Below are 115,343 nucleotides of genomic sequence, written 5' to 3'. Positions count from 1 at the left end.
GCCACCTACCGCGTCGAATCTGCGTCGCAAGTCATGTTTGTCAAACATTACACGGCCCGCTCGTGGCGCGAGCGGCTGCGCTGCTGGCTGCGCGGCAGCGCCTCGCGGCGCGAGTTCGAGCATGCGTCCGTGCTCGCCGCCCGAGGTATTCCGGCCATTCGGCCTCTAGCCTGGGCCGAGCGCCGAGCGCGGGGCAGCGTGGCCGAGCATTTCTTCCTGAGCGCGGCCCTCGAGCAGGCCACTTCGCTCGACGACTACCTCGCGCAGCGGCCGCATCTCGATCTCGCGGTGCGCGCGCAATTCGACGACCGGCTCGTCGACGGCCTCGCCACGCAGTGTGCCGCCTGGCATCGGGCCGGGGTCGTCCACGACGACCTGCACGGTGGAAACCTGTTGGTGCGCACCCTGGCCGACGGCACACCCAGGTTCTTCCTCGTCGACTTGCCGGGCATCCAGTTCGCCGCCTCGCTCGCCTGGCGGCCAAGCCGGCACTTGCTGGCCATGCTCCTCTCGGCCATGCATCTCCACGCCACGCCGGCCATGCTGGCTCGTTTTTGGGAGCGTTATCGGGCCGAACGGCCGGAGCTCGACGGAAGCGACGCGCCTCTCGAGGCCCAGCGCATCGTCAAGCTCGCGCACGGCATGGCCCTGCGGCTGCTCGACCGGCGCGACCGGCGCGTCTGGCGCGAAAACCGCGAGTACTATCGCGTGGCGAACCGTCAGGGAGTGGCCTACGCTGCGGCCAGCGTGCCCCGCGAGCGCGTCGCCAGCTTGCTGGCCAATCCCCAGGCGCCATTCCGCGCTCATCGCGACGCGCCGATCAAGATCAGCCATTCAAGCTTGATCGTGCGCGGTACCGAGAACTGGGGCGACTCGCCATGGACGCTCGCCTACAAGCGGTACCGGCCGCGCACCACGCTCAAGTGGCTGCTCGCCCTGGCCGGCGCGCGGGCCGCGCGGCGCGATTGGTACTGGGGGCACGCCCTGGCAGCCCGCAAGATCGCCACCGCGCGCCCGCTGGTGCTCGTGCTACCACGCCACGAGCGCAGCGCGAGCTACCTGGTCAGCGAGTGGATCACCGGGGCCAAGAATCTGCACCTTTGGGCCTGGTCCCTGGCCCGGCATCCGCGCCGGCAACGGCACGCCGCGGCGCAGCGCTGCGCCGTGCAACTCGGCGAGTTGATCGGCCGTTTGCACGCCTGGAATCTCGCGCATCGCGATCTCAAGGGCGCCAACCTGGTCGTCAGCGAAACGCACGGCGACCTGAGATGTCACCTCGTCGACCTCAAGGGACTGCGGCGCGTGCGGCAAATTTCCCTACGTCTGCGAGCCCGAAACCTTGCCCGCTTGCTGGCCAGCGCGTCGGCCCATGCCTGGATCTCGCGCACGATCCGCTTGCGATTCCTGCAGGCCTATGTGCGCCAGCAACCGCAGCGAGACGTGTGTTGGAAGGCCCTGTGGCGCGCCGTCGATCGGGAAAGCGCGGCGGTCCTGGGCCGGTGGCGCGAAGGCGAAAGTTCGGCGCGCCCATCCATCGCCACGGTCGATGTCGCGAGGCGCTCCACGCAGGCGCCTCGGCGCATCGCGGCCTGAGGCTGCTCCGCTCGGGCAGCGTCTAGCTGGCGAGGCTCGCCGGCTCGGAGTCTTCGGTCTCCGCGCTGACCGGGCTCACCTGGTCGGCGTCGTGCATGGCCGTCTGATTGCGGCCGCACTGCTTCGCATGGTAGAGCGCCGCATCGGCGCGGCTCAGCAGGGTGTGATCGTCGTCGTTGTCCTGGGCCTCGGCGACTCCGCAGCTGATCGTGACGCTTGTCGTGCCGTTGATCCGCAGGGCCTCGATGGCCCGCCGCACGCGCTCGGCCAACACGATCGCCTCGTCGATCCGCGTTTGCGGCAGGATCGCGATAAACTCCTCCCCGCCGAAGCGACCCACGATGTCCGATTCACGGGCCTGATCGTCGATCACCTGGGCCACTTCGCGCAACACCTGGTCACCGTGCAGGTGGCCGTGTTGATCGTTGATTTGCTTGAACAGATCGACGTCGAACAGAACAATCGAGAACGGCTGCTGATAGCGGAGCCGCATCCCGAACATCATCTCGAGCGATTCTTCGATGGCCCGGCGGTTGCGGACATTGGTCAGGGCGTCAGTCCGCACTTCGGACAGCGCCATCAGCATATTGGTTTGCTGCCGCAACTCGTCGTAGGCGTGCGAAATCCGCGTGGCCAACTGCATGGTGGGATGCAGGACCTGCTCGGCCTCGAGCCACAACTGCTTCCAATCGCTGTCATTCAATTCGGAATCGATCGTGCCGATGCGATCCTTGAAGCGCTGCACGCTCGACTGGTGGCGCGAGAGTTCGCGACGAATCGTGGCGGCGATCTGGTCTAACTGCGCCGCAACGGCCTGAGCGCGCGCCAGCTCGCGCCGGCTCCGCTCCGTGTTGCTGTTCGTCTCGACGGAATGCCTCCGCCCGACCAGATAGCCGACCAGCGCGATCAGCGCCAGACCAACGACGTGCGGGATGGCAAGCAACGAAAGTCCCATGAAATCCATCCGACTACTGGGCAAGCACGACCGGTAGGGCCGCGTTTGGACGCTGCAAATCTAGGTTGCCTGGGCGCCGCCGGCGCACCGGGACAGGTGAAAAACACAGCTCGCTACTGGCACCCCTAGCCCTCTTCGTTACCGCCGCGAAACGCCGCGCAATGCGAAAAACCCGATGGCGACCGCCACAATCATCAAGATCAGCCACTCTTGAGTGCCAAAATGGCTCACTTCGCGCATCGCCTGCTTGTACCAATGCCACATGCTCGAACTCCTCGCGCGCCCGCTCGCAAAGCCCGGCTGCAGTTCAAAGGTAGTTCAAAGGTGCAGGCGCCGTCGGCGCTGCGCCGCGGAGCGCGAACATCGGATACCGGAGGTGTCTCTGGTAAGGGTCGTATGGCTCGCACCCCTTGGCCCCAGGCAGTGGTTTTCCCCCCGCCGGAGACCGCCTTGCGAGCCGAAAGAGCGGCAGTATAATTCGGGGTCTGTCCCCTGCCCGGGAGACCTCCCGGGGGCGTAGCTCAATTGGTTAGAGTACCGGACTGTCGATCCGGTGGTTGCGGGTTCGAGTCCCGTCGCCCTCGCTTGCGGTTGACGCGGCTTCGCTGCGTCGTTACAGCACACGAACGTCTGAGGAGCGGCCGTCGGCGACGACGGTCGGGGTCTATCGAGGTCTCTACCTCGTTGGAGCACCCGGTACCCCTCAGGCGTTCTCTTTTTGCGCCCTGGCGGGCTGCTCGAGACGTTGATGTTTGGTTCGAATCGGTTGGCTCGAGCACGCCAGCGGCGATCGTGGGGCTGCCATTTTTTGGCGCTCGGCCATGGACCGGCTCTGGTACCAACTCAGCGGCCGCAGTGACCTTCCCCCTTCAATCCGACCCACGTTGAATGCGAGAATCGCGGCCGGGCGTGAGCCCGGAAAGGATTCTTGCGATGCAGAAGACGAGGCACACGACGGAGCAGATCATCGAGAAGCTGCGTCATGCGGCCGCAGGTTTGTTGTGCGCGGGCAAGGTACCAATCGTGCGAACAAGAAGGTCGTTGCCCGTCGTTCTTCTAGCGTGTGTCGTCGCGGGTTGCGGCGTCAAGGTCCCCGACGCGCTGCAGCTTCGTTCGTTCCATCAAAAGATGAGGTGGCGCGCCGAGGAGTATTTCCGCGACCCTCAGGTGGTCGCCTTGTGCCGGGCCATCGAGCGACGCGACCTAGAAGAGATGTCGCGGTTGGTCGCCGCGGGCGCCGAGGTGAACGCCCGAGGCCAAGGTGGGATGACGCCCTTGCTGTGGGCGTATCCCGACAACCAACTGCCGCGGTTTGAGCGGCTGCTGGAGCTGGGTGCCGATCCGAACCTGATTTGGACGTCCGATTTTGACACACGCGGCGTCATTCCACCTGGCGCCGCGGTCACACATCTTGTATGCGAGACGAGCTTTCCCGGGTACTTCGATGCCGTATTCCGTCACGGTGGAAACCCGAATCTCGCCAAGGAGTCGCCCGGCGTTGGTCGGGGCGATACCCCGCTTTATTGTGCAATTCGTTCCGTCAGGAGCGACAATGTCAAGAAGCTTATTGCGCTTGGTGCCGACGTCAATCACGCCGGGTTTGATGGACTGAATCCTGCATATTGCGCCTTCTTGCGATCCGGTAGCGCGAGTGTTACGTTGCCGCTGCTGGAAGCGGGTGCGGCCTTTGACATTACAAACGGCAAGCCGCCCGTTCGCATCGTGCACATGGTCGTCATGAGTGAAATGCGTCAAACGGTCAGGCAAGGACCAGAAGCGGCCGATTTCGAGTTGCTGAAACAATGGCTCGAAGCACACGGCGAGTCGCTCGAAGAGGCTCGCATAGAAGTCGAGGCATGGCGTCTAAGGAAAGACTCTGGCCACAGGTGACCTTCCCCACGACAGAGGACCATCCAGTCCTCCCGGCTGCGCGCAGAAGAAGGGCTCGTGCACTTTCTTACCTAGTACAATGACTTTGAGCTTCGGCTGTTGCGACCTTGGTGTGGATGGCGGTGAGTCGAATGATCTGTGCGAATGCCTGTCGCGTGGTGCCGCTTGCCGTGCTGGCGATATGCCTGGGGTGTCACGCAAAGCCAGCCGCCTTGAAAAAGGCGTCGCGTGGGAACAAATCTCCACAAGCCGACAGGGTCTTCTCTGACGAGGCGACGGTCTCGCTCTGTCGTGCAATAGAATCGCACGACAGAGCCACGTTCGGGCGCCTGATCGTCAACGTCAACGTCAACGCCAGGGGGCAAGGCGGTGCGACTCCGCTCCTCTGGGCATTGATATACGACCGTTTCGAGTTTTTTGAAGCGCTGTTGATCCAAGGCGCCGACCCCAACGCCATCATCACGGGTGCCGATGCCCTTGGTCGCGGTGTTCGCGCTGGCAACGCCGTGACACACCTGGTGTGCATGAAGCCTGACACCGCGTACTTCAATGCTGTGTTCGCACATGGTGGAGATCCCAACCTGCGCATCCAAGGGAAAGTGCTTGGCGCCGGAGATACACCGCTATTCTGCGTCATTCAGGAGGACGTAAATGACAAGCAGCAGCGCATCGCGACGCTGATCGGTCGGGGTGCAGATATCAACTACGTGTGCCCGAGTTTTCTGACGCCCGTCAGCACGGCAGTTGCGAGTCATGGTCAATACGATGTTGCGCTCATGCTGTTGGAGGCTGGCGCCGATTACAAGTCATTCATTCGGCCCAACAGCAATCAGCGGTTGATTCATCTCGTGCTCGATGATGGATACCGCCGGAGCAGGGCGTGGCGGGAACGGCAGGCGCGCGATTACCAGCGGCTCTTAGATTGGCTAGTAGCTCACGGCGACTCGCTGGAGGTGGCGCGAGCGGAGATGGCAGAGTGGTAATCTGATCGCAAAGAGCCGCAAACGGGGGGCAAGCGTGCCGTTCTTGCCCTGCTTGAGATCGACGTCGCATCCGCGTCCCCCCCTTGGGTACGATCTGGTCTCCCGTGTGCGCGCTTTGCCTCCCTTCGCGGTCAACGCTGGCCCCTTTTCTCAATGACCTGCGCCGCCGTGTGCCTCGTCCACGCCGTCGCAAAATTCCCGATTGGACTCACTCCCGGGTGCGACTCGCACATTCAACAGACGACCGGGTAGGTCAATGCGTCGGCCCCCACCTCGCCAATCGACGGCCCGGCCCGGCGCGGCGGTCCGGGCAGCTCTCGAGCGCCGTACGTTCGACCGCGTTTACTTCATACTTCGTGTTCTTGGCGGTCGGGAGGCTCCGTGCTTCGCTTACTCCCCTGCTTCCTCGGCCTCCTCGTCTTCGTCGTCGTCTTCCTCGTGCGGCAGCACGAAGGCAGCACGAACCGGGGCCGGCATCGGCTGGTCGGCGCCTTTGACGTTCCGCCAAATGACCTCGTTGAATAGCAGGTCGTCGACCGCATCTTCCTTCGAGAAATCGAAGGTCGCCGAAAGTTCCGCGCCCCAGGCATCGGGCCCGTTCTTAGCTTCCATGTCGACGTTCGGCACCACGTGCGTATAACCGCCCAGATCGCGTGCGGCCTGGAACGAGTTGAACATCGGCCGAGCCGCGGCGTCGAACTGGCTCATCGGCTCCAACCCCAGGATCAGCTCCATCGACCTGAGCATGCTGGTCGTCGAGTACATGGCCGAGTCGACAAAGCCGCGTTTCGTGTAGGGACTGATGACCAGCGCCACCGAGCGATGGGCATCGACGTGGTCGGGTCCATTCTGGGCATCGTCCTCGACGACAAAAATGGCCGTTTCAGGCCAGAATTTCGATTTTGTAATCGCCTCGATCACGCGGCCCAACGCCAGGTCGTTGTCGGCCATGTAGACGGTCGGGGTCGGCTTGCCGACGTCGGAGCCCGAGTTGTGATCGCTCGGCAACCGCATCACGATGAACTGCGGGAGCTGGCCCTCGCGCTCGAACCGGCCCAATTCGGCGATAAAGCGATCCGCCCGCCGGATGTCCATGTAGTCCAAATCGAAGCTGCGAAACAACGGATCGAAGTGGCCTTCGAGGTTCTTGGACAAGGCGCGGCCCGGACCGTTGGGATCTTTGTGGTTTTCGATCCACTCGCCGAAACTGAAATAGCTGACCCCGGCCTCGGCGCAACGGTCCCAGATGTAGCCCTTGGCCGGTCGGGCGATGAGTTCGTTTTCGCCTTCGCTCGTGTAGCCGATTTTGCGCTTTTCGCTGTCGCGATAGTTGAGGGGCCAGACTTTTTCGACGTAGTCAGTGGCGTAGGCCCCCATCGACCATTCATGCCCGTCGGCCGAAACTTCGCCGTCGACGTAGAAGTTGTCCAGCAGCACGAACTGCCGCGCGAGCCGATGGTGGTTCGGCGTTACCTGCTCGGGAAACAAGCACAAGTTCGGGTCGCCGTTGCCCTCGGGCATGTCGCCGAACACCTGGTCGTAGGTGCGATTCTCCTTGATGATGTAAATGCAATACTTGATCGGGCTGGGGTCGCCCACTCGCCGGGGGATCGGGTTACCGGCCTCGGGCACTTCGGTGACGGCCAGGTCTTCGCGCAGCGGGCTGCAGCGGTAGGCGCGCTGCGAATATTTGGCCAACTGCTCGGGCGAAGGCAGCGGCATCGTGGTCAAACAGCCCTTGTAGAGCGCACCGATGTATTGATCGAGATTCAAATCGACCACGCGATTCGGATTCGGGCCGGCGGTGTTCGACTTGCTGATCAGTCCCTTGCCGTTGGCGACGAGCAACTGTTGGCGCTCGGGGAGATAGCGGACCGACGTCGGATACCAGCCGACAGGCACAAAGCCCAAGGGTTTTGCCTGGCCGCGTTCGGCCACGTTGATCACGGCCAGATTGTTGGCGTCGGCATTGGCCACCAGCAACAGCTTGCCCTCGGCCGCCAGGCACAGGCTGTTCGGCGTATTGCCCACCGGAGCGCGCGGGTACAACGCGCAATTGATCGTCTCGAGTTCCCGGCCCGAGGCGGCGTCGAGCACGCTCACCAAGGTCGAATTCGCGCAGGCCACGTACAACGTCGCCCCGTCGGCCGAAAGACACATCTCCGTGGGATGTTCCTTGGTGCGCCATTCGCCCGCCACGCGGCCCTGGTCGACATCGATCACCGCCAGCCGGCTCTGTGCCCACAGGCTGACCAGCACGCGTTTTCCGTCGGGTAGCGGCAGACAGGCGTAAGGGTACGATTCTTTCCCGGTGGCGACCGTGCGTTCGACCTTCGATTGAGCGAGGTCGCATACTGCCATGCCGTGTCCCCAGGTACCGGCGACGAACAGGCGTCGGCCGTCTGCCGAACAGGCCAGGCCCGCGGGAATCCACTTGTCATCAGCAATCTTGAGTTGCCGGTGGTCGCTGAGCTGGCCTTCGCGGCAAGCGAACGAATGGACAACCTCGTATTCTCCACCGCTGGCGAACAGCCGATTGCCGTCGGGCGAGATGCACAGCCCGTAGAACGCCTGATCGATCACGACCCGCGCGAGCACCTTCAGCGTGGTCGCGTCGAGCGTGACGATTTCATGATCGCCGAAGCCCGCATGCAGTACCGCGAACCATTTTTGTGACGGATGAATCGCGATGTTCACCGGGAAATCACCCAGGGGCACTTGCCTGCCCGCGGGCCGCAACGACCATTGATTGGGCAATAACACGGTGCCGTCGCGCTGCACGCCGGGCAGTTGCGGTAGCGGCTTGTCGGCGCCGTGCAAGGCAACCGGCACCAGCGCCCCGTACAGCAGCCCCAGCGCCAGACCGCGATACAATTTGAAGTGCCACGAACGCTTCATCGGTCGAGTCCCCGGAACTGATGCGCGGCAAATAGGGCCCACGGCGCCCGTCGCGAAAAATACCCGTCGCAGGGCGTCAAATGTCCCGCGATTATCCCTGGCTGCCGTTCATTCGTCGAGCAAATCCTCGCCGTAGCCGGGCGGAAATATTCGCTCTTCGTTAGCCACATCGGTCGGTTTCTCGTCCTCGCCGGGTGCGCGATGGGGGCGGGCATCGGCCGCGGGTGACGCGCCGCTCGATTCGCGCCCGTAGAACTCGCTCATCCAGTAGGCCACCTCGGCAGGCGTCAATCGCTGCGGAGGCGCCGCTGCGGCCGCACCCAGCGCTTGATGGCCGCGCGCCGCGCGGGCCCGCAGCGCGGCGACGAACCACACATCGCTGTCGACGGCCGTGGCGCCGCGGCGACGCGCGGCGCGCTGCAGGCGGTGATCGCTCGAAACGACCGTCAGCCGCCGCGGCGCAGAATCGCGGCGGATCAGTTCCTCGATGAGCCGGTCGGCGTCGCCGTCGGGCGCCGCGAATTTGACCGTGATGCCCGCGTGTTTCACTTCCCGGGCCAGACCGCGCGGGGCTTCGCGGGCATCGAACACCACGGTGGTTCGGGGCAGTTCTTGCGCGGGCAACGAATTGGCCAGGAAGTTCAACAGGGCCTGTCGCGACCGTTCGAGCGTCGCCGGCCCGAGCCCCTGCGGCAGAATTCCCGAGGCGTGCAGCAGGTTGTAGCCGTCGATCAGCAAGGCCACGGCGGCGGTTCTCCTCTGCGGTCCGAGCGCGCGCCGTGCCGCGGCCGGCCGTGTGAGCCTACAGCCGTTCGGCTTGATATTTGATACGGCCGGCGACGATGGTCGTTTCGGCCCGACCGCGCAGTTCCCAGCCGGCATAGGGCGTGTTCTTGCTGCGCGAGCGGAACTTGCGCGGATCGACGATCCATTCCGCCTGGGGATCGATGATCGTCACGTCCGCATCGGCACCGATTTGCAGGCTGCCCTTGGCGACGCCGAGCACCCTGGCGGGGTTGATCGTCAGCTTGGCGATGGCCGCGGGCCAGTCGAGATGGCCGGGCTCGACCAGGTAGGTCGCCACGAGCCCCAGGGCCGTTTCCAGGCCCACGATGCCGAACGGGGCCCGATCGAGCTCCTGCATCTTCTTTTCTTGCGCGTGCGGCGCGTGATCCGTCACGAGGCAATCGATCGTGCCGTCCTTGAGCCCCTCGATGCAGGCATCGACGTCGGCGCGAGTCCGCAACGGAGGGCTCATCTTGAAGTTCGAGTCGAACGAGCGCAGGGCCTGGTCGGTGAGCGTGAAGTGATGGGGACAGATTTCGGTCGTCACGCGGATGCCGCGGCGTTTGGCGCGGCGGACGATGTCGACCGCCCCGGCCGTCGAGATGTGCATGACGTGAATGCGCCCGCCCGTGGCTTCGGCCAGGGCGATGTCGCGGCTGACCATGACGTCTTCGGCCGCCGCCGGCATGCCGGCCAGCCCCAACATCAACGAAACCAGGCCCTCGTGCATCACGCCGCCGTGCGTCAACTCGCGCACTTCGGCGTGGTTCAAGATGGGCTTGTCGAACATTTGCGCGTATTCGAACGCCCGGCGCATCAATTCGGCGTCGTAGACCGGCGCGCCGTCGTCGCTGAAAGCGATGGCGCCCGCGCGGACGAGCTGCCCGATCTCGGCCAGCTCCTTGCCCTCGCGGTTCTTGCTCACGCACGCGACGATATAGACGTGACAGTTGTCGGCCCGCGCTGCCTGATGCTGCACGAACTCGACCGTGGCCTGGGTATCGATCGGCGGTTCGGTGTTGGGAATGCAGGCCACGGCCGTGAAGCCCCCCGCCACGGCGGCCGCGGTCCCGGTGGCGATCGTCTCGTCCTCTTCGCGGCCCGGCTCGCGCAAATGGACGTGCATGTCGATCAGCCCCGGCGCGACGATCTTGTCGGTCGCGTCGAGGATCACGTCCTGGCCGTTGGGCGAGACGTCGTAGCCGACGATTTTGCCTTCGGCCAAGAGCACATTCGTCACGCGATCGAGCCCTTGCGACGGATCGATGACGCGACCACCGCGGATCAGGATTTTGGGAGCAGGCTGCATGGCGGTCGTCGTACTAGGCTCCCTGGACCCCGGTGACAAGCCACAACACGGCCATCCGCACGGCCAGGCCATTGCGCACCTGGTCGAGAATCACCGAGTGCGGGCCATCGGCCACCTCGGGCGTGACTTCGACTCCCCGGTTGATCGGCCCCGGCGCGAGAATCACGATGTCCGGCTTGGCCCGGGCCAGGCGTTCCTTGGTCATCGCGTAGAGCAGCGCATATTCGCGCACGCTGGGGAACGGCCGCGTCACCTGGCGTTCGAACTGGATGCGCAGCAAGTTGACCACGTCACAGCGTTCGAGCACCTGGTCAAAATCGTGGCAGACCTCGACGCCGAGTTCTTCCCATTGTTTGGAGACCAGCGTGGCGGGGCCGCATAGAATCACGCGCGCCCCCAGTTTTTGCAGGCCCCAGATGTTCGAGCGGGCCGTGCGGCTGTGGGCAATGTCGCCGACCAGGGCCACGGTCAGGCCCTCGACGCGTCCCCGGGCCTCGCGAATGGTCAGGATGTCGAGCAGCCCCTGCGTGGGATGCTCGTGTGCACCGTCGCCGGCGTTGACCACGGCAGCGTGCAGCGAATGGGCCAGCAATTGCGGCGTGCCGGGGGTCGAATGACGCACGACGACGACGTCGGCGCCCATCGCCTCGATGTTCTTGGCCGTGTCGATGAAGCTCTCGCCCTTCGATAGGCTGCTGCCGCTGGTGGTGAAGTCGATCGTATAGGCACCCAGCCGCCGGGCCGCCAGCGAAAAGCTCGTGCGCGTCCGCGTCGAGTTTTCGAAAAACAGATTTGCGCAGGTCTTGCCCGCCAGTACCGGAGCCTGGGCCTGCTGATCGAGCACGGCCTCTTTCATCATCACGGCCGTGTCGAGAATCAAGCTGATCTCGGCAGCGGTGAGATGTTCCAAATCGAGCAGGTGACGCCGGGTCCAGGTTTCTGGAAATGTCCCCAGGTCGATCGAAGCCATGCTCATGATGTGCCCGATTCTGCGAACGACTGTTCGCCCCGGAACCGGCACCCTGGCCCTTCGTGGACCCGACCCAACAAGCCGCTGCCGGTGCCGCTTCGCGAGCGATTCTAACACCTCGACGAAGTGCTGCAAGTTGACGCGGTGACGGTCTGGTCCACGGGTCGCCGGCCGGCCTGCGACGCCGCGAGGAAGCGTCGATTTCGACATATAATCGGCCACATGGACGCGCGCGACATGCCCACGGTGCTGCTGCTTTCGGCCGACGCGGAGCTGGTCGCGCGATGGGAGGCGGCCGCCAGCGGCTGGCAGCTCGCGGTGCAACCGCAATTCGACATCGCGGGAACCGGTCAATCGGTCGACGTGGCGTTGATCGACGGCCGATCGATGCCCCCGTCGAGGCCCAAGGCAGAGACGTCCTGCTGGATCGGCTCCGGGCCTGCTCCCGAGGGCTTCGACTGTGCCCTACCGCCGGCGGCCGGCGTCGACGAGCTGACCAGAACCGTGCGGTTGTTGACAAGCCTCGCAATGCTCAGGCGCCAACTACGGCACGAACGCCGGCAGGCGGCTCAATGGCTGGCCGCCGCGCAGCGCGACCCGCTGACGGGCCTCGCGCACCGGGGGACCTGGAACGAACAACTCCCCCGGTGCTTGTGCGAGCATATCGGCAGCGGTTGCTGCGTCGCGCTCTTCGACCTCGACCTGTTCAAACAGGTGAACGACTCGCTCGGCCATCCCCGGGGCGACACCGTGTTGCAGGCGGCCGCCGGGGCGCTGGCCCAGGTACGGCCCAACGATCTGGTGGCGCGGCTCGGAGGCGACGAATTTGCCTTGGCGGCCCCCGGGGTCACGCAGCCGCAGGCCGGCGCCCTGGTTGAGCGACTGCGCAAAGCCATCGCTCAAGCGACCTCTGCGACGCTTGGCCGGGCGCTCACCTGCAGCGCCGGATACGTGTGGCTGCCGCCGGGCGAACCGGCCGAACCGGCCACGGCGATCGAACGGGCCGATCGCGCCTTGCGCCGCGCCAAACAAACGGGCCGCGATCGAACCTCAGCAGCCGAGGCCAGCGAACCGCCGACCGGTCAGTAGATCACCCGCCACCGCTGGTGAAAGAACCAGCTCATCGTCGCCAGCAGTCCCGCGTCGAGCGCCAACGAGAAGCCGATAAAGCCGGCATACAGCGGCCAATTCCCCGCGCGCTGTTGCGCCTGGGTTTTCATGCCTTGCTCCAACCAGACTTCGCTGGCCTCGAGCGGCACGGCAAACGCGGCGGCAAACGGGCTCATCACGCCCGACCATTCAACGGCATCCACCCACCCGGGCCGATCGACGAAAGCCGTCACCAGGCTGCGCAGCGCCATCGGCGCCGCGAACAATGCCAACAGCACTAGATAACACGTCATCAGGCTGACCGACGTCTTGCGGAACAGCACCGAACAAAACAAAGCGAGCGTGGCCGTCGTCAGGCAAGTCACGATGATGATGGCCAGGTAGCCGAGCAAGGCCCGCCAGTTGGCCCACAGTTCAGGCACCATGGCCGCGGCCAGCACCAAGGGCCAGACGACGAACGCCGTGAGCACGGTCGAGACGCGCAGGCCGGCCAGCAGCTTGCCGGCCAGGATCTTGGCGGGCGAGAGGATCGTCGTGAGCAGCAGTTCGAGGGTCTGGCGTTCGCGCTCACTGGTGATGGCGCCGGCCGCGAACACCGGCCCGACGAGCATATTGAACACGACGATGTAACTGGCATACCACGGCGCCAGGTACGGCGAGATGAACAAACACCAGCCCATCAGCGGGATCGCCAGGAACATGCCGATCTGGATGACCAGCCGCAACATCAACGTCCCCTGGGCGAACAACTCGCTGCGCATCTCCTTGTCGAGCATCGGATTGGCGTGATCGGCCAACAAGTCGGTGCGTTTGGGGGGCGCAAAGAGGTAATCGGGAAACCGGTCGCGATGGATCACCAGCCCCACGCTCTGTTCGCGCTCGGCCTCTTCGTCGATCACGTCGTGGCCTTCGCTGCCCACGTCGGGCGGATGCAGCAACCGCCGCGCCGTGAGCAGGAACAACACCGTACAGACGACACCGGCGAAGAAAGTCATCCACAGCCCCATGCCGAGGAGCTGACCGGCGGAGAGGCTCAGCTCTCTCAGGAACGCGAACCCCAACACCAGCGCGCCCAAGAGCGAGATCGGCAAGATCAGCAGATAGCTGACCACGAGTGAGGCCGCCGTGCGGCGAAAATAGCTGCTGGCCGCGAGGCTGATCATGCCAAACGTCGTAATCGAGAGAAACAAGACCAGGTAGGCCAGGGCCAACTCGTAGAGCGAGGTCCCGCCCAGCGGCAGGCAGAGCATCACGATCGGCAGCGAAGCAAAGATCAGAATCGCCACGTGCGCCAACGACGCGATGAGCTTGCCCAGCACGATAGCCGTCGGCCGCAGCGGGCTCGACAGCAGCATTTCATAGGTCTGTCGCTCTTTCTCGCCGGTCAGCGACCCGGCGGCAAAGTTCGGCGCGATCAGCGAAGCCAGCAAGTACTGCCCGGCGAAAAACGTGGCGATCAGGGCCTTGGCCGGCGCCGGATCGGTCACGTCGATCCGCCCGGTCGGCCAGGCCAGGTAGATGATCGCGCCCAACAATACGAGGTAGCCCAGCAACAGCAAGAACGCGCGGTTCGTGCGCAGATTGACCAACAGTTCGCGCTGCAACACGGGGTTTTCGCGAAAATACATCGAGACCACCTGCCCACAAGAGAAACGGGCGGCCGTGAGCCATCGGCTCAGGCGACAAGGCCCTTGGTGACCATCATGAACACGTCTTCGAGTGAAGGCTCCTTTTCGGCAAATGAGCGCAGCCGTACGCCCTCGGCCAGGAGCCGTTCGAGCAGTTCGGCCAGTTGCTGGTCGTCGGCCGCCAGCTCGACGGTGATTCGCTGATCGAGTTGCTCGACGTCGAGCGTCTCGGGCCGGCTGCGGATGACGGCCAGCGCCGTGTCGAGCCGCTCGAGCACGCGGATTTCGACGACCCGGTTCCGGCGGATCCGGCGATAGACGTCGTCCATCGGGCCGTGCAACAGCAGTTTGCCGCGCTCGACGATACCGATCGACGTGCAACAGTCGGCCAACTCGGTGAGGATGTGGCTCGATATCAAGATCGTCTTGCCCATCTGCCGCAGCTCTTTGAGCAAGGCCTTCACCTCGAGTCGGGCCCTTGGATCGAGCCCGCTGGTCGGCTCGTCGAGGATCAGCACTGGCGGGTCGTGCACGAGCGTCTTGGCCAGGCACAACCGCTGCTTCATTCCGCGCGACAGACCATTGACGAAATCGTCGCGTTTATAAGTCAGATCGAGCAACTCGAGGACGTCGGCGATCACTTTCTTGCGCCGGTCGCGGGGAATCTGGTAGGCGACGGCGAAGAAATCCAGGAACTCCCAAACTTTCATGCCGTCATAGACGCCGAAGTTGTCCGGCATGTACCCGACGCTGCGACGCACGTCGAGCGGTTGATGGGTGACGCTGAACCCGTTCACACGGGCATCGCCCTCGTCGGCCTTGAGCAAGGTGGCCAGAAAGCGAATGGTCGTGCTCTTGCCGGCGCCATTCGGGCCGATGAATCCGAACATCTGGCCGGCGCCGATTGTCAGGTGCAGTGAATCGACCGCCACCAGCGGGCCATAGGTCTTGCGAAACCCGGTGATCTCGATCATGGCTCTTTCTCTTCCTCGACGTCGGCTGCTTCCAAATGCGGGACATAAAGATCCCGGTCGAGGTCGTGTGCGTCGATCACTTGCGTCAAGGTTTGGACGTCGCGTTTCATCGGCGCGAACGGCGCATAGCGCAGATGAGCCACGACCACCGACAATCGCTCCTCTTGCTCGGCCCGAGGCTCGATGGTCATCCCCTCGGGCACGGCGCGCGCCAGCCCAATCAACCGCGCGGTAGTGCCCAGCGGGCTTACCGCCAGTTGCCGCAGCAGGTCGCTCAGCGCCCGGCCCGATGCCATCACCGGGCTGTGCGTGGCCAGCCAGCCGTCGAACTGCTCGATCGCTTGCGTCGCCGAGCCCGCTCGAGACTGCGGCACGGCCAATTTGCTGCCCGCGGGCAACTCGCCGATCCAGCAAACTTGCGTACCCACGACCAAGGCCGCCGCATCGAGGTCGAGTTGCGTCGCGTTGTTCACTTGCCAGCCGTCGGCGCTCTCCTCCAGGTGCAGCGCGCCGCCGGCGTCCCAGAACTGTTCGCTATGCAGCAAGCCCAGTGAGTTCGACGCCACGTAGAACCCTTCGAGTTCGGCTTCGGGCGAGCGCCGAATCCAGGCGGACGAATGCGCTCCGCGCGAAGGCGAGGCGGCGGACCGCGCCGAAAATGGCAACACCACCGCCGACCGATCGGCGAACTGTGCCGAATAGCGAGTGGCCAGCGAGGTGTAGAGCGCCGCAAACCGGGTCACATGGGCCCGCGGATGGTCGGGCTGCAGTTCGACGATGTCCAGCTCGGCCAGCGAACGCGCAAAACCGATGTTCAACTGTGCCAGACGCACGACTGCCGCGGCGGCAGCCAGCGTAATGATGGGTACCGCCAACCAGGCCCATTCGACGCGCCGCAATGCGCGGAACACGGCCCAATTCAGCGGGACCAGCACGATTGTATAGGCCGCGAGCGTGGCCAACACGAATCGAGCGCTGGGCAGATCCAAGCCCGAGGCCCGGAGCAGGACGTCGCGAGCCGCGACGGCAGCGGCACTATCGTCGCTCCACCCGCCGGGACTCTGCATCGCCGCGTGTTGCGGCAAGCCGGCCCCGACTTCGCTGAAGAATTGCAGATTCATCGAACCGATCGGGCCAAAGGCGTCGCGCGTGAGCAGGCGCACATTCGATGCCACGAGCGCGCTGCGCGGCCCGAGTCTCTGGGAGTGGATGCCCCATTCTTCGCGCCAAGCATCGTCGGGATACCAATTCGTAACCACCGCTTCTGATTCTTCGACATACTCGAACGAACGCGGCGGGCGACCCAAGACCGCGGCGCTCAGGAACTGGTCGAAGTCGGGCCACGCGGTAAGCGCCCGCTGGCCCAAGCTGAACGCGACGGCCACGACGCGTCCTCGCCCCGCTCGGCGGTCGACCACCAGCGGCGTGCCATCCACGGCGGCAAGCACTCGCGCACCCGGCCGTGGGGCGAACTGCTGAACCGGCCACGGGCCGTCTGCCTGCAGCGGCCGCGCCGGTGCGACCGTCCAAGTTTCGTTCAGTTGGGCGATCTGCTCGGGGCGCAGGTCCAGGGTTCCGGTCGAATCGACGGGCAGATACGCGTCGAGAAACGTGCCGCGAAGATTGTCGATCGTGCCCGGCCCGCAGGCGACGAGTTGGCCTCCCCAGTGCAGCCAGTCGATCAGCGCTTGCTGCTGTTCGAGCGACAAGGCCGCCGGGTCGCCGTCGTCCCAAAGCACCGCGGCCGTGTTCGTCCAGGCCAGCGCCGTCGAGGCCAGCGGCAAGGGACTTTTCATCGGCGGGGCGACGAACCGCAATTGATACGTCGCGGCACCGCTCACCTCGAGTTCCTCTTGCAGCGGCCGCAAGGTCGAGAGCCCGCGCAGATAGCGCAGCCGATCGGGATTGCGCGCCAGCACGACCAGGTAATACTGCCAATCGGGCATCCGCGCCAGCGGCTGGCTGGTGGACAAGGCCGCAAGACCGCTGGCCGCCGCATTGAGCCGCACCTGTAAATTCGAATGCATGCTAGGCGGTACGAACAGCAACAGCTCCAACTGCTTGAGCACGCCCTTGGGCATGAGTGCCGGCCGCGTCAGGCCGATGTCGACCGACACGCCGGGGAGCGGTACCGGCTCGACGACAAGTTCGCCCTGATAGTCGAAGTGGTTGGCGATCACCTCCTGCGTGGCGCTCGTCCAATGTCCCGCCTTGAGCGCCGGTTCGAACGTCTCGACCGAATTGGGCCGGGTCTGCAGGCGGCTGACCTCGAAATCTGGCTTGGCTGCTTCTTGCTTGGCCTTGTCGTCGACCGGCTTGTCGGCCACGGAACCACGATTCGGTACCCCGGGGCGAAAAGCGATCCAAGCCACCAGGCACGCGACCAACAGCAACAGCATGAGCATCGCCAACATCAAATTGATGCGGCGCGTGCGCCACGCGACAGATCGACCAGCGTCGCCGCCGTCGTCCGGGTCGAGTTCGGTCTCGACGTTGTTCAAGGCCTGCTGTTCCGATGAGAAACGATCGTCGCGCTGCCCCTTGAGTCTAGCGCCGCAGCGCGCGGCTGCCAATCGGCAGGCCGCGGCGCGAGAATTTACTCCTGCAGCAGCGTTTCCTGTGCACGGCGATAGTCGTCAGGCGTGTCGAGATCCCGCGGGGGGACCGTATCGACCAGCAGCACATCCGTGGTGTCGGCCGACTTGACCACCGTATCGAGCCCGGCTTCGGGAGGCAGCCTTCGTACGGCCTCGGCCAGCGACCAAGGCAGCAAGACCGGATGGCCGCGCCGCGCCCCGTACCGCGGCACAACGCACCGTGGCCGCCGTGGATCGTAGGCGGCTACCACCTGCCGAATCACGCGCGGATCGAGCGCCGGCAAATCGGCCGGCGACACCAGCCACGCGTCGCTCGGTCCCGGCTGCAGCAGTTCACATGCCCGGCCCAAACCTACCAGGAGCGAGGCCTTCATATCCTCGGGCCCCTCGGCCCAGACGACGTAGGCCCCGGCGCGCGTTGCCGCGGCGGCCAATTCGTCCGGTCCACCGTGTCGCAGCACGACCAGCACGTGGTCGATCGCCGCGTCGCGAAAATTGGCAATCGACTGTTCGAGCACCGTCCGCCCGGCCCAGGGCAATAACAACTTGGGCCGGCCCATGCGCTGGCTCAAACCGGCCGCGGGCATCACGGCACAGCATTGCGCCGGACGATTCACGACGCTTCGACCACCGGCACCGCCGGCATCCGGCCGGGCACGACGCCGCGATTGCGATGGGCGATCAGTTCGGCCACGATGCTCACGGCGATTTCCGGTACGGTCTGCGACCCGATGTCGATCCCCACCGGCGCGAAGACCCGCGCCAAGGCCTCGGCCGAGACGCCCTCGTTCAACAAGTCGTCGAAGATCAGCTTGATCTTGCGCCGGCTGCCGATCATCCCCACGTAGCGCGCCCCGCGCTCGGCCAGGTGATAGAGCGCTTCTTTGTCGTGGTTGTGGCCCCGCGTCACGATCAGGCAATACGTATCGGGCGTGATCTCGATTTCTTCCAACACGCGTTCGATCGGCCCGACCACGAGTCGCTCGGCCCGTGGAAACCGCTCCGCCGAAGCGAACTCGCCGCGATCGTCGACGGCCCAGACGTCGAAATCCACGTCGGCCGCCATGTTCGCCACGGCCTGGCCGACGTGCCCCGCGCCGACGATCACCAGCCGGCAACGCGAGAGGTTGGCCAGGTAGGCAATGCCCGCGGCGGCTTGCGGACGCGGCCGGTCGGCCAGGTCGGGCAGGTTTTCGCGGAGCACCTCGGGCACGGAATCGGGCGCGGCCTGTCCGCAGCAGGCCACGAGCTGCTGGGCCGCGTCGAACAGGTAGGCCGCGGGAATAGCCAGACCGCTTTTTTCCGCGTCGAACACCAGGGCCTCGACGCACCCCTGCCCGGCCGCGATCATCGCGTGCAGCCGCGTGTAATAGCTTCGCGCCGCTTCGTCGGCCAGGGGCTCGACCAACACCTTCATCCGCCCGCCGCAGATCAGCCCGTCGTCCCAGCCATAATCGCTGTCGAGCATGAAGGTGATCACCTCGGCCCGACCGCCGGCGAGGATGCCCAGGGCACGGCGTTTGACCTCGGCCTCGACGCAGCCTCCGCCAAGCGTGCCGGCCTGCGCGCCGTCGGGAAAGACGAGCATCATCGCGCCGGCCTTTTGCGGGGTCGAGCCGCGCGTTTCGACCAGGCGGCAACAGGCCAGCGGCCGCCCGGTCGCCAGGCGATCGACGAGGATTTCCAGCAGCTCTCGCATGGCCTTCAGACTACTCGGCCGATTCGAGCACTTGCAACCGGGTCGCCTTGACCAGCGATTTCACCTGGCCCCGATAATCGTTCATGTGGGGGGCCACCAGGTGCGCCTCGAGCGCCGCGATCGTGGCCCACTTTTCGACCACCATCACCACGTCGTCGCGCGGGGGCGGCGTGCCGGGAATGCTCGTGGCGATTTCGATGGCGGGACCGTACTCGATGCAGCCTTCTTCGGCCAGCACCGACGGCACCAGCCGGCGAAACTCGTCGAGAAACTGGGCACGGACGCCGGGATTCAGCTCGATCGTGGCTAAGACGTGGATCACAGGCAGCAGCCTCCCAATTGGTCGAATCCGCGGCGGCGTGCGCCGACGTAACGGCACCAGTCAACCGCGGCAAGTAATCTCGGCCCGCTACTCTAGCCGCGCGGCGCGCGTTCGTCAGCGGCCACGCGCGATTCGCGGGCAGGTTTCGTCCGGCAGCGCCCGGCGCCGATCACGCCTGCAGATGGGCCTCGCCTCGCACATATTGCGCCAGGCGACCCAGGTCTGGCGCGGTGCCGATGCCCGGTGCCGCAAGCGGCTCGATGGCCGGAGTGCCGTCGGCCAGCCGAGTCAATTCGACCGCCGGCCGGCCCAGATCGTCGGCGTAATAGGTCGACGACGCGAAAATGTCGGCCGGGTAGGTGCAGCCGTCGAGCATCGCCAGCGCCGCGCAGATCCGCACGCCGACGGCCGTCTCCAGCATCCCGCCGATCCAGCACGGCACTTCGCGCTCGCGGCACAGATCGTGAATCTGCCGCGCTACGGTCACCCCGCCCACGCGACCCGGTTTGATGTTCACATACCGGCAACTCCCCAAGTCGAGCGCCGTCTCGGCCCGAGCGAGCGACGTGATGCTCTCGTCGAGGCAGATCGGCGTGCGGAGAATCGACTGCAAGCGGGCATGGTCGACCAGATCGTCGGCCGCCAGCGGCTGCTCGATCATGGCCAGATGAAAATCGTCGAGCCGGCAGAACAGGTCCGAATGTTCGATCGTGTAGGCCGCGTTGCAATCGATGTGGATCGTCTGCGTGGGAAACTCCTGGCGCACGGCCCGCAACATCGTCAGGTCCCAGCCGGGGCGGAACTTGAGCTTGATCCGCGGAAAGCCCGCCGCGACCGCCCGGCCGACCGCGGCGAGCAGCTCGTCGATCGAGTCGAGCACTCCAAAATCGGCGCCCACGGCGGCCCGTTCGCGCGTCGCCCCGAGGTATTGATAGAGCGGCCGCCCGGCGCGCTCGGCGGCCAGGACCCACCAGGCCGTGTCGAGGGCCGCCTTGGCGAACGGGTTGCCTTTGAAATGCGCGAGCCGCTGCTGCAGCTCGTCGCCCGACTCAATCCACTGGCCGACGACGGCCGGCGCGAGCCAATCGCGCGCGCAGGCAAATACCCCGCCAGCCCACTCGGGGCTGTAGCAGGGCGCGGCCAAAGGGCACGACTCGCCCCAGCCCACGGCGCCGCCGCTGGTCATGCGCACCAGCACACTTTCGACCACCGCGTCTTCGCCGTAGGCCGTGCGCCACGGGCGCACAAGCGGCACGGCGACGTGATACAGATCGAGAGCGTCGATGCGCATGGAAACCACAAGCGGTCAAGAAGCACGGGCAGATGCCGCACCGCCGCGGCGCGATACGCCACGCGGCGTGCGGGCCCATTGTAGCCGCTCGGCCGACGATGGCAGCGTTGCCGTCGCTGACGCCGATGCCCCCATGAGCGGCGGCACACCGTGCACACCGCTCACGAGGGCCTTTTCGCTCGACATCACCGCCGGCAGTCGGCCGGCGTCGAAGCGTGCCGTTCTTGCGTCACGGCATCATGCCGGGCGTCGGACAGGCCGCGCAGGGCGGTTGCACCGCGGGCGCGGCACAACTCGATCCACAGCAGAACACGTCGCGGCAGCTATCCCACGCGCAACATCCGGTCAAACACACGCACAGCATCACCATCATCAGTAAGTGAATCGCGCGTGTCATGGCACACCTCCTGGTTCCTCCTGAACCGTCAGGCGCTTGCCTTTCAGGGCGGCAGCCGCAGGGGCCACCCAACCCTGTCTCCCCAGTACAGCGCATCGACGGGCACGCCCGGTGCCAAGCAGCGAATCGGCCCGAGACAAAACGTCGCGGGCGGCGGCATCGCGATCGATGCCTGCAAAGCCGCAATCACCCACTCCCACCCCCGCGTTTGAGGGCGTTACATTAAGAATTCGATGTATCAGCTTCCTGTCTTGAAAACCTTTGATAGCGCGCGACTTATGGGCAACGGTACCGATACCCGGGTGGTCATCCCGGAACAGTTGGAAAGTCTCCTCCGTGGCAGCGATTTCTCTTCCCCGATCCACGAATACGCGCGGCAGATCGGTGACATCCTCAGCGACAACAAGCTGCAGTTCTTTCCCGACTATACGGATCATGGCCTCAACCACATCAACCGCGTCTTGCAGACGCAGGTCAAACTGATCGAACAGCGGGTGTGGGACGACGACGTGCTCACCGCGGCGGATGCGGCCGTGATCGTCGGGGCGACCCTGCTGCACGATCTGGGCATGCACCTGACCAAGAAGGGCTTCCTGGAGCTGGTCTCCCAAGATTCCCCGTTCAAGCCGCTGCGCTGGTTCGACAGCGAGCAGGAAGGCCACGCCAAGGATCGGCCCTGGCCCGAGCTATGGGAAGATTATCAGCGCGAAGCCCGGCGATTCAGCGAGGTGAAGCTGGCGAACATCATCGGGACAGCCCAGGTCGAATCGGGCTGGCGGTTTGAAACTCTTGCTCCAGCCGGCAACTGGGACGACAACCACAAACTCATCGTCGGCGAGTTCATCCGCCGGCATCATGCACGGATGGCGCACGAGTTTGCCCTCTACGGATTCCCGGGCGCAGAAGCCGAGGTGCCGGGGCTGGCAGGGAGAATCGCCCTGGGCGAATTGGCCGATCTCATCGGCCTGACGGCACGTTCGCACGGCATGTCGCTGCGCGTGTGCAAGGCGTATCTCGACAAGCACTATCGTGGCACTCCGCGCCCGCGCAGCACGGCTGTCCTGTTTCCAATGGCCTTGCTTCGAGTGGCCGACTACCTGCAGCTCGAACGCGACCGCGCACCCAACGTCTTGCTGCTGCTACGCGACCCTCAAAGCCCGATCAGTGTCCGGGAGTGGGCCAAACACGCCGCGGTATCATCGGTGCAGACAGGAGATGACCCCCGCGCCCTGATGGTCGAGGTTAATGCGGACATTCCGCTGGAAATCTACTTGCAACTCCGCGAGCTGTTCGACGACTTGCAGCGCGAGATCGATCATTCGACGGCCGTACTGAGCGAGGCTTATGGCGCGCGCTCCGATCTCAAACTCGACCGCTTAGCTCTGAAGATCCGCCGGGTCACGTCGAACTTGAACGACCCGGTGTACCGTAGCCACTTGCCGTATGTGCCCGAGCCGACGGGTTTCACGGCCGATCCGAACCTGCTGGCGCTGCTCGTCAAGCCGCTCTACGGCGACGAGCCCAGCGTCGGCATTCGGGAATTGATACAAAACGGCGTCGACGCCGTACTGGAGCTGCACGCCTGGTGCGAGAAGCACGGCGTCGCCTTCGAATCGCTCGCGCTCGCCGAGCAGGATTGCGATGTCCTGGTCGAATACATCGAGGAGACGGACGCGGAATTGACCGTCCGCGTCACCGACCGCGGCATCGGCATGACGGCCGACACGATTGCCAACTACTTCCTGAGGGCCGGGGCGTCGTTCCGCAACAGCGATGCGTGGGCCCGGGAATTCACCGACGAGCAAGGCCGCAGCAAGGTCACGCGTTCCGGCCGGTTCGGCATCGGCGCGTTTGCCACCTTCCTGCTAGGCGACACGTTCACGCTCCAGACCCGGCACGTGAACGACCCGGGCGGCGGGTTCCGCCTGACCGCAACCAAGTCGAGCCGGCTGATCGAGATCGAGCGATTGCCCATGAACGAGCAATGCCCCATCGGTACGGTGATCGCGGTCAAATCACCTGCCAGCGCCGTTGAGGATGCGATAAGCCGTGGAGTTAGTTCTCGCCGCAAAGCCGACTGGTATTGCTGGCAATGGCCGAGCGTGGTTCAGCGTGTGCACCACCTAGGAGGGGCGACAGAGACTCTTGATCAAGCAACACAAATGCCTGGCGAACAAATACCTGGCAAGAGCGACGAGTTACCGGCGGCATGGAACGAAGTCAAGCACCCCGATTACGACCGCATTGCTTGGACGTTTAGCCTAGACGCAATGTTGATCTGCAATGGGATGCACATTCGTCGCCCTGACGAAAACAGCAATCTACCTTGGTCCCGTGCGATCATAAGCGAGACACTTCACCTCAATCCCACGGACATCGCCGTCATCGATCGCCAGGCGAAACTGCCGCTCACCATCCCACGCTATGGCTTACAAGGACGCTTGCCCTTTGAGGCCGAACTTGCACGCGACTTGTGTTTTTCGCTGATCGCGTTCGCCTTGAAACACGGCCCGCGCAAACCGCCGCACTGCGCTGTCGGCGGCCCAAGGGTTCGAAAGCATCCACAATTCATCTCAACGGGTGGGTCCGGTACCAGCCCAGCGCCCTGGTGCTCGAGCAAGTCGGCATTCATCCCATGCGATCGATGGCTCATTCGCAATTGCGGCAATCATCGGGTGATTACGTATGGTTCACTGAGGACCGATTTTTACCGATCGGAAAGGACTCGATGGAAGCTTCTCCAAGGCAACCTGCTTGATTCTCCGGACCAGGAGAACAACTGGTTTGCTGCGCTCGACCTGGGCATGGTGGGCAGAGACATCACCAAAGACGCTGTCGGCTGGATGGAAAGTCCTGGTAGCTTCCTTGCAGGCAGCGCAACAGGAGTCCAAGGCATCGCGGTCGTCGCGAGCAACAACGCTTCCGTCAACCATTGGGACGTGCAGTCGCTAGACCTCGAGCTCGGGCCAGACGCGAAGTTACTCCGCGCCGTGACATGGAACATCGGGCATTTGTCAGAACCAATCGACTTGCGACCACTCATGACAGAAATGTATTCGCATTTTCGTGAACAGCTGACGGACTTCGGCAGATTTTTTAGAAGGGAAAAAGACTTTGGGCTCTATATCACGCAATGCGAGATCGATCACACGGTGGAGGAGCCGCGATCGCTGCTTGGCGAGGTATGGGAGGAGTCGCTCGGCCTAAGGCCGATTCCGTTCGACCCCGAAGCCAGGGCGGCGCTGGTTGAAATAGGCCGCCAGCACCCGGAGCTGCGCCGCCACATCGAGACGTGGGAGAAACTCGCCGCGGAGGGCTCCGAGTGGGTGCCGCGTGACGACGAAGACAACAAAGATGAAGCAGAGGAGCAACAGGAGTGAACGCAAGCTCGCGGTTGCGTCGAGCTACCCTGCCCGGGCTTCGGTGATCTCGATCGACCGGAGCAGCGCCTTGGCCTTGTTGAGCGTTTCCTGGTATTCGGCGGCCGGGTCGCTGTCGGCCACGATGCCGGCCGAGACCTGGACGTAGGCCGTGTGGTCCTGGATCACGAGCGTCCGCAGCGCGATGCACGTGTCCATGTTGCCGCAGAAGTCGAAATAGCCCACGGCCCCCGCATAGGGCCCGCGGCGATGCGGCTCGAGCTCGTCGATGATCTCCATGGCCCGCACCTTGGGAGCGCCCGACACGGTGCCGGCCGGCAGGCACGCGGCCAGGGCGTCGAAGGCCGACAGCTCGGGCCGCAGCCGGCCGTCGACGTTCGACGAGATGTGCATCACGTGGCTGTAGCGCTCGATGGTCATCACGTCGGACAGCCGCACGCTGCCGAACTGCGCCACGCGGCCGACGTCGTTGCGGCCCAGGTCGACGAGCATCACGTGCTCGGCCCGTTCCTTGGCATCGGCCAGCAGCTCGTCGGCCAGCCGCCGGTCTTCCTCCGGATCGGCGCCGCGCGGCCGCGTACCGGCCAGCGGGCGGACCGTGACCACGCCGTCCCACACGCGGACCATTACCTCCGGCGAGCTGCCCACCAGCGTCACCCCGGGCGTGCGCAGATAGAACATGAACGGGCTGGGGTTCACCACCCGCAGCGTGCGGTAGATCTCGAACGGCGGCGAATGGATTTCGAGCTTCAGCCGCTGGCCCAGCACGACCTGAAAGATGTCGCCGGCGCGGATGTACTCGACGCACTTGCGCACAGCCGCTTCGAAGCCCGCGCGGGTAAAGTTCGACTCGTAGGCGATCTGCGGCGCGCCGCTCACGGCGATGTCGGCCTCGACCAGCGGTGCGCCGGGCGAGTGCAGCCGGGCCACGAGCTCGTCGACCCGCCGGGCCGCGTCGTCGTAGGCTGCCCGCAGATCGCCGGCCGCGTCGAGCCGGGCCATGGCCACGACGATCAACGTCTTGTTGACGTTGTCGAAGATCACCATGTGGTCGTAAAAGGCAAAGGCCATGTCGGGCACGTGCCGATCGTCGGCCGGGGCGTGGGGCAGCCGCTCGACGTAACGCACGGTGTCGTAGCCGGCATAGCCGACGGCCCCGCTGACAAACGGGGGTAGCTCGGGCAGGTGGGCGGCCGGATAGGCCTCGACCTTGCGGCGCAGCTCGTCGAGCGGATTGTCGGCCGTGAACTCTTCGACGCGCCCGCCCTCGCGGACGACGACGCGGCGGTCGTAGGCCTCGATCTCGAGAAACGGCGCCGCGGTCAAAAAGCTGTACCGGCCCACGCGTTCGCCGCCGACGACGCTTTCGAACAGGCAGCCGCTCGAGGTTCCGTCGTCGAGCTTGGCAAACGCCGACACCGGCGTGAGCGTGTCGCTCAGTAGCCGGCGAAAGACAGGCACCAGCCGCGCGCCGCGGGCCAACTCGGTAAATCGGGCGAAATCAGGCTCGTGGACAGACATCAGGCACTCGTCGAGGACGCACGGACAACGGCAACGCGACCCAAGGTTGGCAGCTTAATCGGCCACCCCGCGCGGGGGCAAACCGCGATCCAGCGGCGGTGTTGGGGACACGCGTGGCCGGACGCAGGGTTCACGCGCCGGACCCCCGATTGCTCGCTGGCAGTCCCGCCCTGGCTGCGGCGAAGCTGCGTTGTCAGGACGAAGCGTACCGGTATGATTGGGGTAGGATTTGCGCGTTGTGTGGGTGCAAGATAGCTCCCCTTGCGCGTTCTCCCCACGGCATCGAGCGCGGCCTCGCTCCGGCCCTCGTGCCGACCACCCAACCCCCCTGCTGTGTTGCTATGCGCTGCCAGAAGTGCGAAAAACCGGCGACGTTCCACATCACCGAGCTGGCCGGAGGGAAGCCCCAAGAGCTGCACCTCTGCGAGGAGCACGCCAAGGAATACCTGCGCCAGCCCGATGCGGCCGAGGAGGCCTCGCCGAGCCTGGCCGGGATGCTGGCACAGCAGTTGGCGGTCGGCCAAACGGCCGCCGAACTGGCCCGGCTCGACCAGCAGGCGTGCCCGGTTTGCGGCATCACGTTTTTCGAATTCCGCAACCAGGGACGGCTCGGTTGCCCGCACGACTACGTCGGCTTCAAAAAAGAGCTGGGCCCGTTGATCCTCAACATTCACGGGGAGAGCGAGCATCGCGGCAAGCGTCCGCCGGGCGGCGGCGGCGGCACGGACGAGCTGACCAAGCTGATCCGCCTGCGCCGGGAGATGCGCGAAGCGATTACGGAAGAGAACTACGAGCGTGCCTCGGAACTGCGTGACGAAATCCGACAGATGGAGAAAACGACCCGCCGCGCCCCGTGATCGCCCGTTGCGCGCGATCGCCGGGCCCGCGAGTCCCTAGCGAGATCGACCAGCCGTGGACTTTGCAGAGATGGTAACCAGCAGCGGAGAGTGGCTCCGCGGCTCGGGCCCTGAATCCGACATCGTCATCAGCAGCCGCATCCGGCTGGCCCGCAATCTTGCGCACTTTCCGTTCATCAGCCGGGCCGACGCGAGCGATCGGGCCGAGATCGAAAAACAGCTCCGCGATGCCATCGGCGCCGCCGTCGAAAACCCGCTGGATTACGTCGACGTCAACAAGCTCGCGCCGATCGACCGCCAGTTCCTGGCCGAGCGGCAGTTGATCAGCCGCGAGCACGCAGAGTCGGAGGGGGCCCGCAGCGTCGTCATCGACCCCAGCGAGCAGATCAGCCTGATGATCAACGAAGAGGACCATCTGCGCATCCAGGTGATGCACAGCGGCCTCGACCTGCTGACGGCCTGGGAGCAGATCAACGCGCTCGACGACCGTCTGCAGCAATACGTCACCTTCGCCTTCCACGACAAGCTCGGTTTCCTGACCGCCTGCCCGACCAACGTCGGCACCGGGCTGCGCGTGAGCGTGATGCTGCATCTGCCGGCGCTGGTGCTCACCGAGCAGATCGAGCGGGTCTTTCGCTCGCTGCAAAAGATCAACCTCGCCGTGCGAGGCCTCTACGGCGAAGGCTCGCAGTTCATGGGCGACTTCTACCAGATCAGCAATCAGCTCACCCTGGGCCGCTCGGAACTGGATCTGGTCAAGCAGGTCGGCGACGTCGTGCCGCAAATCATCGACTACGAACGCAAGGCCCGCGAGGCGCTGGTGCGCCAGAGTAACGAGAGCCTGCACGACCGCGTCAGCCGGGCCTATGGCATCCTGCGGACCGCGCAAACCATCAGCTCGGAAGAGACGATGCACCTGTTATCGAGCGTACGGATGGGCGTCAATCTGGGGCTGATCCACGACCTGGAAATCCCCACCATCAACAAGCTCTTCATCCACACCCAGCCGGCGCATTTGCAGAAGCTGCGCGGCACCGAGCTCGACACGGCCGACCGCAACAAAGAGCGGGCGCGGTATCTCCGCGAGCATCTCGACGGCCAGGGGCGTCCCGAGCAGAACTGAGCACAACAGGCCGCAGAACTGGGCGCAGCAAGGCTCGATCTCGCCCGGAAGCTTCGCCCAGGGTCTTAATCCCGGGTCGCCGCACCGTCGCCGGGCAGCTTGCGTCGCAATTCTTCGATCACTTCGGTCGGCACGAAGGCCGCCAGCTCGCGATCGCTGGCCAACGACACGATCTGTTTGACGAGCGTGCTGGAGACGTGCGAGAACTCTTCGTCCGACATCAGGAACACCGTCTCGATGCCCGGGTCGAGATGCCGGTTGGCCATCATCATCGTGAACTCGGCCGCGATGTCGGTGAGCGGCCGCACACCGCGAATCATCACCCGTGCGTTGCACTCACGGACGAAATTCACAGCCAGCCCGCTGAACTGTTTGACCTCGACGTTAGGAATCCGCCGCGTCACCCGGCTCACGAGGCTCACGCGCTCTTCGAGCGTGAACAGCGGGTTCTTGCCCACGTGCACGCCAATGCCGACGATCAGCCGGTCGACGAGCTGCGCGCTGCGCTCGATGACGTTGACGTGCCCGAGCGTGATCGGGTCAAACGAGCCGGTATAGACGGCGATGCGATCGTGATGAGGCTTGGGCATGGGCGAACCGCAATAGCAGCGGAGCGGAAGGAGTTCGCGACCGGCTCCATCATCCCCGGCACTTCCGGGCAATGCAATTTTTCGCCCGGCCCACGACCGGGTCGAGAGCGACGCCCATCGGGCACCCGGCCGGTAAAAAACTCGCAATCGTCAAGGTCGGCCGATGGGCCGGGCCAGGGATCAGGACTCGTGGCGCGCCGACTCGACGACTTCGACGAGCCGGTCGAGATCGCTCTCGTCGACATAGGCGTGGGGGCTCGCGCGTAACCGTCCGTTGCGCACACTCAGGACGACGCCGGCCGCCAGGCCGCGCTGCCGCACGACTTGCGGCGGAACTTCGGGCACGCTGAACGCCACGATGCCCGAGCGGCGCGCGTCGCTGCGGTCGCTGTGGATCGTCGCCCCGATTTGGACGAGCGCCGCGCACAAGGCATCGGTCACGGCAATTACCCGCTCGGCGATCTGCTCGGTGCCGTGGGACAAGAGCAGCTCGAGGCTCGCCGCCAAGGCCAGATTGCCGCCCATGTTGGGCGAACCGCCTTCGTAACGCGCCGCCGTCGGCTTGAGTTGAAATTCGGTGCGGCCATAGTCGCCGGCCGAAACGACGCTGTTCCAGCCCACGCCCAAGGGCGCCAGCCGATCGAGATGCTCGCGGCGCAAATAGAACAACCCCGCACCCTCGGGTCCGAGGAGCCACTTGTGCCCGTCGGCCGCGAGAAAATCGACCGGCGTCTGCCGCACGTCGAGCGGGAACACGCCGAGGCCTTGAATCGCGTCGAGGAAGAACAGCGATCCGTTGTGATGCGCCAGCTCCACCAATGCAGCGACGTCGTTGCGCCAGCCCGAGGCGAAACCGACCCAACTGACCGCGACGATGCGCGTGCGGGCATCGCAGGCCTGGCGCAGGCGGTCGAGATCGACGCGGCCGTCGTCGGTCGGCACGAGGCGGGCTTCCACGCCGCGCCGCGCCAGATTCATCCAGGGAAACAGGTTCGAGGGAAACTCATCTGCCAAGGTGACGACATTGTCGCCCGCGCGCCAGGGAAAGCCCTCGGCGACGAGGCCGATCCCCTCGGTGGTGTTGTGCACGAGCGCGACTTCGTCTTCAAGGGCGCCGATCAACTGCGCGCCCAGGCGTCGCGCGTTCTGGGCCTGCTGGTTCCAGCGCAACCAGTTCAGATCGCCGTTTTCGGCCGCGTCGGTGGCCCAATCTTCGATGACGGCCAGCGCCGGCCCCGAGAGCGGCGCAACGGCCGCATGGTCGAAATAGGCCAGCCGCCGCGCGACCGGCATTTGCGATCGCAACCGCGACCAGGGATTCGCATCGGTGCTCGGCGTGCGTGACATGGCTACGTGGCCAGGCTCAGCCGGCCGTCCCTGGGCTCGGTTCGACGCCTTGGGACTTGTACTTCTCGAGTTCGGCCGCGCGCTCGGCGCGAATCCGATTCCGGGCGGCCGCACGATCCTGCCGATCGACGTCGTCCTGGGCCGCCTCGGCCGGAAACTTCGCCTTGTGGTCGGCGCGCAGCCAAATCTGCACCTCGGTGCCCGACCAGATCAAACCCTGCGGCCAGCGCCAGTATCCCTCTTTGTCGAGCCCTTCCTCGGTCAGCAGCGCCAACATCAAGTAGTCGGTGCCAAACCGCCCGTCGGGGAGTTGAAAGATAATCGCGTCGTCCAGAAACTCCTTCAACTTGCGCTGGGCGACTTCGTCGCTCAGCGCCGCCGGGTGCATGACAAATTTGGGCATCAGGCCGCGCATGCGCGTGGTCATGATGACCATGTCGGGCCGCAAAGTCTCCAGAGTCTCACGGACACTCTTGGTCTGAATGATCGAGTGATAGGTCCGAAACTTGACGCCGTACGTGGCGGCGTGAAACTCCTGCGGACTCATCACGGTCGTCTGCGCGCGTGGACCCAGGTGGTCGACGAGCCTGGCAATGGCCGCCTCGGCCGCCCGATTGCCCGCGGCCACGGCGCGCCAGTCGCGAAGCAGCAGAAAGTCACCCACGAGGTAGGCCGTGACGCTCACCGCCAACGCCAACACGATGGCCGGCTCGCGCACCAGCAGCGGCAACCTCCCCAGCCCGACGCCCGCCAACAGGAACATGGCCGGAGCGATGTACAAAAAATGATCGTCGCGCACGTTGGGGATCAACAGCCATTGGGCGACCATGACGAGCATCAGGTAGAGCCCCCAGAGCGAGGTCTCGCGCCGCAGATCGCGAAGCATGCCCCACACGGCCAGCGCGAAGACGCCGACCGTCACCCAGGCGGTGTAATGATCGAACGTGAGCTGCCCGTGCAGCCATTGGTAGAGCTCGTCGTTGATCTTGGTCGTGCTGCGCGAGATGTCGCCCGTCAACAGTGGAATCCGATTGCTGGACACGAACGTCACGGGCATCGGACCGTATTCACTGACGCTGGACCACGCCGGGTACAGATTGAGCGCCGCGAATAGGACGCCGAAGGCCGCCCCGCCGGCCACGAACGCCAGCGCCGGCCGAAAGAACAACTTCTTGCCTTCGCGCAGCAGCAGGAGCAATCCAAAGATCAACCAGAACACGACCGCGTTATAGTGCACCCACAGCAGGCTGGCGGCGAGAAACCCCAGCCCGGCCGCGTAGCGCGGCGACATCGTGCCTTCGCACCGGATCAGCAGCCACAGCCAGACCATCACGCCCAGCGTGAACAGCATCTCGGGCCGCACGACGTGCGTCTGGTTCAGAAACAGCGGACTGACCGACATCAGCACGACCATGGCCAGTGCCAGCCAATCATTCATCAGCCGCCGGGCCAGGACATGGGTCAGCACCAGCACGGCCAGGGCATACAGCACCAGCAACGATCGCGCCGCGACAACGTTGAAACCGAACACAGCGAAAACGAGCGAGAACGGCGTCAAGAAGCCGCGGAGGTTGTAGGGGCTGATCCGCTCCTTGGGCGGAAACCCTTCGAAGAAATCGCTCTGCAGGGTCCACGGCCGTTCGGCATAGCTGTAGTACGTGCCTTCGTCGCCCCCCGGCCAGGAATAGGCGGGAAAGAACGTGCACAGCCAAATGCCGACACCCGCATACACTGCGAGGTACAGCACAAAGATACGACCCGGTACGGATTGATGCTGCATGCGACCAACGCAGGAACGGAGGACCCCCCAAAGCACGAGCTGCCGCGCACAGTCGGTCAACGGGGCATCACCCCTTCGACCGCCGGGCGGTAACCCGCCGCGCACAGTTCCTCAAGCTATCCCCGCGGGCCGCAAGCCACAAGTCTGCCGCACACGCTGCTAGCGCCGCGCCGTCGCGGCATCAACCTGCGTCGCCGCCGGTTCGCCCAGCAATCGCACGTTCGCAAGCTCGACTTCGAACACGTGGCGCTGGCCGTCTTTCGACAGCACTCCGACCAGCCTTTGTGGCAAGTCGAACCCCGCGACACGCTGCCAGGTGTGATAGATCGTTTCCACGCTGCGCAGCCGGCCGGCTTCCGTGTCCCAATAGCTGACCGTAAACGCCTCCGGCAAGTACAGCTTCTCGGCGTTGCGGGTCACGCTGAGCACGCTGATCGTGAATCGCGTCTTGCCCATGGTGCGATTGACTTCGGCGACCACGTCGTCCAAGACCCGATACGCGCTATCGAGGTCGCCGCCCTTGAGCTTGATCAATCGTCCCAGCGGATGGCGGCCCTCTTCGGCCACGTACTCGGCCTCTTCCGGCAGCACCCCGTCGGGCATTCGGTGCTGCACCAGAATGCGGAGCTGCGTCTTCGTCCAGCCCACGCCCAGCGAATCGCTCCCTTCGAGGTCGAAACGGCCGTCGCCGTGCATCGTCAAACGCGCGGTCTCGCTGTGGTCGTTGGCCCGAATGGTCAAGTCGGCCGAAAAGCCGGGGAAGTCTTTCCAGACGGCCCGCGCGGCCCGGGCCCGCGCGAGCAATTCCGTGGCGGTCAGCTCGCCGGCAGCGGTGTCCGTCGCGGCGACGGCGACCGTCACGGCAGCAACCTGGAACGTGAGCGTCGCATAGCGGCGCTGCGCGCTGTACGGCTTGTCCTGGTAGGTTCCCGCCATCGGCGTGCTGGTCTGGGCGCGCACCGCATAGGCACCCGCGGTCGCAGGCAGGCGGATTTCGCCCGCGGCGTCGGTCGTCAGCGGTTGCACGGCGCCGTCGGGCCCGGTCACGATGACTTCGGCGGCGGCGAGCGGCTGGCCATCGCTCACGGTTCGCAACACCAGGTCGCCCGCGTCGATGCCGCCGACGATGTCGAGCGGGGCCTCGACGCTCGGCAGTTGCGTGCGCGATGCGGCGTCGAGCACACCGGCGTGCTTGGCGTAGTAGTCGAGTAACAACGCCTGGCCGCCGCGCTCAAAGACGCCGTATAAGCAGTGCGCCTGGTAGCAAACGTCCGGGCCGTAGGGCACGTCGGCGGTCCAACTCCCCTGCTCTCCGGCGAGTTGCTTTTGCAGCGCAATGGGTCGCCGGCCTTCGGGGCGGCATTCCCAGGCTTCGGTTTGCGCCACCTTGTCGAGCAGCGCCGCCGAACCCGGCTCGGGCGCCTCGGAGAAATACACCTGAATCTGGCCGCGACCGTCGGCCTGCACACCTTGCAGCCAGATAAAGTGTGCTCGAGCCGGCGCGACGGCCGACAACACGAGCAGCAACCAAGCCAAGGACAGGGATCGACGCCACATGACAAACCTCCTGGAGATTTACGGGGACACGTCGTCGTCTGACGACGTTTGGAGATCGAAATTCAATTCGTTCGACTGCTCGGCGACCGCGTCGACAAACAGCACCGAATGTTCGTTGTATTGCTCGGGGACGATTTCCGGCAGCGGCGCTTCTTCGCCATGCGCTTGATAGGCGCGGACGTCGGCGATCGGGTACGCAGTCGAGGACTGTTCAGCGCGAATCTGAACTTGCAGCCTCCCGACAACTGGCCCCTCGGCGGCGGCGAGTGCATAACGCCCGCCGACGATCTGCCCGCCGGCCTTGGGCCCTGCCGCCTCGCCGGCCGGAACGAACACGATCGAGCCGCGCGCCAGGGGCTGTCCGTCGAGCGTGACCCGGCCATGCACTTCGGCCCGGGCCACTGCCGCCTGTTCGCATCCGCCCGCTGCGCCGAGAATCAGCGTCAGCAACAGCAGCGCCATCCTGCAATCGCGATTGGAATACGACGCCAGCATGCTCATGGCATTGCTACGACCTCGGCGCCGGCGCGCGTCGCCTGGGCATCGAGCAGTCGGGCGTCGACCGTCGTGGCGATGAACCGCACCGACCCATCGACCATGGCAAAATTGCACCCGCCCGGATGATCGCTGCGAAAGGTCTCCCATTCGTACAGTCCGCTAGGCCCGGTCAGCACCCGGTCGCTGTTGTAGATGCCGACCGTCGAGGCCAGGCTGACGCCGGTGTAGGCGAGCGACCAGTGCGTGGTGCCCCATTTGATCCGGTCGGGTTTGCACCAATCGAGCCAGTTCCTCAGGCCGAAGTTGAGTTCGCCGATCATCAGCGTGTTCGAACTGCCGTCACCCGACCCGCCCGAAATCCAGGGGATCGTCGTCGGGCCGTAATACCAATCGACGATGGCGCCATCGTGCGGGCCGTAACGCACCTGCTTGGTGCCCGTGCTCACCGCATAGCTGCTTGGCGCGCCGATTTCTCCGCATTGCTCGTCGGGAAACGTTCGCGGCAGCGCCATGGCCGGACAGGTGAACACGGGAATCTGCTCGCGGATGATGTCCAGGTTGGGCGCTTCCATCGGATCCTTGTTGAAGTTCCACCGGGCGAAGCGGTTGCCTTGCTCCAGGTAGGGCAAGACCATCACGAACGCGCTGCCCAACGGCTTGGTGTCCGGATAGCGCGCCTGTCGAGCAGGCGGCAGCATCAGGAACGCGTCGTGATAGAGATGAAACGCCAGCGCGATCTGCTTGAGGTTATTGGCGCATTCGCCTCGTTGCGCGGCGCCGCGAGCCGCTTGTACGGCCGGCAGCAGAATCGAGATCAACAGGCCCACGATGGCAATGACGACGAGCAACTCAACCAGGGTGAAGGCCGCTCTGCGCCGCATGGTCCGACTCCTCGAACATCACGGGACGATGCCCCCCGAAGAACCAGGCTGCCGCCTCGCGGACGGCAACCTGGCTCCGGGTCGCCTCTGCTCCGTTCCGACCTACGCTTTGCGACCGCGCCGAGCGGTCACTTGCCGCCCCAGCGCCAGCGCCGCGCCAACCAGCGCGAGCACCATCGCCGAAGGCTCCGGCACAATCGTGTAATCGATCACCAAACGCGGCGCGACGCCGCCGGGCGCGTCGATCGTGTCCCAAACCGGGTAGCTCACCGGGCCCCCGAACGACGCTGCGTGCAACGATGTGACAGCCAAGCCCAGCACTCCACGGTCGAGCGACGCCCGCAGATACTCGAGGTAGAGCGCGTCGCTCAGGTTGAGCGCGAAAGTCATCTTCGTGCCGTCCGGCACCGCAGCGCCGGGCGACAACGCCGCAGTTCCCACGCCCAGCGGCACCGGGTCGAAGCCCGCGCCCACGCCGTTGGTGCCCAGGTTGTTCGAGACGTCGACCAGCGCTGCCCCGCCGGTGGAACCGAGCGGCAACGCGCTGCGCCGCAGCGGCGCCGGAGCGCCGGGTACGCCGGTGAACAGCGAGTTCACCGTCCAATGCGGCACGGTGTTGGCCGGGCCGCTCAGGCCCAGGTCGTCGTATCCATTGCGAAAGCCCAGGGCGTACACCTCGACCGGACGTCCGGCATCCCCGTCGACGCCGGCGCCGAAGGTGGTGTAGCTGTCGTAAGTCGGATCGTAGACAAACGTCGATCCGCCCTGGCCGTTGGGGTCCTGCACCGTCAACTCGAGCGTGATCGAGTTGATCAGATAGTTGGCCGCCCCAGCGCCGCTGGGCACGCCGCCCGCGGCCGTATCGAAGCCAAGCAGGAATTCGGCATCGCGCTCGTCAAAGCTGGGATCGCCGATCGCGCTGAACGTCGCCGCCGACGGCCGATTGCCGACCGGGGGGCCAAACGGGTACATCCAGCGATTCACCTTCGGAGCCGGCAGGCTGACGGTGGCCGCCGCGAGTTGCTGGACCGATCCATTCATAACCGAATACGCCGCCAGGGTGACGGCAAACAACAAGTTGCGCAATTTCATCGTTTGAGACCTTCTCAACAAAGCACCAGAGAACGGGATTCACGCGTCACGCCGCTGGAAAAGCGGCGCTGGCCTACGTCCCGCGGTGAAGCCTGCGACGAGCCGGACTCGGATCCTCAAAGGCCCTTCAAGGCCAAAACCAGGCAAGCCTTGGGCTTGCCTGCGGTAAGAAGTCAGGCTCGCGCAGCAGACCGCGGATGGATCGCGAACAAGAAACGCCAACGGCTCGCAGGACCTGGGAGGTGCCCCGGCCGACGGAAGGCCGGCCGGGAAACAAGCCGCGGAATGCGCCGTCGGCGGCGATCCAACGTCAATGCACGAGCTGCTCCTGCACCAGGACCACGAAGCATCCACTCGTCGCGCGGCATTTCGCATGAAATGCCCGACAACGAACCGCGGAGAGCGTGGCTGGCGAGGAATCCTGTGCAGGGCCTTGCTGGCGGCTCAGAAATTAATGAGATCGCGTCTCATTAACGCCTCGCACTTTATCATCGTCGATGGTGGTGTCAATCGTCTTTTTGCTTTTTTTCAGCAATCGTTGCCGAAACTCGACGAAGTCCGAACCCACGGCAAATAACACTTGACACTGAGTCTCAATTTCAATAGATTCAGACCGCCAGCCACATCCTGCCGATGCAGCCCGCCATGTCGCGAATCGTCGATTCCCTGCCCGGTTGTGTCGCCATGCCCGATCCCCATTCCGATCAGCCGCGGGCTGAAGCGGCAGAGACCGAAGCCGTGCCTGTACGGTCCGGGCTCCGCATTGTCACCTCGCAAGAGCTGCTCGAGGGCAAAAACGAACTGGTCATCAAGCACGGCGAGGAGATGTACCGACTGCGGCTGACTCGGAGCGGCAAGCTCATCTTGCACAAGTAAGCCGCTACAATCCGCAGGTTCGTCGATTCGCGAGGCCGAGGGCCACTTCAGGTGCCTGAGCCGGGCGAACTATACTGGTTCGAAGCGTCTCGCCCGGAACTTTGCGATTCAGGCCACTTCCTCCCTTCCGATGCAGCGAATTCTCACGATTGCTGGCCTGGTCGTTGCGGTCCTCTTGGCGCTGATCTTCGGCCTCGACCTGGCCCTGGGCATCCCCTTCAGCAAGGTGAGCATGCTCATGGACATCCTGTTCCTGGTCTGCGCCCTGATGCTGGGCTACATGAGCTGGATGACGCTCAGGCAAGTGCCCTAGGCCGGCAAGCGCCCTGGACCGATCTGGCTGCACAGGGCCCACAGGGCCTGCGCCGGCCCGACCCTGCGGCATCAACCGCGCTGCGAGGCCGCGGCCATCGCCGCACACAGGGCATCCATCGTCGCTTCCGCGGCCTCGGCCTCGACCGGGTAGCCCAACTCGCCGAGCGTCGCAGTGGTCAAAGGGCTGATGCTGGCCAATCGTGCTCGGCAGAGGCCCTCACCAAACATCTGCGCGAGCGAACGGGCAATGGCCGAGCTGGTCACGGTAACCCAATCGATGGCCCCGGCGGCAAGTTGGGCCGCGATTTCCGCGTCTGGAGCGACCACGTCGCGGCTCGTATAGGCGACGACCTGATCGACCTGGGCGCCGGCGGCCGCTAGCTGCTCGGCCAGCACTTCGCGTCCCCGGCTGGCGCGAATCAACAAGAACCGCCGACCCTGCGCCTGTTTGACGAACGTCTCGGCCAGCGCCTCGGCATGGAACTCTGCCGGCTGCACGTCGGCCAGCAGGCGATGACGCTCGAGTTCGGCCGCGGTGCCGGGCCCAATCACGGCAATCCGCGCGCGGCCCAGCGCGCGGCCGTCGCGCCCTGTTTGCCACAGTCGGTCCATCACGGCCGACACGCCATTGGCACTGGAAAACACGATCCAGTCGTAGCTATCCAGCGCGTGCAAGACGGCCTCGAACGGCGCGGGATCATCCGGAGGACCGATCTCAATCGCCGGCTGTAGCAGCACCTCGGCGCCCAGTTCGCTCAATTTGTCGGCCAGCGCCCCGGCTTGATGCGCGGGCCGTGTTACCAGGATGCGAGCCCCGAAAAGCGGCCGCGACTCGAACCAGGTGGGGTTTTCGCGCAAGGCAACAACCTCGCCGACGATCGCCACGACCGGCGGGCGGATTCGCGTTGCCCTCAGCAGCGCCGGCAATTCGGCAAGCGTCGTTTCCCAAACCTGCTGGCGCGGCCACGAACAGTAGCGCACGATCGCCACGGGCGTCTGGGGACTACGTCCTCCGGCAACCAATTCGCTGGCCCAGCGCGGGGCGCTCGTCACGCCCATGTAAAACACCAGCGTCCCCGGGAACTGCGCCAAGCGCGCGTAATCGAGCGAGGCACCTTCGGTGTCGGCCCCCTGCTGTCCGGTGACCAGCGCCACCGCCGATGCACAGTCGCGATGGGTCAGGGGTATACCCGCGTAGCTGCCGGCGGCCAGGGCCACCGTCACGCCGGGAACGATCGCATAGGAGATGCCCGCGGCGCGCAGGGCGTCGGCCTCTTCGGCAATGCGGGCAAAGACGCCCGGGTCGCCCCCCTTGAGACGCACGACGCGGCGCCCCAGCCGCGCGGCGGCGATCATGCGCTCGTGCACCTCGGCCTGCGACACGAGCCGCTCGCGGCCATGACGGCCCAGCGAGAAGAGCTCGGCGTCGCGACGGCTATGGCGCAGCAGCTCGGGGTTGACCAGCGCGTCGTAAATCACCAGGTCCGCGCGCGCCAGGCATTGCATCCCCGCCACGGTAATCAGTCCGGGATCGCCCGGCCCTGCCCCGACCAGGTCGACGTGTCCCCGTTCGCCGCGAGCAGGTGAATTCATGCGTGGTACGGCCGGCAAGGTTGTTCCCCGCGTCGGCAAGCTTGGTTTTGCCCGCGGCGATGGCGGTGGCCGGTGCTGTTTCGGTCTGGTAAATTAGAAGGCATTGGAAGCTGCCGGGACACGACCCGCGGGCCGATTCGCTCCGCAGCCGGGAAGAGCCACTTGCCGGGAAATTCTCCGGGCAGGAGTTCTGGCCGGGGCGGAAATTTGCCGCGCACCAGGCTGAACCGGAACAGGCCGATCTTTCCCTTGTGGCAGCTTCCCTGCGTCGGGCCCCGGACTGGTTGGTGGGACGGGTCTGCCGGCCTGCGCACGCGCCCCACGCATCCTGGTCTCAGCACGCAAAGTCTCAGCACGCAAAGCGCCGCTATGTCCGAAGCCGGAGATATGACGCCTGCAAAACGCCGTCGGCTGCAGCAGTGCTACGAGCACGGCAGCAAGAACGCCGCGTCGGGCCAATTCGACTACGCACACGACCTGTTTACCCAGGCCCTGATCGGCGATCCGGGCAACAAGCTGTACGCGGCCGCGCTGATCGGCAATCTGCAAAAAAAGTATAGCAACAACAAAAAAGGCAGCAAACTCGCGTCGATTCAAGGGGTCGGCTCGCGCGGCATGCTCAAAAAGGCCTCGATGTCGAAAGACTGGGCCGGCGTCTTCAAGACGGGCATCGACCTGCTGAAGCTCAATCCCTGGGACACCTCGACGCTGGTCGCCATGGCCGCGGCCTGCGAGCAGCTCGGTTACGAAGAAAACGAAGAACTGTACCTGCGCTGCGCGCTCGATCTGAACATCAAAGACCCCGAGATCAACCGCCTCGCCGGGCGGACGTTGGCCAGGCACAAGCAGTTCGACAGCGCGGTCGTCTGCTGGAGTCGCGTGCTCCAGTCACACCCCGACGACGAAGAAGCCAAGCGGGCCATCGCCGACTTGACGGTCGAGAAAACCATCCACGTCGGCGGGTATCAAGACGCCGAGAGCACGACCGACGTGATGGCCGACAAGATGGAGCAGGCCGAGCGCCAAGGAGGCGGTCCGCGCAAGCTCACCCCGGAAGAGCAGCTCGAGAAAGACATCGCCAAGAATCCGCAAGACGCGTCGCTCTACGTGAGCCTGGCCGACATGCACGCGTCGAAGGAGCGGTTTGCCGACGCGGTCAACGTGCTCGAGCGTGCCATCAAGGCCCTCGGCGAGCAGCTCGACATCCGCGAGCGCCTCGAAGATTTCCAACTGCGTGGACGGCGCGAGCAGGTCGCCGCCGCCGAACGCAAGTATCGTGAGCAGCCGAACGAAGACCTCAAGACCGATCTGGCCCGAGCCAAGACCGAACTCAACAGCCAGGAGCTCGAGGTCTATCGCAAACGGTGCGAGCGATATCCGACCAACCACGGACTCAAGTACGAGCTGGGTCTGCGGCAGATGCGGGCCGGGCAGCATGCCGAGGCCATCAAGGCCCTCCAGGATGCCCGCCAGGACCTCAAGCGCAAGGGGGCCGTCCTGCTGGCCCTGGGCGAGTGTTTCCAGACGATCAAGCAGTACAAGCTGGCTTTGAGCAGCTATCAGCAGGCCGTCCAGGAGACCAACGAACGCGATTTGGACCAGAAAAAGCTGGCCATGTACCGGGCCGGGCGGCTGGCCCTGGGGATGAGCGACCTCGATGTGGCCGAGAAACAGCTCACCGAGCTGGCCGGCTACGATTTTGCCTACCGCGACGTCCCGGCCCTCCTGGACAAGATCAGGGAATTACGCGATAAAGGCTGATTCCCACCACCGGGCCCCCTGACGATCCGTCCTGGGCCGCCCGGAATGAAGTGGGATTGTCCGCCGGTCCGTCACGCCGTCTTCCGTCTTGCCGAGCCCTACGATGCCGAATACTGAAAGTGCCAAGAAGCGTCTCCGCCAAAGCCTCGAACGTCGGGCCCGCAATCGCGCGGCGTCGTCTTCCATGAAGACCGCGATCAAACGCGTGCTGGTAGCGCTCAAGGCGCAGGATGTCCAGGCGGCCGAGACCCACTTCCGCGCGGCACAAAAGGTGATCGATCAGACGGCCGCCAAGGGCGTGATCCACCGCAACGCGGGCGCACGCTACAAGGCCAGGCTTTCGGCCCGAATCAAGGCGGCCAAGGGCGTGAAGGCCACGGCCTAACCGCACGGCGACAGTCCTGATCTTCCGAGCCGCTGATCTTGAGCGGCTCGTTGTTCGTCCGATTCACTGCCCGCTGGCCCGCTGCTCGCGCCGGGGGCCATTACCATGCGATCACCGCGGCGTCGAACACGGGCCCCTCGACGCACGTGCGACGGTAGTCCCAACCGCCGGCAGCGTCGCGCACCCGGGTCACACAGCTAAAGCAGATGCCCAGGCCGCAGGCCATGGGCGATTCGAGCGACACCAGACACGGCACGCCCCGCTGAACGCATAAGTGGGCCACGGCCTCCATCATCGGCTCTGGCCCGCAGCAAACCACGCGACAATCGTGGCCGTGCTCTTGCAGCACTTCGGCCAGCAGCTCGGGAACGAGGGCCTTGCGCCCGGCCGAGCCGTCGTCGGTGCCGATGCGCACGTCGATGCCGAGGGCCTCGAAATCTGCGACGCCGGCCAAGAGCGATTTGCGCCGCACGCCATAGCAGAACGTCACCCGGCGGCAGGCAGGTACCAGTCGCGGCGGCTGGCCGAACTGCTGCCGCCCCAGGTGCTCGCGGGCCAGAACCAGAAAAGGCGTCTGCCCGATCCCGCCGGCGGCGATGACCAGGTGTTCGGTCGCCTGCGGCGGAAATCCGTTGCCCAGGGGCCCCCAGACGTCGATCTGCTGGCCGGGCAAATACTGGGCGAGCCGCTGCGTGAATTTTCCACCGACCAGGTACACGACATCGATCCAGCCGGGCCTTCCCGCGACATCGGCCTGCAGGTCGTACAAGGCAAACGGCCGGCCCAGCAATGGGTCGTTGCACCCGGCGAGCCGGACCATCAAGAACTGGCCCGGCAGGATCTTTCCGGCGATCTCGGGGCACGCGAACCGAATCCGATACGTCGCTTCGGCGATGCGTACGTTGTCGATCACCTCGACGGTCGCCTGCACGGCCCCGTCGGGGTACCAGCACGCGCGGTGTTCGCCTTCGTCATGCGTCGTCGTTGCGGCGGTCATGGTCGTCCTTTGTTCGGCCGCGCCGACGGTTTGCGCGGACGGCGCGGCGGTCCGCTGGGGCCGGACTCCTGCCGCGGGCGCTGGCCGGCGTTGGGCTCTCGACGCGGGGGTCGCGCGGCAGAGCTGCGCTGGCCGGGACGCGCTGGCCGCTTCGCGCGCTGCGGAGGGCCGGGCGCAGGGGCCGCTTCTTGGCGGCGCTGCCGCTGCTTGCCTGCGGCGGCCCGCTTCAGCTCGCGCACCTCGTCGGGCGTGAGCCGGCGGAATTGTCCCGGCTTGAGGTTCCCCAGGCGCAGTCCGGCGATGGCGATACGCTTGATCTTGAGCGCCTTGTGACCCACGCGGGCCAGCACGCGGCGGATTTCTCGATTACGGCCTTCACGCAGGACCATGCGCACCAACGTGCTTTGCGGGCGCCGCGACTTGACCTCCAGGTGAGCAACCTTGGCGATGCCCTCGGCCAGGTGCACGCCGCGCAGCAGCCGGTCGATGGAGCCGGCATCGACCCGGCCCGCGATCAGCACCTCGTACGTCTTCTCGACGCCAAACCGCGGATGGGTGAGCTTCTGCGCCAGCTCGCCATCGTTCGTCAGCAGCATCAGCCCTTCGCTGGCCCGATCGAGCCGGCCAACGCTGAACACGCGTTCGACATGGTCGGGCAACAGGTCGATCACACGCGCGCGGCCGTCGGGGTCGTAGTTGGTCGATACCACGCCCTCGGGCTTGAATACGGCGTAATAGACCAGCTTGGGCGGCTTGAGCGTTGTGTCGTCGACGACGATTTTCTGGCCCGGCCAAACCACGCGGGTCCCCAGTTCGGTGACAACTTGTCCGTCGACGCTGACCCGGCCCGCGGTGATGATTTCTTCGCAATGCCGGCGGCTACCCACACCGGCCGAGGCGAGCACCTTTTGCAGCCGCTCGGGCTGCGGCGGCGCCGCTTCGGTTTCGATGGCCGGTGACTCGGGAGTGGATTGCGATGCGTGCGGACGATGGCGGCGATTCATGCGTGCCATCATAGCCCCCCGGCGGGGCACTCGGCAGGGGCATCGCGGCCTGCAACGAGCGGGAACATCGCCACGTCGGCGCCGGTGGAACGCGAGCGTCGTGTCCGTGCCGATCCAACCTTGCTCCGGTCGACTCCGCGGCGCGCTACCCGGTGGCCGTCTCGAGCACTTCGGGCGGCGTGAACCGGAAATTGCGGCTCTGGCTGAAGAACGCCAGCGGATTCTCGTACACCACCCGTCGAATCAAAGCCTCGCTGTGGCCCCGGTGACGCATGGCCATGATGAAATCGGGCACCGCGGTCGGCTTCGAGGGCCCCCAGTCGCCGGCCGAATTCACCAGCAGCCGCTCGGGTCCGTACAACTCGATAATGTCGCAGGCCCGCTCGGGCGTGCACTTGCTCACGGGGTACAACGTCATGCCGGCCCAATAGCCCTCGTCCAACACGGCGCGCACCGTGTGCTCTTCGACGTGATCGACCAGTACGCGTTGCGGATCGATGCGCCGGTCGCCGCCGAGCATATCGAGGATCATCCGGGTGCCCTTGTACTTGTCTTCCAAGTGGGGCGTATGAATCAGAATCTGCTCGTTCGTCTTGGCAGCCAGGTCCAGGTGTTCGAGAAACACCGTGGCTTCATTCTTGGTGTTCTTGTTGAGTCCGATCTCGCCAATTCCCAGCACGCCGGGCCGGTCGAGATATTCGGGGATCATCGCGATCACTTCGCGCGAGAGGCGAACGTTTTCCGCCTCCTTGGCGTTGATGCACAGCCAGGTGTAGTGCTGAATCCGTGACCAGCCTGCGCGCTTCGGCTCGAACTCGGTCAACTGCCGGAAATAGTCGCGAAACCCGTCGACGGTCCCCCGATCGAAGCCTGCCCAGAACGCCGGCTCGCTCACCGCGACGCAACCCATCCGGGCCAAGGTCTCGTAGTCGTCGGTGACGCGCGAGACCATATGAATATGAGGATCGATGTAGTACATGGTGCGTGATACTCGTGGTGACCGCGGTTATTGGCCGTTGACGGCCAGGCCAAACGTACGGCGCCAATGTTCGTCGTAGCCCAGGGAAAACAGCCGTTGGATCTGCTCGGCCCGATCCGGCTTGTCCGCGGCCAGAATCTCCAGGCCCGCGCGAATGCGTTGCCGGCGAGGATCGGCCTCAACCGTGCCCTCGGCCCGATCGAGGCGATCGAGCGTGGCACCGATTTCGAGCAACTTGGCCCGCACGGCCAGATACTCGCGGTCCAGAATCGTCACGGCATCGAGCCGACCCGACATGGTTGATAGCTCCCGTTACAACCGGATCGACCGTCGAGCCATGAGCGAGGCGGCACGTGCCGTGTCAAGGCGACGGTCGTAGCGAATGCGCAGCGTATGCACTCCAGTGTCGGCACGGTCGGAGCTTAAATCAAGCGCGGCCCTGCGGGATCCTGGGCGCGGCTCCCCGGGAAAAGCTATCGATAAACAGGATGCTGGCCCTTGTGCTCCTGCGCCGCCGTCGAGCGCTGCGCGCAGGCCACGCCGAAAACCACCCCGCCCGAGAAAGCGGCTCCCTTGAGCAACGGACTCGCCACGACCCTTGAGACGCTGACGAAGACGACCAACGCGGCCGCCGATGCCGTGTTGTTGCCGGCACTCAACGCGCGCGATCCGTTCATTCAAGAGGGAGCGCTGATCGGCCTGCTGGAACGCAAGAGCGTCGAAGGCGGCCGAGAAATTCTCCGCCGCTTGCCGCTGTTCACCAGCCGTTGGAAGCAATTGCTGTTCGAGCGCCGGTCACGGCTGTCGAAGACCCTGCGCGAGGCCATCCTCGGCACCGATCCCACGCTCATCCAAAACAGTTTTCCGGCCGTCGTCTGGTTCCGCGAATACGACCTGATTGCCGCGCTGCTGAACCTGATCGAGGACACCCACCATGTCCAGCGCGATCGCGCGGCGCGCACGATGCTCGAACTCGTCGACTTGCTCTACAACGAGCTGGCGGGCCCGCGCGATTATGCCGAGCGTCGCGACCCGCAATTGATGCGCAAGCACGTCGTCGCCACGCTCGAACATTCGGTCGCCCGGTTCTCGCAGCACAAATCGTCCGAGGTGCTCGAAGCGTTTGCCACGCTGGCCGAATCGGACAATGCCCTGCTCAAGCAGATCCTCACCGATCCGCTGCACAACACGTATGTCGCCCTGGTCGAGGTGCTGCATCACAGCTCGCGCCCCGGTGTGGCCCGGCTGTTGCTGAGCTATCTCGACGAGAACCGTCCACCGAGCGCGGCGCTGTCGCTGATCGGTCGCCGCGGCGACGTCAAGTTCGTGCGCCACCTGGCCCAACGCGTCGGCGACGAAGTCTCGCCGACCCATGTGCTGAATCTCAAGCGCATCGAAGCCTGGGCCTGGGCCGCACCCGAGGCCGGAGTTCTGGCCCAACTGGACGACGCGCCGCAAAGTGCCGCGGCGGCGATCGTCATGTGCTCGGGCTATGACCGCCGCAAGGCGTTGAAGACGATTCAATATCTGCTCCAACACGGCACGACGGGAGGGCGCCGTACCGCCGCCCGGCTGCTGGCCGAGTTCAATGGCGTCGAGGCCAATGCCCTGGCGCAGGTCGCCGTCGACGATCCAGACCCGATCGTCCAGGCCCATATCTTGCGACAGATTCGCGGCCGTGGAGTCCCGGGTGCCCTGCCCCGGCTGTTGGCCGCGGTCGATAGCGCCCACGAGGAAGTTCGCGCCGCGGCCCGCGAGTGCCTGGCCGAATTCAGCTTTAGCCGGTTCCTCGCGTCCTACTCGGGCCTCGACGATAACGTGCAGCGCAGCACCGGACGCCTCGTGCGCAAGATCGATCTGCAAGCGCTGCCCCAGTTGCGCACAGAACTCGAATCGTTGTCGCGCAATCGACGGCTGCGTGCCTTGGGCCTGGTGCCTTTGCTCGACGCGGCCGCCGACGTCGAAAGCCAGTTACTCGACCTGCTCGAAGACGAAGACCACGTGGTCCGCGAACAGGCCGTCCGTGCCCTGGCCAACTCGCCGACAGCCAGGGCCCAAGACGCCGTTCGCGGCGCCCTGAACGACCGCAGCCACCGCGTCCGCGAAGCCGTCAACGAGCTGCTCGGCATCGAAGCGTCGGGCTCAGCCTCGGCCGCCCAGCCAACCACGCCCGAACAACCCCCGCAGGAACACGACCATGATTGAGTTGCTGCGCGGGTCGGCGATCTTGGCCGCGGGCGGGAACTTCGACAAGTTCCAACAGATGGGAGCCGAGCTGCGGCGTCGGACGACCGAAGGCACCGGCGATGATCTGTTCTTGCTCGGGGTCGTGGCCCTGATCGTGCCACTGTTTGTTGTGGCGCTGTTCGCGCTGGTGCGCATGCAGGAACGTCGGGAAAGTCTGAACAGCCCCAAGGCGCTGTTTCGCGAGCTGTGCAAGGCGCATCAACTGACCGGTAGCCAGCGCAATCTGCTCAAGCATTTGGCGGCGGGCCACAATCTGACCGACCCAGCCCGGATCTTTCTCGAGCCAGAGCGGTTCGACCCCGGCCGGCTGTCCAGCGAGCTGCAGTCGCGGGCCGCCGACCTGGAATCGCTGCGCAAATTGCTCTTTGCGCGCGACCCGGCCGTCTCGCGCGACGCGTTGCCCGAGCCCAAGGCCATCGCCCCGCGAGCCATGTCGGCAGCAGTCCCTGCACGGGACAGGGCGCCGGCAATCGGCTTGCCCGTGGATGCCCCGGCCAGTCCGCTCGACGCTTCCGCCGCCGGCACTTTCTAACGCCCAAGTCGCGCTGCCTGCACCGGTAGCGGCACGGCCCCCCACGCGTTGGCGATCATCGCGTGAAAGGTTCCCCCGCCTGCGCCGCGGCGCGGGAAACCCTAGTAGGCGCGCGGGAGGATACGCCCTTGCACTCGGACCGGCAGGCCTTGAATGCGGAGGAATCCCTCGGCGTCGGTCTGGTCGTACGAGCCGCCACCCTCCATGCTCGCGATCCCCTCGTCGTAGAGGCTGTTGGGGCTGCGCCGCGAGACGACGTCGATATTGCCCTTGTAGAGCTTGAGCGTCACGGAGCCGTTGACCGGCTGCTGGGCCTGCCGCAAGAACGCCAGCAGTGCGTCGAATTTGGCCGTGTACCAGAAGCCGTAGTAGACCATTTCGGCAACTTCCGGCGCGAGCCGGTCGCGAAGATGCATCAGGTCGCGATCCATCGTCAATTGTTCGACGTAGCGATGCGCCGCGTACAAGATCGTGATGCCCGGCGCCTCGTAGACACCGCGGCTTTTCATCCCCACGAAGCGGTTTTCGACGACGTCGATCCGCCCGATGCCGTTGCGCCCGCCGATCGCGTTCAGCTCTTGAATGGCTGCAAAGGGCGACATCGACCGGCCATTGACTTTGACCGGCACGCCCGCGGCGAATTCGATCGTGACCTGTTCCGGTTGATCGGGCGCCTGCTGCGGCGAGACGGTCATGCCGAACTCGACCAACTCGACGCCGCAGACCTCCAGGTCCTCGAGCTTGCCGGCTTCGTAGCTGATGTGCAGGCAGTTTTCGTCCGAGCTGTAGGGCTTATCGACCGAAGCCTTGACCGGGATCTTCTTCTCCTGGCAGTAGGCGATCATTTCGCGCCGGCCGGGAAACTGCTGGCGAAACGCGGCCATGCGCCACGGGGCGATCAGACGCACGGACGGATCGAGCGCCTCGGCCGCCAATTGAAACCGGCACTGATCGTTCCCCTTGCCCGTTGCTCCGTGCGCGAAAGCATCGGCTTTCACCTCCCGGGCCACCTGCAGGCACGCTTTCGAAATGATCGGCCGGGCAATCGACGTGCCCAACAGGTACAGGCCCTCGTACTTTGCCTGCCACTGCATGACGGGCACGGCAAAATCGCGGCACAACTCTTCCTGCACGTCGACGATCCGTGCACTCGCCGCGCCGCAGGTCCGCGCCTTAGCCAGAATCGCGTCGCGATCCTCGCAGGGCTGGCCCAGGTCGACGTACACCGCATGCACCTCGTGCCCCTGGTCCTGCAGCCAACCAAGAATGACCGATGTGTCGAGCCCCCCGGAATATGCAAGCACGCAACGAGACATGGCAACGGCTACCTCAGGCGAAATGCATGGCGAAAGGGCGATTCTGACCCCTTGTCCGATGCGCGACAAGGGCGCCGGGTTCACGGCGATCCGGCCGCTTGAGCCGCGGGGCCATTCAACTGCTCCTGCGGGCTCTCGCGCAGCGGTTGGCCGGCCTCGAACCGCTGCAGATGCGCCAGTAGGCGCTCGAGCAGGGCCGCATTCTGAGCGGCGTGGGCCCGCTGCACGGCGCGCTGCGCCATGGCCACGGCCTTGTCCAGTTGACCCGCCTCGGCATAGGCCGCCGCCAGGGTGTCGAGAATCGCGGCCACTTGCCACCGCGACAAATTGGCTGCATCGCGGGCCAAGCGGACCGCTTCTCGGCCGTTTCGCAATTCGTCCTGCTCATCCGTCGCCAGGATCCGGGCCAGGCGATTGACGACGGCAATCCGATTGGCTTGCCACAGCGAGGTCGAACCGTCGGCCGCCTTGTCGAGTGCGCGGCGATAATGGGCGGCCGCCTCTTCCGTCCGGCCCAGGTAGTGCAATGCCAGGCCCGCCCCAGCGTGCGCCCATTGCAAGCGGTCGTTGGTGCGCAGCGCGGCCTCGAACAGCGCAAGGGCCTCGGCATGCTCCTGCCGGCCGTGCAAGATCTCGGCCAGGTCGGCGTTCGCGGCCGGATTGAGCGGATCGACGCGCAAAGCGGCGCGGAGCCAACGCTCGGATTCGGCCATCTTGCCGGCCTGGAAATAGACCGCGCCCAGGTTGGTCAGCGCCACGGCACTTCGCGGATTCACCGCGACGGCGTGTAGGTACAGCGCCTCGCTGTTGCGCCAATGTGCCGCCGCGTGCCAGCTCGCATAGCCCGAGAGCAGGACCAACGGAGCGATCACCATCCAAGCCGCTTGGCGAAACCGCGCGGCAAACGCCGCCACGACCAGGGCCAAGCCCAGCAGCGGAAAATAAGCGTAGCGATCCGCGACGGTCGAGACCCGTTGAAACTGAAACGGCACCAGCCCCAGCACCGGCAACAAGCTGCCGAGAAAGATCAACAATCCAGCCCGCGCAACGCCGCTTCGCACCAGCACGGCAAAGGCCGCGACCAGGGCGACCGCCCCGGCACCCACGAAGGCGACCCCAGCCTGCGCCAGTACGGTCGCGGGAGTACGGCCATAATCAATCGCCACGGGCAGCGGCCAGGCGAGCTTGCGCAGGTAAAACGCCAGCGCGTCACCGGCCACCACCAGGCGATCGGGCACCGCCACGTCGGGTACGTAATCCTCGCCGGTGGGCTGCACACCCCGCGTGAGCATCACCCAGGCCAAGGACAAGAGAAACCAGGGCAAAGTCGCATAAAACGTGTCGCGCCAAGGGCGGCGCAAGGCCAAGGCGTCGACCGCCACCACGGCAAGGGGCAAGGTCACCGCCGATGGTTTCGACAACAAGGCCAGGACAAAGCACAAGTAGGCCGCGCCGTAGGGCCCGATGAAACTGCGCCGCCAAGTCGCCTGCCCATCGGCCGGCGACCTTGAGCCCTCACCGGGCTGCGCCGAGATCTCGCCTGCGTGCGAGCGCGCGTCGCCTGCCCGAGACCGGGGCAATGCGACTGGCGGGGCTTGCGTAATCAGGCATAGCGCCGCGAGCGAGAAGCCCGTTGCCAGCACCCCTTTCAGCTCAGTTACCCAGCACACCGACTCCACCTGCAACGGATGCAAGACAAACAGCAGCGCCGCGAGCAGCGCCGCAGAAGGCGAACCCGTCAGCCGCCGAGCCAATATGAACAGCAGCGATCCACACGCGATGTGGCCAAGCAGATTGGCCCCGTGAAACAGCAGCGGATCAAACGGTGGTCGGCTCGGTGGCATGGTGAGCTGCCCGAGCCAGACGAGCAGCCCCCAGGTGCCATACGTCACCGGGATATACAACCCGGCATAGTCCTTGACCAGCAAGCTCGCCAAGCTGCGCGCCGTCAACGGCAGGAAATTCGGATTGTTCGTCACGTTGACGGGATCGTCCCACGAGACGAACTCGAACGAGAGCACCTGGCCAAACACAACCGCGGCGGCGAGTCCGACGATTGCCAACCAAGCGATCAACGGGACGGGGCGAGGCATATTGCGCAGCACATTACCCTGGATAGCCTATTGAGACATGGACCAGAATACGAAAAAAGGGCCGGCGCCCCGGAAGAGGCGCCGACCCTTTAGGTTTTGCGTCTGACTTACGTCAGTCGATCAACTACTTCTTGATCCGACGATACATCGGGACCAGAGCAGCCAAGGCGACGCCCAAGAGGACGACCGTCGAGGGTTCCGGTACGCAGATGTAAGTGCCGGTCGCTTGGACGAGACCCTGGAGGGTCGCGTTGATGCCGAGATCCGTGTCAATCGCGGTGAACACCGACAACGGAGCCGACAACAGCACGCCGTAGGTGGTCGAACCACCGCTGGCGCCCAGGAACGTCTGCTGCAACGAACCAATCTGGCCCAGCGAGGGCAGGTCGGCGACGACCGGATCGGTGTTGAAGTCAAGCGTACCCGAGCCAAGCAGCAGGGCGATCGCACCCGAGCCGGCGTAGGTCAAAATACCTTGGTTGATCGCGGCGCTGGTGACGTTGCCACCGTTGGGGTCGCCCGGATCAAACGAGTAGTTCCACGTGCCGCCCAGATAGTTGAGCGGAATGCTGCCCGTGCTGCTCAAGCCGCCGATCTTCACACCGATGAAACCGGTGCGGATCACGCCGAGAGCGCCGAGGTTCAGCAGCAACGTCTGGTCGGAGAGGTTGAACAGACCGCCATCGAAGGTCATCGACGTGGCGATCGGGTCGCAGTCGTCGAGCGTGATGTTCTGCGAGCCGGTCGGATTGAAACCGACCGTCGCGGTGATCGCGCCGAGGGCGTCGATCGTCAACAGAATGTTCGAGCCCGTCAGGGTCAGGTTGACCGGGGTGGGAGCAGCAAACGACTTCGTCGTCGCAAAACCCAACACCGCTAGAGCGACAGACAGAATGGCGAACTTCTTCATTGGCAGCACTCCAAAACTAGGAAACAGACGCTGTGTTTTATCCGACGCCACCGGTGCGGCGTCACTATCGCTACTGGCCTTAGAGTCGCGAGCACGAATGCGATCAGCGACTCCCCCACAAGCCGCGCTTAGCCCGAAGACGCGATCCGCCCCGTCGGGCAGATAGGGCACAAGATATACGGGCCCAAATCGCTTGTCAAAAGAAAAAATCCGGATTTCCAAATTTTGTCGGATTTCTCGCCTTGAGCAGGCTGTCAACTAGAAAAGGCGACAGGATTAATTTCACAAACCATTGCCGAAAAACAACTTAAGACAATTCGACCAAAACTACTTCTAGTGAGGGGCGTTCAAAGTCGCGCGCGCTAGCCGATTAGAAGGCCTGCTCCCAGAATGCGCGCCGACGGGCGGCCATCTGGCTCTTGCGGGCAATCCGCGGCGACTTCTTTCGCAACCAAGCCAAAAACCGCGGGAGCACGGCGGCAACCCTTTTCTTGATATTTTTGCCAATAAAGTCGGAGCCGTCACCGCGCATGCGCATTCAGGAGCCAGCCCCCACGGCACCGGCAATCTGCAGATCGCACAGGTCGTCAACTGCGCCATCGCCAGAGAAAAGGGCGGAAGACCGACGACCCGGAATTGCAAGCGGCGCCGTCCGGGCAAGCAGCCATCACACGGTTCTGTCGCCGGCCCAGGTCCCAGCGAAGAATTCTTGCGGGAAATCAAAAAAAGCCGAGGCCGCACGCTTTCGTGTCGGCCTCGGCTTTGAGGACCAATCAGTCGAACCCCAACTCCTCGGGGCTCAGGGCCGCGTTACTTCTTCCGCAGACGACGAACCAGCGGAAGCATGCCGATGCTCGCGATGCCCAGGAGCACGATGCTCGACGGCTCGGGAATCGGTACGCAGACCGTGTAGAGATACGAGCCACTCGCGACGATCTGCCCTTGCAGGATCGCGAGGACGTCGATCGGGTCGGTCAAAATGTTCTGGCTGACCGAGAGCGGAGCCGAAAGGAGCACATCCACGTTGTAGGTCGAGCAGATCATCGACCCCATCGTGCTCGCGCCCAAGAACGTCTCTGACTGATTCAGCGTGGCGACGTCGCCGAGCTCCGGCAGATCGAAGCCAACAGGATCGGTCGCGAAATCGAGCGTGCCCGAGCCCAGCAGCAGGGCGACGGCGCCGCTACCGCTGTAGGTCAGCACACCGTTGTTGATCGACGTCGAGGTGACGTTGCCACCGAACGGATCGCCCGGGTCGAAATTGTACGTGGCAAAGCCGCCGATATAGTTCAGCGGCAGGTTGCCCGTGCTGGTCAAACCGGTGAGCTTCGCATTCTGGAAACCGGCGAGCACGGTACCGAGCGGACCCAAATTCAGGTTCAGGCTCGCATCGGAGATGTTGATCAGGCCGCCGTCCAGCGAAATGGTGTCCGCCAGGTCAGGCACGGTGATGTTGCCGACGGCAACGCGCATATCGCCGTTGTCAATCGTCACATTCTGGTTCCCCGACAGAACGGTCGTGGTCGAGGCAGTGATGCCACCGAGGGCATTCACCGTCAAGCTCAAGATCGAGCTAGGCTGAAGAGTCAGCGACACGGATACGGGTGCCGCATGGGCACTGGATGCGCAAAGTCCCGCCAAGGCGGCTAAGGCAACACACGAGATGGTCTTCTTCATTAGCGTCTCTCCGATTGGTCCTGAGAATCCGTCGTCTTCAGTTTTTGTGCGGCCGAACCAGCTCGAGCTCCGCCGCCCGTCGTCGTTGTGAGCCCACGCATTCAATGGCCCGTTGCCTACTAGAGGCCTGAGCCAATGCAACACGCGCATTGCGCCCGCTTTCGGGCGTATGGTCCATAGATTACGAGGCGCGGTGATGCGTGTCAAACAAAAAGTTGGCGATTTTCGGTTTTTGATGAGTTTTTCGGATCAACGGCTTGTGACAGTACTTGAAAAGACGTAAGTGCTTGTCAAAACATGAGTTACGAAGAACCGACCACCGGCCAACTCCGCCGTGTCCTCCAGGGGGTTGATCAAACGGGCCCCCTACCGATTTGTGATTGCGTTTCGAATCGGGCTACGATGCACACCGTTGCCCCAAGAGTGCTCTACACCCGTCTCGGACCGCTCGGTCCTCGCCGATCCCGCACCCTATGACGACCGATCCTGCCGTTAGTGCGCCGCCCCCCCGCGCCGGGATACGCGCCGCCGTCTGCATCGCTCTCGCGGCGGCCTGCCTGTTGCTCTATTCGCGGACGCTTCGCTACGACTTCGTCAACTTTGACGATTTCGAATACGTAGCCAACAACCCGCACATCAATACGGGTTTACGGCCCGAGAACCTGGTCTGGGTGTGGACCGCGTCGGTGGGCGCCAACTGGCACCCGTTGACGGTGATTACCCACATGATCGATTCGCAAATCTACGGTCAACGTTGGGTGGGTGGCCATCATCTGACCAACATCGCTTTGCACGCCGCCAACGCGGTGCTGCTGTTATTGGCGCTGGCGGCCATGACGGGGAGATTCTGGCCCTCGGCCCTGGTTGCTGCCCTGTTTGCCCTGCATCCCTTGCGCGTCGAGAGCGTGGCCTGGCTCTCCGAGCGCAAAGACGTGCTCTGCGGCTGCTTCTGGCTGGCGTCGCTCTGGGCCTATGCCGTGTATGTCCGCGCTCCCTCGCGCGGCGGCTACCTGACGATCACCGTGCTGCTCGCGCTCGGATTGATGAGCAAGCCGATGATCGTCACGGCGCCGGCATTGATGCTGGTGCTGGACTATTGGCCGCTGGCCCGATTCGGCGCGGCCGACAAGTCCCTTCGGGAAAACCTGCGGCAGTTCGGCGCACTCGTGGTCGAAAAGCTTCCCTGGTTCGCGCTGATCGCGGTCAGCAGCGGGATTACGTTCGTCGTGCAGTCGCAGGGGGCCGTGCAATCGCTCAAGGCGGTCCCGCCGATGACGCGGGTGTTCAACGCGATCGTGGCCTACGGCGAATATGTCGTGCAATTCGTCTGGCCGACGAACATGGCCGTGTTTTATCCCCATCTGTCGTACCGGATGACCTGGTTCATGATCGGCCGCGCCATCCTGGCGTTGGTGGTCGTCACTCTCGTCGCCTGGACGTTGCGCAAGAACCTCCCGTGGCTCCTTTCCGGCTGGCTCTGGTACCTGGGCACCTTGGTGCCGGCCGTGGGCATCGTCCAGGTCGGCGGTCAGTCTCGCGCCGACCGATACACCTATATTCCGATGATCGGCATCACGATCATGACCGTCTGGACCGTACTCTGGTGGGCCCAATCGAACCGAGCCCGACAGCGCCTGTTAGTCGCGGCATCGATCATCTGGCTGGCTGCGCTGGCGGCCGTCACGTGGGTCCAGGTCGGTTACTGGCGCAACACCAAGACACTGTTCCAGCACGCCGCGGAGGTGGTCCCGCGCAACTTTCTCGCGCACCGCGGCGTGGGCAACGCCTTGGCCCGCGAGGGCAATCATGAGGAGGCCATCGAGCATTTCGAGCTGGCGCTGAGCTACGAGCCGGGCGACTGGCCCTCGGCGTGCAACCGGGGGTGGGCGTTGTACTGCCTGGGCCGCTACGACGAGGCCGAGACTTCGATGCGCAAGGGCATCAAGCAGTCGATCCACCCGGAAGACTATTTCAAGCTCGGCCTGATCGAACTGAAACGCAGCCGCCCCCAGGCGGCCGTCAAGGCCTTCCGCACGGCGATCGACAAGCGTCGGCAGCGCGGCGAAGATTGGCCCGACGCATTCCCTTACCTGGTGCAGGCCATGTGCTGGGCGGGCGACACCGCCGCGGCCAAGGACGTGCTCGTCGAGCGCGTGCGCAAATACCCCAAGGACGCCCTCATGCTCACCGAGCTGGCCTGGCTGCTCGGCACCACGCAGGACATCCAGATCTATGACCCGCGCCAGGCGGTCGAAATCGCTCGCCAGGCTTGCAGCCTGACGTTTCAGCACGAAGTACGTTCGCTCGATGCCCTGGCCGCGGCGCTGTCGGGCATCCACAAGTACTCCGAGGCGGTTGAAAAGGTCGAAAAGGCAATCGAGTACAACGGCATCGCCCTGGGCGAACTCGACAAGAAGTCGCATACCTATTACGACCGCGAATGGCTCGATCCGGCGTTCGACATCCGCCCCGACGTTCGCCTGCTGACCGAGCGGATGCGCGAGCGCCGTGAGCTGTATCTCGACCTGAAGTCGTATCGCCACGATCCGGCCCGCGGACGTTTTTGAGGAAGCCCTCACGACGCATGTCCCGCCGCGCGCTCGAGCTTCTGCTGGCCTGCCTGCTGGTCGCCGTGACGTTGGCCGTCTTTGCGCCGATCCTCGCGCACCCCTTCATCTATTACGACGACGACGTCTATGTCTTCGCCAACCCGGTCGTGCTCCAGGGGCTCAACTGGGACACGTTCCGGTGGGCTTGGACTTCGGAGGTTCAGGGCAACTGGCATCCGCTCACCATGCTGAGCCTGCTTGCCGACGTGAGCCTGTGGAGCCGAGGTTCCGGAGCGCGTTCTGCGCCCTGGCCCGGCGGCTTTCACCTGACCAGCCTGCTGCTACACGCGGCGAGCGTGGCCGTGCTGTTTTTCACGCTGACGCGCTGGACGGGCCGGCTGTATTGCAGTGCCCTGGTGGCCGCGCTGTTTGCCATCCACCCTACTCGGGTCGAAAGCGTCGCCTGGATCGCCGAACGCAAAGACGTACTCTCCGGCTTCTTCTTCATGCTCACGCTGGCCGCGTATGGAGCCTACGTCCGGCGGCCCTCGCTGGGGCGGCATCTGGTCGTGGCCGTCTGCCTGGCCTGCGGGCTGATGAGCAAGGCCATGCTGGTCACGGTGCCGCTGTTGTTGCTGTTGCTCGACGTGTGGCCGCTGCGCCGATCGGCGCTGCGCACGGCGGGCCGCTTCGATCCCCTGGGGGCGGGCCTGCTCGTCGCCGAAAAACTGCCCTGGCTGATGCTCGTGGCCGTGTCGAGCTGGATCACGTTTCACGTGCAGCAAAAGCAGGGCTTTGTCGTCTCGCTCGAATTCCAATCGCCCGGCGAGCGGCTGATCACCGCCACGAACGCCTATGGGGCCTACCTGCATAGCGCGATCTGGCCGACGCGCTTGTGCTTGATGTACCCCCTGCCGCTCGACATTCAGGTGACTTCGGCCACGCTGGCCAGCGCCGCCGTGCTCGCCGGCGGTACGCTCGCGGCCTTGCTCACGGCCCGGCGCTGGGCCTTCGTTCCAGTGGGCTGGTTCTGGTTCGTCGGCATGCTGGTGCCGGTGATTGGGCTGGTGCAAATCGGCGGTACGGCCCGCTGCGATCGCTACACCTACTTACCGTTCATCGGGCTGTTCTTGTTGGGCGTCTGGTCGATTGCCGGACTGCTCGAACGGCGGCTCGCGCCGCGGGCCCGGAGATACGTGGGCGGCGCGTTGGCCGCCGCCGTGCTGCTACCCCTCTCGGTGCTCTGCCTGCGGCAGGTCGGCTACTGGCGCGACGCCGAGACCTTGTTTACCCACGCCACGGAGGTCACGGAAAACAACCACCTGGCCCATTACAACCTGGCGAATGCCCTGGCCAGCCAGCGTCGCTTCGACGAGGCGCTGGTCCATTACGACCGGACGCTGGAGCTGTATGCGAACTATCCCGCGGCGTTGTTCAACAAGTCGAGCACGTTGATGCGGCTGTCGCGCTATGGCGAGGCGTTTCAGGCCCTGCTGGCGTGCAACGTACTGTCCCCCGACGACCCGAACACGCTGTACAACCTGGGCCAATGCGCCGAGAAGCTGGGGCGCCTGAACGAGGCCGCCTTCTACTACCAGCAGTCGCTCGAGCACGATCCGCGACATGCAACGTATCTGGCGCTGGCCACGATGCTGAACCGCCTGAACCGCACGGCCGAAGCGGTGCGGACCTTCGAGCAACTGATCAAGGCCGCCCCGAACAATCGTCAGGCCCAACTAATGTTGGCCTGGGTCCTGGCCACGCACCACGAATCGAGCCACCGCGATCCGGCGCGCGCCCTGGAGATCTGCAGCCGGATCGTACCGCGCGTGCCGACGGTCTCATCGCTGTTCGTATCGGCCCACGACACCTGGGGCGCGGCCTACGCGGCCAACGGCGATTTCCAGCGCGCCACGGAAGAGGCGCAACAGGCCTACGAACGTGCGCTCCGCGAACGCCGCGCGCGCGAGCTGGCCAACTCGCCGGGCGGAGTCGCCGAGTGGGACCGCCAGGTGAAGGCCATCCGCCGCCGGCTCGACTACTACCAGCGCAAACAGCCGTACTTCGTCAATCCGGCGGAGTTTCCGGACTGAACCGGCGGGGCGTCGATGGCGTCAGACCTGCGACGCACGACGAACGAACCGCCACGCTCGCCGAGCTCAATAATCCCGGCCTCCACTCGGCAGATCACCGCTGGCACACTTCGCGCGGCTGGCCGCAAAGGCGCCCGCTCAGCTGCGTACGCCTTCGTCCAATGCGATCGAAGCCGGTTGTCCACTCGTCCGCTAGCGCGCCGGGTCCGTTCGACATGTGCGCGCTGGCCGGCGCTATCGAACCATCTGTCGCCTCGGTCGATTTCACCGAAGCAAATTGGATAGGATAAACAACCGGCGTCGAGGCGTCGGCCCGGTGCATATGCAAAATCTTGATTGATACAACGTCGATCGCCATATTGGCAGTGCCCGGAGAACACTGGTCGTCTGAAAGGGGTGCGATCGCTCAGATGTCTGCCGCTGTCTTAGTTGGCAACAGTATCAATCGTCTGTCGACAACGAATGTTGGTTGGGCCGACGTATTGCGGAAGATGTCCGAAGCACTGCAGCTTGGTCCGGATTTCGTCATGGACGACGGGCGACCATTCACGATGCTCTTCGACGACGCCACGCTGAGGGCCCACGACACTCACGATCGCACGTGCGTAAAGTCGGTAATCGCAGCCCAGCTCAGAGATTTGCGGCCGAATCTGTTTCATCGTCGGCTGTTGGACCTAGACGTGCGCCACATCCTGACAACCAACTACGATTATGCTTTGGAACAGGCATCAGACGATCGGCCGCGCGACATATCGCATCACGCAAAAAAGTACAGCCTGTTCCGCAGACGAGTCGTCGCCAAGATGTCGATCTGGCACATTCACGGCGAAATCAATACCCCCCGCTCTTTGGTGCTCGGTTATGACCAGTACATGGGGCAGGTGCAGCGAATGCGCCTGTTCCTGAAGGGGTTCTACCACGGAAAAAAATCTCCGTTTACTTCTGGCATACGAGAATTTGAGTCGGGCAAAAGCCTTTACTCATGGTGCGATGTCTTCCTCCGCGACGACGTCCACATCCTCGGGCTAGGGCTTAGCTATTCAGAGCTGGACCTGTGGTGGATGCTCTACTACAAAGCTCGCCTGAAGCGGCGGGGTGTTAATGTCGGACGGACCGTATTCTACAACATTCGGACAGAACCCGCCGTTACGCCGGAATTGAAATCGATCCGAACGCTCGACGTCGAGGTTGTGGAAGTCGACGCGCAATCTGGATACGACGCTGCTTGGGAATCCTTGCTACAACAGCTGAGGACGGCGATATAGATCTCACCGCAAGCAAAAGGCGAATGAGGCACGTCCGACTGAATTAATTCGGTCACATCGACAGATTAGGCCGAGCATCAATTGTTTGCCTGCATCGGTGTTCATGACCGACGCCGCCAATGATTCATCTGCCGGCATGCGCAGACAGGCATGCCTTGAGCGCAAGCCGGCTGCAGGCGAATCTGTAGAGCCAACCAAGGGACGCGATAAGCGCGCCTATTGAAGGCCGAAAAAGCTCCAGCAACGAATGATCCGTGGTGCTATGGCACCCCACGATCGGACACACCCTTGTCGTCCACCGTATCGGAGAAATCCGGCATCGCCGATAGCCTGATCGGGAGGCCATGTTCGGCCACTAGTTCCATGACCTTCAATGCGTTTGCATGCGGCTCGTCGGCCGGGTTTTCTCGGTGATACCAGACCTCGCCGCGAGTTGCCTTGAGATCGGCAAACTTGATCGCCAATTGCTCGACGGTGACGCGTTGACCATCGGCAGCGATGTCTCCATCGGCCGCGACCTTGACCTTGATCTGCTTCCTGCTCTGCATGGTCTCTGAGCGATCGCATACCGCATCGCGCTGGCAGCCAACAAGCAGGCCAGCCTGGCAACGGGCAGCTATACCGGTTTCTTCGCCGATGTTTCCACCAGTCGGTGGACCCGATCTTCGACGGCCTTGACGTCCGAAATGGCCAGAAAACCGTGATCCATCGAGCGACGATCGCCGTCGCTGTCGTACGATAGCCTGCGTTCGAAAATCAAGTCGCCCGAACCATCGGCCCGTTGCTTGCGCCGCAGGTCGGTGAGACGCTCGGGACCAAACGAACGAATGGTCGTCGAAAGGCCACCGTCAAAAATAATCGCGCGGGTAGTCGTCAAGACATACACCGTGTTCTTCGCCTTGCGCATGAGCCAATACGGCGAGCTAAGCATCCCGAATCCAGTCAACACGAACGGGATACCCCACAGGGGGAACAGATCCCACCCTTGATCGAAGTCGGGGATCTCGAATCCCGACGCGGCCACCACCCAGAAGATGGAGCCGATGGTCCACGGAATGGCAAAAATGACGATCGGCATGGAGTACAGGGCAAACAGCCAAGGGCGCGGAACACCGACCCAAGTAATCTGTTCGCCGTCGCCTAATTCTGCCTCGACCAACGTTCGTAGTCTTGCGGGCAGTTGCCAGAGGTCTGTGTCTGCTGTGTGCATGGCCACTTTGACGGATAGCGAAACGATGCTTCCGCCCATTTCCCATCGGCGGTAATCGCAAGATCCTACGCGCGGGCGACCGTTTGTCACTAGTAGAATCTTCGTCGCTCAGCCTCGCCGACCGCGTACTGCTTGCCAACTGCCTGTGAAATGGGCGCCACCTTTACACAAGGCGAGCATGTTCCGTCGAAACTCCCGTCCAGCTCCAGTTTCGTCGGTCAGCAAGCGCTCGAGCGGATCAATTCCCCGCCGCCGGCGCGGAACGTACCAGCCCCAGCACGGCCCAGGCGCTGCCGGCGTGAGTGATCGGCTCAAACTTGGTGGCCACCTTGCCATTGCCCATGATTGCCCGCGAAGTCATCGCCCAGGCTCCGTCCGGGCCCTGGCTCTTCGCAAGAAAGGCTTGCGCGCTGCGAATGGCCGCGTCGTCCTGGCTCGCGCCCGACTCGGCCAGGGCATAGAGCGCTTGCCCGGTGGCGAAGGCATCGCTGCCAGCCAATTCGATCTGGCTCCAACCGCCGTCTGCCTTCTGGGCCTTGCGCAAGATATCGACCAGCGGGCTCCACTCGGCCGCGGGTCGGCCGAGCCGTCGCCACAGGATCAGGCGCAACACCGTGGGTTGTAACTCTTCGTCCGGCTGGGCGGATTCGAGCCAGTGGAGCGCTCGTTGCCGCGCGGCCTGGCCTTCTTCGCCCAGATCGGGAGCATTCGGAGCCGATAGCGCCAAGAGCGACAGCATCGTCAGCGTGTCGGGCGACGAGAGAATCGGCCGTGACTCGTTCGCGCGTTTCCAGGAACCGTCTTCGCCCTGATCGTGCACGACGGAGATCAGCAGTTGCTTCAGCGCGTCTTGCGTGTCGTTGGCGCTGCCCGCCTCGATGCCCAGCGCCAGCAGCAGCGGCGCTTCGTTGAATACGACCTCCTGCTGGTCGGGCCGCTCGGCGAGGAGCGGCGCGAGGTAGTCCTGCCCCGTCACCCAAGAGGTCAAATCGGCGAGCACCTGCTCATCGACCGCATAGCCTTGACGCTTGGCCTCGTTCAAGGCCCAGATTGTGAACGGCGCATGATGACACTCGAAGCACTTCTTCGATTCCCGCCACACCACGTTGTCTTTGGCCAGAAAGCCGAGGCCGCGGTTGATCGCGGCCTGCACCTCAACGTCAAGGCTTTGGGCACGAGCATCAACCGCAAACAGCACCAGACCCAGGACCGCTAAGAAATAGCGCATGGCAGAGCTCCTGTTCAGGTCACAGACCGCTGCCACTATAGCATCGGCGCGGGCGACCCACCTCAAAACTCAAGGCACTAGAGCCCTGAGGCGGTGTGCGTCGAACCGACATTCCGTCGCCAGGTCGCCAAACGCAGGAATTGGAATTATGCGGAGTGATGTTTGTGTATTGCCGGACACCAGCACGACGAGGGCGGTCGACCAAGGCGCCTGATCGATTTGCAGCAGCCGACACGAAGAAGCAGGTGCTTGCCGGCTAACAAACGAGCCCTGCGGCGATCTGTTACCGCAGGGCTTAGCTGGGCGTGCAGATTTGTACGCCCAGGCAACCGCTTAAGAAATCTCGTGGACCATCAACAGGTTGTGGCCGGCCTGGGTCAATCTGGTGCCGGTGATGACCAGCACGCAGTCGCCCTTTTTGAGGGTGCCGTTGCGAACGGCCCAATCCTCGACGTATTCCAGCAGCATTCGCGGATCGTGCGTGGGCACGCCGGGCAGCGGCGTCACCCCCCAGTACAAACACTGACGCCGCAACGTGGACGGCGAGTCGGAGATGCCGATCGTCGGCACCTGGTTGCGCAGTTTCGACATGGCCAGCGCGGTGCCGCCGTTGTGGCTCGCCACGAGCACCAGCTTGGCCCCCAACATGTCGGTCATTTTCGAGGCGCCGAAGATCACGGCCGGCGTCACGCGGTGCAGCCCCTCGACCACGCCCGTCGGCATCGGCACGGGCCCCCGTTCGCGCAACAACGGCTCCGTCTCGCGGGCGATGCGCTGCATCATTTCGACGGCGGCCTTGGGATAATCGCCGATGGCCGTCTCGCCCGAGAGCATGCAGGCGTCGGTGCCGTCGAGAATGGCGTTGGCCACGTCGGTCGTTTCGGCTCGCGTGGGGTAGCGCGAATGCTGCATGCTGTCGAGCATCTGCGTCGCGGTGATCACCGGTTTTTGCAGCCGGTTGCACATGGCGATGATGCGCTTCTGCGCGACCGGTACCCGCGCGATGTCGATTTCGACGCCCAAGTCGCCCCGGGCAATCATGATCGCGTCCGAGGCCAGCACGATCTCTTCGAGATGCTCGAGCGCCTCGGGCTTTTCGATCTTGGCGATCACCCGGGCGTTGCCTTCGTTGGCTCGCACCAGGGCCTTGAGCGCCGAGACGTCGTCGGCCGTGCGGACGAAGCTCAGGCTGATGTAATCGACTTCGTGCTCGACGGCCCACTGCGCGTTCTGGTAGTCGGCCTTGGTCATCGCGGGCACGCTGAGCTTGACGCCGGGCAGGTTGACGCCTTGGCGGCTGCGCACCCGGCCGGCCTGGACGACTCGGCAGACCGCGTAATCGCGATCGCGGCTGACGACGGTCAAGCTCACGGTGCCGTCGGCCAGCATGATGCGATCGTCGACGGCCAATTCGTCGATCAACCGATCGTAGGTCGTGGTCAGCTCGTGAGGATCGTTGGCAACCTGGCCGCGCACGAAGCGAAACTCGGCCCCCTCGACGCAATCGACCTCGCCGCCGGGCAACTCGCCCAGGCGCATCTTGGGACCAGCCAGATCGACGAGGATCGCGACGGGCCGGCCGATCTGATCGCTGACGCGGCGGATCGCCTCGATCTCGGCGGCGTGCGAGGCCTGGCTGCCGTGCGCCATGTTCAGACGAAAAACATCGACCCCGGCCTCGACCAGTTCGGCCAACTGGTCCTCGCGGGCACACGCCGGTCCGATCGTGGCGACGATCTTGGTTCGACTGCGAGCGTAAACACTGCGGCTGGCCAGGCGGCTGCGAACGTCATCCAGGGAATTCAAAGCGGCACCTAACAATGGAGACATGCACGTCCTTGCCTTGGCTCGAGGTTCCGCCTTGTCCGATCCCGTGGGACCACCTGCCTCGCGAGACGTTCCTGTCCCGCGAGACTTGCCAGACCGTCTGCGAGTCGCTCGCTGTTGCGAGGCCCTGGACGGCGATGGCAACGTCGCGCTACGCTGTACTTTAGGAATCGTCCGCCGCGGTTGTACAGTCCAGTCCCAGGCGTTTCGCTGGCCATGCTTCGTCCTTCGCCACCCCCGGAAGAGCCGTTGCCGCCCGACGATCCGGCAAATTCTGGCCGAGGGTTGTGGCTCGTCATCGCCGTGGTCGCGCTGGTGTTTGGGGCGATGGGGGCGCTTTATGTTGCCGCGCGTCAGCCGCGTTATCCGGTGGGGATGGCATCGATCTCGGCCGCCAAGCTCGCCGCGGCTGAACAGAAATGGCGCGCCGCAGCGCCGGCCAGCTACGTGCTCGAACTCGAACTGACCGGAGAGACGGGCGGTCAGCTCGAACTGGCCGTCGATCGCGGCACGCCGCGCCCTGCGGCAGCCTCCGGCGCAGCAGCCGCCAACACGTCGATCGCGTCCTTGGCGCGCGTCGAGGACTTGTTCGCCCTGCTGCGCGAAGACCTGGCCATCGTCACCGATCCCAACGTCCCCGCGGCGCCCGGCATGGCCGGTTTGGCGCGAGACCACATGCCTCTGAAGGCGCAGTTCGACGACGCGACTGGCCTGCCCCGGGGCTACGCGCGTCCTAACCTGGGCGACAACCGCCCCGCCTTCGGCTGGCGCGTGCTGCGATTTGCGCCGGGCGGCTGAGCTGGATCCGCACCGGGCGCGACAAAGTTGGCAACGCGCGTCGGGGGGGAGTAGACTTTGAACCATCTCGGGCCGCCTGAGGCCGTCGACCGGCGAGCGGCCCGCCCCGCCCTACCCACGCATTCCTGGCTTCGCTGAGAGGATTTCCCCGATGCATCCCGTCTCGCTCGACCGTCGGCGCTTCTTGCAGCAATCGGCCACCGCCGCTGCCGGCACGCTGGCCCTGCCCACGATCCTCACGCGCTCGGCTCGGGCCGAGGACCAGGGCTCGAAGAACGATCGTCCCATCGTCGGCTCGATCGGCATGGGCGGCCAGGGTACGCACATCGCCGAGGCCGCGAGCCACTTCGGCGACATCGTGGCCGTGTGCGACGTCGATCGGCAGCGCGCCGAGAAGGGCCGGGAAAAATTCGGCGGCAAGCCGGAGATTTACGGCGACTATCGTCAACTGCTCGATCGCAAAGACATCGAGATCGTGACGATCGGAACACCCGACCATTGGCACACGGCGATCGCGCTGGCGGCCCTGCGTGCCGGCAAAGACGTCTACTGCGAAAAACCGCTGACGCTGACCATCGCCGAAGGCCAACTGCTCTCCAAGACGGTCAAAGAAACGGGCCGCGTGTTCCAGGTCGGCACCCAGCAGCGCAGCGATTGGCGGTTCCACCTCGCGGCTGAGATGGTGCGCAACGGCCGCCTCGGCAAGATCCAGAAAGTCACCGTGATCCTGCCCGAATCGACCGAAGCCGGCGGCCCCTTCCCCGCGAAGCCCGTGCCCGAATATCTGAACTGGGAGATGTGGCTCGGCCAGGCGCCGCTGGTCGATTACGTGCCCGAGCGCTGCCATTACACGTTCCGCTGGTGGTACGAGTACTCCGGCGGCGTGATGACCGACTGGGGCGCACATCACATGGACATCTGCCATTGGGGCCTGGGCATGGACGATTCGGGGCCGCTGTCGATCGACGGCCACGCGACGCTGCCCAACATCCCCGGCGGCTACAACACGCCGAAATTCTTCACGATCGACATGCTGTATCCGAACGACGTTCTGGTGCACGTCGAGATCGGCGACAACGGCGTGTTGTTCGAAGGCGACAAGGGCCGACTGTTCGTCAACCGCGGCAAGATCTCTGGCAAGCCAGTCGAAGACCTGGCCGCCGAACTGGGTAAGAAGGACGTCGAGGAACTGCACGACGCGGAGTTGCCCGGCGCGACCATCAAGCTGCCGCGCAGCAACAATCACATGGGCAATTTCTTCGACTGCGTGAAGAGCCGCAATAAGCCGATCTCGGACGTCTGGAGTCATCACCGCACGATCAGCGCCTGCCACCTGGCGAACATCTCGATGCGCTTGGGCCGCAAGTTGCAATGGGACGCCAAGGCCGAGAAATTCGTCGGCGACAGCGAGGCCGACGGCATGCTCAGCCGCGCCCAGCGCGAGCCTTATACGGTCTCCTGAACCATGCCCGACTGGCGCGACAAGGTCGTCGTCGTTACCGGGGGTTCGGCAGGGCTGGGACAAGCGATCGCCAAGGCGTTCGCCGAGCGCGGCGCCCGAGTGGTGATCACCGCTCGCGGCGCCGCAGCGCTCGAGACGGCCGTGGCCGAGCTCTGCGCGGCCGGACACACCGTCTGGGGACAGCCGGCCGACGTCACGCGCGAAGCCGACATGCAGGCGCTCGTGGCCGAGACGCTGGCGCGTTGGGGACGTCTCGACGTGCTGGTCAACAACGCCGGCCGCTCGGCGCGTGGCAAGGTGCTCGACACGACGCCGGCCGATTTCGACAATCTCTGGCGCGTCAACCTGCTCGGCGTCGTGCATGGCGTTCGCGCCGCGGCACCGCATCTGGCGCAAACCTCGGGTCACATCGTCAACATCGGCTCGCTCGCTGCGAAGGCCGCGGCCCGGTACCTCGGTGCCTATCCGGCCACGAAGTTCGCCTTGGCCGCTTACACGCAGCAGCTACGGCTGGAGCTGGGCGAACAGGGCATCCACGCGATGCTCGTGTGTCCCGGACCGATCGCGCGCCACGACGCGCGGCAAACCGGTGCCGACAAGCTGGCCGACCTGCCGGCCAGCGCCGCGCGGCCCGGCGGTGGAGTAAAAACCAAGGCCATCGATCCGGACTGGCTGGCCGCGCGCATCGTGCGCGGTTGCGAACGGCATGAGCCCGAGATCGTCGTCCCGGCCAAGGCCCGGCTGCTGTTCACGCTCGCCGCGGTGAGCGCCCGGTGGGGCGATTGGCTGGTGCGCCGGATGACCTGATCGAGGTCACAAGAAAAAAACCGGAGGGACCGCACGGCAGCCGCCTATCCGCGGCACGGCCCCCCCTGTCTGCACACCCAAGGGTGTATATCGGCTCGGCGCGTGGCACGCGGGGTCTCGAATCGGGAGTTCGCGGCAAACCTTGCCCAGAGCGCCGCGGTGCCGCTGCACATAGGACTTGCTAGCTGGCGGCCTGGTTCGAATCCTGCGAGGGCCGTTCGGTCGCATGTTGTTCGCGGGCATCGACCTCGATAAAGAACGCGCCATAAACCAAACAGAAAATTGCCACAAAGGCGATGGCTGTCACGCCGCCGAAGCGCGGATAGGGTGCCATGAGAAAGAGCAGCCCGATGCACACGGCCAAACCGCCCAAGGCCCCAACCCAGCGGCGCCGCGTCAACGAGCGCCACCGCAGGGCCAGCACGGCCATCGGCAGAATGATGAGCGCCTGGTGCATGGGATATTGCCAGGCCTCCCAGGACCGATCCGTACAAATCAGTATCCATGCAGCCCAGCCGACGAGCAGTTGCTGACACAGATATTCGAACCGTGGCCGGACGAACAGTGCCGCGATCAAGGTGAACACCACAAACAAGATCGCGCCGTTCTGTTCGGCGAACAGCACCTGGGCCGCGTACAAGGCCGCGGCGACCATCACGGCTGTGACCAGCCACCCGACAGGGCGCGGCATGGGCAGGAACTGCGTCGGTCGCGTGTCGGTGGTCCGTTTCATGATCGGTTCACCAAGGAAGACGGATGTCTTGGCGGCGCCGCGCGGCGCCGCACTAGCCAGATCCAGCCGCCGACGAGCGCCATGCCACCGACGGCAAGCGGCCACAGTGTAGCCAACGAATCGCCGACCGGCGGCGGCGGAGTGGCATACTTCGCGCGGATCGGCCCCGCGTCGCGCGGCCGGCCGATCAGCATGTAGCCGATAAACATCTCGTCGGTCGTCTGATCGCCCCAGCGGACCGTGGCCGCCGGGTCAGGATTCAGCGGATTGTCGGTCGAGTTGTCGAACACCGCTTCGCAGCGCGCGATCGATCCGGCCGGCAGGTGTTTTGCCGCTACCAGCTCGTACAGGTTCTGCCAGTTGAAATCGAACCGCGGAATCTCGAGCAGCACCTCGCGCGTACTGTCTGGATAATACATCTCGTGCCGGAATGACCGCCCCCGCAGGTGCATGTGGGGATTCAGCGCCAGCAGTTCGACGTCCTCGGCAAACTCCCATTGCGCCGACGCCTGGTAATCGGGCGCTCCCGGCGGAATCTCGATCTGGTCGTCGAACACCAACAGCCAATCGACGCGCTGCCGCACGTGCTCGGGCGCCGCGAACACGAGCCCCAGCGAGCTGCGGTCGGCGAGCGGCGTGCCCGCGGCCGTGTAGTGCATTTGGAATAGCAGCCACGTTCCGGCCGGGGCGAGAAAGGCCGAGCCCTCGGGCAGAGGCGTCGCGCGAAAGCCCGGCGCGTAGCCTTGCAGCAGGTTGTTCGTCAGGTTGTCGCGCGTCCACGTCCGGTGCATCTCCGGCGGAATGGTGAACACGTTGATGTGATGCACGACGGCCGGTTCGCCGGGTTTGCATTGCGCCGCGCGGATCCACTTGTCGGTCTGCCAGCCGGGATCGACCACGTAGTACTGGTACTCGATCGTGCCCTGCGCCGGCACGGCAAAGGGCTGCTCGGCCATGTAGACCACCTGGTCCGGCGGTGGGATTTCCCATTCGCTTGCCAAAGCCGGTGCTTTCGGCGCGGGCGCCTGCGGGTCGCCCTGCGGAGTACCCTCGGCCACCCAGCGTTCGATCAGGTCTCGTTCGGCAGGGCTGAGCCGGTTTTCGTTGGCGAATTGCCCATGCGCAGGGCTCGCCGCCCAAGGCGGCATGCGCCCCTGGCCGACCACCTCGGCGATCATCGGTCCCCAGCCGACAACATCGTCGTAGTGCACAAACGAAAACGGGCCGATCGCGCCCGGCTGATGGCACGACATGCAGCGCCGCGCAAACAAGGGCGCGATGTCCTGCGACCAGGTCACCGAAGGATCCTCGGCCACCGGCAAAGGCCGGCCGATCAGGCAGCCGGTGGCCTCGGTCACGGGCATTTCGATGGCTTGCCCGGCCAAAAGCTGCTCGATCGCCAGCTTCAGGTCCTCGCGCCGCGCTTGCGCGCGATCGACGTTCAGGCCGCTTTGCCGCTGGTGCTGATCGTCGATCCGGCCGCGGTAGCGCACGCGACGTTCCGCGTCGAGCACAAAGGCCTCGGGCACGCGGCGGGCCGCCAACACGTCGACCATCGTCGCCTGCGGATCCTTGAGCCAGGGCATCGTCCATTCAAACCGCCGGGCAAAGGCCAGCATGTCCTCGAGCGAGTCCTGGCTGTTCGGATCGATCGCCACGAAGGCCACACCATGATCGGCGAACTGCCGGGCCAAGGTGACGAGCTGGCGCGCGTAAAGCTGCGCCAGGGGACAGTCGGTCCCCAGCAGAACGACCACGGTTGCTCGTTCGCCCGCCAAGGCCGTCAACCGCCGCGGCTCGCCGTAGACGTCGCGCAGCTCGAAGTCGGAGATCGACTGTCCGAGCGGCGCAGGCAGACCTTCTGCCGCGCGCACGACCGCTCCGTCCGTCGATGCGCAATACCCCACCAGGAAGGCGCAAGCGAGTTGGCAGATCGGGTGTCGCATGGGCTGCAGCGCGGGGCGAGACGAGCTATCTATTCTATCTCGCTCCCGGTTGCCCTGTGTTTCAGGCCCGTTCGATCGGAAAGGCGAGCACTTCGTCGAGCGACGAAGCCCCCACGGCCACGGCCACCAGCCGATCGAAGCCCAAGGCACATCCGGCACATGCCGGCAGGCCGGTGCGCATGGCGCCCAGCAGCCGACTCTCGACGGGCAACGTCGGCTTGCCATCCGCTTGCCGCGCGGCATTGGCCCGGGCGATCCGCTCGGACAGCACGTCGGCATCGAGCAGCTCGTGGTAGCCGTTGGCCAATTCCAGGCCCGCGGCGAACAGCTCGAACCGCTCGGCCACGCGCGGATCGTCCGTCGCCACGCGCGCCAACGCCGCCTGGCTGGCTGGGTAGTGGGTCACGATCGCCGGGCGCGTCAGCCCAAGCCGCGGAGCGACCAAGGCATCGAGCACCAGGTCGAGCCAGGCATCGCGGTGCGGCTCGTCGACCGGCAAGCCGTCGGGCCAGGATTGGCCCGCGCAGCGCAGTGCGTCCGCCAATTCAGCGACGGGCGCGGCGAGCGGGTCGACATTCGCATGGCGACGGAAGGCGTCGGCATAGGTCAGCATTTCGGCCGGGCCGCGGCCCAGCAATCGTTCGCCCAGTTCGCTCAACAAGCTCACCCCGGCGGCCAGATCGTCGCCCGGGCGATACCATTCGACAAGCGTGAACTCGGGGTTGTGCCAGCGCCCTCGCTCGGCGGCGCGAAAGGCCTTCGCCACCTGATAGATGGGCCCTGCCCCGGCCGCCACGAGACGCTTCATCGCGAACTCCGGCGAGGTTTGCAGCCACAGCCGCTGGCCAACATCGGGCCGGCGCGGATCGTCGGGCAGAGTCAGGCCGAGCGGGTCGAGGTGGCGGTCGACGACCGTGTCGGCCGAGGCCAGCGGCGTTTCCACCTCGAGAAACCCGCGTTCGGCAAAAAATCCGCGCAGCTCGGCCAGCAGTTCGGCTCGCCGACGCAACGTGGCCCAAGAGGCCGTCGGCCGCCAATCGGTCGATGCGCGCGAGGAATGCGAGGCCATAAAGTTCGACCGGGCCGCGCCGGCGAGGCACGCGGCGACGCGCGGCGTCTATTCGCGCACGCGCTCGATGTACTCGCCGGTCCGCGTGTCGACGCGAATCGAGTCGCCCATCTCCAGGAACGCCGGGCAGATAAACTCGGCCCCCGTTTCGGTCTTGACCGGCTTGGTCAGGTTCGTGGCCGTGTTACCGCGAACCGCGGGCTCGCAGTACTCGATCTTCAGCACCACATGGTTGGGCGGCGTGACGCTGATCGGATTGTTGTTGAACAGCATCATGCTGCAAACCATGCCCTCCTTGAGGTACTTCCAGGCCTCGTCGACCTGCGACTCGTTCAGTTCGTACTGCTCGAAGGACGTGTTGTCCATGAACACGAACTTGTCGGTCTGGCGATAGAGGAACTGGGCCTCGATTTCCGTAATGTCGGCCGCCTCGATCGTGTCGCCGCTCTTGTAGGTCTTGTCGAGCACCGTGCCGCGCAGCAGGTTCTTGAGCTTGCACTTGTACAACGCCTGGCCCTTGCCTGGCTTGACGAAGTTGCACTCGATCATGTGATACGGGTCGCCGTCCATCTGGACCTTGAGACCCTTGCGAAATTCACTCGTGTTGTAGCTGGGCACTTGCTGTTCCTACGTCGTATCGCACTTACCAGGGTTCTGTTAGGCTGGGCAGACACCGTCCAGGACCCGCCCGCGCCACCCCACTTATAGGGCATTCGAGCGGCTGACCGAGGTGCTGCGCCCGCCCCGAAGAGCCGGGGCCAAAGGCAGGTGAAGTGAGCATTCTAGCGAACCAAGCTCAATCTGTCCGCCCCCACGTTCCGGCAAGCCAGCCGCCGCCCTGGCCCGAGGCCCTGCGCAACGCCGTGCGCGATGCCGATGAACTTTGCCGCTTGTTGCAGTTGCCGTCGGCGCAGGCGGCCGAAATCCGCAAGGCGGCCGACGGCTTTCCGCTCTTCGTGACCCGGGAATACCTGGCTCGCGTGCGCCGCGGCGACGGGCACGACCCGTTGTTGCGACAGGTCTTGCCCGTGTCGGACGAGCTCATCGCAGTTCCCGGCGACCTGCAAGACCCGGTCGGCGACGGCGCCGCACTGCTTTCACCCGGCGTGCTGCGCAAATATCACGGCCGAGCACTGCTGGTCACCACGGGGGCCTGCGCCGTGCATTGCCGGTACTGCTTTCGCCGACATTTCCCCTACGAGACAGCTCCCCGCGGTCTGGCGGCCTGGGATCGGGCGCTGGCCGCCATCGAGGCAGACCCCGCTTGTCGCGAGGTGATTCTCAGCGGCGGCGACCCGTTGACGCTGGTCGACTCGACTCTGGCCGCACTGGCCGAGCGGATCGCGTTGATCCCCCAGGTGCAACGGCTGCGCGTGCACACCCGGCTGCCAATCGTCCTGCCGCAGCGAGTCACCGGCGAATTGATTGCCTGGTTGCGGTCGACGCGGCTGACGCCTTGGGTCGTGGTCCACGCCAACCATCCGCGCGAACTCGACGACGCCGTGGCAGCCGCTCTCGCGCGCCTGGTCGACGCGGGAATTCCGGTGCTCAACCAGGCCGTCCTGCTGCGGGGAGTAAACGACGAACTCAGAGCACTGGTCGAACTGTGCGAACGGCTCACGGCCTTGCGCGTCGTGCCGTATTACCTGCACCATTTGGATCGTGTGGCCGGCGCCGCACACTTCGCCGTGCCCATCGAAGAGGGGCGCCTACTGGTGGCCGGTCTGCGCGAGCGCCTGCCGGGCTATGCGGTCCCTCAATACGTCGAAGAACGCGCAGGGGCCGAGTACAAATTGGCCCTGGCCTGAGCCTCCCTTTGCAGAGTGCGAAGACGCACGGCAAGGCTCGGAGCTGCGCTCTCTAAGCACGGTTACCAGCGGGTTTTTCGCATCGGAGATCGCCCTAACTCTTGCTGCCAAGACGCCATGTGCTGCGCGCGACGCACTTGGCATTCTGCTTGCTCAACCGTATCTTGCCAGGCGCAGCGCTGGCCGACGGTGTCCTTCCGCCGGGTATCTGGCAAAGCGCGGCAAGCATGAGGAAGCCCTGCCATGAAAGTCCTCTTCGGTGTCGACGGATCGACCAGCAGTTTTGCCGCGGTCAAACGCGTTGCCGGCTGGCTTTCGCCTGCCAACGATCAACTCGCGATTTACTACGCCGTGCCCGAGGTGCATTTCAACGCCCCGGCTGATCGGGCCAACGAAATGCACTCCCGGGCTCGGAAGGCCTTGGCCGAGGTCGTGTTCGCCGAGGCCAAAAGCTACCTGCCCGAGGGGCTGCAATCGACGGCCCAGACGATCGTCGGCGAACGCAGCCCCGGTCCGGGGCTTTTGGCCGCTGCCGACGAAATTCGAGCCGATTTGATCGTGATCGGAGCCCACGGAACCGGCACCGGACGCAAAGGTCTGATGGGCGCCGTCGCGCGCGCCGTGGTACATGCCGCGCATCTTCCGGTGCTCGTCCATCGCGAGGCCGAGCACGTACCCGAAAGCGTACCCTTGCGCATCTTGCTGGCGTGCGACGGTCAAGGCACCAGCAGCGAAGCGGCCACCATGTTGCATCGCTTCACCTGGCCGGCCCAGACGGTCGGCAAGGTGATTGGCGTCATCGAATCGATGTTTGCCGGCGAGCTGCCGACCTGGCTCGAACAGCGCGCCCGGAGTGCCGATGCCGAAGCCATGGCGCAAGTCTGGGTTCGCGAGCACGAGGCCGAAAAACAGCATCGCCAGGAGGAACTGGTCAAGCTGTGCACGAGTTTGCCGGCGCCCTTCGCCAATCAAACACCGATCGTCGCCGAAGGGCACGCCGCCGAGCAGATTCTGGCCGCGGCGGCCGCCGAATCGGCCGGGTTGCTGGTGCTCGGCGCGCGGGGTGTCGGCATGTTGGGCCGCATTCTGCTGGGCAGCACCTCCGAACGCGTCTTGAACCATTCGCCCTGCTCGGTGTTGATCGTGCGGCACCATCACCCCTAGGGGCGCCGCCCGCTGCGGGCCAACGGCGAGAGTCGACGTATGCAAACCCCGATGCCCACTGACCTGTCGGCCGAACATACGCCCGACGCGATCGGGGCGCGCCTCGCGGCGGCCACCAGCCACAGCTACCTGCGCGATTTCGTGTTCGGGGCCATCGACGGCGGCGTCACGACGTTTGCCGTCGTGTGCGGCGTGGCCGGTGCCCAACTCTCCAGCGGCGTCGCCGTCATCCTGGGGCTGGCCAACCTGTTGGGCGACGGCTTCAGCATGGCCATGGGCAACTATCTGAGCACCAAGACCGACCACGAGGTTGTTCAACATGCCCGCGACGTCGAGCGCCGGCACATCGAGTTGATTCCCGAGGGAGAGCGCGAGGAAGTACGGCAGATTTTCGCCGCCAAGGGCTTCTCGGGCGACGTGCTCGAACGGATCGTCGACGTGATCACGAAAAACGAGCGGCAATGGATCGACACGATGCTCACGGACGAACTAGGGCTACGGCTCGACTCGCCTTCGCCGATCCGCGCGGCAGTGGCGACCTTTGCGGCATTCTGCCTGGCCGGCGCCGTGCCGCTGGTGCCGTTTGCCGTGTTTTCGGCGCACGACCGCGCGTGGCTGTTCACCTTGAGCGCAATTGCCACGGCGCTGGTATTCGCGATCACCGGCATGCTCAAAGGCTACGTGCTCCAGCAGAACCGTTGGCGGGCCGCGGGCGAAACCCTGCTCGTCGGCGGCGGGGCAGCCCTGGTCGCTTACCTGGTCGGTGTCGCGCTGCGCTGGGTGGGAGTCGAAGCCTGAGCCGCGCCAACCATTGCGACCGCGGTTCGACCGCGGCGCCCCGCACGACCGGGCCTGCGTCATCGTACCGCTCCCCTGCGCACTTGGGAGAGGACGGCCGGCCCGGGTATATTTCCTCGCTGCCGGGTTCGGCCGCACCAACTCGCGCAAGGACGCCGCTATGAGCTCTCCGTACGATTGCGACCTGCTGGTTGTCGGCACCGGTCCTGCCGGTCAGCGCGCCGCCATCGCGGCGGCCAAGCTTGGCCGTCGCGTGGCGATCGTCGATCGCCGCCAATCGGTCGGCGGCGTTTGCGTCAACACCGGCACGATCCCCTCGAAAACGCTGCGCGAAGCGATCCTCTATCTCTCGGGCTACCGGCTCAAGAGCGTCTATGGCCAGGACTACCGCGTGAAAGAGTCGATCGGCATGGCCGATCTGACGGTCCGGATCAACTACGTGGTCCGCAACGAGATCCAAATCATCCACGCACAAATGACGCGCAACGGCGTGCGCGTGCTGACCGGCGAAGCCCGCTTCGAAGAACCGCACACGATCCTCGTCCAGGACTACGAGCGCGGCACCATCCGCGTGACGTCGGAAAAGTTCGTGCTCGCCCCCGGCACCGAACCGGCCCGACCTGAGAACGTACATCTGACGGGCGAGGCGATCCTCGACAGCGACGGCGTCCTGGCCATGCAGAACATCCCGCGGACGATGACCGTGCTCGGCGGCGGGATCATCGGGCTCGAGTACGCCAGCATGTTCGCCACGCTGGGGACGAAGGTCACGCTGGTCGACGGCCGCCAGCGAATTCTCGAGTTCGTCGACACCGAGATCGTCGACGCCCTGACGTACCATCTCCGCTCGCACGGCGTCACCTTCCGCCTTGGCGAGGAAGTCGTCTACGTCGAGATGATCGAGGGCAAGCCGGTGGCGTTTCTGGCCAGCGGCAAGCGCATCGCCAACGACACGCTGCTGTTCTCCACCGGCCGGCAAGGCCGCACCGAGCAGCTCAATCTGCCGGCCGCCGGACTCACGGCCGACGATCGCGGCCGGCTCAAGGTGAACGAGCACTACCAGACCTCCGTACCACACATCTATGCCGCCGGCGATGTGATCGGGTTTCCGGCGCTGGCCAGCACGGCCATGGAACAGGGCCGCCTCGCCGCGCTGCATGCCTGCGGGCAACCCGGAAAGTCGATGCCGGGCTTGTACCCGTACGCGATCTACTCGGTGCCCGAGATCTCGATGGTCGGCCGCACCGAGCACGAGTTGACCGCCGCTTGCGTTCCGTTCGAGTCGGGCGTGGCCCATTATCGCGAGATCAGTCGTGGCCAGATTCTGGGCGACCAGACCGGACTCTTGAAACTGCTGTTCCATACCGAGACGCACGAGCTGCTCGGTGTCCATGGGATCGGCGAAGGCGCCAGCGAGTTGATCCACGTCGGGCAGGCCGTCATGGCACATCACGGAAAGGTCGAATACTTCCGCGATACGGTGTTCAACTATCCGACGTTGGCCGAATGCTACAAGGTTGCGGCCCTCAACGGGCTGAATAAGCTGATTTGAAGACTGCTGCAAGCCTCTCCCTTTCGCGCCGGGCGAAGGCAACACGATGGTTCGCGTCGCCTGGCTGACCGATCTACACCTGAACTTTCTCTCGGCGGAAGACGTCGCGGCATTTCTGCACGACCTGGCTGGCCGGAAATTCTCTGCCCTGCTGGTCGGCGGCGACATTTCCGAAGGTCACGAGGTCGCCGCGCACCTCCGTGAACTCGCCGCCGCTGTGCGCGTGCCGGTCTACTTCGTGCTCGGCAATCACGACTTCTATTTCAGCTCGATCGCGGCGGTCCGCGAGACGGTGCTGCGGTTGGTGCAGGCCGCGCCCGGGCTGGTCTGGTTGTCACATTCCGGCGCGATCGAACTGGCGCCGAGCGTGGGTCTGGTCGGCCACGACGGTTGGGGCGACGCGCGGTTGGGCGACTACGAGCGCTCGCTCGTCGAGATGAACGACCACCGGCTGATCGGCGAATTTGCCGGGCTCGACAAGCAGTCGCGCTGGCCGGTGCTCAAGGCGCTGGGCGACCAGGCGGCCGCCCACGTTCGACGGGTCTTGCCCGAGGCGGCCGCGCGGTTCCCCGAAGTGTTGTTGCTGACCCACGTACCGCCCTTCGAGGGCGCGTGCTGGTACCAGGGGCAGATCTCGGACCGGCATTGGCTCCCGCATTTCACCTGTCAGGCACTGGGCCAGGCGATCCTCGAGGTGATGCGGCAACACCGCCGCACCCAGCTCACCGTGTTGTGCGGACACACGCACAGTGCCGGCCGCTACCAGGCGGCCGAAAACGTATTGGTTCTGACCGGCGGCGCCGAGTATGGTCGCCCGCAGATCGAACGCACATTCGAGTTCGCCAGCTAGTGGTGCGTGGCGCCCGGGCTGCCGGAAACGGCCGCGTTCAAGCCAGTTGATTGCTCAACGTCGAGCACGATCAATGCGCTGTGCTGCAATAGTCGCCCGTAGAGAACTTCGAGCTTTGACAACACCTGCTCCGCGGCCTGAGAAACGGCTGCGGCATCGTCGCCGGGTGGTTGCTTGAACACCGCCTGTGCAATCGATGTCCCAGAGGGCAAGTCCGCGAATGGATAAGCGACCTCGCACCAAGAGCGATAATTCTCGGCAAGCGTGCTCAGCAGGCCGGCGACGGCCGTCTCCTGCTGCTCGCGAAAACGCCGTTTGCGCTTGAACTTTTCGTGATTGATCACCAGCACGAGGAGCGAGGCCCGCGCCTGGTGCAGCGCGAACAGCCTCTCGCGCGCTCGAGCAAACGCCTCGAGAGTCGGCAACAAGAGGGTAAGCTCCCCGCGGCGGCGGGCCTCTTCGACGTGGGTGCCCGAGCCTCCGTCACAGGCCAATTTCAAGCCACTTCGGAGCCGATCTCCGGCCGCCTGTTCATAAGGCTCCATCCGGGAGATCGCTTCGTTCAACTGTTGCTCGTACGTCTCCCGCCGTTGGCGCAGCGTGGCGTCGTTCACACGGCGCAAGCCAACGGATGCGGCATTGACCGGGACGCGCGCTCGCAACAACTCGCCGGCCTGCTGCAGATTGAATAGCCCCTTGAAGGCCGCGTGGTAATCCTCCATCGCTTGTCGATAGGCGTCGAAGTGCGTGGCCATTTGTCCGGCACCGTCGCGCAATTGTTTACGCCACCCATCCGGCTCGTCGCTCGCGGCGGCCGGCATGGGAACGGGCCTGAGCGTGCTGATGCCCACGGGAAACAGCCGGCTTGCAGCCGTGCGCTGAGCCTCGGCACGCTCCAGAATCGCGAGCAACTCTGGCGTCGAAGTCAGCATCTCAGCGCGCCAAGGTACGGCTAGATTGACCTGATAATGTTCGCGGGTCACTTGTTCGGCCGTGGAGTCCAGGTGCGCAAAGAGTGCCGTGGCCGGCCCGGGCAAATTGCAGATCCCTGGTGCGGCCGTACGCTCGGCGGCGGCAATTCGCTGCTCGTCGGCCGGATGAGTCTCCAACCACTTTGTTCGTGGTTTCGCGTCATGGTGCGCCGTTTTGCTCAGAATCTCGGCAGCCGGATGATTGCTCGCGGCACACATGAGCTGCGGCAGGTTGGCGGCCAGCCGCCCTTCGGCATAGGTCACTTGCAGCCAATCGTAGGCCAGCCGCTGACCCGTGCTCAGCCGAGGCAGCTGCTCCATGGTGGCGCGAAACGACTCGACCCCGCAGACCTGAGCCTCGTAGCGATCGGCGTCATACTCCATCTGCCGCATCAAGAAGGCGCTGATCGCGTGCCCTGCGACCATGAACACCCAGAGCACGCACCGCGACAGAAAAACCGCGAATCGACACATCGCCACCAGCAGCAAGATATACGGTACGCCCAACTGGCTGGCGCTGGCGAGCCGCTGATCCCAGGCATCGCGTTCAAACACCAGCCGTGCAAACCAATCGTTCAGCGCGCGGATCACATACGACAGGCGCAGGCCCCCGCCCTGTGCGAAGTGCCCCAGTTCATGGGCCAAGACGCCGGTGAACTCGCGCAGACTGAGGCCGTAGACCAGGGGTAACCCGATCGTCAACACCAGGTCCTTGCTGAATGTGCTGCGCAATCCCCGCCGAAAGCCGGCCGACGCATTGACGTTGCAATCGAGGTCGACCCGCTGCGGAAACGGCGCGCCGAGCCGCTGGCACAGCGCTTCGAGTACCGCCCGCAGCAACGGCTGGTCATCCAAGGCGATCGAATGAGGGGCAAACCGCTGCTGCCGCCGTGCCAAGATGGGTTTGATCATAAACACCAGCACCGTGACGCCGGCGAACAGCGGTGCCACGGCGAAAACGGCGCGATAAGCACCGGGGCGATGTCCCATCGCCTGAGCTACGCCTACGCTCGCGTACCAGTACATCGCGTAGGCAATCGTGGCGAGCAACAGCAAATACAGTCCCGGCAGCAAGACCATCATGATGGCCACCACGGCCAGTCCCAGCCGATACAAGCGCGACTTGGGGATCGGCGCAATCGGCTCCGCCAGCGCCGCCGCGATGTCGGCCGGAGTCAGCGCCGGAGGTTCTTCGCTCGGGGTGTCCTGGGAGACAACCGATCCGGTCCTTTGCCCTGCGTCCATGCTTGCCTGCCCTGCGATGAACGACGCGCCGCGAACTCAAGCTCAATGACCCAATATTCCGTATCCGTGTCGAGCCAATCAAGCAAATTGTCGTCAGTGGGCGAGTTCTCCGTCCGCGTTGTCCCCCGACGGCGGCCACTGTGACAGGCGCTGCCGTGCCGACTCGTAGGCCGCCGGGTTGTTGACATTCACGACACAGGCCAGCTCAGGATCGACGCGGCGCAAGTCGTCTTCTGCGACGATTGCGACAGTCGCGGCCTCGGCCAAAGCGAGCAATCGACGCTCACCTTGGGCCAGCAACGATTCGATTCGCGGCAGCAAGGCCCTCGCATACACGGCCACGAGCGGTTGCAGCCGCCCGCCGACGCTCGGCAGCGCGACGTCGTGCTCGGCCAGCCGCGCGGCGAGCAAGGCGATCACCCGAGGGTCGATGAACGGGTAGTCGACGCCCGTCACGAACGCGGCACGAAGCTGCGGATCGACGGCGCGCAGGCCCGACCGCAATCCTTCCAACGGCCCACTTTGTGCGACCAGGTCGCGGACGATCTTGGTCTGCGGGGGCAGTTCCGGCAGATCTTGCCCCGTGGCCGCCACGACGATCACCTCACGGGCCGCCTCGCCGGCGAGGCGCACGACCCGCCCGAGGAGCGTCTCGTCGCCCAACGGAAGCCAGGCCTTGGGCCGGCCCATCCGGCGGCTTTCGCCGCCGCACAACACGATGGCCGCGAGCTGATCCATGTCGTACAGGCTCGCATCTCACGCGCCGCGCTCGCGGCGGAGCGCTTGTTCAGCGTACTGCGGCGAGGGCCTCGATTTGCCGATGCACTTCGCCGACGATCGTCTCCTCGACGCTGGGTGCCCAACGCGTCGGCTGGCCGTAGTAGACCATCGCGCCGCCGCCTTCGTAGCCGCCTTCGACCAGCACGCGCCGCGACGGGATGTAGGCCATCACGTCGTTCGTGTAGCCGGCCACCCAGGTGCGCGTCGGGCCGAACTCCTGCTTCAAACGCAACGCGTAGTCGACCACTACCTCGCCGCCGAGCAGGATCCAATCGAGCTGCCGGCCCAATCGCCAGACTTGCACCGGATATGGATAACTCGGCGCGAGGCTCCCCTCGGCCTCGATCCGCGCGAGCAGGGACTTGGCGCGGGCGGCTACATACCGATCGCTGCCCTGACTGTCGGCGACCAACTGGTCGCGCGTGGGCAACGTGTCGAAGGCCACGTCCACGCGCGCGAGGCTCGCCTCGACGTGCGGCGTCAGGGGCGTCAGCACGCCCGCCAACGCCTCGTCGACCGCCGCTGCCAGGCGCCGGCCGTACTCTTCGGCCAACGCCACTTCGCGGCGCGGGATCGGATTCTGATCGGCCCCGCAGCCGGCCCAGAACAAAGCCACGCAGTCGGGGTGCGCCGCCTCGAGCGCGATCTGAGCATGGCCCGGATAGTCGCCGGACCATTGGTTGCCGCTGAGCACGGTGGCGTGGCACGCATAGCCAAAGGCCACCGCGCGCAACTTGCCGTCCGGGTCGCGCACCGCCAGCACCGGTACGTCGTAGTCGACCGGGCCGACCAGCCGGCCCTGCGAGCGCAGCGCGGGCACCGCGGCCTCGGCGTTGTTGCGCCGATTCACGGCAACCGTCGACCGCCCGATGCCATACGCCACTTGCGCCGGCTGCAAGGCCGCCAGCGCGTCGCCCACGGCTCGCTCGATCGCGTCCTGCAAGCGCTCCACGTAGTTCTGCACGAGCTGCGATTGCCGCACGTCAAGAAAATACATCGCGGCCAGGTTGTGGCCGACTACCGGGCCGCTATGCGTGTGCGAAACGCAGATGGCCACCTGCTCGCGGGCCAGTTGGAATCTGTCCTCGAGCCGGCCGCAAATGGTCTCGGCCAGGACGCGGTCGATTCCCACCAGGTCGAGCGTGATCAGGCACATCCGCCGCTGTTGCGCATCGACCAGCACCAGCGCCTTGGCCCACAGGTCGGTCAGCTTGCCGTCGGCCGGCTTGTCGCGCGAGGCGTAGCCCGACATCCACATGAACTCGGCCGGCGTGATGTTCACCTTGGCTGCGCCAGCCTGCCAGAGTTCGTCCGCTGCTAGAGCGCCAGTTGGAAGACCGAGCAGGCAGCCGGCCAGCACACCCATCCAGATCGAACATCGTGTCATGTTTCACCGCAGGCTAAGCAGGTACGCGATCAGGTCGGCCATCGCCTGACGGTCGATCTGTTGTTCCAAACCCTCGGGCATCAGCGACAGCCCCGTGCTGCGCAGTTCTTCGATCTCGGTCCTGAGAATCGTGTCGCTGGCCGCCTCGGCCCGGGTGAGCGTGACACTCGTGGCCGACTCGGTGGTGAGCATGCCCGTCATGGCGCGGCCGTCGCTGGTGACCAGCGTGTAGTTGACGAACTGTGGATTGACCTCGCGATTGGGGTCGAGCACGTTCAGCAAGATCGCTTCGGCCCCGCGATTCTGGACCGTGGCCAGGCTGGGCCCCAGCTCGTGGCCGGCGCCCTCGGCCTTGTGGCACGCGGCGCAGATCTTCTTGAAGACTTCGCGTCCCCGGGCGGCGTCGCCCTTCAGCTCCAGGCACTCGCGATAGGCATCGACCACCTCTTGCCGCCGCGCCAATTGCACGTCGGCCAGCACGGCCTCGGCCCGGCTGCGAATCTCGGAGTCGGAATGCTCTTTGAGCTGCCGCAGCCGCGCCGGCTCGAAGTCGCCGGGGCGCACGCTTTGTGCCTCGATCGCAGCGAGCAGGGCCAACGACCAGGGCTTGCGTCCGAACAGCAGTTCGGCCGCCTCGACGCGCAGCCGTGGGCCCAATCCGGGCCAGGCCTCGAGTAGCACCTCGGCCACGGCCGCGTCGTCATAGCGCGCCAGCGCCTTGACGGCGGCCACTTGCACGACTTGCGGTTGTTGCGAGGCGAGCAACCGGGCGAAAACTTCGCGCGTTTCGACGAACGGCCGCAAGGCCAGCGCCGGTACCGCTTCGGCCCGCGTCGCGGGTGATTGGCGCTGGTCGTCGACGAGCGACCGCGCTTCGTCGACCAGTCGTTCGACGAGCGCTTGGGCCGAGGCCAGCAAACGGGGTTCGGGAATCGCGTCGGCCAGGGCTTGCCCGCGACGCGCCAACGCGTTGCGATATGCCAGGACGCAGGCAAAACGCGTGGCGGCCAGCTCGGGCGGCAAATGCTCCAGCGCCGGCAGCACGACCGCCATGTCGGCCTTCGCGCCCCGGCCAGCCGCCTGTTCGGCCAAAGCCACGAGCAGCGGGCGCCGCGCCACATCGCCGCAAAACGGCCCATCAGCCAGCAATTGTGCCAGAACCTGCTCGCCGCTCTCGGCGAGCGAGCTCTGGATCGCGACGCGCATCCAGCGATCGGCCGCATCGCGCCGCGCCAACTCGACCAAGGGCGCGATCCGCTCCGCCGTGGGCAGATCGCCCAAGGCGAACGCCACCTCGTAGCGCACGTGCAAGTCGTCGTCGCCGGCCATCGCGACCAGCCGGGCGCGCACGTCGCCCCATGCACCTGCGCGATGTCGGGCAATTCGCACCGCGTGCCTTCGAACTCCGGGGTCGGCATCGGCCATGGCCCGCAAGAGCGTGGCTGGCTCGAGCGCCGCCAGGCTGTTCAAGGCATAGAGTGCCCGCATGCGCCCGATGGCGCTGGGCGAGCGTTGCACACGGTCGGCGAGCAATCGCTGCGCCTCGGGATCACGCCGCTCGTAGATCAGCCGCGCCGCCGTGTCGACGTGCCAGCCGTTGGCGTGTTCCAACAGGCCCACCAGCTCGGCCGTCGTGGCTTGCGACAATTTCGGCGCAGGACGATGGCGATACCCCTCGGGCACCAGCCGGTAGATGCGCCCGCGGTCGCGGCCATTCGTCAAGTCGAGATGCTTCTTGATCACCGGCGGCAGGCTCGCCGGGTGTTCGATCACTTCCCGGTAGACGTCGAGGATATGCAACGTACCGTCGGGCGCGTTGATGAACTGGCACGGCCGGAACCAGACGTCGGTCGACGCCAACAGCTCGACGCCCTGATCGATGCGCTCGGCCACGTGCTGGATGCCGCGGCGATCGATCCGCTTGCGATGCACGATGTTGCTGCCGACGTCGCCGATGATCGCCACGCCGCGCAGCTTTTCGTCCCAGGCATCGCCGCGATAGATCGTCGTGCCGGTGGCGCTGGTGAAATAGCCTGCTGCGCGTCCGCCCCCCTCGACGATGCCGGGCACCACGCCGGAGACCCGCAGCCGCGTACGGACCAGGCGCCAGGGCTCGACCGGACTGATGCGAAATACCTCGGCCTGCGGACCATCGGCCGCGATCGATTGGCGCGCCCCGGGCGCAACCAAGAACGGGTTGCGCGCCAGGTCGGCTTCTTCGTACATGATCTGCTGGAGGTGATCGCTGTTCGAGCAAACATATCGCACGCCCCAATCGTCGAATGACAGACCGTGCTGGGCACCGCCGCTCGTGGTCTCGAACGCGAGCGTGCGCGGGTCGAAGGCAAAATCCCGGCCGCGCAACGACACCGGGCCGGCCGGCGACGCATCGCCGGACGCCGCATCGCCACCCCAAAGCTCCTGCGGAGTAGCGACCGTGGTAATCTCGCCGCCCGTGCTGCTGGCCGAGCCGTAAATGCGATTATCGAGGCCCCATTGGAGCGAATTCACCAGTCCCTGGACGTTGCTGGTGCTGAAGCCCTCGTACACCGTGCGGCGCAGATCGGCGCGGCCGTCGCCGTCGGTGTCCTTGCAGTAGTCGAGCCTGGGGGCATCGGCCACGAACACGCCGCCGGCGTAACAGGCCACGGCCGTCGGCCACAGCAACCCGTCGAGAAACACCGTGCCGCGGTCGAATCGCCCGTCGCCGTCGGTATCTTCCAACCGGTGCACCCGGCTCAAGCCCTCGTCGCGATTCTCCGAGTAGCCGCGCATTTCGACGACGTACAGCCGGCCGTCTTCGTCGAACGCCGCGGCGACGGGATCGGACACGAGCGGTTCGGCGGCCACCAACTCGACGCGAAAGCCCGGCACTGTGCGCATGCTGGCCAGCGCCTGCTCCGGCTCGAGCGGCTCGATGCGCGGCAGCTCGGCCGAATAGTCTTTATCGACCGAGTCGGCCACCGGGTCGGCCGCCTGCAGCATCAGGCAGGCCCCACAGACGGCCGCCAGGAATAGTCCACACAGTCCGGGGACCTTGGCTCGCAGATTCATGCTTGTTCGTATCCAGGTCGATCGTATCCAGGTCGGCCATCGCAGCCGATCGTAGCCCGATGGCCGGCGCCCCTCAACTTGTGGCGGCAGTTTCTGGGCCGCAAAGCGCATCGCCGTGCCGGTCATTTCCAGCGCGCCGGCGATGCGATACCATGGGGCGACTGCTCGAAAACGTGTGTCATTTCCTTCAAGGAGGAAGTCTCTTGGCGCGACGTCGCTTGCCGCCTGCCGACCAGCTCATCCACGGCGATTGCGTGGCCGGTCTGGGCCGCCTTGCCGAAGGCAGCGTCGACCTGGCTTTTGCCGATCCGCCGTTCAACATCGGTTACGACTACGACGTTTACGATGACCGGCTGCAATGCGACCAGTACCTCGACTGGTGCCGTACATGGACGCAGTCCGTGATCCGTGCGCTCAAGCCCAACGGCACGTTCTGGCTGGCGATCGGCGACGAGTATGCCGCCGAGCTGAAGGTGATGCTGACGCGCGAATTGGGCCTCACCTGCCGCAGTTGGGTCGTCTGGTATTACACCTTCGGGGTCAACTGCAAGCAGAAGTTCAGCCGGTCGCACGCCCACCTGTTTCATTTCGTCAAAGACGCCCGCGATTTCTATTTCGACACCGAGACGATTCGCGTGCCTTCGGCGCGGCAGATGGTCTACGGCGATCGCCGCGCGCATGCCAAGGGCCGGCTCCCCGACGACACCTGGATCTTGCGGCCACAAGACGTGCCCGAGTGTTTTTCGCCGGAGGAGGACACGTGGTATTTCCCGCGCGTCTGCGGCACGTTCAAGGAACGCGCCGGCTGGCACGGTTGCCAGATGCCCGAGCAGCTCCTGGGGCGCATCGTGCGCGCATGCAGCCGCGAGGGCGACCTGGTGCTCGATCCGTTCGGCGGCAGCGGTACGACGCTGGCCGTCGCCAAGAAACTCAAGCGCCGCTACCTGGGCTTCGAGCTGTCGCCCGAGTATGCCGCGCGGATCGAAGCGCGCTTGGCCGCGATCGCGCCGGGCGATCCCCTCGACGGCGCCGAGCAGCCCACGAAGAGCGCCCCGAGCACGGCGGCCGGCCGCCGGTTGGAAGACAAACACAGCACCGCGCCGCCGCGCCGCCGCAAGCCGGCCGCGGCCGGCCGGCAACAGGAAATCAAATTCGTCGACAAGACCTCCCGCCGCCGTGCCAAGGCCTGAGCCGCACGCTGTACCATCATGAAATTTGCCATCTGTAACGAGACGTTCCTCGATTGGCCCCTGGATCGCGCTTTCGCCTTTGCCCGCGAGTGTGGCTACACGGGCATCGAAATCGCCCCGTTCACGCTCGACTACGACGCCCGTAGAATCAGCGCCGCGCAACGTGCAGAAGTCTGCCGGCTGGCGACTGAGGCCGATTTGCAAGTCATCGGCCTGCATTGGCTGCTGGCCAAGACCGAGGGCTTCTATCTCACCACGCCCGACGCTGCCGTGCGCCGGGCCACGAGCGCGTATCTCGGCGACCTGGCCCGGTTGTGCCAGGACCTGGGCGGACGGCTCCTGGTGCTCGGCTCGCCGCTGCAGCGCAACCTGCTGCCCGGCGTGACGCACGAGCAGGCCCTCGACTACGCGGCCGACTGCCTGACGGCCGTGCTCCCCGTGCTCGAACAGACCGATACGATCGTCGCCGTCGAGCCGCTCGGCCCGGCCGAGGGCGATTTTCTCAATCGGACCGACGACGCCGTGCGCCTGATCGAGCGGATCGGCTCGCCGCATTGCCGGCTACATCTCGACTGCAAGGCCATGTCGAGCGAACCGGAACCGATCGCCGACAACATCCGCCGGCACGCCCCGTGGCTGGTTCACTTTCACGCCAACGACGCCAACAAGCTCGGCCCCGGCATGGGCGACGTCGATTTCGTGCCGATCGTCGAGGCTCTGGGCCAGATCGACTACCAGGGTTGGGTCTCCGTCGAGGTGTTCGACTATTCGCCGGGCGTCGAGCGCCTGGCCCGTGAAAGCATCGAGCACCTGCAAGCCTGCCTCGAGCAGGTGACGGGCTGAGCGGCGAACGCCGCACGCGATGCGCGCCGGTCAGGTTTCTGGGTCCGCGCGTTACCGCACCGCGCAGAACATGCTCGCAAGGCAACCTGATTCCGAGGCGACCGCGAGCGGTCGTTCCCCGCTCAGGTGAAGTTGTAAAAGCCCTCGCCAGGTTCGTAGTCGAAGGGCGAGTCGAGATTGTACTGGTAGTAGTAGCCGTAGTAGGCATTGCGGCGCCAGCCCCAATCTTGCTGGAAGTAGTCGAAGCCTGTGCCACCGACGAGTTTGTCCGCGACTCCGTCGTCACCGCCGTTGAGCGAGTCGCTGTCGCTGCCGCCATCCAGCTCGTCGTAGTCCAAGCCGCCGTCGAGGTAGTCGTTGCCGCTGTGTCCGAACATGTAGTCGGTGCCGCTTTCCCCGTAGAGGAAATCGTGGCCGTCGTAGCCATACATGCGATCGTTGCCGGCGCCGCCCCACAGCGTATCGTTGCCATAGCTGCCGACGAGGGCGTCGGCACCGCTGCCGCCGTACAGGACGTCGCCGCTGTAATCCCAACCGGCGTACAACAGGTCGTCACCGCCGTTGCCGTACAGGTAGTCGCGGCCGTTGCCGCCATCGAGCGTATCGGCCGCGTAGGAGCCAACGAGGACGTCGCTGCCGTTGTTCCCGTACGCAGCCGTGCGAAGATCGGAGGTGTTATTGAAGTAGTCGTCGCCGGGGCCGCCGTAAAAGTTCACTTTGCGCGACCAGACGGCCGACGCGGCGAAATACCAGGTTTGAGAACCAACGTCCGACGAGTAGGCGCTGACCCGGTAATACGCGGTGCCGCCGTAACTCTCCGAGGCTACGCTCACGTCGGATCGCGTGTACTGGTCACCGTAGATGGCCAGCTCTCCGGAGTAAGAGTTGACGAACGCGTTGACCGACATCACGCGGCGCGATTCGAGGGCCTCGATCGCCGAAAAACGGCTCCCGACCCGGCAACGGCTTGCCGTCCGGCGCGTCGCCGGCTTGCGCCCCAACATTCTGGACAGGATTGTGAACATGTCCGCCTCCACGTGCGTCGAGTGTTCTTGCGTACCAGGCACTGCCCTGTAAGCGGCGTCCGCGCGGAAACGTTACACGGACGACCCAAAACGCACGTCGACGCGAGGACTATCGTCGCCCGGGAGGCCCGTAGTGGCAGGGCTCAGATCAGGTCAAATCGCGATATTCGCGGGCCTGGAAGATGAGCATCGTCAACAGAATGCCGCCCAGCGTGATGCCCAACAGGGCCAGGCTCGCGGAGTAGGCGGAGATTGGCACGAACAACTCCGGGTCGGGCACGCGCGTGCCGAAAGCCGATCCGAGATCGTAAACCATCGCCTTGCCGTAATAGTTCACGGCCACGCGCTTGATGATGCCCGGCATGTTGCCGATCAGCAGCTCCATGAACAGCGAGTAGACCAGGGCGATGATCGTCGAGTGCCGAAACGTGACGGCGAACAGGTGGAACACGGCCACATAGGCGATGGTCGTAAACAGCACCATCGGCAAGTACAGGCGCAGCGCCATCTCGCCCACCTCGCCCGCCAGCTTGCAGTAGCTCCAGAAGCTTACCACCACGAGCCCCACGACGAGCGGCAACGTGGCCAGCAGCTTGGCCAGCAGGATCATGCCCCGCGGCACCGGCCGGATGAGCAGGAACAACAGCGTCCGATCTTCGCGATCGCCGCCGATGCTCATCGTGCCATAGGCCAACGCGCACACCGGCACGATGAACGACGCAAACAGGTAGATGACGAACTCCTCGCTGAACGCCGCGAAGGCCGATTCGCGCGTGAGAAAGTCATCGCCCGCGGCGCCAAACGTGTAGTGCCGGCGCACGAGAAACAGCGCGCAACCCAAGAGCGGAAACGCCACCATCAACGTGCTCGCCGACCAGAGCAGCCGCGAGAACGAGAGGAAGATCAGGGTCGCCCAGGCCCGCAGGAGCTTCATTGCACCCCCTGTTCCAGGTAGCCGAACACGGCATCGGCGCCGGTGTCGAGCGTCTGGAGTTTGCGGACTTCGAGCCGATGCTCGATCACCAGGTCGGTCAGGCGGGCAAAGAACTGCAGGGGGTTGCGCGTGCGCACGGTGACGGCGTCGCCGCGAACTTCGACCGAACGCACCTCGAGATCGCCCACCAGCAGCGCCGCCAGCTTGCGCGGCGGCTCGGCGACGATCTGCACGGTGAACGGCTGATCGTCGATCAGGTTGCGCACTTCGGCCAAGGTGCCCGAGGCGATGACCCGGCCCCGGGCCAACATCAGGATCGAATCGGCCAGGCTCTCGACCTCGACGAGAATGTGGCTCGACAGCAGAATCGTCTTGCCGAGTTCGGCCTGCTTGACGAGCAGCCGGCCAAAGTCGCGCCGCCCGCCCGGATCGATGCCGTTCATCGGTTCGTCGAGTAGCAGCACCTCGGGATCGTGCACCAGGGTCTGCGCGAGCTTGATGCGTTGCCGCATGCCGTGGCTGCAGCCGGCGATGCGCCGATTCGCGCGATCGGTCATGCCCACCTCGGCCAGCGAGCGTTCGGTCCGCTCGCGGGCCTCGCGGCGCGAATAGCCGTAGAGCCGGGTCATCGTGTAGACGAAATCGCGCCCGGTCATCTCCTCGTAGAAATTGTTGATGTCCGGGCTGAAACCGAAGGCATACTTGGCCGCCGCGCTCCAGGCGCGATGATCGCCGATCAGCACCTGGCCCTGCGTGGGGCGCAACTGGCCGCTGGCCAGCTTCATCATCGTCGACTTGCCCGCGCCGTTGGCGCCGAACAGCCCCGTGATGCCGGGCCCGATCCGGCACGACACGTCGTTGACGCCGATCACCGGGCCGTAGAATTTCGTGACGTGGTCAAAGGTCAGCAGCATCGCACCCAACATCCGCGCGGGTTATTCGACGATATCCACGGCCCGCACCCGTTGGACGAGCAACAACAGCGAAATCGAGCAGACCACCGTCAGGATGATCAGCGCCGAATAGGCGAAATTGACGTCGATCTGCTCATTGAACGAACCGAAACACAGCCGGCCCACGGCGCGCATGTCGCGCCACGGATCGAGCAGCCGCCAGTATTGCGCGTATTCCGGGTCGCTGGCCTTCTCGAGCATCTGCGAGATGCTGCCGAACAGCACGAACACGCTCGACCAGGTGATCGCGATCGGGGCCACGCGCTGCAGATAGGCCGACAGCGTCGTGATCAGAATGCTCAACACGACGCACAGCACCAGGCCATACACGACCACCGAGACGGGGATCCGCCAGTTGTCGATCCAGTACTTGGTCGACGAGGTGAACAACCCGTATTCGACGAACAGGACCAGCGCCGGCAGCACGGTGAGGATCATCACGATGGCACTCACGGCCAGCAGCTTGCCGACGATGTAGTGCCGGCGATCGATCCGGCGCGACAGGTAGAAAGGCAGCGATCGCAGGCGAAAATCGGAGCCCACCAGCAGGCTGCCGGAAAACGCCAGCAAGATCATCACCACGATGCTTTGCCGCTGCATGAACTGGATGTAGCCGCTTTCCTCGTCGCCGCTGGGCTGCGAACTGAAGCCGAAGCCGCGCAGCAGCGTTTCCTGTGCATCGCGCGGGATCTCGAACTGCGTGACGGCGTAGATAATGGCCCAGTAGAGGATGAAATTCAGCAGCCCCAGCCCGAGCACGACCCAGTACGACTTGCGACGGAAGACCTGCAACAGGCCCACGCGCATGATCGCCAGGCAGCTCCACCAGGGCGAATGCAGCTTGCCGTGCCAGCCGTGATAATGCGCGACGTCAAGCCCCATGCGTCAGGTCCTCGACGGCCGGATGCTTTTCGACGGCGGCCGGCCGCGTCAGGGCGCCGTGCTCGGCGGCCACCTCGGCGGCATGCGCGTCTTGATCGGTCACGCGGTAGAACAATTGCTCGAGATCTTCCTCTTCCTGCGCCATTTCGACGATCACGATGCCGGCCCGGCGGGCCAGGTCGAAAAAGCCGGCCGTGGAAAACCCCGCCGGAATCGTGACCATGACCTTGTTCGCCGACGACGGGGGCGCGACCTCGAGCCCGGTCTCGGCCAACGCCGCGAGAAACGCCTCGCCGGCGCCGCCGTCCCAGGTAATGTGGTAACGGTTGCCGGTCGCTTGGCGCAGCTCGTCCATCGTGCCGGCCCGTACGACGCGCCCCTGGTGCAACACGACGATCTGCTGGCACAGCCGTTCGACGTCGCCCAGGAGGTGCGTGCAAAGGATCACGCTCTTTCCCGTCTCGGCGATCAGGTCTTCGATCAGCCGCAGCATGGCCACGCGCCCGGCCGGGTCGAGGCCGTTCGTCGGTTCGTCGAGCAGCAGTAACTGCGGGTCGTGGACCAGCGCTGCGGCCAGCTTGAGCCGCTGCAAATTGCCGGTCGAGTATTCTTCCAACTGGCGATAGCGCAGCTCGCCCAGGCCGACGTAATTGAGCACTTCGTGGGCCCGGCGCCGCGCATCGCGGTGCGGCATGCCGTACAGGTCGCCCGCCAGGGTGACAAACTCCACGCCGCGCAACACGGGCACCGTGGCCGCGGCCTCGGGCATGTAACCCACTCGGGCCCGCAAGTCGGTCGAACCGGTGCGCAGATCGCAGCCCAGGATGGTGCCGGAACCGGTGTCGGGCTCGAGCAGACCCAAGAGAATCTTCAGCAGCGTTGATTTGCCGGCGCCGTTGTTGCCGACCAGGCCGATCGTGCCCGGCTCGAGCGACAAGTCGAGTTCCCGCAACGCATGTACGTGGCCATAGCTGCGGCTGACGTTGCGAATGTCGACCAACGGCATGACGGCTGACCGCGGGATCCTGCGAACTAGCATCCGGCGGGCAGACACGAGCAAGGCCGCCGACCAAGCGCTCGATTCTATCACTCTGGCGCGTGGTCGGGCACCCTGCGGGCAGGATCAAACGGCGGAAATTCGAGCCGTACCGGCGAGTTTTTCGCTCCCGGGCGGCAAGTGGCCGGGGGGGAACTCGCTGTCTCAGCCGGCTTTCTTGGCGAGCAACTCTTCCAGCAAGCGAGCTAGCATTTGAATGTCGCGCTTCTTTTCGATGTGCTCGACCCGCGTCGCCGGCACCTTCAACTTGCCCAAGGTCGCGTTGACGTTCTTCCACAGGCGTTCGGCCTGCTTGCCTTCGGCCAGGTACAGATCGGTTACCAGCTCGCCCAACCTCTGGAGCGAAATGGTCTCTTGGTTGTTGTAGTAGTTGCGGACGATCTGCTGTTGATGCTTCGAATACTCGGCCATGGCAGTTCCGGTTCCTCGGGCGGTCGTCGTCAACGTCGCGGCATCAAGGCTGGGACGGGGCGGCTGCGGGCTGCCCCGGCGCTGGTGTCGCCGGTGCCGGTGCACCGGGGGCCGCCGCGGCAGGCTGGCCGCCTTCGGCCGGCGCGGCGCCGGCAGGCTGTTCGCCACCGGCAGGCGCAATCCCGCGCAGCTTATTTTCCGTGGCCTTGAGCCTCTCCTCATATTCGGCTTTTCCGCAGCCTGCGACGAGCGTTACCGCGGCCAACAACAAGAGCCGCCCGATGTTTGCACAGGTTGCGACACGGGTGCGGCTGGCAGATAATCGAGTGTTCGACATAATCGGTAGGCCCGAAGAATGCTCAAGCGTCGGCCCGCGACAGGATCAACCGCTGCCGGTGCGGTGGTCGTGACCGTTCAGCGGGCAGTTTGTGCGGTGCAGGCTGCCGGTGTCAATTGTAGGAGCCACCACCGGCGCGGGGTTCTGGGCCGCGGCGGTTGTCAGCCGCCCGCACGAGGGATAGCGATCTTTGAAACAAGTCGTCGCGATCGTTAAGCCGTACCTGGTCGAGAAAGTGCTCGAAGCGCTGCGCCGTGCGCCCCTGGAGGCCTGCAGCGTCCGCGAAGTGAAGGGCTACGGCCGGCAGAAGAACTATCTCGACCAGTATCGGGGCAGCGAATATGCCCTGGCCTACCTGCCCAAGGTCGAAATCACGCTCTGGGTCGACGACGCCCGCACCGAGGAGATCGTCCGGCGCATCGTCGAAGTGGCCCGCACCGGGCGCATGGGCGACGGCAAGATCTTCGTGCTGCCGACCGCCGCCGGTACCCGGACCATCGACTTGAGCGAGGCCGCTTCGGGGCCGGCCAAATGAAGGGGTCGGTGCCGTGAAGCGATTCGGGCTGTCCGCGCTGAGTTTGCTACTGGCTTGCGCGCTGCTGCCGCCGCGGGCCGCGGGTGATGACGACACCTTGGCGTGGCGGTTCCAGCCCGGCGAGTCGCTGCTGTGGTCGACCGATCAGGAATTGCGCAACGCCTCGTACAAAAACAAGGTGCGCTACGAGACGGTCAACCACAGCGAGATCGGCATCTGTTTCGACGTGCGCGAGGTGGACGCTTCGGGCGTGGCGGCGGCGCAGATGCGTTTTGAATACCTGGCCCTGGAAATCTCCAACCCGCAACGGCGCGTGGCCTTCGACTCGCGCAAACCGGAAGAGAACGTTGCTGCCCGCAATGCGGCGCGGCTGTATGCCCCCTTCTTCACGGTCGTGATCAACGTCCGCATCACACCGGCCGGCAATTTCGTCGACATCCGCGTGCCCGAGCACACGGTCGAAGTGGCGATGAACGTCCCCGGGCGCGAGCGGTTGATCGGCCTCTTGCGTCCCGAGACGTTTGCCGACGGCTTCCAACAGCTCTCCGGCCCCGGCTGGGTGATGTTTCCCGAGAATCCGCCCGGCGCCCACTCGGTCTGGGAACACAAGCTGGTCGCCAAGGCGCAAACCGGTCTGCTGCAGCGGCTCACGACGCGCTACGAGGTGGCCGGCATCGAAATGCAGAAAGATGCACGCATCGCGCGGATCAAGTTCACCGGCAGCACCTCGTTCAACGAAAGCTCGGGCGTAAGCGTCACGCGCCAAGAACACCAGGGCGAAGCCACGTTCGACCTTACGGCTGGCAGACTGATCGGCGCCCAACAGCGTCAAAGCCTCGATCTGGAACTGATGTCCCCCGCCGGTCCGGTCAAGCAGCAACTCGATGCGACGACAAAGAATGCGCTCATCGTGCGTCCGGCAAAACCTGCCGGCCCGGCAGCCCCTCCGGGCAATCCTTAATTCCCCGCCAGCGACCGCAGCCTATCGGCCAGTGGGAAAATCTCTAAACTGGCGACAGTGATTTTCCGGCTATTTTCCAGGGAGACCTTCCCGTGTATCGGCGCACTCGATTCTTCACGCCATGGCAACCAACTGCGTTGCTGAAGGCCGTCGTATTGCTGCTGTCATGTGCGGGACTGCCTCTGGTCGCCCGGGCAGACGACGAGCCCATACGCTGGCGGTTTTCGGCCGGCGAACAGTTCATGCTGCAGGTCGATCAGCAGTTCGAGGCGGCGACGATCGTGGGCGACAATTCGTCCAAGAGCAACGGCACCATGAGCATGCAGTTGCAGTTCAACGTGAAAGAACTGCTCGACAACGGGGCAGCGCGTTGCGAAATGGGCATCACTCGGATGCAGCTCAAGCTCGTAGCCCCGATCGCGACGCTGGAGTTCGACACGGCCAACAAGGAGGAGCCCGAAAATCCTCAGGCCCAGTTGATGGCCAAGGTGCTGCGCCCCTTCACCGAGTTGAAGTACACCCTGACCATCGATCCACGCGGCAACATCCTCGACGTCGAGTTGCCGAAAGACGCCGCCAAGAACCTGGCCAGCCAGTTGGGGAGCATACCCGGTGGCGGGCAGTTCAACGACCTGCTGAACGAAGAGACGTTTGCCCAAGGCTTCAAGCAGATGAGCGGCAACGGCTGGCTCATCTGGCCTGAAACGATGCCCGCCGTCGGCGACACCTGGAAACAGGAAGGTACCATCGCCAACCCCATCCTCGGCAGGCAAACGGAGATTTCGACGTTTCGCTACGAAGGGCCCGTCGAGATCGACGGCCACCAGCTCGAAAAGGTGGCCGTGGAGATCACCATGGATTACGACCCGGACGATCAGGCCAAACTCCCGATCAAGGTCAAGATCTCGGAACAGGAGCAAAAGGGCTATATCTACTTTGACCGCCAGGCCGGGCGGATCGATCACTCGGAGCTGACCCAGCACATCGACATGGATTTAGAGACCATGGGCCAGGCGTTCGAGCAGGAGATCAACGTCGAGACGAAATCCAGGTTCGAGCCGGCCGATGCCACCGGCGAGACGCAGTCGGAAAGCGAGTCGAAACCCGCCGGCGACGCCCCCGCGGCGCCCGGCACAGAATCGTCCGGCGACAAGGAAGCCGCGCCCGAAAAGAATTAAGCTCTTCGTGCCACGCCAGGCGCCTGCGGCCGGTCACACGGCCGCTTCGGCCAACAGCAGCAGCCGCTCGAACCGCTGGCGGTTTTGCTCGGTGTACTTCCAGAAATCGGCCAGCAGCTCCTGCCCCGCCGAGTAGCCCAACGGTCGGGCCAGCTTGTCCAATTCGATCGGGTCGTCGGGCACGTCGTGGTGCGCGGCGCTATTCATCAGCCGCAAGCGCGCCTCGAGCGTGCGCAAGAAGCGATAACTACCGGCCAGGTACTCCAGATCGGCCTGGTCGATATGGCCCGCGGCGTGCAGCGCGGCCAAGGCGTCGAGCGTGTTCGGCTGGCGGATCGCCGGCTCGTCGGCGCCGTAGCGCAATTGCAGCATCTGCACCAGGAACTCGACGTCGACCAGTCCGCCCGGCCCGCGCTTGAGGTTGGTGCGGCTGGCGTTGAGCTCGATGCGGCGGCGCATGTCACGAATGGCGGCGGCCCATTCATGTTGCCACGGATGTTCGTAGGCGGCGCGGCCGATCGCTGCCCAGGCTGCTGCGGCGGCGTGCGGCGAGCCGAAGACGACGCGTGCCTTGCAGAGCGCCTGTCGTTCCCAAAGCTGAGCCTCGCCGTTGGCGTAATACCGTTCGAATTCGGCCAGCGACGTGGCGAGCACTCCACTGCGACCGGTCGGCCGCAGCCGGGGGTCGACTTCGAACAGCCGCCCAAAGGGGCCCAGTTGGCTCGAGACCTTGATGATCCGCTGGCCCAATTCGCTGAAAAAGTGATTGTTCGTCGTCGTCTCGCTGCGGCGACTGCGCGACAAGGCGTGCGTCTGGCCGTCGGCCTGGTACAGGAAGACGATGTCCAGATCGCTGCGATAGGTCATCTCGCGGCCGCCAAACTTGCCGAGGGCCACGATCATCAACTCGCAGGGCATGCCCGCCCTTTCGCCCGACCCCACTAGCGGTTCGCCCAGCTTTTCCACCAGCTTGCGATACTCGTCGAGCGCGATCCGCTCGAGGCAGGCCTCGGCGATATCGGACAGCGCGGCGTTGGTCGCCTTGATGTCTTCCTTGCCCAGGATGTCGCGCACGCCCACCGCCAGCACCTGCGCATTCTTGAAGCTGTGCAGGATCGGCTCGATATCCTCCGCCCCGCGGCACAGTTCATCGAGCAGCTCGCGCAGATCGGCCAGTTCGGGCAGCTTGTTCAGCACCAGGCTGTCCATCAGGTCGTCGATCATGCCCGGGTTGCTGGTGAGAATGCTCGACAAGTACGGGCTCGAGGCGCACAGCTCGACATACAAGCGCAGCGAGGGCTCGTTGAAGCTGAACAGCTCCCAAAGCACGCCCTTGCCGCCCAGCGAGTCGGACACCTGGACCAGGTTCACGAGCGTCGAGTCGGGGTCGGGCGTGGCGGCGATCGCCTTGAGCAGGGCCGGCGCAATGGCGGCCAGAAAATGCCGGCAGCGGCGCGTCGACAGGAACCGCACCTTCTCTTCGCTCAGGGCCATCAAGTTGTCGTAGGCCTGCTGCACGTTGCGGAAGCGATGCCGCGCCAGCACTTCGGCGATGCGCTCCAGCGGCGGCGCGGGGTCGAGCACCAGGTCGACCTCCGGCTCGGTGGCCGCGTCGTCCGGAAACGCCTGGTGCAACAGGTGATCGAGCATCCGCCGATTGACGTCGGTCTTGGTGCGCAAGTCGGCCAGGAAGGCCGCCAGCGCCGTCCGCTCGGGCGTATCGGCATACCCCATGCGGATCGCCACTTTGCGCAGCTCCTCGGGCTGCTCGGGCAACAAATGCGTCTGCAGATCGAACATGATCTGCTGCCGGTGCTCGATCTTGCGGAGAAAGCTGTAATTGCTTTCCAACAGCGAGCGTTCCTGGTGCGTGAGGCAGCCGGCCTTTTCCAACTCGGCGATCGCCAGCAAGGTGTTGCCGGTGCGCAGATTCTCGAGGTCGCCGCCGTTGAGCAGCTGGAGAAATTGGATCACGAACTCGATATCGCGAATGCCACCGTGGCCCGTCTTCACGTTGCGGTCGTCGACGCCTTCGAGCAGGGTACGGCGCTCGATGCGCCGCTTGAGGGCCTTGATGCCCGTGATGTCGGCCAGCCCCAGGTAACGGCGATAAATCCAAGGCTCGAGCCGGCGCAAGAACCGCTGGCCCAATTCCAGGTCGCCAGCCACCGGCCGGGCTTTGACATAGGCCTGCCGTTCCCAAGTGCGTCCCAGGACGTCGTAATACTGCCAGGCTGCTTCCAGGCTCTGAACCGTCGGCCCACGTTCGCCCAACGGGCGCAGCCGCAGATCGACTCGGTAGACGTAGCCCAGCTCGGTGACTTCGGCGAGCAGCTTGACCAGCGCGCGGATCAACCGGTCGAAGTATTCCAGGTTGGTTTGCGGCTGCCGGCCATCGGTCATGCCGTCTTCGTCGTAGAGGAACACCAGGTCGATGTCGCTCGAATAGTTGAGCTCGACGCCGCCGAGCTTGCCCAGCGCCAGGACGACGAACTGGGCCGGCTGCCGGTCGGCCCGGCGGGGCGTACCACGACGTTCGCCCAGCTTGCGTCGCGCGGCGACCAGTGCGCCTTCGATCAGGGCGTCGGCCAGGTACGAGATCTGCGCGCTCACCGTGGCCAGCGGCTGTTCGCGGATGATGTCGCCGTAGCTGATCCGCAAGGTTTCGCGCCGCTTGAAGCGGCGCAGCGCGGCCATCACCAGCCGCTCGTCGCTCAGGCTGGCGACTTCGCTGGTGATCTCGTCGACCAGCACCTCGCGCGACACCGGCTGCCCGGCCGTCATCCGGACCAGGTCGTAGCTCTCGGCATCGGTGATCAGCAGGTCGCTCAGGTACTGGCTGGTCGAGAACAACTGCAGCAAGATCGGCAGCGCCTCGCGGTCGCGCTCGAACAGCGTGCCTAGCGACAAGGGATTGCGCGCCGCCGCGAAGAAGCGGTCGAGATTGTTCAGCGCCATGTCCGGGTCGCTCGTCCCGGGCAGGTGCTCTGCCAACTGGTCGGCCAAGTCGGCCAACAGGTCGAGCGTCAGCCCGCCGGTGGCCAGGCGGACCAGGCTCTGCTGACCCCGGGCCGGGTTGACCAACCCCAGACCTTGCAACCAAGAAGAGGCCGCCGCGGGATCGTCTAACAGGCGGCGAAGCGTTTCGATCTGCATGAAGGCGTCGCTTCCGACTGGCACTCAGGGGCGCCGATGTCGCGCCGCCACGCGCACCGACCGTCTCGAATCTCGTTGATGCGTGCTATCTAGTCTAATCGCCCGCCGCCGGTTGCGGACAGTTGATACACCTCGGGCCCCACGTGCTCGGGCACAATCTCGCCGAACAGCGTGAACGCGTCGGCGGCGACCACCCGGAGCGTGAGCAGTTGGCCCACCAGCCGCGGCCGGCCCTCAAAGACCACGATCCGATCGCAGGGCGTGCGGCCCGTGAGCTGCAACCGGTCGCCGTGGGGCTGCTCGTCGCCCGCGTGCTGCTTGCGGGCCAGCTTGCTGGGCCCTTCGACCAGGATTTCGACGTCGCGGCCGACAAAGGGCTGGTTGTCGGCATCGCAGATTTCGTTCTGAATTGCCAGCAACTCGTTGTTGCGGCGCCGCTTGACGTCTTCCGGCACGTCGTCCCGCATCAGCTCGTCGGCCTTCGTGCCGGGACGGGCACTGTACTTGAAGATATAGCAGTTCTTGAACCGCGCCTCGCGGACCAGCTCGACCGTCGCCTGGAAGTCGTCTTCCGTCTCGCCGCAAAAACCGACGATGAAATCGCTGGTCACGGCCGCCTCGGGCACCGTCGCGCGAATCCGGGCCAGCATCTCGCGGTATTCTTCGACCGTGTAGCCTCGTTTCATCCGCTTGAGCATCTCGTTCGAGCCGCTTTGCGCCGGCACGTGCAGGTACGGACAGACCTTGGGCAGATCGCGGACCGCCTCGAGCAGCTCCTGCGACATATCGCGGGGGTAGTTCGTGACGAAGCGAATGCGGTCGATCCCCTCGATGTCGTGAATCCGCGCCAGCAACTCGGGCAGGCGGACCTTGGCCCCGGCCCCCTGGTCCTGGTAACTGTTGACCGTTTGCCCCAACAAGGTCACTTCGCGACAGCCCTCGCCGGCCAACTGACGGACCTCGGCGACGATGTGCTCGGCCGGGCGGCTTTGCTCGGGCCCGCGCACCGAGGGGACGATGCAATACGTGCAGAATTTGTCACAGCCGATCATGATCCGCACGAACGCCTGATAGGGCGTCGGGCGCATCTGCGGATCGCGCAGCGGGTCGTAGCTCTCGAAGCTCCGCTCGATCTCGGCCCGGCTGCCGTCTTTGCGTCCCAGGCTCACTTCCATCCGCCGCTCGCCCCGCGCGGCGATGTCGGCCAACAGCTCGGGCACCTGGTGCAACTGGCCGGGACCGACCACCAGGTCGACAAACGGCGCCCGGCGAAAGATCAACTGCTGGTCTTTTTGCGCCATGCAGCCCAGCACGCCGATGATCTTGCCGGGATCGCGCTCTTTGGCGTGCTTCAATCGCCCCAGGGCGCTGTAGATCTTGTCTTCGGCATGCTGCCGCACGCTGCAGGTGTTGAACAGGATCGTGTCGGCCTCGCGCGGCGTGGCGACCAGCGTATAGCCCTGGGCCCTCAGGCTCGCGACGACCAGCTCGCTGTCGAGCAGGTTCATCTGGCAGCCGACCGTCTCGATATACAACCGCTTGCTCATGCGTCGGACGGGGGCTTTCGGGCCGTGGGGGGCGACCCGGTGGGGATTCACTCGCTGGAGTCAAACACACTTGGCCGCTACGAGGCCCGTTTGGCGGCGGCGGCCGCGGCCCGGGCTTCGGCGGCACGGCGGCGCTGTTCTTGCTCGACCTGGTCGCGGGCCTCGGCCAGCAGCCGGTTGTGCCGCACCAGCATCAGCCGGACCAGGGCCGAGGCGGCAATCAGGGCCGCGACGGCCCAAATCACGATGTCCCGGACTTCCATGTCGAGGCTCCTGGTCTGAACCACACGGCAGCCGCCCGCCTGCGACGGCAGAAACACTAGTCTAACCCACCCCCACAGCCGCCGACCAGGGAACGCGATCCGAAGTCGCGCGTGCTGGAGGGTCAGGAGCCGCTAGCGGTTTCTGGTCCGAAGCGTTCGCCGGGGGCGACGCGGTAGCCGCGCAGAAACTCGGCCGCCGGGAGCAGGCGCTTGCCCGAGGGCTGCAGCTCGACGAGCCGCAGGCCCCCCTGCCCCGTGGCGACGACCAGGCCATCGCCGGCGGCGGCGACGACCGTGCCCGGCGCCGCCGAGGGCGCGTCGGCGACCGTTTCGCAACGCCCCAGGATCAGCCGGACCGTCGAGCCGTCGGCCTTGTGCCAGGTGGTGTACGTCTTGGGCCAGGGCTCCAGCGCGCGAACTTGGTTCTTGATCTGCTGGGCCGTGCGCGACCAGTCGATCGCCCCGTCGGTCTTCTTGAGCCGGGGTGCACGCGTGGCCTGCGCCGGGTCTTGCGGGACCGGCTCGACGTGGCCGGCGTCGAGCCGGTCGATCACCTCGCAGATCAACGGGGCCCCCAGCGCTGCCAGGCGCTGCTCCAACTCGACGGCCGTCTCGTCGGGGCCGATCTCGAGCGAGGCCTGCGCCAGGACCGGGCCCGCGTCGATCCGAGGCGTCATATGAATGACCGACACGCCGGCTGCGGTCTCGCCGTGATAGATGGCCCAATTGATCGGCGCCGCGCCGCGGTAACGGGGCAGCAGCGAGCCGTGCAGGTTGACGCCCCCCAGCCGCGCCGTGGCCAGCGTCTCGGCCGCCAGAATCTGGCCGTAGTCGGCCACGACGAACAAGTCGGCGTTCCACGCGCGCAGCGTGTCGCGGGCCGCGTCGGTGTTGAGCGGCTCGGGGTCGAAGATCGGCGTTCCGTGCCGTTCGGCCACGGCCCGCAGGGGGCTCGGCTCGGGGACGGATTTACCCTTGGCCGGCCGTAGCGGCTGCGTCACCAGCGCCACGATCTCGTGCCGGGTGGCATAGAGCGCTTCGAACGTCGGCCGTGCAAACGGCCCGGTGCCCATCATGATCAAGCGCATGGCGCGGTCTCTGGGGCCTGGCCGGCGAACGCATCAGGTGCGGAGGCGTTCCAGCTCCGCAATCCGGGCCGCGATCTGGGTGTCGTCGCCAATTTCGCCGCTGCGACGCCGCGACTCGAAGTTGGTCTCGAATTCGCCCAGCACGTCGCGAACCTCGATCTGGCTGGTCTCATTCAACCGATCGATGAACAACACGCCGTCGAGATGATCGACCTCGTGCTGCACGGCCCGGGCAAACAGCCCCTCGATCTCCTGGTCGATCTCCTCACCCCGGAGGTTGTAGGCATTGATCGTTACCCGCTCGGGCCGGGTGACGTCGGCGTACAGCCCCGGCAGGCTCAGGCACCCTTCTTCGGCCGTGGCCGTGCCCTTGCGTCCGCTGATCACCGGATTGATGAACACCTGCTCGAGCTCGGGCTTCTCCGGATCGCTCTCCAGGTTGAGGATGAACAGCCGGTAGGGCAAATCGACCTGGTTGGCGGCCAGGCCGATGCCCTTGGCCTCGTACATCAGGTCGAACATCTGCCGTACCATGTGCTGCAACTCGGCGTCGACCCGCTTGAGCGGCTTCGAGCGATGGCGGAGCGTGGGATGGGGATAGTGAATGATCCGCATGGCACCGGGTCTGCGATCGGTGGGATAAACCCGCATTATATCGGCGCTCGGCGAACCGGCGAGGAGGCAATCCGGCCTGCCGCAGGCGAGCGTGCTTGCGTTGACCCGAGAAATTGCCGACTTCTAGAATCGAGCGGGGCCTGCCTTCCAACGCCGCTCAGAGCACGATGCGCGAATCGCTCTCGACGATCGAACCCAGCTTGACCGGCTGGCGCGCTCGCACCGCCGCGACAGATTCGTCGGCTGCGCGCGCGGCAGTCGGCACGGCTCCTGCGCGGCGCCCGTTGATCGGGGGCTCGGCCTGGGTGGTTTCGCTGCTGCTCCACGCCACGCTCCTGGTCTGGTCTGCGAACTGGCTGCTGCAATCACGGACTGCGTCCCCCGGCGCGGGCAGCGGGCGTCATCTGACCATGGTCGATCGCCCGGCCGATGCCTCCCCGCCGGTGGTGCGCGTGGGCGGCCCGCCCCCGCCACCTTCGGCCATCGATGCTCCGACCGAGGCGCCGGCGGCTCCGCCCGCGGCGGCTGCGCCGAGCAAACTGCCCAAGGCAGACGCCGAGGCCCCGAGTGCGCCGCGCGCCGGGGGCGACGGGCCTCCCGCTTCGCGTCCCGGGGCAGGCGGCGCCGGTGCAGCGACGACCGGCGTATTTGGCGTCGCGGGACGGGGGTTCAAGTTCATCTATGTCTTCGATCGCTCGGGCAGCATGGGCGGCTCCGGCCGCACGGCCCTCGACGCGGCCAAGAGCGAGTTGTCGGCCAGCCTGGAGCACCTGGGAGCGGAACACGAGTTCCAAATCATCTTCTACAACGAATCGCCCACGCTCGTGCCGTTTGCCGATCGAGGTCGTGAACTGGGCGCGGCGAGCCCGCAACACAAACAGCAAGCCGCGCGGTTCATCGCCCAGATCAACCCCGACGGGGCGACACGCCACGAACCGGCTTTGCGGGCGGCGTTGGCGCTCGACCCGGACATCATCTTCTTCTTGACCGACGCCGATCAGCCGGTGCTCACGCCGACGCAACTGGCCGAAATCCACCGGGCCAACCACCACGGCTCGATCATCCACACGATCGAGTTCGGGTTCGGGCCGGCCTTCGGCGGCCGCAACTTCCTCGCCGAGCTGGCCGAGCAGAACGGCGGCCGCCATCAATACGTCGACATCTCGCGGCTGCGTCGGTAGCCGTTTCTCACCGGGGGTCGCTTGCAACCGCCTCGACGCGCAGCCAACCTGTTGCAAGGTTGGTCCGTTGGGGGACCCTGTGGAGGAGAAACTGCCATGTTCCTGCCGTGCGGACGTTGGCTGGCAATCGTCGCGCTGGTGCTGTCGGCATGCAGCGTGCCCCGAACCGCGATGGCCTCGCCGCTGAACATCGTCATCGTGTACGCCGACGATCTCGGCTACGGCGATCTAGGGTGCTACGGGCATCCGACAATTCGTACGCCTGCCTTGGACCGCATGGCGGCCGAAGGCGCACGGTTTACGCAGTTCTATTCGGCCGCGCCGGTTTGCACGCCTAGCCGCGCTGCGTTGCTTACGGGGCGCTACCCGCTTCGCAGCGGCATGGCCGGCGTCAAGGAACGCGTGTTGTTCCCGCACTCCGAGCGCGGCTTGCCGGGCGACGAGCAGACGCTGGGCGAATTGCTCCAGGCGGCCGGCTATCGCACGGCCTGCATCGGCAAATGGCACCTCGGCCACAAACCGGCCGATCTGCCCAAGCACCACGGCTTCGAGCACTATTTCGGGATCCCGTATAGCAACGACATGGGCCTGGGCAGTGCGGCCGCCAAACCCAAGGGCTGGCCGCCTTTGCCCCTGATCCGCGATCTGGAGACGATCGAAACCGAACCCGACCAGGGCCCGCTGACCGAGCGCTACACGCAAGAGTCGCTGGCGTTTATCGACGCCGCCGCGGCCGCCAAGCGTCCGTTCTTGCTCTACCTGGCCCACACCATGCCGCACGTACCGCTGGCCGCGAGCGACAAGTTCGCCGGCCGCAGTCCGCGCGGGCTGTACGGCGACGTCGTCGAGACGATCGATTGGAGCACCGGACAGATCATCGCGCGGCTGCGCGAGTTGGGGCTGCACGAAAACACGCTGGTGTTCTTCTCGAGCGACAATGGTCCCTGGCTGTCGCAAGGGCTCAAAGGGGGCACCGCCGGGCTGCTGCGCGGCGGCAAGGGCAGCACCTGGGAAGGCGGGATGCGCGTGCCAGGCATCTTCTGGTGGCCGGGCCGGATCGCACCCGGCCGCACCGAGTTGGCCATGGCCACGACGATGGACGTGTTTACCACTTGCCTGAAAGCGGCCGGCGTCGGGTTGACCGACGATCGCCCGATCGACGGCGTCGATCTGGGGCCGGTGCTGTTCGGCGATGGCAAGTCCGCCCGCGACGAATTCTTCTACTATCGGGGTCCCGACTTGTTCGCCGCGCGCTGGGGCGCCTGGAAGCTGCACTACCTGACGCAGGCCGGCTATGGCCAGGCCAAGCCCGAGGTGCACGATCCGCCGCTCTTGTTCCAGTTGGACGAGGACCCCAGCGAGTCGCGCAACATCGCCGCCGAGCATCCCGAGGTCGTGGCCGAGATCAACCGCCGCGTCGAGGCGCATCGTGCCCAGTTGCAGGCGCCCGAGCCGGTTTATTGAATGCGGCCGGGCAATTCTCGCGGTTGCTTGCCTGGGTCGATCGGCTCTGGCACGATTGGGGACCCCTGCACCATCCGAGCCCATGAGAGGTCAACGAGCTGATGTCCGCTTTTCCCGAGATCAAGAAGGTTGCCTACGAAGGTCCGAAGTCGACCAACCCGCTGGCGTTTCGTCATTACCACGCGACCGAAGTGGTCGAAGGCCGCACGATGGCCGAGCACTTGCGCTTCAGCGTGGCCTACTGGCACACGTTTCGCGGCACGGGGAGCGACCCTTTCGGATCGGCCACGATGGCCCGCCCCTGGGAAGCCGCGACCGACTCGGTTGAAAACGCTCAAGCGCGCGTCCGGGTCGCGTTCGAGTTCATGGAAAAGCTCGGCGCGCCCTTTTACTGCTTTCACGATCGCGACGTCGCGCCCGAGGGCAGCACGCTGGCCGAATCGAACCGCAACCTCGATGCCGTCGTGAAGACGCTCAAAGAGGAGCAGAAACGCAGCGGCATTCGCCTGCTCTGGGGGACGGCGAACCTGTTCAGCAACCCCCGCTATATGCACGGCGCCGCGACGAGCCCCAATGCCGACGCTTTTGCCTATGCCGCGGCACAGGTCAAGAAGGCCATCGAGGTCACGCACGAGCTGGGGGGGGAGAATTACGTGTTCTGGGGCGGGCGCGAGGGCTACCAGTCGCTGTTGAACACCGACATGAAGCGCGAGCTGGACCACTTGGCCCGGTTCATGCACCTGGCCGTCGAACATGCCAAGTCGATCGGCTTCCACGGTCAGTTCTTGTTCGAGCCCAAGCCGAAGGAGCCGACCAAGCATCAGTACGACTTCGATGCGGCGGCGTGTCTCAATTTCCTGCGCAGCTACGGCTTGACCGAGCACGTCAAGCTGAACCTCGAGACCAACCACGCCACGCTGGCCGGGCACACCATGCAACACGAGCTCGAATATGCCGCGATGCAGGGCAGCCTGGGCTCGATCGACGCCAACACGGGCGATCTGCTCCTGGGCTGGGACACCGACCAGTTTCCGACGAACGTGTACCTGACGACCGAGATCATGCTTACGCTGCTCAAGTACGGCGGGCTCGCGCCCGGCGGCGTGAATTTCGACGCCAAGGTCCGCCGCGAAAGCTTCGAGCCGATCGACTTGTTCTATGCCCACATCGGCGGCATGGACACGTTCGCGCAGGGGTTGAAGATCGCCGCCGCGATTCGCGCCGACGGACAGTTGGACCGGTTGCTGCGCGAGCGCTATGCCTCGTGGGACGCCGGTATCGGCGTGGAGATCGAATCGGGCCGGGCCACTTTCGCCTCGCTCGAGCAATATATGCTCAGCAAAGGCGAGATCGCCCCGAACCGTAGCGGCCGCCAGGAAATGCTTGAAAACCTCGTCAATCGCTTTATCGGCTGACGACGTCGCTTGGTCGGGCGACGACGGTGTTCGCCGCCCGCCGCCCGATCCCTTCCGCACGGGAGACCCACGCATGCAAACCCGACGATCGTCGCTTCGCTGGCTGGTCTTGGTCAGCCTGGCGCTGGTCGCGCCCGCCGCACGGGCCGAAGATCCTATGCCGGCGCGATTTCACCACGTGCGTCTGAATGTCACCAACCCCAAACGCTCCGTGCAGTTCTACCGCCGGGTGTTCGGGGCCGTGCCGGTGCAGTTCAACGACGCGGTCGAGGCGCTGTTCACCGAGCGCTCGTTCATCCTGTTCAACCAGGTCGCAGAACCGCCCGAGGCCGCGCTCAACACGGGCATCTGGCACATCGGCTGGGGCGGCGTCGACGTCAAGAACGAGTACGAATGGTGGAAAAACCACGACGTCGACATCCACACGCCGCTTTCGCCGCTACCGGGCCCGAACAACTACTACATGTACATCAGCGGGCCCGACAAGGAGCTGATCGAGATCAACACGATGGGCCACCACCGGTTTGCCCACGTGCATTTCTTTGCGGACGACGTGAATGCGGCCTGTGCCTGGTATGCGAAGCATCTGGGCCTGAAGCCGCGCGCGCCGCAGGTGCCCAAGCCGCCCGCACCGACCGAACCGCGTAAGCCCGGCGATCCGAAGGCGCTGTCCGACATCTGGATCAATACGATCCAGTGCGACAACGTGCTGATGATCTTTTTCGGCAAGCCCGACTGGGACCCTGCACCCTATTGGTGGCCCGATCCACCGCTCAAGGAGATCCAGCCCACCCGGGGGCGGCCGATCGACCATCTTGCATTTTCCTACCGGCAGATCGAGCCGGTGTTCGAGCGGATGCAGCGCGAGGGCGCGACGATCGTGGAACCGATCGCCGTGCGCGAACCGCACAAGCTCAAGAGTTTCTTCGTGCAAGGCCCCGATCAAGTGCTCATCGAGGTGGTCGAGTCGAAGCCGATCCCCGAAGGCCTCTGGCAAGACTAAGCGCAGCGGCAAATGTCTCATCCTGTCTTCTTCGAGCGCGAACAGAACCGCTGGTTTCCACAGCGCGCGGCCGTAGGTCCGTGGTCGAGCGAGAGCCTGCATGCCGGGCCGGTCGCTGCGCTGTGCGTCACCTTGGGCGAGGAACTCGTGCCCGGCGACGATTGGGTGACCACGCGGTTGACCATGGACTTGCTGCGTCCCGTGACCACGCAGCCGCTTGAGGTGGGCTCACGGATCGTCAAGGCGGGCCGGCGCGTCACGCTGCTCGAAATCACCTTGTCGCAGGAGAACAAATTCACGGCGTCGGCTTTTGTGCAGCGCACCCGCCAGCAGGACTTCACGCTGCCACCCCTGGAAGGAACCGGCGTCGAACTCCAGCCACCGCCGGATCGGCCCGAGAATTTTGCCCCGCTGAACTTCGACGGTCGCCAGCCGCGCCTGGCGCCGTTTGTCGACGAAGCCTCGGAAATCCGTACCCAGGTGCCCGGCGCCATGTACAAGCCCACACCGTCGGCGGCCTGGATTCGCGTGTTTGCCGAGCTGCTGCCGGGCCGCCCCCTCTCGCACACCGCGGCGGTCGCCGCAGCGGCCGACTGCGGCAACGCCTTCGGGGCGCCCATCGGGCTGGAGAGCCCGCAGTACCTGTTCATGAACGCCGACCTGACGCTCCACCTGGCCCGGGCCCCGGAAGAGCCTTGGGTGCGGATGGCACCGGAAAGCGTCTGGCTCGACCATGGGATCGGCCAGACTCGCTGCGCCCTGTGCGATCGGCGCGGTATGCTGGGCACTTCGGTCGTCACGCTGCCCCTGGCACAGCGGCCGAGTTGACCGGTACGCTGCCCCCACCCTTCCCGCCGTGTTCCCCGCGAGAGAACCATGATTCGTCCGCAAGTCCTTGGTGCCTGGTTGTCGTTGGTATTGCTGTCGCTGGCGATCGAGACAGCCGCCGCGGGCGACGCCTCGGAAGCGAGCCCCCAGTTCCTCGTCGGCGTGGCCAAACGCGACATCACCCCACCGATCGGCATGCCGATGTGGGGCTATGGCGCGCGCCACGACGCACTGTCGGTTGGGGTAATGGACCCGCTGTGGGCAAAATGCATCGTGATCGCCGCCGGCAAGGATCGCGTGGCCCTGGTGGGTACCGACTTGGGGCGCGGACCGACCGTGCAGATGATGCAGCAGATTCGCCAGCAATTGCACGAAGTGGGAATCGAGCATGTGCTGATCACCGGTAGCCATTCGCACCACGGCCCTGTGATCGAACTCACGGACCGCGAGGGCTACGGCAAGGGACGCTTCGACGTGGCCGTCAAGTATGCCCAGCAATTGCCCGAGCAGCTCGTGGCGGTGATTCTCGAGGCGAACAAGAACCTGCAGCCGGCCAAGGTCGGCGTCGGCAAGCGTAACGTCACGCTCAACCGCAATCGCCACACCAAGCGCGAGCCGCGCGTCACCGATCCAATGTTGGCTGTCATTCGCTTCGACTCGCTCGAAGGGCAGCCGCTGGCCGTGCTGACGAACTTCGCCGCGCACCCGGTGATGACCGAGGAGAGCGATCTGCGGTACTCGGCCGACTACGTGGGGGCGATGCACGCCGCCGTGGAAGAGGCCCTGCAAACGACCAGCGTGTTCATGCAAGGCGCGGCGGGCGACATGAGCCCCAACTCGCCCTCGGGCGTGAGTGGGCCGCAGCAATTCGGCCGGCACCTGGGCGGGCAAGTGGTCGAGATCGCCAAGTCGATCTCGACGGCCGCGCCGGCCAAACCGTCGATCGAAGGGCGCGTCGATCACTGGAAGTTCGCCACCCGGGTGAAGTTTTCGAACCCCTGGATCCAGGCCGTGTTTGCCCGCGCGTTCTTTCCCGAGCTGACGCGCAACATCGCCGAGGAATGGGCCAACGGCATCACCGCCGAGCTCGACACCGTGCTGATCAACGACCAAATCGCCCTGGTCGGCGGGTCGGGCGAGTTCTTCTGCAATCACTCGAACCGGTTGAAAGAACGGGCGTACGTCGAACACACCCTGTTCTGCGGCTACTGCAACGGCCACAACCTGTACTTCCCCACGATCGAGGCCGCCAGCGAAGGCGGCTACGGCGCCGATCCGACCGTCTCGCCGGTCGAACTGGGAGCCGGCGAACAAATGATGAACCGGGCCCTACAAAACCTGTACATCATGCTCGACAAGTTCCAGGGCGACGCCGCGGTCGGATTCCAGTCGGTGCCGCAGTCGGGAACGCCTTGAGCCTGGCCGGTTTAGGTCGCGCGACCGAGGTGTTCGCGAACCGGTCGTAACCGCCCGCCAGCAGCCAGCATCGAAGGTCTCGAGCATGCCGGTCGAATCGGTCAAGTAAGCTGGCCGGGATGCCGAAAATTGGTTGACACTGCGGCGCCTTCGTCAAGAATGGCGCCGGACAGGATGTCGCACCCTGATACCGCCTCCCTATGGCGCGCTATGTCTAGCTCTCGGCGACAACGCCTGATCGCGAACCTGCTGGTGGTGTGCCTGTTGGCCACCGCCACGGGCGCCGTGAAGCCACCGCCGCAATGCGGCGGCGCTTGCCCTTGCTGTCGCAGCCGGGCCAAGAGCGACGAACCAGGCCAACGCTCGTGCTGCGGCCACGCGCAGGGAGCCAAGTCGTGCTGTCAGCGCTCCGCGAAGCGCCCCACAGGCGCCGCGCCCCGGCACAGTTGCTGCGGCCACAAATCCAAGCCGGCCCGCGAGCAGCTGGCCCAGGACGCTTCGCGTTCCATCTGTTTGTGCGGCGCGGGCCATTCGAATCCGAGCCTGCCGGCCGGCAGCATCGCGACTGAATCCTCCCCACGATCGTTGTCGGACGAAGGCATCGTCGTGGCTCTCTTGCCGCCAGCGAGCGGCCCAGCGCGGTGGAGTCCCCGCGACAACATCTGCGGAGCGCGCTCTGCGCTAGCGGTGCGCGCCGAGCTTTGCTGCTGGCGGATTTGATTCCGAGCGGGCAATCTCCTGGCCCAAGCTTGTGTGTCCTCCTTTTTTGCGTGTACGGCACGTTGCCGGTGCACGCACGCGAATGGATCTCGCACGTCTCTTACGAACAAGGATCTGAATCGATGAAAACCAAACTTTCGCTGCTATGCCTGGCGCTGGTGGTTGCCGCCGGCATGGTCTTTTCGGGCAACACCACGGCTGAAGACAAGAAGGAATTCAAGGCCACTTGCCCGATGTCGGGTAAACCGGCCAAGGAAGACTGCTGCTCGGAGCTCAGCGGCAAGAAGGTCTACTTCTGCTGCGGGAACTGCCAGTCCAGCTTCGACAAGGACCCCAAGGCCACGGCCAAGGTCCATCTGCAATGGCTCGAAACGGCCCAGATGCTGCAAGTCGGCTGCCCCTTGTCGGGCAAGCCGGTGAATCCCGACACGATGTGCGATCTGGGCAATGCCAAGGTCGGCTTCTGCTGCAAGAACTGCATGGGCAAGTTCCAGAAGGCCTCGGACGAAGAGAAGCTCGCGATGTGCTGCGAAGACATCAGCAAGGGCTACACGCTGCAGACCGAGTGCCCGTTGTCGGGCAAGCCGGTGAAGACCGACATCTTCGTCGAACACGAAGGCAAGAAGGTCTACTTCTGCTGCCCGGGCTGCCCGGCCGGCTTCAAGGCCGATCCGGCGAAGTACACGGCCAAGCTGCCGCAATTCGCCACCGAGAAGAAGTAGCGTCGAGCGAGTTGCCCGTTGAAATAGGCCTTCGTGGCCTATTTCAACCTCGCCAGGTGCGGAGCCGAGCTCCGCACGGCTCGCAAAACTACGACTTGCGTCGTCGTTTTGAGACCGCAGCCATGCGGTCGCGCAGCCCGCTGATTAAATCAACGTGCTGCTAGGATCGGACGGACGACCGCGCGGCCCTGACGCCGCGCGGTTCACGAGGAACGACCACGGGGGCGATTCGCCAAGCGAATCGCCCCCGTTTCTTTTTTGCGCAGATGGGTCGCAATTACCGCGCCGCTTCGGGCACGGTGAACAACAGCACGCGTTTGTCGGCCGCGGCGATGGCCAGTTGCGTGCCGTCGGGCGACCAGGCCACCGAGAACGCGGCCTTGACCGGCAAAGTCTCGCTGTGCAGGGCAGCATCCTTTTCGGGGTCCCAGATCATCAGCGACCCGGCGTATCCCAGCGTGGCCAGGCGCAGGCCGTCGGCCCGATAGGCGACGCGGTAAATCGGATCGCTGTGGCCGCTGACGGTCTTCAGCGGCGCGTCTTCGGCCGGATTGAAGATCTGCCAGGTCTTCGACAAGCCGGCCACGGCCAGCCGCGATCCGTCGGGCTTGAACTCGAGACTATAGAGCCCGTCGGCGATCCCCTGCTTGATCTCCTTGAGCAGCGTGCCATCGGCCGGGTTCCACAGCCGGATCGTCTTGTCGGCCGAGCAGCTCGCCAGTTGGTCGGCCGCCGGGTTGAACTGCACGGCGTAGACCGGCGCGGTGTGCCCCTGGCAGGTCGCGTAGTTCGCGCCGTCGCCGGCATTCCAGAGCCGCACGGTCTTGTCGGCGCTGGCCGAGGCCAGGCGCGCGCCGTCGGGCGAGAAGGCCAAGGCATAGACATGGGCCGTATGGCCGACGAGCCGCTGCCGCGGGCCGCTGCTGGCCGTGGCGAAGCGGTTGATGTTGTGGTCCAGGCTGGCGCTGAACACGCTCCGCCCGTCCGGCGCGACGACCACCTGCGTCACCGCCGCGCGATGCACGGGCCAATCGGCGATCGCGGCCGAGTCGGCGACGTTGAAGCCGCGGACCGCGTTGTCGCCGGCGCCGTAGTACACGCGCGTCCCGTCGGCCGACAGGCCCACGGCCGTGACGGCATACGGCGTCGCGGCCGCCAGAAGCGACGCGCCGTCGGACAATTGCCACACGCGCACCACGCCATCGTCGCCGCCAGCGGCGATCCGCCCGGCCTCGGCCGCCAGGGCAATCGACTTCACCCCGGCCGTCGGCCCGGCAAACGTGCGCACCTGGGCGAGGTCGGCCGGATTCCATTGGGCCAGCACCCGATCGTCGCCGCCGGTGAAGATCGCATCACCGCCGGGCGCGTAGACGACCGCATTCACGTTGCCGCGGTGCGCCTTGACGCTGGCCATCAAGGGCGAAGTCCAAATTCGCACGGTGCCGTCGGCCGAAGCCGTGACCCAGCGGGCGGCATCCGGCAGAAAGCCTGCCCCGCCCACGGCGCCCGTGTGGCCAACGCTCTGCTCGATCTCGCGTGCCTCGGCGACGTCGTACACCCGGGCACGCTGGTCGTCACCCGCGGCGATCAAGCGGCGAGAATCGGCCGAGAAGCTCACCTGCCGGACCGGGGCGCCGCAGCGCAACGTCGCCCAGAGCAGGCCGTTGGCCGTCTTCCAGATGCGGGCATATCCGTCGCTGCTCGCGGCGGCGGCCCACGCACCGTCGGCGCTCAGCGCCACGTCGGTGACCGCGTCGAGCGCCCCCGCCAGGCTGCGCAGCGGCTGCCCGCTGGCCGCGTCCCACAGGCGCACCGTGCGATCCGAGCCGCCGCTGATGAGTTGCGCCCCGTCGTTCGCATAGGCCACGGCCGTCACGGCACCGTTATGGCCGGCAAGCGTCGTCGCGGCTTGCGGCGGCACGGCGCGCAGATGGCCGTCTTCGCAGGCCACGAGCGACGTCTGACCATCGGCGGCCGCGAGCACGCCCAGCGGGGCGGCCGGCAGCAGATCGTGTTGAACGGCGCGGCGCGCGGCGACGTCCCAAATCTTGACCCAGCGATCGGCCGAAACGCTGACCAGCCGCGAGCCGTCGGGCGAGAACCCGATCGAGGCCGTCGGTGCGCCGTGCGCGTCGATCGTTGCCAGGATGGCGCCGTCGCCCACCTGGAACAGGCGGATGCGATTGTCGGCCGAGGCGACGGCCAGCAGCGTGCCCGACGGCGCCAACGCCACGCCGTTCACGCCGACCCCGGTGTCGATATTGCGCACCAGCGCCCCATCGGCCGGGTTCCAAAGCTTGACCGAGTTGTCGCCGCCCGAGACGAGCATTGCGCCGTCGGCCGAATAGGCCAGGCTCACGACCGGTCCGCCATGGCCAGCCAGCTCGCGTACGAGCGACCCGTCCGCCGGATTCCAAAGCTTGATCTTGGCAGCATTGTCGCCCGCGGCGATCGCGGCGCCGCCGGGTGCGATGGCCACGCTGCACAGGGGCGCCCCCTGCCCTTCGATCGCCAGCGTCCCGCCGCTGGCCAAGGTGTGGATGCGAACGCGCCCGTCGCCGCCAGCGGAAACGATCCGATCGCCGGCCGGCATAAACGCCAGCGCCGCAACCGCTGCGCCCGCGTTCAGGGCCTTCACCTCGGCTCCATCGGCGGCCGTGTTGATCTTGATCGTGCCATCGTCGGCACCGGTGGCGACCAGCGCGCGATCGGCGCTGGTGGCGAGCGCTCGCAACGGACCGCCAGCGATCGGCGTGTCGCGCATGGCGACCGGCGGCCAGGTCCAAAGCCGCAGGGCGCCATCGTCGCCGGCCGTGGCCAGTTGCGTCCCGGCAGGCTGCAGGGCGACGTCATGCACGGCCCCGGGATGTGGCGTGAACTGCCCGTCCACCGTTCCCGCGGCCGGATTCACCACCAGCACGCGGCCGTCGTTGCCGACGGCGGCCACTCGGGCACCGTCGACCGAGCGAACCGCCACGCGTACCGGGCGGCCGAGGTCGACGGTCCGCTGTAGCGCGCCGTCGGAAGTCTGATAGATGCGAAGTTGCCCGTCGTCGCCCGCCGCGGCGAACCATTCGCCTCCCGGCGCGACGACCAGCGCTCGCTGCGGCTGGCCGACCGCAATCGAGGTCGGCGCCGGTGGCGGCCAGCGATAGAGCCGCAACGAACCGTCCTCGGCCCCCAGCGCCACGGCCTGGTTGTCTGGCCGGAAAACGGCCGACTCGACACGTGCCGCGGCGGCGATCGTCCCAACCAGCGCACCGTCGGCCACGTTCCACCCGCGCACCGTGCCATCGCTCGAGGCACCCAAGAGCAACGCACCGTCGCGGCTGAACGCCACCGACAGGACGTCGCTGGTCGCGCCGGCCAGGTCGCGTACCGGCTGACCGGTGGCCGCGTCCCACAACCGCACGACCTCCGAACGGTCGCCTGAGGCCAGCAGCTTGCCATCCGGCGACAGGGCAATCGACGTGACTTCGCCGCCGGGTGCCAACGTGGCCGCCGGTCCCGAGGTCGCACCGGGCAGGTCATAAACCAGAATCTGTTGATCCATGCCGGCCGAGGCCAGTTGCCGACTGTCTTTCGACACGGCCACGGTCAGCACGAGGTTCGAATGATCGGCCAAGGTCTGCACGACTTGTCCGGTCGAGCGGTCCCAAACCTTGACCGTTTTGTCGAAGCTACCCGTGACCAGGTAGCGTCCGTCGGGCGTGTAGGCGACCGCATAGACGGGTTCGCTATGGCCTTCGAGATAGGCAAGCTGTGCCACGGCGGTTGCCGGCGAGCCCGCGGCAAGGATTAAAGCGGCGGACAGGAAGATCTGGCGGGAGTGCAACATCGGGCAACAACTCCAGGCAATGACGAACGGATGCGTAGATCGATTTTAGTTGGGCGACCGAGGGTTCGCAGCCGTCGAGGCGGGCCATTTACGGCGTTTTTGCCGCGGCGGGCGGCTGATCTTTCAGGCTGACGAGGTAGGCGATCAGGTCGGCGAAATCGGCCGGCGTCAACCCATCCTTCAGCCCGGCCGGCATCAGCGACAACGTACCGCGTTCGATCTGGTCGACCTCGTCGGCGGCGATGCGCACGACGCGTCCCTCGGCGTCGATCAGTTCGACCAGCTCGTCGGTTTGTTGTTTGATCACGCCCTGCACGATCTGGCCCGACGTCGTCGCCACGGTCGACGACTCGTAGCCGGAAAGGATCCGGTTCGAAGGCTCGAGTACCGAGCGAATCAGCTCTTCCCGGGCATATTTGGCCCCCACCCCGGCGAGGTCGGGGCCCGCCTTCGCGCCGCCGCCGACGGCGTGACACTTGACGCACGCCAGTCCCTTGGTGTCGGCAAACAAGGCCGCGCCGCGCTGCGCATCGCCCGGCTGCGTCAGGGCAAAGTCGCGATAGACGCTCGGGTCGATGCCCTGCTGCGCGCGGCGTGCCAGTTCGGCGAAGCGCGGATCGCGCTGCCCGATCTGCACACTGAACTCCCAGGGACCGCCCGAATTGCCGATCTTGACCCACAGGTGGTTGGCCCCCTCGCGCAGCGCGACCTCCAACCGATCCTGGTCGGGACTCCAGCCGCGGTTGTCGTTGAACGTGTGGACGCGTTCGCCGTTGAGCCAGACCTCGACCTGATCGTCGCTGCCGATGAGCATTTGCGTGGGCCCGGCCACAGGCGACCGTAGCTCGGCGTAGGCCCAGGCCCAACAGTTTTCGCGCGGTCGCAAGAAACGGTGCAACGACACGCGGCCGTGCTCGTCATTCGTCTGAATCGAATGCCAGGCAAGGGGCTGCTGGTCGACGGTGAACTGCGCTTTCAGATCAGGCGCTGCGGTGTGCTCGATTTCGAATTGCGACTCCTTCGACCAGGCACCCAGCACCTGCCAATCGACGACCGGCACCGGCGAAGAATAGACCCGGTCCAATTCAGCCAGTACGGCAGACGTCAATTCGTGACGGGCGTCGAGCGCCAACACCTGGTCGGCCACGCGAGCGCGAATCTGTACGAGCGCCGTACGCGCGGCGTCGCGTAGCGTCTGGTTCTTGCTCGCCAGGGCCCGCAAATAGGCCGCCAGCGCACGCTCGTCGGGCAAAGCTGCCAAGGCGGTGAGGGCCTCGAATTCAGTTTCCGGATCGTTGGCGACCGCCATCAAGGCCGGCACTGCCTCGCGCGAGCGCAACTCGGCCAGGCTCGCCAGCGCGCTGCGCCGCACCGCGATGTCCGCATCGCCCAACAATTCGATCAGCCGCGGGACGGCCCGCTCGCCCGCCAGTCGAGCCAAGGCGCCAGCGGCCGCAGCGCGGACTTCCGGCGCAGGATGCTTGAGATGTGCAGTGACGGCGGCCTCGGCCCCCGCGGGCTTTAACTCGGCCAGTGCTGGCAGGCACAGTACCAGCAACTCGGCCGGCGATCCTTGGTCCACGGCCAGCGCCACCAACAGCTCGACGGCTTGCGGCGTGCCGATGCGGGCCAGCGCGGCGACCGATGCCTGGCGGAGCGACGCCGTCGTCACCGGGGCGACGGCCAACTGGCGCAGCACCCCGACCACCTCCGCGTCTTGCCATTGCGCGAGCACGTCGAGCGCCGCGATGCGGGTCGCGTCGTCGTCGTCGTTCGCCGCCACTCGACGCAAACCGTCGGCCGAGCCGCGGTCGTCGATCGCAGCCACGGCCGCAATCGCGGCCTGCCGCACCTCGGGAGCCGGCTGTGCAAGCGCCGCGCGCAGACCATCGATTACGGCGTGCGTCGCCGACCACTCGTGCTGCTTGGCGCGCGCGGGCTTGCCTCGAGCCGGCTGCGTTCCCCACCAGCCGCCGGTGTACGGATCGGCGCGGCGATGCACCTCGGCGACGGCCGCCACGGCCGCGGCCCGGGCATCGACATGCTGCGCCTCGCCGATCGTCTTGAGCAGCGCGGCCACCGCGCCGTCATCGTAGATTCCCGTCAGCGCTACGATCGCAGCGCGGCGAGCCGCGTCGTGATCGGTATCGGCCATTTCGGCGGCGCGGTCCCATCGATTGAGTGCCCGCAGGGCCTGCATGGCCGTGAACTGAACGAAGCGATCGTCGTCGCCCAATACCGGCCACAAGGCGTCGGCAGCCCGCGGCTCGCCGCTACGGCCCAGGGCCAGCGCCGCCTGTCGGCGAACCGTGGGATCGGGGTCTTTCACAGCCACGGCCAGCGCGGCCACCGCGGCTCCCTTCGCGTGCCGCAGGGCCAGGGCCCGCGCGGCTTGAGCCCGGACGTCGGCCGCCCCATCGCTCAGCCGGCCGATCCAGGCCGCAGCCGGGTCGTAGTCCCCGAGTGCGTCGG

At 65.4% G+C, this 115,343-nt stretch carries 91 protein-coding genes and 1 tRNA gene (1 of these 92 running past the window's edge); 38 read left to right on the top strand and 54 right to left on the bottom strand.

Annotated elements, in window-relative coordinates; translation table 11 throughout:
* Positions 1-1,593: the 3' portion of a hypothetical protein gene (locus K1X74_13650; protein ID MBX7167369.1), read on the top strand. The gene continues 159 nt to the left of window position 1, outside the view; 1,593 of the gene's 1,752 nt are visible here — the last part of the coding sequence; its start codon lies beyond the left edge, outside the window; it ends in the stop codon at positions 1,591-1,593.
* 22 nt (positions 1,594-1,615) lie between these two features.
* On the opposite strand, the gene K1X74_13645 is transcribed toward K1X74_13650, so the two are convergent.
* Positions 1,616-2,548 carry a GGDEF domain-containing protein gene (locus K1X74_13645; protein ID MBX7167368.1) on the bottom strand — a complete coding sequence of 311 codons (933 nt, stop codon included), beginning with the start codon at positions 2,546-2,548 and terminating at the stop codon, positions 1,616-1,618.
* A 510-nt stretch (positions 2,549-3,058) separates the two neighbouring features.
* Between K1X74_13645 and K1X74_13640 the strand changes: the two genes are divergently transcribed.
* The 3 genes from K1X74_13640 (at position 3,059) to K1X74_13630 (ending at position 5,421) form a co-directional block, all read left to right on the top strand.
* Positions 3,059-3,132 (top strand) — tRNA-Asp (locus tag K1X74_13640).
* 349 nt (positions 3,133-3,481) lie between these two features.
* Positions 3,482-4,438 carry a hypothetical protein gene (locus tag K1X74_13635; protein MBX7167367.1) on the top strand — a complete coding sequence of 319 codons (957 nt, stop codon included), beginning with the start codon at positions 3,482-3,484 and terminating at the stop codon, positions 4,436-4,438.
* Between the two features lie 131 nt (positions 4,439-4,569).
* Positions 4,570-5,421: a hypothetical protein gene (locus tag K1X74_13630; GenBank protein ID MBX7167366.1), complete on the top strand. Its 852-nt coding sequence runs from the start codon at positions 4,570-4,572 to the stop codon at positions 5,419-5,421.
* Positions 5,422-5,811: 390 nt separating this feature from the next.
* Here K1X74_13630 and K1X74_13625 read toward each other — a convergent pair whose 3' ends face one another.
* From K1X74_13625 to K1X74_13610, 4 genes are all read right to left on the bottom strand, one after another.
* Positions 5,812-8,319 (bottom strand): SMP-30/gluconolactonase/LRE family protein, encoded by a 2,508-nt coding sequence (locus K1X74_13625; protein MBX7167365.1) that lies wholly within the window; start codon positions 8,317-8,319, stop codon positions 5,812-5,814.
* A gap of 108 nt (positions 8,320-8,427) precedes the next feature.
* Complete coding sequence (locus K1X74_13620; protein MBX7167364.1) at positions 8,428-9,063, bottom strand: NYN domain-containing protein; 636 nt, start codon at positions 9,061-9,063, stop codon at positions 8,428-8,430.
* A gap of 58 nt (positions 9,064-9,121) precedes the next feature.
* On the bottom strand, positions 9,122-10,414 hold the full coding sequence (locus K1X74_13615; protein ID MBX7167363.1) for a dihydroorotase: 1,293 nt from the start codon (positions 10,412-10,414) through the stop codon (positions 9,122-9,124).
* A gap of 13 nt (positions 10,415-10,427) precedes the next feature.
* Positions 10,428-11,390 carry an aspartate carbamoyltransferase catalytic subunit gene (locus K1X74_13610; protein MBX7167362.1) on the bottom strand — a complete coding sequence of 321 codons (963 nt, stop codon included), beginning with the start codon at positions 11,388-11,390 and terminating at the stop codon, positions 10,428-10,430.
* Between the two features lie 231 nt (positions 11,391-11,621).
* Here K1X74_13610 and K1X74_13605 point away from each other — a divergent pair, with 231 nt between their 5' ends.
* Positions 11,622-12,473 (top strand): GGDEF domain-containing protein, encoded by an 852-nt coding sequence (locus K1X74_13605; protein MBX7167361.1) that lies wholly within the window; start codon positions 11,622-11,624, stop codon positions 12,471-12,473.
* Here K1X74_13605 and K1X74_13600 read toward each other — a convergent pair.
* The 7 genes from K1X74_13600 to menC form a co-directional block, all read right to left on the bottom strand.
* Positions 12,467-14,122, bottom strand: a complete 1,656-nt coding sequence (locus K1X74_13600; GenBank protein ID MBX7167360.1) for an ABC transporter permease subunit — start codon at positions 14,120-14,122, stop codon at positions 12,467-12,469. The two genes, K1X74_13605 and K1X74_13600, sit on opposite strands and share 7 nt — an antisense overlap.
* Before the next feature lie 47 nt (positions 14,123-14,169).
* Positions 14,170-15,096 (bottom strand): ABC transporter ATP-binding protein, encoded by a 927-nt coding sequence (locus K1X74_13595; protein MBX7167359.1) that lies wholly within the window; start codon positions 15,094-15,096, stop codon positions 14,170-14,172.
* Complete coding sequence (locus K1X74_13590; protein ID MBX7167358.1) at positions 15,093-17,597, bottom strand: hypothetical protein; 2,505 nt, start codon at positions 17,595-17,597, stop codon at positions 15,093-15,095. The genes K1X74_13595 and K1X74_13590 overlap by 4 nt, the downstream gene beginning before the upstream one ends.
* Before the next feature lie 95 nt (positions 17,598-17,692).
* Complete coding sequence (locus K1X74_13585; GenBank protein ID MBX7167357.1) at positions 17,693-18,310, bottom strand: nucleotidyltransferase family protein; 618 nt, start codon at positions 18,308-18,310, stop codon at positions 17,693-17,695.
* A complete protein-coding gene (locus tag K1X74_13580) occupies positions 18,307-19,392 on the bottom strand; it encodes an XdhC family protein (protein ID MBX7167356.1) in 1,086 nt (361 codons plus the stop codon). Before K1X74_13580 ends, K1X74_13585 begins: the two co-directional genes overlap by 4 nt.
* A gap of 10 nt (positions 19,393-19,402) precedes the next feature.
* A complete protein-coding gene (locus tag K1X74_13575) occupies positions 19,403-19,714 on the bottom strand; it encodes an antibiotic biosynthesis monooxygenase (protein ID MBX7167355.1) in 312 nt (103 codons plus the stop codon).
* A 169-nt stretch (positions 19,715-19,883) separates the two neighbouring features.
* On the bottom strand, positions 19,884-21,005 hold the full coding sequence (gene menC, locus K1X74_13570) for an o-succinylbenzoate synthase (protein MBX7167354.1): 1,122 nt from the start codon (positions 21,003-21,005) through the stop codon (positions 19,884-19,886).
* Between the two features lie 215 nt (positions 21,006-21,220).
* Between menC and K1X74_13565 the strand changes: the two genes are divergently transcribed.
* Positions 21,221-21,388, top strand: coding sequence for a hypothetical protein (locus K1X74_13565; protein MBX7167353.1), 168 nt, complete (start codon positions 21,221-21,223; stop codon positions 21,386-21,388).
* A 247-nt stretch (positions 21,389-21,635) separates the two neighbouring features.
* Positions 21,636-24,782, top strand: a complete 3,147-nt coding sequence (locus K1X74_13560; GenBank protein MBX7167352.1) for an ATP-binding protein — start codon at positions 21,636-21,638, stop codon at positions 24,780-24,782.
* A gap of 24 nt (positions 24,783-24,806) precedes the next feature.
* On the opposite strand, the gene trpE is transcribed toward K1X74_13560, so the two are convergent.
* Positions 24,807-26,303 carry an anthranilate synthase component I gene (gene trpE / locus K1X74_13555; GenBank protein ID MBX7167351.1) on the bottom strand — a complete coding sequence of 499 codons (1,497 nt, stop codon included), beginning with the start codon at positions 26,301-26,303 and terminating at the stop codon, positions 24,807-24,809.
* Positions 26,304-26,644: 341 nt separating this feature from the next.
* Between trpE and K1X74_13550 the strand changes: the two genes are divergently transcribed.
* Both K1X74_13550 and K1X74_13545 read left to right on the top strand, forming a co-directional pair.
* Positions 26,645-27,160 carry a UvrB/UvrC motif-containing protein gene (locus K1X74_13550; GenBank protein MBX7167350.1) on the top strand — a complete coding sequence of 172 codons (516 nt, stop codon included), beginning with the start codon at positions 26,645-26,647 and terminating at the stop codon, positions 27,158-27,160.
* Between the two features lie 70 nt (positions 27,161-27,230).
* A complete protein-coding gene (locus K1X74_13545) occupies positions 27,231-28,283 on the top strand; it encodes a protein arginine kinase (protein ID MBX7167349.1) in 1,053 nt (350 codons plus the stop codon).
* Positions 28,284-28,348: 65 nt separating this feature from the next.
* On the opposite strand, the gene coaD is transcribed toward K1X74_13545, so the two are convergent.
* From coaD to K1X74_13510, 7 genes are all read right to left on the bottom strand, one after another.
* Positions 28,349-28,873 carry a pantetheine-phosphate adenylyltransferase gene (gene coaD / locus K1X74_13540; GenBank protein MBX7167348.1) on the bottom strand — a complete coding sequence of 175 codons (525 nt, stop codon included), beginning with the start codon at positions 28,871-28,873 and terminating at the stop codon, positions 28,349-28,351.
* Between the two features lie 180 nt (positions 28,874-29,053).
* Positions 29,054-30,166 carry an aminotransferase class V-fold PLP-dependent enzyme gene (locus tag K1X74_13535; GenBank protein MBX7167347.1) on the bottom strand — a complete coding sequence of 371 codons (1,113 nt, stop codon included), beginning with the start codon at positions 30,164-30,166 and terminating at the stop codon, positions 29,054-29,056.
* A 70-nt stretch (positions 30,167-30,236) separates the two neighbouring features.
* Entirely contained in the window at positions 30,237-32,000 is a 1,764-nt protein-coding gene (locus K1X74_13530) for a glycosyltransferase family 39 protein (protein MBX7167346.1), read from the bottom strand.
* 159 nt (positions 32,001-32,159) lie between these two features.
* Positions 32,160-33,557, bottom strand: a complete 1,398-nt coding sequence (locus tag K1X74_13525; protein MBX7167345.1) for a DUF3386 family protein — start codon at positions 33,555-33,557, stop codon at positions 32,160-32,162.
* Between the two features lie 18 nt (positions 33,558-33,575).
* A complete protein-coding gene (locus K1X74_13520) occupies positions 33,576-34,019 on the bottom strand; it encodes a hypothetical protein (protein MBX7167344.1) in 444 nt (147 codons plus the stop codon).
* Between the two features lie 35 nt (positions 34,020-34,054).
* Entirely contained in the window at positions 34,055-34,936 is an 882-nt protein-coding gene (locus K1X74_13515) for a DUF1559 domain-containing protein (GenBank protein MBX7167343.1), read from the bottom strand.
* 102 nt (positions 34,937-35,038) lie between these two features.
* Positions 35,039-36,028, bottom strand: coding sequence for a hypothetical protein (locus K1X74_13510; GenBank protein MBX7167342.1), 990 nt, complete (start codon positions 36,026-36,028; stop codon positions 35,039-35,041).
* Positions 36,029-36,673: 645 nt separating this feature from the next.
* Here K1X74_13510 and K1X74_13505 point away from each other — a divergent pair.
* Together K1X74_13505 and K1X74_13500 are read left to right on the top strand one after the other, a co-directional pair.
* Positions 36,674-36,904 (top strand): hemin uptake protein HemP, encoded by a 231-nt coding sequence (locus tag K1X74_13505; protein MBX7167341.1) that lies wholly within the window; start codon positions 36,674-36,676, stop codon positions 36,902-36,904.
* 130 nt (positions 36,905-37,034) lie between these two features.
* Entirely contained in the window at positions 37,035-37,217 is a 183-nt protein-coding gene (locus tag K1X74_13500; GenBank protein MBX7167340.1) for a hypothetical protein, read from the top strand.
* Between the two features lie 71 nt (positions 37,218-37,288).
* Here the strand turns inward: K1X74_13500 and cobA are convergent, their stop codons facing one another.
* Complete coding sequence (cobA, locus tag K1X74_13495) at positions 37,289-38,812, bottom strand: uroporphyrinogen-III C-methyltransferase (GenBank protein ID MBX7167339.1); 1,524 nt, start codon at positions 38,810-38,812, stop codon at positions 37,289-37,291.
* A 387-nt stretch (positions 38,813-39,199) separates the two neighbouring features.
* Between cobA and K1X74_13490 the strand changes: the two genes are divergently transcribed.
* A complete protein-coding gene (locus K1X74_13490; protein MBX7167338.1) occupies positions 39,200-40,573 on the top strand; it encodes a hypothetical protein in 1,374 nt (457 codons plus the stop codon).
* 103 nt (positions 40,574-40,676) lie between these two features.
* Entirely contained in the window at positions 40,677-40,958 is a 282-nt protein-coding gene (gene rpsT / locus K1X74_13485; GenBank protein MBX7167337.1) for a 30S ribosomal protein S20, read from the top strand.
* Between the two features lie 100 nt (positions 40,959-41,058).
* Here rpsT and K1X74_13480 read toward each other — a convergent pair whose 3' ends face one another.
* The 4 genes from K1X74_13480 to K1X74_13465 form a co-directional block, all read right to left on the bottom strand.
* Positions 41,059-41,955: a dihydroorotate dehydrogenase electron transfer subunit gene (locus tag K1X74_13480; protein ID MBX7167336.1), complete on the bottom strand. Its 897-nt coding sequence runs from the start codon at positions 41,953-41,955 to the stop codon at positions 41,059-41,061.
* A complete protein-coding gene (locus K1X74_13475; protein MBX7167335.1) occupies positions 41,952-42,959 on the bottom strand; it encodes a pseudouridine synthase in 1,008 nt (335 codons plus the stop codon). Before K1X74_13475 ends, K1X74_13480 begins: the two co-directional genes overlap by 4 nt.
* A gap of 145 nt (positions 42,960-43,104) precedes the next feature.
* Positions 43,105-43,938: a TatD family hydrolase gene (locus K1X74_13470; GenBank protein MBX7167334.1), complete on the bottom strand. Its 834-nt coding sequence runs from the start codon at positions 43,936-43,938 to the stop codon at positions 43,105-43,107.
* A 27-nt stretch (positions 43,939-43,965) separates the two neighbouring features.
* Positions 43,966-44,235, bottom strand: coding sequence for a hypothetical protein (locus tag K1X74_13465; protein MBX7167333.1), 270 nt, complete (start codon positions 44,233-44,235; stop codon positions 43,966-43,968).
* 276 nt (positions 44,236-44,511) lie between these two features.
* Between K1X74_13465 and K1X74_13460 the strand changes: the two genes are divergently transcribed.
* Together K1X74_13460 and K1X74_13455 are read left to right on the top strand one after the other, a co-directional pair.
* A complete protein-coding gene (locus K1X74_13460) occupies positions 44,512-46,143 on the top strand; it encodes a HEAT repeat domain-containing protein (GenBank protein ID MBX7167332.1) in 1,632 nt (543 codons plus the stop codon).
* Positions 46,136-46,717 (top strand): hypothetical protein, encoded by a 582-nt coding sequence (locus K1X74_13455; protein MBX7167331.1) that lies wholly within the window; start codon positions 46,136-46,138, stop codon positions 46,715-46,717. The genes K1X74_13460 and K1X74_13455 overlap by 8 nt, the downstream gene beginning before the upstream one ends.
* A gap of 101 nt (positions 46,718-46,818) precedes the next feature.
* Here the strand turns inward: K1X74_13455 and K1X74_13450 are convergent, their stop codons facing one another.
* The 4 genes from K1X74_13450 to K1X74_13435 form a co-directional block, all read right to left on the bottom strand.
* Positions 46,819-48,033, bottom strand: a complete 1,215-nt coding sequence (locus K1X74_13450; protein ID MBX7167330.1) for an argininosuccinate synthase — start codon at positions 48,031-48,033, stop codon at positions 46,819-46,821.
* 80 nt (positions 48,034-48,113) lie between these two features.
* A complete protein-coding gene (locus K1X74_13445; GenBank protein MBX7167329.1) occupies positions 48,114-50,126 on the bottom strand; it encodes a tetratricopeptide repeat protein in 2,013 nt (670 codons plus the stop codon).
* 124 nt (positions 50,127-50,250) lie between these two features.
* Positions 50,251-51,258 (bottom strand): PEP-CTERM sorting domain-containing protein, encoded by a 1,008-nt coding sequence (locus tag K1X74_13440; protein ID MBX7167328.1) that lies wholly within the window; start codon positions 51,256-51,258, stop codon positions 50,251-50,253.
* A gap of 588 nt (positions 51,259-51,846) precedes the next feature.
* Positions 51,847-52,863, bottom strand: coding sequence for a hypothetical protein (locus K1X74_13435; GenBank protein MBX7167327.1), 1,017 nt, complete (start codon positions 52,861-52,863; stop codon positions 51,847-51,849).
* Between the two features lie 323 nt (positions 52,864-53,186).
* Here K1X74_13435 and K1X74_13430 point away from each other — a divergent pair, with 323 nt between their 5' ends.
* The 3 genes from K1X74_13430 (at position 53,187) to K1X74_13420 (ending at position 58,620) form a co-directional block, all read left to right on the top strand.
* Positions 53,187-55,280, top strand: coding sequence for a tetratricopeptide repeat protein (locus tag K1X74_13430; protein MBX7167326.1), 2,094 nt, complete (start codon positions 53,187-53,189; stop codon positions 55,278-55,280).
* A 17-nt stretch (positions 55,281-55,297) separates the two neighbouring features.
* Entirely contained in the window at positions 55,298-57,355 is a 2,058-nt protein-coding gene (locus K1X74_13425) for a tetratricopeptide repeat protein (GenBank protein ID MBX7167325.1), read from the top strand.
* Positions 57,356-57,846: 491 nt separating this feature from the next.
* Positions 57,847-58,620, top strand: coding sequence for an SIR2 family protein (locus K1X74_13420; protein MBX7167324.1), 774 nt, complete (start codon positions 57,847-57,849; stop codon positions 58,618-58,620).
* A 260-nt stretch (positions 58,621-58,880) separates the two neighbouring features.
* On the opposite strand, the gene K1X74_13415 is transcribed toward K1X74_13420, so the two are convergent.
* The 4 genes from K1X74_13415 to pyk form a co-directional block, all read right to left on the bottom strand.
* Complete coding sequence (locus K1X74_13415) at positions 58,881-59,168, bottom strand: hypothetical protein (protein MBX7167323.1); 288 nt, start codon at positions 59,166-59,168, stop codon at positions 58,881-58,883.
* A 68-nt stretch (positions 59,169-59,236) separates the two neighbouring features.
* Positions 59,237-59,869, bottom strand: coding sequence for a hypothetical protein (locus K1X74_13410; GenBank protein ID MBX7167322.1), 633 nt, complete (start codon positions 59,867-59,869; stop codon positions 59,237-59,239).
* A 199-nt stretch (positions 59,870-60,068) separates the two neighbouring features.
* Positions 60,069-61,058 carry a hypothetical protein gene (locus tag K1X74_13405; GenBank protein MBX7167321.1) on the bottom strand — a complete coding sequence of 330 codons (990 nt, stop codon included), beginning with the start codon at positions 61,056-61,058 and terminating at the stop codon, positions 60,069-60,071.
* A 333-nt stretch (positions 61,059-61,391) separates the two neighbouring features.
* Positions 61,392-62,888: a pyruvate kinase gene (gene pyk, locus K1X74_13400; GenBank protein MBX7167320.1), complete on the bottom strand. Its 1,497-nt coding sequence runs from the start codon at positions 62,886-62,888 to the stop codon at positions 61,392-61,394.
* 213 nt (positions 62,889-63,101) lie between these two features.
* Here pyk and K1X74_13395 point away from each other — a divergent pair, with 213 nt between their 5' ends.
* The 3 genes from K1X74_13395 to K1X74_13385 all read left to right on the top strand — a co-directional run bounded on the left by K1X74_13395 (position 63,102) and on the right by K1X74_13385 (position 65,952).
* On the top strand, positions 63,102-63,683 hold the full coding sequence (locus K1X74_13395) for a hypothetical protein (protein MBX7167319.1): 582 nt from the start codon (positions 63,102-63,104) through the stop codon (positions 63,681-63,683).
* Positions 63,684-63,834: 151 nt separating this feature from the next.
* Positions 63,835-65,145: a Gfo/Idh/MocA family oxidoreductase gene (locus K1X74_13390; protein MBX7167318.1), complete on the top strand. Its 1,311-nt coding sequence runs from the start codon at positions 63,835-63,837 to the stop codon at positions 65,143-65,145.
* A gap of 3 nt (positions 65,146-65,148) precedes the next feature.
* Positions 65,149-65,952: an SDR family oxidoreductase gene (locus K1X74_13385; protein MBX7167317.1), complete on the top strand. Its 804-nt coding sequence runs from the start codon at positions 65,149-65,151 to the stop codon at positions 65,950-65,952.
* Between the two features lie 181 nt (positions 65,953-66,133).
* On the opposite strand, the gene K1X74_13380 is transcribed toward K1X74_13385, so the two are convergent.
* The 4 genes from K1X74_13380 to efp form a co-directional block, all read right to left on the bottom strand.
* Positions 66,134-66,685: a hypothetical protein gene (locus K1X74_13380; GenBank protein ID MBX7167316.1), complete on the bottom strand. Its 552-nt coding sequence runs from the start codon at positions 66,683-66,685 to the stop codon at positions 66,134-66,136.
* Positions 66,682-68,559, bottom strand: coding sequence for a redoxin domain-containing protein (locus K1X74_13375; GenBank protein MBX7167315.1), 1,878 nt, complete (start codon positions 68,557-68,559; stop codon positions 66,682-66,684). The genes K1X74_13380 and K1X74_13375 overlap by 4 nt, the downstream gene beginning before the upstream one ends.
* A 133-nt stretch (positions 68,560-68,692) precedes the next feature.
* Positions 68,693-69,700, bottom strand: coding sequence for an EF-P lysine aminoacylase GenX (gene genX, locus K1X74_13370; protein ID MBX7167314.1), 1,008 nt, complete (start codon positions 69,698-69,700; stop codon positions 68,693-68,695).
* A gap of 48 nt (positions 69,701-69,748) precedes the next feature.
* The gene (efp, locus tag K1X74_13365) at positions 69,749-70,318 is read right to left on the bottom strand and encodes an elongation factor P (GenBank protein MBX7167313.1); all 570 of its coding nucleotides are present in this window, start codon (positions 70,316-70,318) and stop codon (positions 69,749-69,751) included.
* A 155-nt stretch (positions 70,319-70,473) separates the two neighbouring features.
* On the opposite strand from efp, the gene epmB reads away from it, so the two are divergent.
* From epmB to K1X74_13340, 5 genes are all read left to right on the top strand, one after another.
* The gene (gene epmB / locus K1X74_13360; GenBank protein MBX7167312.1) at positions 70,474-71,508 is read left to right on the top strand and encodes an EF-P beta-lysylation protein EpmB; all 1,035 of its coding nucleotides are present in this window, start codon (positions 70,474-70,476) and stop codon (positions 71,506-71,508) included.
* A 243-nt stretch (positions 71,509-71,751) separates the two neighbouring features.
* Positions 71,752-72,672: a universal stress protein gene (locus K1X74_13355; protein MBX7167311.1), complete on the top strand. Its 921-nt coding sequence runs from the start codon at positions 71,752-71,754 to the stop codon at positions 72,670-72,672.
* 51 nt (positions 72,673-72,723) lie between these two features.
* Positions 72,724-73,470: a VIT1/CCC1 transporter family protein gene (locus tag K1X74_13350; GenBank protein MBX7167310.1), complete on the top strand. Its 747-nt coding sequence runs from the start codon at positions 72,724-72,726 to the stop codon at positions 73,468-73,470.
* Positions 73,471-73,630: 160 nt separating this feature from the next.
* Positions 73,631-75,022: a Si-specific NAD(P)(+) transhydrogenase gene (sthA, locus tag K1X74_13345; GenBank protein MBX7167309.1), complete on the top strand. Its 1,392-nt coding sequence runs from the start codon at positions 73,631-73,633 to the stop codon at positions 75,020-75,022.
* Positions 75,023-75,068: 46 nt separating this feature from the next.
* Complete coding sequence (locus K1X74_13340) at positions 75,069-75,872, top strand: metallophosphoesterase (protein ID MBX7167308.1); 804 nt, start codon at positions 75,069-75,071, stop codon at positions 75,870-75,872.
* Here the strand turns inward: K1X74_13340 and K1X74_13335 are convergent.
* The 4 genes from K1X74_13335 to K1X74_13320 form a co-directional block, all read right to left on the bottom strand.
* Positions 75,869-78,088 (bottom strand): M48 family metalloprotease, encoded by a 2,220-nt coding sequence (locus K1X74_13335; protein MBX7167307.1) that lies wholly within the window; start codon positions 78,086-78,088, stop codon positions 75,869-75,871. The genes K1X74_13340 and K1X74_13335 overlap by 4 nt on opposite strands.
* Positions 78,089-78,181: 93 nt before the next feature.
* On the bottom strand, positions 78,182-78,826 hold the full coding sequence (locus K1X74_13330; GenBank protein ID MBX7167306.1) for a molybdenum cofactor guanylyltransferase: 645 nt from the start codon (positions 78,824-78,826) through the stop codon (positions 78,182-78,184).
* A 49-nt stretch (positions 78,827-78,875) separates the two neighbouring features.
* A complete protein-coding gene (locus K1X74_13325) occupies positions 78,876-80,255 on the bottom strand; it encodes a neutral/alkaline non-lysosomal ceramidase N-terminal domain-containing protein (GenBank protein ID MBX7167305.1) in 1,380 nt (459 codons plus the stop codon).
* Positions 80,256-80,258: 3 nt separating this feature from the next.
* Positions 80,259-83,309 (bottom strand): c-type cytochrome, encoded by a 3,051-nt coding sequence (locus K1X74_13320; protein MBX7167304.1) that lies wholly within the window; start codon positions 83,307-83,309, stop codon positions 80,259-80,261.
* Between the two features lie 152 nt (positions 83,310-83,461).
* Here K1X74_13320 and K1X74_13315 point away from each other — a divergent pair, with 152 nt between their 5' ends.
* Both K1X74_13315 and K1X74_13310 read left to right on the top strand, forming a co-directional pair.
* Positions 83,462-84,499: a site-specific DNA-methyltransferase gene (locus K1X74_13315; protein MBX7167303.1), complete on the top strand. Its 1,038-nt coding sequence runs from the start codon at positions 83,462-83,464 to the stop codon at positions 84,497-84,499.
* Positions 84,500-84,517: 18 nt separating this feature from the next.
* Complete coding sequence (locus tag K1X74_13310) at positions 84,518-85,342, top strand: sugar phosphate isomerase/epimerase (protein ID MBX7167302.1); 825 nt, start codon at positions 84,518-84,520, stop codon at positions 85,340-85,342.
* A 122-nt stretch (positions 85,343-85,464) separates the two neighbouring features.
* On the opposite strand, the gene K1X74_13305 is transcribed toward K1X74_13310, so the two are convergent.
* The 6 genes from K1X74_13305 to K1X74_13280 all read right to left on the bottom strand — a co-directional run bounded on the left by K1X74_13305 (position 85,465) and on the right by K1X74_13280 (position 90,604).
* Positions 85,465-86,367, bottom strand: coding sequence for a hypothetical protein (locus tag K1X74_13305; protein MBX7167301.1), 903 nt, complete (start codon positions 86,365-86,367; stop codon positions 85,465-85,467).
* 148 nt (positions 86,368-86,515) lie between these two features.
* Positions 86,516-87,301: an ABC transporter permease subunit gene (locus K1X74_13300; GenBank protein MBX7167300.1), complete on the bottom strand. Its 786-nt coding sequence runs from the start codon at positions 87,299-87,301 to the stop codon at positions 86,516-86,518.
* Positions 87,298-88,215, bottom strand: a complete 918-nt coding sequence (locus K1X74_13295; protein ID MBX7167299.1) for an ABC transporter ATP-binding protein — start codon at positions 88,213-88,215, stop codon at positions 87,298-87,300. Before K1X74_13295 ends, K1X74_13300 begins: the two co-directional genes overlap by 4 nt.
* A 21-nt stretch (positions 88,216-88,236) precedes the next feature.
* A complete protein-coding gene (locus K1X74_13290) occupies positions 88,237-89,136 on the bottom strand; it encodes an ABC transporter permease (GenBank protein MBX7167298.1) in 900 nt (299 codons plus the stop codon).
* Complete coding sequence (locus K1X74_13285) at positions 89,126-90,142, bottom strand: ABC transporter ATP-binding protein (protein MBX7167297.1); 1,017 nt, start codon at positions 90,140-90,142, stop codon at positions 89,126-89,128. Before K1X74_13285 ends, K1X74_13290 begins: the two co-directional genes overlap by 11 nt.
* Before the next feature lie 195 nt (positions 90,143-90,337).
* Positions 90,338-90,604, bottom strand: a complete 267-nt coding sequence (locus K1X74_13280; GenBank protein MBX7167296.1) for a hypothetical protein — start codon at positions 90,602-90,604, stop codon at positions 90,338-90,340.
* Between the two features lie 527 nt (positions 90,605-91,131).
* Between K1X74_13280 and K1X74_13275 the strand changes: the two genes are divergently transcribed.
* The 3 genes from K1X74_13275 (at position 91,132) to K1X74_13265 (ending at position 93,615) form a co-directional block, all read left to right on the top strand.
* On the top strand, positions 91,132-91,476 hold the full coding sequence (locus K1X74_13275) for a P-II family nitrogen regulator (protein MBX7167295.1): 345 nt from the start codon (positions 91,132-91,134) through the stop codon (positions 91,474-91,476).
* A gap of 13 nt (positions 91,477-91,489) precedes the next feature.
* Positions 91,490-92,437, top strand: coding sequence for a hypothetical protein (locus K1X74_13270; GenBank protein ID MBX7167294.1), 948 nt, complete (start codon positions 91,490-91,492; stop codon positions 92,435-92,437).
* Between the two features lie 92 nt (positions 92,438-92,529).
* The gene (locus K1X74_13265) at positions 92,530-93,615 is read left to right on the top strand and encodes a hypothetical protein (protein ID MBX7167293.1); all 1,086 of its coding nucleotides are present in this window, start codon (positions 92,530-92,532) and stop codon (positions 93,613-93,615) included.
* Positions 93,616-93,648: 33 nt separating this feature from the next.
* Here the strand turns inward: K1X74_13265 and glnE are convergent, their stop codons facing one another.
* The 5 genes from glnE to def all read right to left on the bottom strand — a co-directional run bounded on the left by glnE (position 93,649) and on the right by def (position 100,320).
* Entirely contained in the window at positions 93,649-96,771 is a 3,123-nt protein-coding gene (gene glnE / locus K1X74_13260; GenBank protein MBX7167292.1) for a bifunctional [glutamate--ammonia ligase]-adenylyl-L-tyrosine phosphorylase/[glutamate--ammonia-ligase] adenylyltransferase, read from the bottom strand.
* A gap of 89 nt (positions 96,772-96,860) precedes the next feature.
* Positions 96,861-98,318 (bottom strand): tRNA (N6-isopentenyl adenosine(37)-C2)-methylthiotransferase MiaB, encoded by a 1,458-nt coding sequence (gene miaB / locus K1X74_13255; GenBank protein MBX7167291.1) that lies wholly within the window; start codon positions 98,316-98,318, stop codon positions 96,861-96,863.
* 77 nt (positions 98,319-98,395) lie between these two features.
* Positions 98,396-98,581, bottom strand: coding sequence for a hypothetical protein (locus K1X74_13250; GenBank protein ID MBX7167290.1), 186 nt, complete (start codon positions 98,579-98,581; stop codon positions 98,396-98,398).
* A 122-nt stretch (positions 98,582-98,703) separates the two neighbouring features.
* Positions 98,704-99,669, bottom strand: a complete 966-nt coding sequence (gene fmt, locus K1X74_13245) for a methionyl-tRNA formyltransferase (GenBank protein ID MBX7167289.1) — start codon at positions 99,667-99,669, stop codon at positions 98,704-98,706.
* A gap of 33 nt (positions 99,670-99,702) precedes the next feature.
* Positions 99,703-100,320, bottom strand: a complete 618-nt coding sequence (gene def, locus K1X74_13240; protein ID MBX7167288.1) for a peptide deformylase — start codon at positions 100,318-100,320, stop codon at positions 99,703-99,705.
* Between the two features lie 131 nt (positions 100,321-100,451).
* Between def and K1X74_13235 the strand changes: the two genes are divergently transcribed.
* The 7 genes from K1X74_13235 to K1X74_13205 all read left to right on the top strand — a co-directional run bounded on the left by K1X74_13235 (position 100,452) and on the right by K1X74_13205 (position 109,033).
* Positions 100,452-101,465: a hypothetical protein gene (locus K1X74_13235; GenBank protein ID MBX7167287.1), complete on the top strand. Its 1,014-nt coding sequence runs from the start codon at positions 100,452-100,454 to the stop codon at positions 101,463-101,465.
* Positions 101,466-101,561: 96 nt separating this feature from the next.
* On the top strand, positions 101,562-102,929 hold the full coding sequence (locus K1X74_13230) for a sulfatase (protein ID MBX7167286.1): 1,368 nt from the start codon (positions 101,562-101,564) through the stop codon (positions 102,927-102,929).
* A gap of 101 nt (positions 102,930-103,030) precedes the next feature.
* The gene (gene xylA, locus K1X74_13225; protein ID MBX7167285.1) at positions 103,031-104,344 is read left to right on the top strand and encodes a xylose isomerase; all 1,314 of its coding nucleotides are present in this window, start codon (positions 103,031-103,033) and stop codon (positions 104,342-104,344) included.
* Positions 104,345-104,417: 73 nt separating this feature from the next.
* The gene (locus tag K1X74_13220; GenBank protein ID MBX7167284.1) at positions 104,418-105,347 is read left to right on the top strand and encodes a VOC family protein; all 930 of its coding nucleotides are present in this window, start codon (positions 104,418-104,420) and stop codon (positions 105,345-105,347) included.
* 12 nt (positions 105,348-105,359) lie between these two features.
* The gene (locus K1X74_13215; protein MBX7167283.1) at positions 105,360-106,175 is read left to right on the top strand and encodes a thioesterase family protein; all 816 of its coding nucleotides are present in this window, start codon (positions 105,360-105,362) and stop codon (positions 106,173-106,175) included.
* 48 nt (positions 106,176-106,223) lie between these two features.
* On the top strand, positions 106,224-107,591 hold the full coding sequence (locus tag K1X74_13210) for a neutral/alkaline non-lysosomal ceramidase N-terminal domain-containing protein (GenBank protein MBX7167282.1): 1,368 nt from the start codon (positions 106,224-106,226) through the stop codon (positions 107,589-107,591).
* An 842-nt stretch (positions 107,592-108,433) separates the two neighbouring features.
* Positions 108,434-109,033 (top strand): hypothetical protein, encoded by a 600-nt coding sequence (locus K1X74_13205; protein MBX7167281.1) that lies wholly within the window; start codon positions 108,434-108,436, stop codon positions 109,031-109,033.
* Between the two features lie 277 nt (positions 109,034-109,310).
* On the opposite strand, the gene K1X74_13200 is transcribed toward K1X74_13205, so the two are convergent.
* The gene (locus K1X74_13200) at positions 109,311-112,871 is read right to left on the bottom strand and encodes a WD40 repeat domain-containing protein (GenBank protein MBX7167280.1); all 3,561 of its coding nucleotides are present in this window, start codon (positions 112,869-112,871) and stop codon (positions 109,311-109,313) included.
* Positions 112,872-112,959: 88 nt separating this feature from the next.
* Positions 112,960-115,343 (bottom strand): HEAT repeat domain-containing protein (locus K1X74_13195; protein ID MBX7167279.1); only part of this gene is annotated, 2,384 nt, incomplete at its 5' end.

Source organism: Pirellulales bacterium (assembly GCA_019694435.1).
In the GTDB taxonomy this organism is placed as follows: Bacteria; Planctomycetota; Planctomycetia; order Pirellulales; family JAEUIK01; genus JAIBBZ01.
Note: the sequence above shows the minus strand (reverse complement) of the source record. Positions and strands in the feature narration are given on the sequence as shown.

What these genes read in the sequence shown, in the direction of transcription:
- K1X74_13385 (MBX7167317.1), top strand. Translation starts at nt 65,149, where the DNA reads ATGCCCGACTGGCGCGACAAGGTCGTCGTCGTTACCGGGGGTTCGGCA.
- K1X74_13480 (MBX7167336.1), bottom strand. Translation starts at nt 41,955, where the DNA reads ATGACCGCCGCAACGACGACGCATGACGAAGGCGAACACCGCGCGTGC.
- K1X74_13490 (MBX7167338.1), top strand. Translation starts at nt 39,200, where the DNA reads ATGACGCCTGCAAAACGCCGTCGGCTGCAGCAGTGCTACGAGCACGGC.
- K1X74_13355 (MBX7167311.1), top strand. Translation starts at nt 71,752, where the DNA reads ATGAAAGTCCTCTTCGGTGTCGACGGATCGACCAGCAGTTTTGCCGCG.
- K1X74_13515 (MBX7167343.1), bottom strand. Translation starts at nt 34,936, where the DNA reads ATGCGGCGCAGAGCGGCCTTCACCCTGGTTGAGTTGCTCGTCGTCATT.
- K1X74_13315 (MBX7167303.1), top strand. Translation starts at nt 83,462, where the DNA reads ATGGGGCGACTGCTCGAAAACGTGTGTCATTTCCTTCAAGGAGGAAGT.
- K1X74_13340 (MBX7167308.1), top strand. Translation starts at nt 75,069, where the DNA reads ATGGTTCGCGTCGCCTGGCTGACCGATCTACACCTGAACTTTCTCTCG.
- K1X74_13475 (MBX7167335.1), bottom strand. Translation starts at nt 42,959, where the DNA reads ATGAATCGCCGCCATCGTCCGCACGCATCGCAATCCACTCCCGAGTCA.
- K1X74_13305 (MBX7167301.1), bottom strand. Translation starts at nt 86,367, where the DNA reads ATGTTCACAATCCTGTCCAGAATGTTGGGGCGCAAGCCGGCGACGCGC.
- K1X74_13450 (MBX7167330.1), bottom strand. Translation starts at nt 48,033, where the DNA reads ATGTCTCGTTGCGTGCTTGCATATTCCGGGGGGCTCGACACATCGGTC.
- K1X74_13335 (MBX7167307.1), bottom strand. Translation starts at nt 78,088, where the DNA reads ATGGACGCAGGGCAAAGGACCGGATCGGTTGTCTCCCAGGACACCCCG.
- K1X74_13350 (MBX7167310.1), top strand. Translation starts at nt 72,724, where the DNA reads ATGCCCACTGACCTGTCGGCCGAACATACGCCCGACGCGATCGGGGCG.
- K1X74_13560 (MBX7167352.1), top strand. Translation starts at nt 21,636, where the DNA reads ATGTATCAGCTTCCTGTCTTGAAAACCTTTGATAGCGCGCGACTTATG.
- K1X74_13545 (MBX7167349.1), top strand. Translation starts at nt 27,231, where the DNA reads ATGGTAACCAGCAGCGGAGAGTGGCTCCGCGGCTCGGGCCCTGAATCC.
- K1X74_13380 (MBX7167316.1), bottom strand. Translation starts at nt 66,685, where the DNA reads ATGAAACGGACCACCGACACGCGACCGACGCAGTTCCTGCCCATGCCG.
- K1X74_13455 (MBX7167331.1), top strand. Translation starts at nt 46,136, where the DNA reads ATGATTGAGTTGCTGCGCGGGTCGGCGATCTTGGCCGCGGGCGGGAAC.
- miaB (MBX7167291.1), bottom strand. Translation starts at nt 98,318, where the DNA reads ATGAGCAAGCGGTTGTATATCGAGACGGTCGGCTGCCAGATGAACCTG.
- K1X74_13205 (MBX7167281.1), top strand. Translation starts at nt 108,434, where the DNA reads ATGAAAACCAAACTTTCGCTGCTATGCCTGGCGCTGGTGGTTGCCGCC.
- K1X74_13425 (MBX7167325.1), top strand. Translation starts at nt 55,298, where the DNA reads ATGTCCCGCCGCGCGCTCGAGCTTCTGCTGGCCTGCCTGCTGGTCGCC.
- K1X74_13295 (MBX7167299.1), bottom strand. Translation starts at nt 88,215, where the DNA reads ATGCTGCTGACCTTTGACCACGTCACGAAATTCTACGGCCCGGTGATC.
- K1X74_13290 (MBX7167298.1), bottom strand. Translation starts at nt 89,136, where the DNA reads ATGGGGCTTGACGTCGCGCATTATCACGGCTGGCACGGCAAGCTGCAT.
- K1X74_13280 (MBX7167296.1), bottom strand. Translation starts at nt 90,604, where the DNA reads ATGGCCGAGTATTCGAAGCATCAACAGCAGATCGTCCGCAACTACTAC.
- K1X74_13530 (MBX7167346.1), bottom strand. Translation starts at nt 32,000, where the DNA reads ATGCAGCATCAATCCGTACCGGGTCGTATCTTTGTGCTGTACCTCGCA.
- K1X74_13510 (MBX7167342.1), bottom strand. Translation starts at nt 36,028, where the DNA reads ATGAAATTGCGCAACTTGTTGTTTGCCGTCACCCTGGCGGCGTATTCG.
- K1X74_13535 (MBX7167347.1), bottom strand. Translation starts at nt 30,166, where the DNA reads ATGCCGGTCGCGCGGCGGCTGGCCTATTTCGACCATGCGGCCGTTGCG.
- K1X74_13625 (MBX7167365.1), bottom strand. Translation starts at nt 8,319, where the DNA reads ATGAAGCGTTCGTGGCACTTCAAATTGTATCGCGGTCTGGCGCTGGGG.
- K1X74_13525 (MBX7167345.1), bottom strand. Translation starts at nt 33,557, where the DNA reads ATGTGGCGTCGATCCCTGTCCTTGGCTTGGTTGCTGCTCGTGTTGTCG.
- trpE (MBX7167351.1), bottom strand. Translation starts at nt 26,303, where the DNA reads ATGTCTGTCCACGAGCCTGATTTCGCCCGATTTACCGAGTTGGCCCGC.
- cobA (MBX7167339.1), bottom strand. Translation starts at nt 38,812, where the DNA reads ATGAATTCACCTGCTCGCGGCGAACGGGGACACGTCGACCTGGTCGGG.
- K1X74_13420 (MBX7167324.1), top strand. Translation starts at nt 57,847, where the DNA reads ATGTCCGAAGCACTGCAGCTTGGTCCGGATTTCGTCATGGACGACGGG.
- K1X74_13595 (MBX7167359.1), bottom strand. Translation starts at nt 15,096, where the DNA reads ATGATCGAGATCACCGGGTTTCGCAAGACCTATGGCCCGCTGGTGGCG.
- K1X74_13210 (MBX7167282.1), top strand. Translation starts at nt 106,224, where the DNA reads ATGATTCGTCCGCAAGTCCTTGGTGCCTGGTTGTCGTTGGTATTGCTG.
- K1X74_13285 (MBX7167297.1), bottom strand. Translation starts at nt 90,142, where the DNA reads ATGCCGTTGGTCGACATTCGCAACGTCAGCCGCAGCTATGGCCACGTA.
- K1X74_13410 (MBX7167322.1), bottom strand. Translation starts at nt 59,869, where the DNA reads ATGGGCGGAAGCATCGTTTCGCTATCCGTCAAAGTGGCCATGCACACA.
- K1X74_13500 (MBX7167340.1), top strand. Translation starts at nt 37,035, where the DNA reads ATGCAGCGAATTCTCACGATTGCTGGCCTGGTCGTTGCGGTCCTCTTG.
- K1X74_13320 (MBX7167304.1), bottom strand. Translation starts at nt 83,309, where the DNA reads ATGAATCTGCGAGCCAAGGTCCCCGGACTGTGTGGACTATTCCTGGCG.
- K1X74_13520 (MBX7167344.1), bottom strand. Translation starts at nt 34,019, where the DNA reads ATGGCGCTGCTGTTGCTGACGCTGATTCTCGGCGCAGCGGGCGGATGC.
- K1X74_13645 (MBX7167368.1), bottom strand. Translation starts at nt 2,548, where the DNA reads ATGGGACTTTCGTTGCTTGCCATCCCGCACGTCGTTGGTCTGGCGCTG.
- fmt (MBX7167289.1), bottom strand. Translation starts at nt 99,669, where the DNA reads ATGCGCTTGATCATGATGGGCACCGGGCCGTTTGCACGGCCGACGTTC.
- K1X74_13415 (MBX7167323.1), bottom strand. Translation starts at nt 59,168, where the DNA reads ATGCAGAGCAGGAAGCAGATCAAGGTCAAGGTCGCGGCCGATGGAGAC.
- K1X74_13230 (MBX7167286.1), top strand. Translation starts at nt 101,562, where the DNA reads ATGTTCCTGCCGTGCGGACGTTGGCTGGCAATCGTCGCGCTGGTGCTG.
- K1X74_13505 (MBX7167341.1), top strand. Translation starts at nt 36,674, where the DNA reads ATGTCGCGAATCGTCGATTCCCTGCCCGGTTGTGTCGCCATGCCCGAT.
- K1X74_13215 (MBX7167283.1), top strand. Translation starts at nt 105,360, where the DNA reads ATGTCTCATCCTGTCTTCTTCGAGCGCGAACAGAACCGCTGGTTTCCA.
- K1X74_13330 (MBX7167306.1), bottom strand. Translation starts at nt 78,826, where the DNA reads ATGGATCAGCTCGCGGCCATCGTGTTGTGCGGCGGCGAAAGCCGCCGG.
- K1X74_13390 (MBX7167318.1), top strand. Translation starts at nt 63,835, where the DNA reads ATGCATCCCGTCTCGCTCGACCGTCGGCGCTTCTTGCAGCAATCGGCC.
- K1X74_13580 (MBX7167356.1), bottom strand. Translation starts at nt 19,392, where the DNA reads ATGCGAGAGCTGCTGGAAATCCTCGTCGATCGCCTGGCGACCGGGCGG.
- K1X74_13630 (MBX7167366.1), top strand. Translation starts at nt 4,570, where the DNA reads ATGATCTGTGCGAATGCCTGTCGCGTGGTGCCGCTTGCCGTGCTGGCG.
- K1X74_13600 (MBX7167360.1), bottom strand. Translation starts at nt 14,122, where the DNA reads ATGTATTTTCGCGAAAACCCCGTGTTGCAGCGCGAACTGTTGGTCAAT.
- K1X74_13250 (MBX7167290.1), bottom strand. Translation starts at nt 98,581, where the DNA reads ATGGAAGTCCGGGACATCGTGATTTGGGCCGTCGCGGCCCTGATTGCC.
- K1X74_13635 (MBX7167367.1), top strand. Translation starts at nt 3,482, where the DNA reads ATGCAGAAGACGAGGCACACGACGGAGCAGATCATCGAGAAGCTGCGT.
- def (MBX7167288.1), bottom strand. Translation starts at nt 100,320, where the DNA reads ATGCGGGTTTATCCCACCGATCGCAGACCCGGTGCCATGCGGATCATT.
- xylA (MBX7167285.1), top strand. Translation starts at nt 103,031, where the DNA reads ATGTCCGCTTTTCCCGAGATCAAGAAGGTTGCCTACGAAGGTCCGAAG.
- K1X74_13610 (MBX7167362.1), bottom strand. Translation starts at nt 11,390, where the DNA reads ATGAGCATGGCTTCGATCGACCTGGGGACATTTCCAGAAACCTGGACC.
- K1X74_13325 (MBX7167305.1), bottom strand. Translation starts at nt 80,255, where the DNA reads ATGACACGATGTTCGATCTGGATGGGTGTGCTGGCCGGCTGCCTGCTC.
- K1X74_13605 (MBX7167361.1), top strand. Translation starts at nt 11,622, where the DNA reads ATGCCCACGGTGCTGCTGCTTTCGGCCGACGCGGAGCTGGTCGCGCGA.
- K1X74_13435 (MBX7167327.1), bottom strand. Translation starts at nt 52,863, where the DNA reads ATGCGCGTGTTGCATTGGCTCAGGCCTCTAGTAGGCAACGGGCCATTG.
- K1X74_13235 (MBX7167287.1), top strand. Translation starts at nt 100,452, where the DNA reads ATGCGCGAATCGCTCTCGACGATCGAACCCAGCTTGACCGGCTGGCGC.
- K1X74_13220 (MBX7167284.1), top strand. Translation starts at nt 104,418, where the DNA reads ATGCAAACCCGACGATCGTCGCTTCGCTGGCTGGTCTTGGTCAGCCTG.
- coaD (MBX7167348.1), bottom strand. Translation starts at nt 28,873, where the DNA reads ATGCCCAAGCCTCATCACGATCGCATCGCCGTCTATACCGGCTCGTTT.
- K1X74_13310 (MBX7167302.1), top strand. Translation starts at nt 84,518, where the DNA reads ATGAAATTTGCCATCTGTAACGAGACGTTCCTCGATTGGCCCCTGGAT.
- pyk (MBX7167320.1), bottom strand. Translation starts at nt 62,888, where the DNA reads ATGTCTCCATTGTTAGGTGCCGCTTTGAATTCCCTGGATGACGTTCGC.
- K1X74_13300 (MBX7167300.1), bottom strand. Translation starts at nt 87,301, where the DNA reads ATGAAGCTCCTGCGGGCCTGGGCGACCCTGATCTTCCTCTCGTTCTCG.
- K1X74_13445 (MBX7167329.1), bottom strand. Translation starts at nt 50,126, where the DNA reads ATGCCTCGCCCCGTCCCGTTGATCGCTTGGTTGGCAATCGTCGGACTC.
- glnE (MBX7167292.1), bottom strand. Translation starts at nt 96,771, where the DNA reads ATGCAGATCGAAACGCTTCGCCGCCTGTTAGACGATCCCGCGGCGGCC.
- sthA (MBX7167309.1), top strand. Translation starts at nt 73,631, where the DNA reads ATGAGCTCTCCGTACGATTGCGACCTGCTGGTTGTCGGCACCGGTCCT.
- genX (MBX7167314.1), bottom strand. Translation starts at nt 69,700, where the DNA reads ATGGCCTCGCATTCCTCGCGCGCATCGACCGATTGGCGGCCGACGGCC.
- rpsT (MBX7167337.1), top strand. Translation starts at nt 40,677, where the DNA reads ATGCCGAATACTGAAAGTGCCAAGAAGCGTCTCCGCCAAAGCCTCGAA.
- K1X74_13550 (MBX7167350.1), top strand. Translation starts at nt 26,645, where the DNA reads ATGCGCTGCCAGAAGTGCGAAAAACCGGCGACGTTCCACATCACCGAG.
- K1X74_13615 (MBX7167363.1), bottom strand. Translation starts at nt 10,414, where the DNA reads ATGCAGCCTGCTCCCAAAATCCTGATCCGCGGTGGTCGCGTCATCGAT.
- K1X74_13200 (MBX7167280.1), bottom strand. Translation starts at nt 112,871, where the DNA reads ATGTTGCACTCCCGCCAGATCTTCCTGTCCGCCGCTTTAATCCTTGCC.
- K1X74_13465 (MBX7167333.1), bottom strand. Translation starts at nt 44,235, where the DNA reads ATGTCGGGTCGGCTCGATGCCGTGACGATTCTGGACCGCGAGTATCTG.
- K1X74_13430 (MBX7167326.1), top strand. Translation starts at nt 53,187, where the DNA reads ATGACGACCGATCCTGCCGTTAGTGCGCCGCCCCCCCGCGCCGGGATA.
- menC (MBX7167354.1), bottom strand. Translation starts at nt 21,005, where the DNA reads ATGCGCATCGACGCTCTCGATCTGTATCACGTCGCCGTGCCGCTTGTG.
- K1X74_13405 (MBX7167321.1), bottom strand. Translation starts at nt 61,058, where the DNA reads ATGCGCTATTTCTTAGCGGTCCTGGGTCTGGTGCTGTTTGCGGTTGAT.
- K1X74_13470 (MBX7167334.1), bottom strand. Translation starts at nt 43,938, where the DNA reads ATGTACTACATCGATCCTCATATTCATATGGTCTCGCGCGTCACCGAC.
- K1X74_13395 (MBX7167319.1), top strand. Translation starts at nt 63,102, where the DNA reads ATGCTTCGTCCTTCGCCACCCCCGGAAGAGCCGTTGCCGCCCGACGAT.